Origin of the sequence: Parafrankia sp. FMc2, from assembly GCF_041008525.1 — a bacterium.
Taxonomy (GTDB): domain Bacteria; phylum Actinomycetota; class Actinomycetes; order Frankiales; family Frankiaceae; genus Parafrankia.
Genome location: NZ_JBFLUG010000020.1, coordinates 1 through 84,608, shown reverse-complemented (window position 1 = coordinate 84,608; position 84,608 = coordinate 1). Strand labels below are relative to the sequence as shown.

69 protein-coding genes, 2 tRNA genes, 1 other RNA gene, 3 pseudogenes and 1 riboswitch are annotated in these 84,608 nt (G+C 72.1%); of the genes and pseudogenes, 35 read left to right on the top strand and 40 right to left on the bottom strand.

The genetic code is table 11. The features are described from left to right. The first annotated feature begins 180 nt into the window (after window positions 1-180). From AB1460_RS10235 to AB1460_RS10205, 7 genes are all read left to right on the top strand, one after another. Window positions 181-621: a sensor histidine kinase gene (locus AB1460_RS10235; RefSeq protein WP_368960585.1), complete on the top strand. Its 441-nt coding sequence runs from the start codon at window positions 181-183 to the stop codon at window positions 619-621. Next, window positions 618-1,268 carry a response regulator gene (locus AB1460_RS10230; RefSeq protein WP_368960583.1) on the top strand — a complete coding sequence of 217 codons (651 nt, stop codon included), beginning with the start codon at window positions 618-620 and terminating at the stop codon, window positions 1,266-1,268. The genes AB1460_RS10235 and AB1460_RS10230 overlap by 4 nt, the downstream gene beginning before the upstream one ends. 129 nt (window positions 1,269-1,397) lie before the next feature. Next, window positions 1,398-2,513: an ABC transporter ATP-binding protein gene (locus tag AB1460_RS10225; protein ID WP_368960582.1), complete on the top strand. Its 1,116-nt coding sequence runs from the start codon at window positions 1,398-1,400 to the stop codon at window positions 2,511-2,513. Then, window positions 2,510-3,325 (top strand): ABC transporter, encoded by an 816-nt coding sequence (locus AB1460_RS10220; RefSeq protein WP_368960581.1) that lies wholly within the window; start codon window positions 2,510-2,512, stop codon window positions 3,323-3,325. The genes AB1460_RS10225 and AB1460_RS10220 overlap by 4 nt, the downstream gene beginning before the upstream one ends. A 140-nt stretch (window positions 3,326-3,465) precedes the next feature. Further along, the gene (locus AB1460_RS10215) at window positions 3,466-4,125 is read left to right on the top strand and encodes a molybdopterin-dependent oxidoreductase (protein WP_368960595.1); all 660 of its coding nucleotides are present in this window, start codon (window positions 3,466-3,468) and stop codon (window positions 4,123-4,125) included. Next, window positions 4,112-4,759 carry a cytochrome b/b6 domain-containing protein gene (locus tag AB1460_RS10210; protein ID WP_368960579.1) on the top strand — a complete coding sequence of 216 codons (648 nt, stop codon included), beginning with the start codon at window positions 4,112-4,114 and terminating at the stop codon, window positions 4,757-4,759. The genes AB1460_RS10215 and AB1460_RS10210 overlap by 14 nt, the downstream gene beginning before the upstream one ends. A 550-nt stretch (window positions 4,760-5,309) precedes the next feature. Next, the gene (locus AB1460_RS10205; RefSeq protein ID WP_368960578.1) at window positions 5,310-6,491 is read left to right on the top strand and encodes a glycoside hydrolase family 26 protein; all 1,182 of its coding nucleotides are present in this window, start codon (window positions 5,310-5,312) and stop codon (window positions 6,489-6,491) included. Between the two features lie 98 nt (window positions 6,492-6,589). On the opposite strand, the gene AB1460_RS10200 is transcribed toward AB1460_RS10205, so the two are convergent. The 7 genes from AB1460_RS10200 to AB1460_RS10170 form a co-directional block, all read right to left on the bottom strand. Then, window positions 6,590-7,072, bottom strand: a complete 483-nt coding sequence (locus tag AB1460_RS10200) for an NUDIX hydrolase (protein ID WP_368960577.1) — start codon at window positions 7,070-7,072, stop codon at window positions 6,590-6,592. 63 nt (window positions 7,073-7,135) lie between these two features. Further along, the gene (locus AB1460_RS10195; RefSeq protein WP_368960576.1) at window positions 7,136-7,822 is read right to left on the bottom strand and encodes a TIGR03085 family metal-binding protein; all 687 of its coding nucleotides are present in this window, start codon (window positions 7,820-7,822) and stop codon (window positions 7,136-7,138) included. 167 nt (window positions 7,823-7,989) lie between these two features. Then, complete coding sequence (locus tag AB1460_RS10190; RefSeq protein ID WP_368960574.1) at window positions 7,990-8,430, bottom strand: response regulator; 441 nt, start codon at window positions 8,428-8,430, stop codon at window positions 7,990-7,992. Beyond that, window positions 8,427-10,055 carry a sensor histidine kinase gene (locus AB1460_RS10185; RefSeq protein WP_368960593.1) on the bottom strand — a complete coding sequence of 543 codons (1,629 nt, stop codon included), beginning with the start codon at window positions 10,053-10,055 and terminating at the stop codon, window positions 8,427-8,429. The genes AB1460_RS10190 and AB1460_RS10185 overlap by 4 nt, the downstream gene beginning before the upstream one ends. 44 nt (window positions 10,056-10,099) lie before the next feature. Then, complete coding sequence (locus AB1460_RS10180) at window positions 10,100-11,290, bottom strand: PP2C family protein-serine/threonine phosphatase (protein WP_368960591.1); 1,191 nt, start codon at window positions 11,288-11,290, stop codon at window positions 10,100-10,102. 259 nt (window positions 11,291-11,549) lie between these two features. Then, window positions 11,550-12,386 carry a hemerythrin domain-containing protein gene (locus AB1460_RS10175; RefSeq protein WP_368960573.1) on the bottom strand — a complete coding sequence of 279 codons (837 nt, stop codon included), beginning with the start codon at window positions 12,384-12,386 and terminating at the stop codon, window positions 11,550-11,552. A gap of 107 nt (window positions 12,387-12,493) precedes the next feature. Then, window positions 12,494-14,446 carry a DUF4139 domain-containing protein gene (locus AB1460_RS10170; RefSeq protein WP_368960571.1) on the bottom strand — a complete coding sequence of 651 codons (1,953 nt, stop codon included), beginning with the start codon at window positions 14,444-14,446 and terminating at the stop codon, window positions 12,494-12,496. A 1,047-nt stretch (window positions 14,447-15,493) separates the two neighbouring features. On the opposite strand from AB1460_RS10170, the gene AB1460_RS10165 reads away from it, so the two are divergent. Together AB1460_RS10165 and AB1460_RS10160 are read left to right on the top strand one after the other, a co-directional pair. After that, window positions 15,494-15,886 carry a hypothetical protein gene (locus tag AB1460_RS10165; protein WP_018639078.1) on the top strand — a complete coding sequence of 131 codons (393 nt, stop codon included), beginning with the start codon at window positions 15,494-15,496 and terminating at the stop codon, window positions 15,884-15,886. Between the two features lie 768 nt (window positions 15,887-16,654). Then, window positions 16,655-16,822: riboswitch (cyclic di-AMP (ydaO/yuaA leader) on the top strand. A 236-nt stretch (window positions 16,823-17,058) separates the two neighbouring features. Further along, a complete protein-coding gene (locus AB1460_RS10160; RefSeq protein ID WP_368960569.1) occupies window positions 17,059-17,937 on the top strand; it encodes a C40 family peptidase in 879 nt (292 codons plus the stop codon). A 1,044-nt stretch (window positions 17,938-18,981) separates the two neighbouring features. On the opposite strand, the gene AB1460_RS10155 is transcribed toward AB1460_RS10160, so the two are convergent. From AB1460_RS10155 to AB1460_RS10145, 3 genes are all read right to left on the bottom strand, one after another. Further along, window positions 18,982-19,653, bottom strand: coding sequence for a plasmid partitioning protein (locus AB1460_RS10155; protein ID WP_368960567.1), 672 nt, complete (start codon window positions 19,651-19,653; stop codon window positions 18,982-18,984). A 94-nt stretch (window positions 19,654-19,747) separates the two neighbouring features. Further along, entirely contained in the window at window positions 19,748-20,500 is a 753-nt protein-coding gene (locus tag AB1460_RS10150; RefSeq protein WP_368960566.1) for a type 1 glutamine amidotransferase, read from the bottom strand. After that, window positions 20,497-21,747, bottom strand: a complete 1,251-nt coding sequence (locus tag AB1460_RS10145; protein WP_368960565.1) for a MurT ligase domain-containing protein — start codon at window positions 21,745-21,747, stop codon at window positions 20,497-20,499. Before AB1460_RS10145 ends, AB1460_RS10150 begins: the two co-directional genes overlap by 4 nt. Before the next feature lie 457 nt (window positions 21,748-22,204). Between AB1460_RS10145 and AB1460_RS10140 the strand changes: the two genes are divergently transcribed. The 4 genes from AB1460_RS10140 (at window position 22,205) to AB1460_RS10125 (ending at window position 24,326) form a co-directional block, all read left to right on the top strand. Continuing rightward, entirely contained in the window at window positions 22,205-22,690 is a 486-nt protein-coding gene (locus tag AB1460_RS10140; protein WP_368960564.1) for a tRNA adenosine deaminase-associated protein, read from the top strand. A gap of 43 nt (window positions 22,691-22,733) precedes the next feature. Further along, complete coding sequence (gene tadA / locus AB1460_RS10135) at window positions 22,734-23,228, top strand: tRNA adenosine(34) deaminase TadA (protein WP_368960589.1); 495 nt, start codon at window positions 22,734-22,736, stop codon at window positions 23,226-23,228. An 81-nt stretch (window positions 23,229-23,309) separates the two neighbouring features. Beyond that, window positions 23,310-23,396, top strand: a tRNA-Ser gene (locus tag AB1460_RS10130). A 285-nt stretch (window positions 23,397-23,681) separates the two neighbouring features. Beyond that, window positions 23,682-24,326, top strand: a complete 645-nt coding sequence (locus tag AB1460_RS10125) for an NAD(P)-dependent oxidoreductase (protein WP_368960563.1) — start codon at window positions 23,682-23,684, stop codon at window positions 24,324-24,326. A 294-nt stretch (window positions 24,327-24,620) separates the two neighbouring features. On the opposite strand, the gene AB1460_RS10120 is transcribed toward AB1460_RS10125, so the two are convergent. From AB1460_RS10120 to AB1460_RS10100, 5 genes are all read right to left on the bottom strand, one after another. After that, window positions 24,621-26,060 (bottom strand): pyridoxal phosphate-dependent decarboxylase family protein, encoded by a 1,440-nt coding sequence (locus AB1460_RS10120; protein WP_420497234.1) that lies wholly within the window; start codon window positions 26,058-26,060, stop codon window positions 24,621-24,623. 623 nt (window positions 26,061-26,683) lie between these two features. After that, window positions 26,684-27,871 (bottom strand): cytochrome P450, encoded by a 1,188-nt coding sequence (locus AB1460_RS10115; protein ID WP_368960560.1) that lies wholly within the window; start codon window positions 27,869-27,871, stop codon window positions 26,684-26,686. A 346-nt stretch (window positions 27,872-28,217) separates the two neighbouring features. Continuing rightward, window positions 28,218-28,904 carry an excalibur calcium-binding domain-containing protein gene (locus AB1460_RS10110; RefSeq protein WP_368960558.1) on the bottom strand — a complete coding sequence of 229 codons (687 nt, stop codon included), beginning with the start codon at window positions 28,902-28,904 and terminating at the stop codon, window positions 28,218-28,220. A 264-nt stretch (window positions 28,905-29,168) separates the two neighbouring features. Continuing rightward, window positions 29,169-29,357, bottom strand: coding sequence for a ferredoxin (locus AB1460_RS10105; protein WP_368960557.1), 189 nt, complete (start codon window positions 29,355-29,357; stop codon window positions 29,169-29,171). A 25-nt stretch (window positions 29,358-29,382) separates the two neighbouring features. Continuing rightward, a complete protein-coding gene (locus AB1460_RS10100) occupies window positions 29,383-30,042 on the bottom strand; it encodes an enoyl-CoA hydratase-related protein (protein WP_368960555.1) in 660 nt (219 codons plus the stop codon). Window positions 30,043-30,420: 378 nt separating this feature from the next. Between AB1460_RS10100 and AB1460_RS10095 the strand changes: the two genes are divergently transcribed. Continuing rightward, window positions 30,421-31,167: a CBS domain-containing protein gene (locus AB1460_RS10095; protein ID WP_368960553.1), complete on the top strand. Its 747-nt coding sequence runs from the start codon at window positions 30,421-30,423 to the stop codon at window positions 31,165-31,167. Between the two features lie 308 nt (window positions 31,168-31,475). Next, window positions 31,476-32,117 carry a response regulator gene (locus tag AB1460_RS10090; protein WP_420497233.1) on the top strand — a complete coding sequence of 214 codons (642 nt, stop codon included), beginning with the start codon at window positions 31,476-31,478 and terminating at the stop codon, window positions 32,115-32,117. Window positions 32,118-32,234: 117 nt separating this feature from the next. Here the strand turns inward: AB1460_RS10090 and AB1460_RS10085 are convergent, their stop codons facing one another. From AB1460_RS10085 to AB1460_RS10070, 4 genes are all read right to left on the bottom strand, one after another. Next, entirely contained in the window at window positions 32,235-32,882 is a 648-nt protein-coding gene (locus tag AB1460_RS10085; protein ID WP_368960552.1) for a phosphatase PAP2 family protein, read from the bottom strand. 156 nt (window positions 32,883-33,038) lie between these two features. Next, window positions 33,039-34,289 carry a Vms1/Ankzf1 family peptidyl-tRNA hydrolase gene (locus tag AB1460_RS10080; protein WP_368960550.1) on the bottom strand — a complete coding sequence of 417 codons (1,251 nt, stop codon included), beginning with the start codon at window positions 34,287-34,289 and terminating at the stop codon, window positions 33,039-33,041. 505 nt (window positions 34,290-34,794) lie between these two features. Then, window positions 34,795-35,910, bottom strand: coding sequence for a fatty acid desaturase family protein (locus tag AB1460_RS10075; protein WP_368960548.1), 1,116 nt, complete (start codon window positions 35,908-35,910; stop codon window positions 34,795-34,797). A gap of 11 nt (window positions 35,911-35,921) precedes the next feature. Next, complete coding sequence (locus tag AB1460_RS10070; protein ID WP_368960547.1) at window positions 35,922-37,046, bottom strand: ferredoxin reductase; 1,125 nt, start codon at window positions 37,044-37,046, stop codon at window positions 35,922-35,924. A gap of 831 nt (window positions 37,047-37,877) precedes the next feature. Here AB1460_RS10070 and AB1460_RS10065 point away from each other — a divergent pair. Beyond that, window positions 37,878-38,114 (top strand): hypothetical protein, encoded by a 237-nt coding sequence (locus tag AB1460_RS10065; protein ID WP_368960546.1) that lies wholly within the window; start codon window positions 37,878-37,880, stop codon window positions 38,112-38,114. Window positions 38,115-38,212: 98 nt separating this feature from the next. Here the strand turns inward: AB1460_RS10065 and AB1460_RS10060 are convergent, their stop codons facing one another. Both AB1460_RS10060 and AB1460_RS10055 read right to left on the bottom strand, forming a co-directional pair. Then, the gene (locus AB1460_RS10060) at window positions 38,213-39,640 is read right to left on the bottom strand and encodes a sensor histidine kinase (RefSeq protein WP_368960545.1); all 1,428 of its coding nucleotides are present in this window, start codon (window positions 39,638-39,640) and stop codon (window positions 38,213-38,215) included. Between the two features lie 4 nt (window positions 39,641-39,644). Beyond that, complete coding sequence (locus AB1460_RS10055) at window positions 39,645-40,331, bottom strand: response regulator transcription factor (RefSeq protein WP_368960544.1); 687 nt, start codon at window positions 40,329-40,331, stop codon at window positions 39,645-39,647. Window positions 40,332-40,456: 125 nt separating this feature from the next. Here AB1460_RS10055 and AB1460_RS10050 point away from each other — a divergent pair, with 125 nt between their 5' ends. Then, window positions 40,457-41,722, top strand: coding sequence for an SMP-30/gluconolactonase/LRE family protein (locus AB1460_RS10050; RefSeq protein ID WP_368960543.1), 1,266 nt, complete (start codon window positions 40,457-40,459; stop codon window positions 41,720-41,722). 22 nt (window positions 41,723-41,744) lie between these two features. Here the strand turns inward: AB1460_RS10050 and AB1460_RS10045 are convergent, their stop codons facing one another. From AB1460_RS10045 to AB1460_RS10035, 3 genes are all read right to left on the bottom strand, one after another. Beyond that, window positions 41,745-42,722 carry a M56 family metallopeptidase gene (locus AB1460_RS10045; RefSeq protein ID WP_368960542.1) on the bottom strand — a complete coding sequence of 326 codons (978 nt, stop codon included), beginning with the start codon at window positions 42,720-42,722 and terminating at the stop codon, window positions 41,745-41,747. Beyond that, the gene (locus AB1460_RS10040) at window positions 42,719-43,123 is read right to left on the bottom strand and encodes a BlaI/MecI/CopY family transcriptional regulator (protein WP_368960541.1); all 405 of its coding nucleotides are present in this window, start codon (window positions 43,121-43,123) and stop codon (window positions 42,719-42,721) included. The genes AB1460_RS10045 and AB1460_RS10040 overlap by 4 nt, the downstream gene beginning before the upstream one ends. 155 nt (window positions 43,124-43,278) lie before the next feature. After that, complete coding sequence (locus AB1460_RS10035; protein WP_368960540.1) at window positions 43,279-43,890, bottom strand: DUF305 domain-containing protein; 612 nt, start codon at window positions 43,888-43,890, stop codon at window positions 43,279-43,281. Between the two features lie 442 nt (window positions 43,891-44,332). Between AB1460_RS10035 and AB1460_RS10030 the strand changes: the two genes are divergently transcribed. From AB1460_RS10030 to AB1460_RS10000, 7 genes are all read left to right on the top strand, one after another. Then, complete coding sequence (locus AB1460_RS10030) at window positions 44,333-45,463, top strand: sulfite exporter TauE/SafE family protein (protein ID WP_368960538.1); 1,131 nt, start codon at window positions 44,333-44,335, stop codon at window positions 45,461-45,463. Between the two features lie 88 nt (window positions 45,464-45,551). Further along, window positions 45,552-45,773 (top strand): heavy-metal-associated domain-containing protein, encoded by a 222-nt coding sequence (locus tag AB1460_RS10025; protein ID WP_018639046.1) that lies wholly within the window; start codon window positions 45,552-45,554, stop codon window positions 45,771-45,773. Window positions 45,774-45,964: 191 nt separating this feature from the next. Further along, on the top strand, window positions 45,965-46,813 hold the full coding sequence (locus tag AB1460_RS10020; protein ID WP_368960537.1) for a hypothetical protein: 849 nt from the start codon (window positions 45,965-45,967) through the stop codon (window positions 46,811-46,813). Window positions 46,814-46,948: 135 nt separating this feature from the next. Continuing rightward, complete coding sequence (locus AB1460_RS10015; RefSeq protein WP_368960535.1) at window positions 46,949-47,155, top strand: heavy-metal-associated domain-containing protein; 207 nt, start codon at window positions 46,949-46,951, stop codon at window positions 47,153-47,155. Window positions 47,156-47,220: 65 nt separating this feature from the next. Continuing rightward, the gene (locus tag AB1460_RS10010; protein ID WP_368960533.1) at window positions 47,221-48,195 is read left to right on the top strand and encodes a hypothetical protein; all 975 of its coding nucleotides are present in this window, start codon (window positions 47,221-47,223) and stop codon (window positions 48,193-48,195) included. Between the two features lie 24 nt (window positions 48,196-48,219). After that, window positions 48,220-50,595: a heavy metal translocating P-type ATPase gene (locus AB1460_RS10005; RefSeq protein WP_368960531.1), complete on the top strand. Its 2,376-nt coding sequence runs from the start codon at window positions 48,220-48,222 to the stop codon at window positions 50,593-50,595. 253 nt (window positions 50,596-50,848) lie between these two features. After that, window positions 50,849-51,160, top strand: coding sequence for an SHOCT domain-containing protein (locus AB1460_RS10000; RefSeq protein WP_368960530.1), 312 nt, complete (start codon window positions 50,849-50,851; stop codon window positions 51,158-51,160). A 217-nt stretch (window positions 51,161-51,377) separates the two neighbouring features. Here the strand turns inward: AB1460_RS10000 and AB1460_RS09995 are convergent. The 4 genes and pseudogenes from AB1460_RS09995 to AB1460_RS09980 all read right to left on the bottom strand — a co-directional run. Further along, window positions 51,378-51,704, bottom strand: a pseudogene (locus AB1460_RS09995) (hypothetical protein); the annotation flags it as partial. Next, window positions 51,701-51,979: a CopG family transcriptional regulator gene (locus tag AB1460_RS09990; RefSeq protein WP_368960528.1), complete on the bottom strand. Its 279-nt coding sequence runs from the start codon at window positions 51,977-51,979 to the stop codon at window positions 51,701-51,703. The pseudogene AB1460_RS09995 and the gene AB1460_RS09990, both read right to left, overlap by 4 nt. Before the next feature lie 299 nt (window positions 51,980-52,278). Continuing rightward, a complete protein-coding gene (locus tag AB1460_RS09985; protein WP_368960526.1) occupies window positions 52,279-53,955 on the bottom strand; it encodes a diguanylate cyclase domain-containing protein in 1,677 nt (558 codons plus the stop codon). Window positions 53,956-54,316: 361 nt separating this feature from the next. Next, window positions 54,317-54,401 (bottom strand) — tRNA-Ser (locus AB1460_RS09980). A gap of 117 nt (window positions 54,402-54,518) precedes the next feature. On the opposite strand from AB1460_RS09980, the gene ffs reads away from it, so the two are divergent. From ffs to recR, 4 genes are all read left to right on the top strand, one after another. Then, window positions 54,519-54,615: signal recognition particle sRNA small type (gene ffs, locus AB1460_RS09975), an RNA gene on the top strand. 36 nt (window positions 54,616-54,651) lie between these two features. Then, entirely contained in the window at window positions 54,652-57,390 is a 2,739-nt protein-coding gene (locus AB1460_RS09970; protein WP_368960524.1) for a DNA polymerase III subunit gamma and tau, read from the top strand. Window positions 57,391-57,451: 61 nt separating this feature from the next. Beyond that, window positions 57,452-57,892 (top strand): YbaB/EbfC family nucleoid-associated protein, encoded by a 441-nt coding sequence (locus AB1460_RS09965; RefSeq protein ID WP_368960522.1) that lies wholly within the window; start codon window positions 57,452-57,454, stop codon window positions 57,890-57,892. 13 nt (window positions 57,893-57,905) lie between these two features. Next, complete coding sequence (gene recR, locus AB1460_RS09960; RefSeq protein ID WP_071082243.1) at window positions 57,906-58,505, top strand: recombination mediator RecR; 600 nt, start codon at window positions 57,906-57,908, stop codon at window positions 58,503-58,505. Window positions 58,506-58,580: 75 nt separating this feature from the next. On the opposite strand, the gene AB1460_RS09955 is transcribed toward recR, so the two are convergent. Continuing rightward, a complete protein-coding gene (locus AB1460_RS09955) occupies window positions 58,581-59,168 on the bottom strand; it encodes a hypothetical protein (RefSeq protein ID WP_368960519.1) in 588 nt (195 codons plus the stop codon). A gap of 540 nt (window positions 59,169-59,708) precedes the next feature. On the opposite strand from AB1460_RS09955, the gene AB1460_RS09950 reads away from it, so the two are divergent. Further along, window positions 59,709-60,161, top strand: coding sequence for a hypothetical protein (locus AB1460_RS09950; protein WP_368960517.1), 453 nt, complete (start codon window positions 59,709-59,711; stop codon window positions 60,159-60,161). On the opposite strand, the gene AB1460_RS09945 is transcribed toward AB1460_RS09950, so the two are convergent. Then, window positions 60,153-63,296: an AfsR/SARP family transcriptional regulator gene (locus tag AB1460_RS09945; protein ID WP_368960515.1), complete on the bottom strand. Its 3,144-nt coding sequence runs from the start codon at window positions 63,294-63,296 to the stop codon at window positions 60,153-60,155. The two genes, AB1460_RS09950 and AB1460_RS09945, sit on opposite strands and share 9 nt — an antisense overlap. 256 nt (window positions 63,297-63,552) lie before the next feature. On the opposite strand from AB1460_RS09945, the gene AB1460_RS09940 reads away from it, so the two are divergent. Further along, window positions 63,553-64,764, top strand: coding sequence for a methyltransferase domain-containing protein (locus tag AB1460_RS09940; protein ID WP_368960513.1), 1,212 nt, complete (start codon window positions 63,553-63,555; stop codon window positions 64,762-64,764). Window positions 64,765-64,786: 22 nt separating this feature from the next. Here the strand turns inward: AB1460_RS09940 and AB1460_RS09935 are convergent, their stop codons facing one another. Both AB1460_RS09935 and AB1460_RS09930 read right to left on the bottom strand, forming a co-directional pair. Continuing rightward, a complete protein-coding gene (locus AB1460_RS09935; RefSeq protein ID WP_368960512.1) occupies window positions 64,787-65,962 on the bottom strand; it encodes a zinc-dependent alcohol dehydrogenase family protein in 1,176 nt (391 codons plus the stop codon). A gap of 196 nt (window positions 65,963-66,158) precedes the next feature. Beyond that, on the bottom strand, window positions 66,159-66,743 hold the full coding sequence (locus AB1460_RS09930) for a TerD family protein (RefSeq protein WP_368960510.1): 585 nt from the start codon (window positions 66,741-66,743) through the stop codon (window positions 66,159-66,161). Between the two features lie 269 nt (window positions 66,744-67,012). Between AB1460_RS09930 and AB1460_RS09925 the strand changes: the two genes are divergently transcribed. Both AB1460_RS09925 and AB1460_RS09920 read left to right on the top strand, forming a co-directional pair. After that, entirely contained in the window at window positions 67,013-68,281 is a 1,269-nt protein-coding gene (locus tag AB1460_RS09925; protein ID WP_368960508.1) for an aspartate kinase, read from the top strand. Between the two features lie 142 nt (window positions 68,282-68,423). Further along, a complete protein-coding gene (locus tag AB1460_RS09920; RefSeq protein ID WP_368960506.1) occupies window positions 68,424-69,485 on the top strand; it encodes an aspartate-semialdehyde dehydrogenase in 1,062 nt (353 codons plus the stop codon). A gap of 735 nt (window positions 69,486-70,220) precedes the next feature. Here the strand turns inward: AB1460_RS09920 and AB1460_RS09915 are convergent. From AB1460_RS09915 to AB1460_RS09890, 6 genes are all read right to left on the bottom strand, one after another. Continuing rightward, window positions 70,221-70,424: a cold-shock protein gene (locus AB1460_RS09915; protein ID WP_018500469.1), complete on the bottom strand. Its 204-nt coding sequence runs from the start codon at window positions 70,422-70,424 to the stop codon at window positions 70,221-70,223. 313 nt (window positions 70,425-70,737) lie between these two features. Further along, on the bottom strand, window positions 70,738-71,787 hold the full coding sequence (locus tag AB1460_RS09910) for an aldo/keto reductase (RefSeq protein ID WP_368960504.1): 1,050 nt from the start codon (window positions 71,785-71,787) through the stop codon (window positions 70,738-70,740). Window positions 71,788-72,103: 316 nt separating this feature from the next. Further along, window positions 72,104-73,636, bottom strand: coding sequence for a CHAD domain-containing protein (locus tag AB1460_RS09905; RefSeq protein ID WP_368960503.1), 1,533 nt, complete (start codon window positions 73,634-73,636; stop codon window positions 72,104-72,106). A gap of 144 nt (window positions 73,637-73,780) precedes the next feature. Continuing rightward, window positions 73,781-74,704 carry a CPBP family intramembrane glutamic endopeptidase gene (locus tag AB1460_RS09900; protein WP_420497232.1) on the bottom strand — a complete coding sequence of 308 codons (924 nt, stop codon included), beginning with the start codon at window positions 74,702-74,704 and terminating at the stop codon, window positions 73,781-73,783. Window positions 74,705-74,857: 153 nt separating this feature from the next. After that, window positions 74,858-75,868, bottom strand: a complete 1,011-nt coding sequence (locus AB1460_RS09895; protein ID WP_368960501.1) for a cytochrome d ubiquinol oxidase subunit II — start codon at window positions 75,866-75,868, stop codon at window positions 74,858-74,860. Further along, a complete protein-coding gene (locus AB1460_RS09890; protein WP_368960500.1) occupies window positions 75,865-77,412 on the bottom strand; it encodes a cytochrome ubiquinol oxidase subunit I in 1,548 nt (515 codons plus the stop codon). Before AB1460_RS09890 ends, AB1460_RS09895 begins: the two co-directional genes overlap by 4 nt. 175 nt (window positions 77,413-77,587) lie before the next feature. On the opposite strand from AB1460_RS09890, the gene AB1460_RS09885 reads away from it, so the two are divergent. From AB1460_RS09885 to ppc, 3 genes are all read left to right on the top strand, one after another. Further along, on the top strand, window positions 77,588-78,112 hold the full coding sequence (locus tag AB1460_RS09885; RefSeq protein ID WP_368960499.1) for a BlaI/MecI/CopY family transcriptional regulator: 525 nt from the start codon (window positions 77,588-77,590) through the stop codon (window positions 78,110-78,112). A gap of 168 nt (window positions 78,113-78,280) precedes the next feature. Continuing rightward, window positions 78,281-79,492 carry a M56 family metallopeptidase gene (locus tag AB1460_RS09880; protein ID WP_368960498.1) on the top strand — a complete coding sequence of 404 codons (1,212 nt, stop codon included), beginning with the start codon at window positions 78,281-78,283 and terminating at the stop codon, window positions 79,490-79,492. Between the two features lie 10 nt (window positions 79,493-79,502). Further along, on the top strand, window positions 79,503-82,349 hold the full coding sequence (ppc, locus tag AB1460_RS09875) for a phosphoenolpyruvate carboxylase (RefSeq protein WP_368960496.1): 2,847 nt from the start codon (window positions 79,503-79,505) through the stop codon (window positions 82,347-82,349). Here the strand turns inward: ppc and AB1460_RS09870 are convergent. After that, window positions 82,239-83,846: pseudogene (locus tag AB1460_RS09870) on the bottom strand (MFS transporter); the annotation flags it as partial. The gene ppc and the pseudogene AB1460_RS09870 sit on opposite strands and share 111 nt — an antisense overlap. Window positions 83,847-84,168: 322 nt before the next feature. Continuing rightward, window positions 84,169-84,608: pseudogene (locus AB1460_RS09865) on the bottom strand (hypothetical protein); the annotation flags it as partial.

Genomic DNA, 84,608 nt, shown 5'->3' with positions numbered 1-84,608 from the left:
CCACGCACAGGACGCTGACAACGGCGGAGGCCAGGCCCCAGCCCCGGGAGCGGCGCACAGCCCTCCGGCGCGCCTGCTGGCGGCCCCGCGGGCACCGGTGCGGGAGAGGCACCGCGCACCCCGCTCACCGGCCTGCGCCGGCTGCCCGGGCTGATCGCCGAGGTGCGGCTGTGCGGCACCATGGTCGAGCTGGTCACCACAGGCGACCTGGGCGCCGTGCCGGCCGAGGTCGACCTCGCCGCGTACCGGGTTGTGCAGGAATCCCTCACCAACGTGCTGCGCCACGCGGGCCCGGCCGAGGTCCGGGTCGCGCTCCACTCGGCCGGCGGCCAGCTGCGGATCGAGGTCCGTGACCGGCCCGCACAGGCGCCGGCGGCCGGCTCGCACGGCGCCACGCTCGTCGCCGCCGTCGGCCATGGCCTGCGCGGCCTGCGCGAACGTGTCGAGGAACTGGGCGGGTCCCTCACCGCGGGCCCGTGGGCAGCGGGAGGATGGCGCGTGCACACCGAGCTGCCACTCGGACCGGGCCCCACCGCCCGCCGGACCACCGCTGGCGCTGCCACCGAGTCGGCAGGCGCGCCAGGCGCGCCACGAACCGCCGGGGTCGAGTCGACCCCATGATCCGGGTGGTCATCGCGGACGACCAGCCGCTCGTCCGGCTGGGCCTGAAGGTCCTGATCGAGACCGAGGACGACCTCGATCTCGCCGGTGAGGCCGACAACGGCCGGGCCGCCATCGACCTGGTGCGCCGCACCCGCCCGGACGTTCTCCTGCTCGACATCAGAATGCCCGGCCTGGACGGGCTCGCCGCCCTGCGCGAGATCACCGCCGACCCGGTCCTCGCGGCGACGCGGGTGGTCATGGTCACCACCTTCGAGCTCGACGAGTACGTCTTCGAGGCGTTGCGCAACGGGGCATCCGGATTCGTTCTCAAGGACGCCGAGCCTGCGGACCTGCTGCGGGCGATCCGGGTCGTCGCGGCCGGAGAGTCGCTCCTCTCACCCACCATCACGCGGCGGGTCATCGAGGAGTTCGCCCGCCGGCCGGCCCACCCTGCGCTGAACGTGGATCTGGGCAGCCTGACCGTCCGGGAGAGGGAGGTCATGGGCCTGGTGGGGCTGGGCCTGTCCAACGAGGAGATCGCCGCCCGGCTCGTCATCAGCCCGGCGACGGCCCGTACCCACGTCAGTCGCGTGATGGTGAAGCTCGCCGCCCGTGACCGGGCCCAGCTCGCCGTCCTCGCCAACCAGGCCGGGCTGGTCGGGTAGACCGCCCGCCCTACGCAGCACGGGCCGGGTGTGCGCTTGGCTGCGTAGGCCGGCCCACGCATCAGGACGCAGCCGAATGACGATCCACGGCCGACGACGCGACGGCCCGCGGCGATCATCGTGGAGGCCATGACCAGGACAGCGAAGGCGCCGGCCCACTCCGCGCCCCGCCCACCCGACGGCGATCCGCCAGCCCGCCCTGTACCCACCCACCGCCTTCCCGCAGCAGGCGCCCCGGCGGGAGACCTCGCCTTCGAGCAGGCCCCAGCGATCGACATCCGCGGGCTGACAAAGAGGTACGGCCGCCGCACGGTGGTCCAGAGCCTCGACCTCGCCGTCCCGGCCGGAGTCGTCGCGGGGTTCGTCGGCCCGAACGGCGCCGGCAAGACAACCACTCTGCGGATGCTGCTCGGCCTCGTCCGCCCGAGCGCCGGCACCGGCACCGTGCTCAACGAACCGCTGGGTGCACCGGCGCGTTATCTCCCACGGGTCGGCGCGCTGATCGAAGGCCCGGCGCTGTACCCGACACTGTCCGGGCGCCGCAACCTCGCCTCGCTGGCGGTGCTCGCCGGGCAGGACCCCGCCGGCACCGACGAGATTCTGGATCAGGTCGGGCTCACCGGGCGGGGCGACGACGACGTCCGCACCTACTCGCTCGGAATGCGGCAGCGGCTGGCCATCGGCGCGGCGCTGCTGTCCGACCCCGACCTGCTCATCCTGGACGAGCCCACGAACGGCCTCGACCCAGCGGGCATCCGGCAGATGCGCGACCTGATCCGCTCCCTGGCCCAGGCGCCCCCCGGCGGCCGGGAACGCTCACGCACGGTGCTGGTGTCCTCCCACCTGCTCGCCGAGGTCGAACAGATCTGCGACTGGATCATCGTGCTCGATCGGGGCCAGCTCGCCTACCAGGGCCCGACCCACGGGTTCATGGCCGCGGCGACCAGCCAGGTCGAGCTCCGCCCGGAGCATCCCGCCGCCCTGGGCATGCTGGCTGATCTGGTCGCCGGCCTGGGGCTGCCCGTCGACCGGCTGGACGACCGGCTCCTCGTCGAGGTCGGCCGGCCCGACCAGAGCGACCAGGCGGTCAGCAACCTCGCGGTCCTGAGCCGTGCGGCGCACGCCCGCGACATCACACTGATCGAGATCACCTGGCGGCGCGCCAGCCTGGAAGAGCGGTACCAGGGCCTGGTCGACAGCTTCCGTGCGGGCGCCGCGCCGAGCACAGTCGGAGGGGCCCGATGAACGCGCTGCACTGTGTCGTCCGCGCGTACCGCGCCGAGCTGATCAAGCTGCGGCGGCCGGCCACAGTACTGGCCATGGCCGCGCTCGGCCTGCTGACCGTCCTGTCGACGGTGCTGGCGATCACGCTGGCCGATCCGACCTCCTCGCCCCCCGGTCCGGGAACGGTCGGCTTCGACATCTCGCTCGACCAGCTCGCGACCTCGCAGGGGCTGATCCTGGGGTTCCGCGGCGGCACAACCTTCATCGGCCTGCTCGTCTTCGTGCTCTTCGCGGTCAGCATCACCGCCGAGTACGGCCAGGGCACGCTCCGCACCCTGTTTCTGAAGGAGCCCCGGCGGCTCGGCTGGCTGGCCGGCCGACTCGGGGTCCTGCTCAGCGCCGTCGCGGTGGCACTGCTCGCGGCTCTCGGCCTGAGCGTGGCCGCCGCCGCCGTACTGGCCGCGGTCAGAGGTGTGGAGACCGAAGCCTGGTGGACGTCCAGCGCGCTCGGCGACGCCGCCGGCGCCTATCTGAACGCGCTGCTTGCCGCCGTCTTCTTCGCTGTCATCGGCACCGCGCTGGGTATCGCGCTGCGCTCGACGACGGCCGCCCTCCTGGTCGGAATCGCGTGGATGTTCCCGGTCGAACACATCGTCCAGGAATCCTGGGGGACCGCGACCTCCGTCCTACCTGGCCTTGTCTTCGACGCCGTGGGCCGTGGCGGACTGCCCGACGCGTCCTACACGCCGGCGCTGCTCACCGCGCTGGGCTACACGCTGGTCGCCGGCGCGTTCGGGGCGGTGAGCCTGAGCCGCCGCGACGTCACCGCCTGACGCACGCACCTGGTTCGGTAGCGGCCCTGCACCGACCGGGCACAGAGGCGGGCAGACACGGATGGAGCAGCCACAGCTGGGAGGTGTTCACTAGCTGTGTGACCGAGGGGGCTCCGGTAGGGCGACGGGTGGTCTTCGCCATGCTCGGGCTCGGGGCGCTCGGCGTCGTCGTCGGCGCGGACCTGCAGCGCAGCACCGAACGGTTCGTCGCACCGCTGCGGGAGAACGACCCGACCGGGCTGACCGGACTGCTCCCCTCCGGCGGGTTCCGCTACTACTCGGTGGTCGGCCACGTCCCGACGCGGACAGCCGCGGACTACGTGCTCCGCGTTCACGGGCTGGTCGACCGCCCCCTCGACCTGACCATGGGCGATCTCGCCCGGATGCCGCAGACCGAACTCGTCCGCGACTTCCAGTGCGTGACCGGGTGGCGGGTGGCCGACGTCCGCTGGACGGGCGTGCGCCTTGCGGCGGTGCTGGACGCGGCCGGCCTCCGCGCGGGTGCGGCAGCGCTGACCTTCCGTTCCTTCGACGGCGTCTACGACGAGAGCCTGACGGTCGAGCAGGCCCGCCGGCCGGACGTTCTCGTCGCGCTCACCATGCTCGACGGCCCGATCACCCACGACCACGGCGGCCCTGTCCGGCTCTACGTGGCACCGATGTACGGCTACAAGTCGATCAAGTGGCTCGCCGAGATCGAGGCGGTTGCCGCGGTCGCCCCCGGTTTCTGGGAGCGGGAGGGCTACGACGTCGACGGCTGGATCGGCCGGTCGAACGGCCGGGACGATGAACCTGTCTGATCGTCCCGCCGCCGGCCCACTCCAGCCGGCGCCGCGGGTTGTCGAACGGTTCGGGCTGGCGGCCCGGTGGGCGCACTGGTGCACGGCCGCGTTGACGGCCGTCTGCCTGGCCACGGCCGCCGTGCTCTACCTCGGACCGCTGGCGACCCTGGTGGGCCGGCGGCCGCTGGTGGCGGCGGTGCACCTGTACGCGGGGCTCGCCCTGCCGGTACCGATGCTGGCCGCGGCGGTCTCCGCGGCCTACCGGCGTGACCTCGCCGAGCTCGACCGGTTCACCACCGCCGACTGGGCCTGGCTACGGACCCGGCCGCGCCGTCGGGACACCACGGCGGTCGGGAAGTTCAACCCCGGCCAGAAGCTGTACGCGGCGTTCGTCGCGGGCTCCGTCCTGGTCATGCTCGGGACCGGGGCACTCATGGAGTTCGGTGGTCCGTTTCCGGTCAGCTACCGCACCGGCGCGACGTTCGTCCACGACCTGCTGGCCCTTGGCCTTTTCCTCGGAGTCTGCGGCCATCTGTGGATGGCCTCACGCGACCCGGTAGCCCGGCTTGGCATGCGCACCGGCCTGGTTCCGCTGCCCTGGGCCCGGCGCGAACACCCCGCCTGGCACCCGGACCCGGACTCCACCGACTAGTCGCAACCCGCCGCATCACCCCTCTTCTTCGCTGGGAGTGACCAGGACCTCCCCGGGTGAGGACGCACGACCCCGAAGAGCGAATGACCCTGAGTGACCATGCGCATGGACTGCGTGACACCGGGTGACTGCTCCTTGTCAAGAGGGGCGGTATGACGTCAATGTCACCGCACCTTGTCGTCCAGACGACAAGGTGCGGTCCGAAACAACCATCGGACACGCAGCACCACAGTCCGTAAGGGATCCCTCCCCCCGCCGACCTGGCCATCCACCTCCGTGTAGGCTCCCGTCACAACTGTCTAGTCACGTCAGGGTGGCCAGAACGAGTTTCTCCAGCCAAGGCTGTGGAGGGTCGTCCGCTCAGGAGTCAGCGGGTGGGACCGGGGGGTCCACAACGACACCGTCCGGCACGTCAGATGCCGGGCACGGAGGGATGTCCGCGGTGAGACATCGTGCGGAGGGCCAGCCCAGCTCTCCGAATTCGCGCAACGGCGCGCGCAGGCGGCGCCGTTCCGCCCATAGCCCCGCCTGGATCGCGTCACTCAGCGTTATGGCTTTTGTCGCAGTCGCCGTCGGTTGGACGCTGGCGCCGGAAGGCGGCGACGGCGACTCGTCGGCCGTGGTCGAGGCCTCGGCCATCGATCCCAGTGACCTGCGCAGGATCCCGCCGGGAACCACGTCGACCGGCGGCCCGGATGCGTCGCCCTCGCCGGTCGTGAGCCTGAGCCCCTCCCCCGTTCCGGCGACGGCCACCGCGCAGGCGCCGCCACCGACCACCGCCGCGCCGCCACCACCACCCGCGCCGCGCGCGGCGCTCGGCGCGGCCGGCAGCGAACGGCCCGCCGGAGGCGGCGGTGGGCGCGTCCCGGGCGGCATGAGCGGCGTCTACGCGAACTCGATGGCGACGGTGCGCAGCTGGGAAGCGCTGCGCGGCTCGCCGGTGAACGTCGTCCTGACCTTCTCCGACCGTGGCAGCTGGGAGACCATCACCCACCCGTGGGTGGGCGGCAGCCCGGAGAAGTTCTCCACCTTCCCGGGCACCTGGGTCATCTCCCAGCCGTTCTACCCGACCGGCCAGGGAAGCCTGGCTGCGTGCGCGTCCGGTGCCTACAACAGCCACTGGGCCGAGTTCGGTCGCTGGCTGGTCAGCAAGGGCCGACCGGCGACGATCGTCCGCCTGGCCTGGGAGTTCAACGGGAACTGGTTCGAGTGGTCGGTGCGCGGCAATCCTGGCGCGTACGCGAGCTGCTTCCGCCAGGTGGTGTCCGCGGTTCGGTCCACGAACCCGCAGGCACGGTTCGACTGGGCGCTGAACGCGCACAGCACCAGCCCGTGGGAGGCCTACCCGGGCGACGAGTACGTGGACATCATCGGCGTTGACACCTACGACCAGTGGCCCGCCAGCACCAGCCCAGCCGAGTTCGACAAGCAGTGCGGCAAACCGGTCGGCCTGTGCTCGGCGATCAGGTTCGCGCGCGACCACGGCAAGCAGTTCTCCGTGCCCGAGTGGGGCCTGGTCGGGCGGTCGGACACCGAGGCGGGCCGGGCCGGGCAGGCCGGCGGGGACAACCCGGTCTACATCCAGAAGATGTACGAGACCTTCCGGGCGAACGCCGACGTCCTGGCCTACGAGACGTACTTCAACGACTCCCGGGCCGGCAACGTCCACTCGTCCCTGGTCAGCCCGAACGAGAACCCGAACTCCGCGGGGGTCTACGCCTCCCTCTGGTAGGACGGCGGGTCCGGCAGCACTGCAGGTCCAGCAGTCGAGCGGGTCCCGGCACCGGAACACGGCGCCGGGACCCGCTCGCCGTGTCGGGGGTCCATGCGTCAGGGCTCCAGGCGGTGGGGCTGGTCGGGTGTCCCGGCCGCCAGCCAGGAGCCGATCAGGGCCGGCAGGTTCCCGGGGTAGACGATCTCGTCCGTCAGCCGCAGCGCCGGCAGCGACCACCAGCGCCAGCCGAGGGTTGAGCGTCGCTCGACATCGCTCCAGTCCGCGTCGCTGACCTCGACCCGGCCCGGCAGGCGAACGACGTAGTACCACTCCTCCTGCTCGTAGTCCGTGCCGAGGAAGGTGAAGTGGGTCGTCCGGGTGGCGACGCAGGGACCCACATTGGCGATGCGCAGGCCGATCTCCTCCGCGACCTCGCGGGCCGCGGCGTCCGCGGGTGCCTCGCCGGGGTCGAGACCACCGCCCGGCACATGCCACCAGGCCGGGCCGGCGGCCAGGTCCGGGTCATGGGATCGGATGAGCAGGACGGCGTCCTGCGGATCAAGCAGGATGACGCGCGCGGCGCGGCGATGGACAGGCACCCGGCAAGCTTCGCAAGCCGCGGGCGCCGGCCGTGCCCAGGCCTCGAAACCGGACCCCCGTGCTCACACTCCGGATGGAGCCCCGACCAGCGTCTCGACGGCCTCGGGATCGCCGCGTAGCTCGACCCGGGCGGCAGCCCGCCGCCCGAAGGCGTACAGCAGGAGCTCTTCGGGCGGTCCCACGATCTCCACCACCGGCTCACGGCGACGCAGAGTGAGCCGGCCCGGGGCATCGGTGCGCTCGGCGACCACCCCGATCGCGCTCTGACGGAAGCCCGCGAGGCCAATCAGGCGCAGCGACGCCCACATGGCGTTCCGGTCGGGGGCGGCGTCGCTCTCCGCCGCATTCCAGACAGTCCCGGCGCTGCCACCGGCGAGGCCCCCGTCCGGTCCGTCGGGCGCGGCTCTGCGCAGGTCCTCGGTGTGGACGTAGAACTCGATCAGGTTGGCGGCGTCGTCGACGGCGGCGAACCGGGTCGGATGCCACCGCGGCGGCCCCGCCCGGAACATCTCCACCAGCTCGGGGTACGTGTGGGCACGCATCGTGGCGCGCTCGGCGCGTTCGGTGATTCCGTGCAGGGCGCCCATGACCAGACCAGGCCCGGCCCACAGCACCCGCTCGCGGGTGACGAGGTGGGCAGCGAGGTCGTGCGCCGTCCACCCCGTGCACAGGGTGGGGCTCGCCGGCCCGAGTTCACGGAGAAGATCCGCGAGTATCTCCCGCCTCACTCTTGCGCGCCCAGCAGCCATGGAGTGACTGTAGGCCATGCCTCCGGGAGGGGCGGCTTTTCGGATCTCCGCCGGGCGCGGTGCGCCGCCTGACCGGGTCACCCCGATACCACAGCGTTCCGGGCCTGCTACGGGACGTCCCAGCCGCCCGCGGGCACCGGGTCGTGGCCGCGTGGGGAGCCGGCGGGCTACTGGGCGGGGAGCCGGGCGACCGTGATGAAGAAGTCGTCGATCTGGCGGACGACCGCCACGAACCGCTCGAAGTCCACGGGCTTGGTGATGTAGGCGTTGGCGTGCAGGTCATAGCTGCGCAGCACGTCCTCCTCCGCCTCGGAGGTGGTGAGGACGACGATCGGGATCCGCCGCAGCTGCTCGTCCGCCTTGACCTCCGCGAGCACCTCCCGACCGTCACGGCGCGGGAGGTTGAGGTCGAGCAGAATGAGATCCGGCCGGGCCGCGCCGACGTAGGGCTTCTCCCCCCGCAGGTAGGCGAGCGCCTCCACGCCGTCGCTGACCACGTTCAGGTTGTTCTTGAGCTTGTGGTCCTCGAACGCCTCACGCGTCATCAGGACATCACCGGGATCGTCCTCGACCAGCAGGACCTCGACCGGGACTATGGGGTGGGTCACGCCGGACCTCCTGATGTCGACGGTGCGGTGGGCGAGCCGCTGCGCGCACCGGGCTGGGCCGGCGCCAGGATCACCGGCGGGCCGTGGTGCAGGCCCAGGTCGGACGGCAGCGCCACGGCACGCTGCTTGGGCAACGTCCAGCGGAAGGTGGTTCCGGTCCTCACCGTACCGTCGAGCCAGATGCGGCCCCCGTGGAACTCGACGATTTTGCGGCACAGTGCGAGGCCGATGCCGGTTCCCTCGTAGGCGTCCCGGCCGTGCAGGCGCTGGAAGATGACGAAGATCTTGTCGGCGTACTCCGGCTCGATGCCGATGCCGTTGTCCGCGCAGGACAGTTCCCACTCGGTGTCGCGCTCCACCGCCTCGATCCGCACCCGCGGGGGCTGCTCGCCGTGGAACTTCACCGCGTTCCCGATCAGGTTCTGGAACAGCTGGGTGAGTAGCACCGGGTCGCCGGGGACCGTCGGCAGCTCCGCGGCGACCACCTCACCACCGCTGTTCTCCAGCGCGATCGACAGCGTCGTCTCGGTCCGCTGGACGACCTCCGCGAGGTCGACGTCCACGAACGTCTCGGTGGTGCGGCCGACCCGGGAGAAGGTCAGCAGGTCGTTGATGAGCTTCTGCATGCGCTTCGCGCCGTCGACCGCGAAGTGGATGTACTGGGTGCCGCGCTCGTCCAGCTGGTTGCCGTAGCGCCGCTCCAGCAGCTGGCAGAAGCTCGCGACCTTGCGCAGCGGTTCCTGCAGGTCGTGCGACGCGACGTAGGCGAACTGCTCCAGGTCGCGGTTGGAGCGGCGCAGGATCTCCGCCTGCGACTCGATCGACGCCCGCGCGCTGCGGGCCACGCCGAGCTCACCGAGCAGCTGCAGCCGCATCAGCTCGACATCCGACACCAGTGCCTCGATGTCCGGCGGGCCGGTGTTGGCGATCACATGTTCCAGGTCACCGCCAGCCACCCGGCGCACGTCGCTCCCGACCGCGCCGAGCGGGCGGGTCACCCACACCCGCAGCGCCCGGAAGATCAGGACCAGCAGCACGATGAGCGCCACCGCCGCCACCACGAGCGAGATGACCAGGGTGCGCACCGCGCCGGTCACGTTGTCCCGGGCCCGCAGGGCGGCGACGCGGACGGCGGCGTCGAGGTCGGTGCCGGCGAGGCGCACCGCGTCGAAGCTTGCCTTGCCCAGGACGGGGTCGCGCAGGGTCGACGCGTCGGTACCGCCGGCACGGACCGCGGCGATGGCCGGGTCGGCGTAGTCGCGGTGCCACTGATCGATGCGCTGCTGCAGGACGTCAAGCCGGCGCTGCAGGACCGGCTGCCCGGCGACCCGGGTGGCGAGGCTGGCGCGCAGCTCCGTCTCCGCCGCGCGGCCCACCTCGTACGGCTGGAGGAACGAGTCGTCGGCCTGCAGGAGGTAGCCGCGCATCCCCGTCTCCTGGTCGACGAGGCTGGCGACAAGCCGGACCGTGCTGACCTGGATGGGCGCCAGGACGTCGCTGCGGACGTGGATGGCGTCGTCCAGCCGCACCATGGACCAGGCGATCACCCCCGAGGCCAACAGCAGGACCACCGACAGCACGGAGTAGACCGCCGCGAGGCGCCGGCGCAGCCGCCAGCCGCGCATCGCCGCGAGCACGGAGCGGTCGTCCCGGCGCTCGGCGGCGTCGCTCACATCTGCCGCCCGCGCAGCACCAGCAGCAGGGCCACGTCGTCGGTGAGCGGGCCGCCGTTGCGCTCCTCGACCCGGTCGATGAGCGCGTCGAGCAGCCCGTCCGGGCCGCAGTCAGGCCACAGATCAGCCACCTCGGGCAGCACCCCCTCCCAGCCCAGGGGCTCGCCGCCCGGACCGTCCCGACCCTCGAGCAGGCCGTCCGTCGCCAGCAGCAGGGCCCAGTTCTCGCCGAGCTCCACCGTCACCTCGTCGCTCACCACATCGTCGAGGATGCCCAGCGCGGGACCGACCACATCACCACGCAGGGCCATGGTGCTCGGCGAAAGCAGCGCGGGCGGCGGGTGGCCGGCCAGAACCATGCGCAGGCTACGGCGATCCGGCGCTATCGCCAGCTCGCAGACGGTGGCGAAGATCTCGTCGTGCTCCCGCTCGCTCACCAGCACCTGCTGCAGGAAGCCGAGCCGGGCGGGGTCCGGCACCCCGGCCAGGACGAGTGTCCGCCAGGCGATGCGCAGACTGACCCCGAGCGCGGCCTCGTCCGGCCCGTGCCCGCAGACGTCACCGAGCAGCACGCGGACCGTCCCGTCCGCGGTGGACACCATGTCGTAGAAGTCGCCGCCGAGCAGGGCCTGGCGGTGCCCGGGCCGGTAACGGGTCCGGTGGTCCATCGTCGGGTCGTCCATCAGCGGGCGGGGCAGCAGGCCCCGCTCCAGCCGGGCCTTCTCCTCCGCCCGCAGCTCGGACTCGCGCAGCGCCCGGGCCGCGGTGTCGGCCCGCTCGCGCTCGATCGCGTACCGCACCGCACGGACCAGATCGCGACCGTCGACCTGACCTTTGACCAGGTAGTCCTGGGCACCGGCGGCGACGGCCTCAGCGCCGCGGTACTCGTCCACCAGACCGGTCAGGACGACGACGGGAGCGCCGCCGTCGATGGACAACAGCCGGCGCAACGCCGACAGACCCGCGCTGTCGGGGAGGCCGAGGTCCAGCAGGATGCAGGAAGCGTGCCGCGCCTGCAGAACGGCCTCCGCGACCGTCCGCACGCGCGTCAGATCAACGGGGGCGGACACCTCGTCGAGCAGCTCCGACACCAGATAGGCGTCGGCGTCGTCATCCTCGACCAGGAGGAGGGGCCACCGAACACCCTCCGCACCACCCACACCTGCCACCGCACCCGCGCTGTCCATAGCGGCCATCGACAGCCGCATGGCGGGAATCTCGCTTCCGGTCACATCTCCTCGGCAGGGGGTTACAGCGACGGGGCACAGGGCACCGGATCACACGCGAGCCGGCGCCACCGCTCACGGGTGGGCCACCAGCCCGCCCAGAGACTTCGCAGCATGGCACGAAAGCGGCGGCGAACAAACGCCGGAGCATCGAAATGCCCCGGCAGAGACCATGCGGGCCGCAGGATCTCAGGTCCGCCTTGTCACAGTATGATGGCAGTCACCTCGCCGGATGGTCGTGACCAGGCGCGATCTCGTCACTCGTCGGCCGGCCCAGCAGATACCAGCCCCACAGACCGGCCGGGGCCGGCGCGCGGACCGGGCGGCCCGCCACCACACGGGCGTCCACGATGTCCAGCACATGATCCCATCGCCCGGCCAGTCGGGCGGCGAGCCGGCTGCGCCGGCCGGCGCCGTGGCCGAGGTGCGGGTGCGGCCGGGTCGGCGCCCGCCGCATCCCCCGCTCGACGTTCTCGCGGAGCCGGCGCAGCCGCGCCGCATCCAGCTGTGCCTCCAGGTCGCACAGCAGTCGATCCTCCACGAGGGAATGCGCCCGGGCCAGCTCGGCAAGATCGTCTCGCAGCCCGGACGGGCCGCGCCGCGGGTGGTACCGATCACCCTGCACGTACTGCTGGAGGCCGCGCATCACCGCCGCCGCCTCTCGGGCCGTGCCACGCAGTGCCGCGGCGCGGGCGCGCCCGTCCGGGACGACCACGGCCGCGGCCGGATAGACGACGTCCTCCATGACGCTGAGGTGCGCGCTGAACGCGGCGACCGCGGCATCACTCGCGTGCAGGGTCAGCCGCGGGTCCGCCGCCCGGGCCTCCCCGCCGCGACCACGCCCCTCGCGCCTGCCGGCGCCGTCGAGACCAGCGACGCCAGCGGGACCATCAAGGCCAGCAAAGTCATCAAGGCCAGCAAAGTCATCGACGCCAGCAAAGTCATCAATGCCGGCGAAGTCACCGCCGGCGAGATCGAACAGACGGCCGATGTCACGGTGCGCGGCGTGCACCAGACTGGCGAGAGAAGAGCTGGTCGTTGTCTCCACACCGGTCATGACCGCCTCCCGCAACCCACGTTACGCCGGCCCGTACCCGCCCGCATCCACACCGTGCGGACACCCCGCACACCGGGCAGACCTCGGAACCACGCCCCACGGGCGGGTCAGTCGCCCCAGCCGGTGAGTTCGGCGCCACGCGGGTGCTCGAGCCGGTAGGACAGCCCGATCTCACGGCTGGCGCCCGGCTCGAGCTCCACCTGCCAGGTCAACAGCCCCAGGTCGGTGTGCTCGTCCGCTGCCGGCTCGGTCACCACGTCCCGGACCGCGATGCTCTCGTGCCGGGACACCGGCACCTGGTCGCGCACCGTCACCCGGGCACGCAGCGGCGCCCGGTTCGTGACCGCGATGCGGTAGCCGACATCCGTCCGCCGGGTGTTGCCGACCATGCGCCGGCCGGTCACGCGGCGGACCAGCTCTCGCTCGACCTGGACCCGGTCGTCGACGCCGAGCCGCAGTTCCATCTCCCCGCCGGGCGGGACGAGGTCGAGCCGGGCGGTGCCGACGAACTCCTGGCCGTGGAACACCGACACCTTCCCCGCCGGCAGCGTGTGCGGGGACGTGTTGACGACCGCAGCCCGCAGATGCGCCTCGGCGGCGAGCTTCGGGGCGGTGACATGGTCGAGCACCGCGTCGAGCACCAGCACGGCGACGGTCGCGCGGTGCGGGTCGCCATCCGCGGGCACCGCCACCGGGCGGGGCGGGCGGTACGTCGACGCGGCCCCCGCGGACTCCATCGTCGCCTGCGCTGTGGAGATGGGTGCGGCCAGCGCCACCGGGCGGGCCGCCATCGGCGCGGCGGGCATGCCCGCCGCCGCCTCGGCAGCATCCCAGCCGGCGGGCTCGGGCGCGCCGCCCGGCGCCGCACCCCTCGCTCGCGGGTAGTGATCCGGCTTCGGGCGGCGGAGATCGACGAACTGCGGGACCAGCTCGGGCAGATCGGCCCCGCCGGCGGGGCGCGCGGTGGACAGCCGCAGGTCGGCGGCCGGCCAGTCCTCCCCCGTCCGCTGACTGATCATCGCGAACCAGGTGAGGGTCACCCGCTCGCCCTCCAGACGGGCGTCATAGCCCGACGTCCAGGAGGCCGACCTGACCAGGTAGGAGACCTCCAGCTCCCCGGCCTCCCCGGCCTCCCTCGCCTCCGCCGCCGTGACCGCCATCGCGTCCGCCGCGGCGGCGGGCTCCGCCCCGGACGGCGGATACGCCCGTCCCGGGGTTGTCGTGACCGCGGGCAGTTCCAGGTCGACGACGATCGTGCGGGTGTCGGGAGCCGGCTGCGCCCGGCGGGCCTCGATCATCCTGCCGATCGCCGAGAGCTCTCTCTCCGCGCGGTCACGCTGCTCGGAAAGAGCCCGGCGGCGCGTGTGCACCGCGGCGATCTGCGCGGCGAGGGCATCTCCGACCAGAAGGAGTTGTGCCGCCGCATCGGCGCCCCCCGCCCCGGCACCAGCCCGGGCGTCACCGGCCGCCGCCGCGCTACCAGCGGACCAGCCGCGGGCGAGTGCGCCGGCGCCCACCCGCGCCGCCACATCCAGGAAGGAGCGGCGGGCGCGCTCGGTCTCGTCGCCGTCGGCGATCTCCGCCAGGAGGGCGCGCAGCTCGTCCTGTCGAGCCCGCAGATCAGCAAGCGCGCCGGCATCAGGCACCGCCCGCGCCTGCGACACCACCCGGACCCCCAGCACCCGGGCCGGACCCGTACCGCCTACCCGCACCGAGTCCTCGTCGAGACCGAGCGGCAGCCCGTGGACGGCCACTTCCACCCGGGCCACCGCCGGGCCCGCGTCCGGCGAGCCAGCTGCCGAGACTGTTGCCGGACGCGCGGCGTGCGCAGCTGCGTCGAGCTGGCCGCGCCGCGTCACCCGAGCGGCGGTGGGGTACACGACCACGGCGGTGATCGGCGCGTCGAGCTCCACCACGGCCGGCGGGCCCGCGGTCTCCCGACCGCCGGTGCCGGTGCCGGACCCGGATCCTGCCGATCCGCTGTCCGTACGGCCACCATCTGGCGCACCCGCGCCCGGCGAGCCTGGGACGTCCGGTGCGTCGTCCGCGGTGGCCACCATGCGATCACCATACGACGCAGAACGATCGACGATCCCTTGTCCCGCGAGCCGCGGGACGCCTGGCCGCTCCGAGCTGCCGGGCGCCGGCGACCCATCGACCCGGACGGACAGCGGGAGCACCCATGGTCACCGAGCGAGACCGATGCCCTGGGCGAGGGGCTCGGCGCGGATGGCCCGGCAAGGCGAGATCATCGCTCACTCCGGCCAGTTCCGTGCCGGCGCGACTGCCCCGCGCAGGCACGGTCGACAGGTACCGCCGCGGTGCGGCCAAAGGCGGCGCGGGCCCGCCGGGCCATTGTGGCCAGCGATTAGGCCCGGCCCGGCCGGTCCTAACGGAACCGAAGCGGGCGTAGCACGGAGATTCATCTCGGCGGTCCGTCGATCGGCGCCGTACACGCGGGTGGAGCCGACCGCGGCCCGACTGCGGATATATCGGCGGATGCTCTGCGGCGGTCATCTGGATCGAACTACGGAATATGATTCACGCGATCTCCGCGATTCCACTTCCTTTTTTCGGCACCCCGGCCGAACCGCGCTCCGGCCGGGATGGCGCCATCACCGCTGGTGGCCGATCGAGCACATCGCAGCTCGCGGAAAACGTGACACCGCGCCCGTCCGGGACAAGATTCGGACCATCGGTGACCGTCACCCAACGTAGTTCTCAGGCCGAAGTGAATCCGCGCGCGTCAGCGATGACCATCGTCGACCCGGCACCCGCCACCGGGCGACCCCAAGATCGGTTGTTGTGGACCGGGAGTTCGACAGTCGTCCGTACCCATGCCGATCCGGGTCGATCCGGCGCGCCCGGGGGCATCCGTTGGTCGACACCCGCCCGGCGGTACCCGTTCCGGTCGCCTTCCGTTGGCGGTCGGCCGGATCCGGCCGAGAACATGCCGAAAGGCCTGTGCGTCGACTAACGTAACCAACCGTGTCGGAACTTCGGCGACGGTCGCGAGCGGCGCGGTGGTGCTCCTCCCAGCTCCCCTACGCCGGCAGCGCGGCGCCTGCAGGCCGGTCCGGCACGGTCACCAGCATCCGGAGCCGAGCATGACGCAGCAGCCGTACCCCAGGCACCACGAGATCTCCATCCTTCCCGGCCGCGGCGACCTGATGGCCGAGCTCGCCAGTCGCCTGGAGGCGCTGGACGCGCTGCTGAACCGCCTGGAGGACGCCGAGCGCCAGGCTGCTGACGCCGGAGAACACATTCTCCGCACGCGGCAGTGGCAGGAGGACACCGTCCGGACCCTGCAGGAGGAGCGCGCCCGCATGCGCCAGCGCCAGCAGGCGTTGGATGACCTGGCCGAACATGCCCGGGCGGCCGTAGAGGCCCTGCACGGCAGCCACCGGACGCTGCTCCCCGAGGTGCGCCAGCTCGAGGTTGAGCTGCAGGTCCTCGACAACTCCGGTTTTCTGAGCCGCCGTCAGAGTCGGCCCCGCTGACCAGCCCACACTGACAGGCTGCGCCGGCCAGTTGCACCAACAACGCTGTGCTGACCGGATTGCGCTGACGAGATTACGTTGGCCGACCCCGTCGACCGGGATGCGTCCGGCGTCGGCGTCCGGGACCGGCCTTAAGCCGTCTCGCTCTCCGTGGCCTTGTGGCAGATGGACATTCGCCGGCCCTTCGCGTGCAGCGACTTTCCGGGCCGTCCGTGACCTCCGAGCGGCCCGCGCGCAGCGGCCATCCGCGCCCCGCGCACCAGCGCGGCGCGGCTCGGCTCGGCTCGGCTCAGGAACAGGAACAGCCGGCATCAGGCGGAACTGGCATGACACAGGCACCGACGTGCCAGTGAGCGACGGCGGCACGGGCCGCGGACTCCCGAGCCGGCCAGGGCGGATCAGCGCTCCGGCGGATCCCCCGATGACCCCCGACAGCCCGGCGAGCCGGCCGGAGCAGCCTCGCGCAGCCCCTCGCTCAGCCCTGAAGGACGCTTGCCGAACGCCTCGCCGCGGCCCCGCAAACCGGGAAAACCTCGTCACCTAACGTGTTCGTCCGTGATCCTCGTGTGGCCGCCCGAAAACGTGACGGGAAGCTCAGCACCCCCTCTGACCTGGGCTTATGCGGCTCCACAAGGGGCCCTTCTCTGCGCACTCGACGTAGTTGGGGGGGACTAGTGTTTACCCACACCATCCGTGTGGACTAGTCTCGCTTGCGACGTCACGACAACACCGGGCCGAACGCCGAATCCTGCCCGCGGCCCCGGTGTCCCCTCCGAGTCGTCACCTCGGGCAGGAGCGGGGGACCCACCTCCACCGACCGGCACCAAGAAGTGGTGCGGGTCTAGGGGTGAAGTCCATCGTGTGAAGGTCGCGCGACGGACCGGGCAGCCCAGCCCGAACCCGACAGCTCACCTCGCAGGCGTACGGGAAGGAACGCAACGTTGTCTGCGCAAAGCGTGCAGCTTGATACTGAGAGACGCCGGCAGCAGGAAGGCCGCGGTCGCCACCGTGCGCCGTCCGCCCCCTCGGCGTCGAGTCGAGCCAGGGCCAGAGCCCGAACGGTTGCAGCCGTCACCACGGGAACCGTCGCGGTCTCCGGCGTAGCACTCGCCGGTTGCGCTACCGACATCAACGCGGATGCCGCTTTCGACGAGGGCACGAACACCGCCCCGATGACCCTCGCGACCCAGATCGGCTCGCGGCTGGCAGTCGACGGGGCCATCCAGGCAGCGACCACGACCGGCGGCAGCACGGGTACCGTCCTCGACGCGACCACGGACATCTCCGCTCCGACGCTCTCCTCGAAGATCGATGTCGGCCTGCGGGTGACCACCCCCGAGCTCACGGTCAACGCGAACGAGCCGGTCAACATCGGTTTCTCGCTGTACAACGAGCAGAACGACGCTCCGCTGGCCGACCAGCTCATCAAGGTTCAGGTCAAGCTCCCCACCGGGTGGGCGACCTTCCTGCACCTCACCACGGACGACCGCGGCTTCGCCTCGTACACCGCCCGGGTGCTGACCACCACGAACGTCACCGCGGTCTTCGACGGTTCGGACGCTCTGCAGTCCGCCCACTCCGAGAACGACGCGACGCTGACCGTCCGGCCGACACCGCCGCCGCCGCAGGCCTCCCGCCGCGCGGACCGCCCGGCCGTGAGCGTGGACACTCCCACGGTCAACGTCAACCTGCCGGCCAGCTCCATCGGCGAGAAGGCCGTCTACCTGGCCTCGCTACACGCCGGCAAACCCTACGTCTACGGCGCCGAGGGCCCGAGCTCCTTCGACTGCTCCGGGCTCGTGCAGTACGTCTACCGGCAGCTCGGCAAGAACCTGCCGCGCACGACAGACCAGCAGTACGCGGCCACCACGCGCATCTCCCAGTACAACAAGGCGCCCGGCGACCTGATTTTCTTCGGCAGCCCGGGCAACATCTACCACGTCGGCATCTACGCCGGCGATGGCAAGATGTGGGTCGCGCCCCGCAGCGGTGATGTCGTCAAGCTGCAGACGATCTACACGACCTCGTACCTGGTCGGTCGCATCCCCTGACGCGGACGTGAGCCGCGGTCCACGGCACAGCCCTGGGCCCGTCACTCTTCCTCTGAGAGCCCGTACGAACCGTTGACGGGGTGGCCAGTAGCACTGGCAACCCTGTTCCCGGAACGAGCCGCCGCGCGATCTCCCCCTCCGGTCGCGCACGGCTCCGCCGCCGGGTCGGGGTTGTCGGGATCGACTCCGACCCGGCGGGCACCAGACCATGCGCGGCTCCAGACCGCACACCGCTGGACGGCGCACCAACCAGACCCGTCGACAGGTCCCCTGTACCGGACCGGCGTAGCCCCGCGATCGCTCCGCCATGCCTGAGTTCGTCACAACGCCTGCGGCCTTGGGAAACGCCTGCCTCAGGCGAGCTGTGGATCCCAGGCCGGTAGGCCGTTGCGACATCATTCTACTTCGGCATAAGCGGTGTAGATGGGGCGGAAACCGTCCAGAATGCGACCATCGGGCATCAACGAACGCCCTACAGCTCGAAGCTGGAACCACCAGCACCACACCGGAGCACCACCGAGATCCTTCCGGCCGGACGGACGTCAGATCCCCCCCCATCTGACGTCCGTCCGGCCGGAAGGCCCCGGACTCCGCTGGCCGCTCGTCCCGATCCCCCCCCCATCGGACCGGGCGGCCAGCGGACTCTCCGGCCAGCCATCCGGCCACCTCTGGGTCTGTCGGGGCCGTTAACCCCCTCCCGGCGACGCCGACAGACCGCACCGGCCCCGGCCGCAGCCCCCTCGCGAGGGGGCTGCGGCCGGGGCACGGAACCCCCAGCATCCTGCTGACAGGAGCTCCGATCTCCCGCGAGCGGGGCGGCGGATCAGCCGCCGGCAGCGGGCGCAAGAGCCGAACTGACTACTAGGGGCCCCGCCGACACACGTTCGGCGGTCCGAGGACGGAAATGACTAGTTCTTTGCAACTAACGCAAATCGTCTAGTTCCTGCCGCCGCACCAGCTCCACCCGCCAGGGGCGGCACCGGGCCTGGTCACAACACCGGAAGCTGGCGCCGTCCACACCGCCGCGCCTGGGGCGCCGGGGCGTCACGCCGAACGCCGCCGCTTGTCATGGGAGAAGTCCCAGAGGGCGTCCGTCACGTCATCGTCCCACGCGGTCTCCGCGACCCGGCCATGCGGGGTCACTGCATCACAGGTCGGACCAGGCTCCGTCTCGAACTGCCCCACGACCCCGACCCCGGCATACACCGGATCACCCGGTCCGCAGGCAGCGAGCAGGGCCAACCGGGCACCCTCGCCGATACCCCAGACGTACACCCGGTCAAGGTCGACATCGGTGCGTTCCTCGTCCATGAAACGTACGACGTCACGCAGGTACTGCAGATCCGGGCCATTCGGGTCGTCCAGTCGCCAGGTTCCCGCGACCGCCTCCGGGAAGGCGAGCGCGAAATCCCGGCGACTGGCCAGCGAGGACGCGTCGCTCGCCTCTTCCAGCGACTTCGCGTCCGCATTGTCGTCGTGCAGGATGATGACCAGGGGCAGCGGCTCATCGGGGTCGGACGGTGCCTGAACACGTAGCTCCCGGCCGGCCGACGGATAGTCGTCCGGGATGTCGACCTGCTCGACCTCGGGTCGACCTCGGCCCGCCACCAGCCACCACACGGCAACCAGTGCGACTCCGACAATGATCACATTCTTCTTGTTCTTGCCCCACCAACCGGCAAGGGGATTCGACGCCACGATCCAACCGAACCACACCGCGCCTCCGGAAATCGCCGGATTCCGCTCAGCGCGTCCCGGCAGACCCGGTCAGGACGACGCCGAGCGGCGCGGTATCAGGTCCCGTCGCCGGTCACGTGGCCGCGAGCGCGCGGGCCCTGGCCGCCCGGAGAACTCCGACCTCACGCGGGCCGTCCAGCGGCGCCAGCGGGCCGTGCACCCAGCTCAGCAGCAGGTCGGCCAAGGCCGGATTCTGGGCCAGCACCGGCCCGTGCAGGTAGGTGCCGATGACCTTGCGGTCGACCACACCATCGGTGCGGGCCGGGGTGCCGTCCCCGACGCCGAGGCGCACCGTCCCGAGCGGGATCCCGCGGAAGCCGGGCAGCGGGCGGGTCCGCCCGCCGTGGTTCTCGTACCCGTACAGTGTCGGCAGCCCGAGCTCCGGACCCGGCTCCACCACGATGTCGCCGACCGCCCGGGGCGGCAGCGGGGCGTCCGGCGGCTCGAAGGAGCGGCGGGTCTCGACGTCGATCAGGTGAACGCCCTCGTGGATCCGCCCGTCACCGGCTGGGAAGGTGGCGCCGATCACCTGGTACCCGGCGCACACCGCCAGCACGGCCGCACCGCCCGAGACCGCCCGCGCCAGGGACCGGTTGCGGCGCATGCCGTCCGCGGCCAGCACCTGCGGCTCGTCCTCACCGCCGCCCAGCAGGTAGATGTCGCATTCGGCCGGCACCACCTCGCCGGCCGGCACCTCGACGATCTCGGCGTGCAGGCCGCGCCAGCGCAGCCGCTGGGCCAGGACGGTCGCGTTCCCGCCGTCACCGTAGGTGCCGAGCAGCTCCGGGTAGATCAGGGCGATCCGGGTCGCCGACTGGCGGATCACCGGGTGGTCCGGACGAGCAGGTCACGGAACGCGGTGTAGTTCGCCACGACATCCACACCCTTGTCGTTCGCCGCCGCGGCGGCGGCCTCGGCGTCGGCGTGGACGGTGTGGGGTACCTCGGCATAGGCCAGGCGCACGCTCATGTCCTCCTTGCGACCCCCGGTGACCAGCACCTGGCGGCCGGAGAGCCGCTCGAAGGGCACGTCCCAGATCCAGGACGGGTCACGGCCGTCCGCCGTCTGCGAGTTGAAGTCGATCACAACCGGCCGCGGCGGGCTGGAGTTCAGCAGCTCCATCATCTCCACCCAGCCAGCCGGGTTCTTCGCCAGCAGCAGGCGGGCCCGCTTCCCGTCCGGGCCGAGTGGCACCTCCTGGTAACGCCCCTGGACGTCGCCGATGCCCCGCATGGCGGCCAGCGCGTCCTCCACCTCGACCCCGAACTCACGGGCGGCCGCGGCCGCCATGGCCGCGTTGGCCAGGTTGACCCGCCCGGGAAGGTCGATGCGCGCCGGAATGCGACGGCCGAACCACATCAGCTCGTCGAGCCCGGCCACTGACACGATCGGCTCCGGCCGGGCCAGGCCGCACTCGCACCACCAGCCGGAGGTGTTGCGGTGCAGCAGGCGCGCGCACTGCGGGCAGACCATCGCGTCGGCGGTCCAGTTCTGGCCGGCGGCGACCCAGACCTGGCGCGACCAGGTCATGGCCGCCCAGGCCACGAGCGGATCATCCACGTTCGCCACGACGACCGTGTCGTGCAGGTCGGCGCCCAGCTCACGCCAGAGCGCGGCGATGCGGCGGGTCTCGTTCGACCGGTCGAGCTGGTCGCGCGAGATGTTGAGCAGGAGCACCACCCGCGGCACGATCGCCCTGGCCACCCGGGGCAGCCAGATCTCGTCGACCTCCAGGGCGGCGGGGCTGTCATACGGCGGCCTGGACATGGCCGCCAGAACGCCCGGCGCCATGTTCGCGCCGCCGCTGTTCGACTTCACCGGGCCCAGGGTGCCGAGCGCGCGGGCCAGCAGCCGGGTCGTCGTCGTCTTGCCGTTGGTGGCCGAGACGCAGGCGGTGGGGCGGTTCGTACCGACCTCGGCCAGTGCGTCCGGAGAGATCCGCAGGGCGATCTTTCCGCCGATCATCTCACCCGAGCCGCGGCCCAGGCGGCGGGATGTCTCCGAGGCCAGCCGCTCGGCGGCGAGCGCGAACCGCGTGCGGGCGGAGATCCGGCGTGGCAGGCGTGTCATCATCGCGTCTCAGAGTGCCATGAGCCCGCACGGGTGTGATGCGTGCCCCGCGCTGTGTGCCGGTTCGCGCCGGTCGCTCCCGCCGCCGCCGCCCACCGCAGCCCGCCGCCGCGCCCCGCGGCACCCTTCTCGTGCCCCACTGTGTCCTTCTCGTGCCCCACTGTGCCGCTCTCGTGTCCTGTCCGTTCGCGCCCTGCCCCACGGTGTCCCGGCCGCGCCGGCACGGGAGCGCCGCCGCAGGCGGGATGGCGCCGAGGGGTGCGCCGCTCCCCGGCCGCTCCCCGGGCGCCCGCCGGTGGGGTGGAGCACTCTCGAGTAGGCATGCCCGGCCCCTGATGGATGAGTAGGACGCTCGAAGGTGAGAATCACAGAAGGGACACGGCAGCACCCCGGGTCGGCAGGAGCGCAGATTGCCTGAGGACCGACGCAGGCCCGGCGGGAAGGGACGTGAGGACGAACTGTGAGCACCAAGGGGATAGCGATCGCCCAGAACGCCGGGCGATGGACGGCCCACGACCTCGACATCGCCGACATGGAGGATCTCGACTCGCTCGTCGACGCGATGCACGACCTCTCCTCGGGGACGGTCATCGCGTTCGTCGAGGAGGACGACGAGTATCTCGCCATCGTGCGGATCACCGCGCGTGATCCCGACCCGAAGGTCTTCCTTTCGGACCGGCGCGTGCTGCTCACCTCCGACCATGCCGAGCGGCTGTTCGCCGACGCCCTGCCCTCGATGGCCGGGCTCGATGACGACTCGGACGACGAGGCACCGGTCGGGCAGGCCTCACCGGTCGGTGACCTGGACCTCCTCGCGGATCTGGGGACACCCACGGAGGCGCTGCTCGAGCTGATCGCCGAGGAGGGCATGCTGCCCGCCGATGTGATCAGTGCGGTCAGTGAGCGGGCCGGCGCAGGGGAGATCTTCGACGACGTCCGTGGCTGACGACGGGCCGGTGCCACTGGCGGCGGACGGGTACCGCGAGGCCATGGGTCTCGCGCTGGCCGAGGCCGCGCGGGCCGAGGCCGCCGGTGACGTGCCGGTCGGCGCCGTCGTCGTGGCCGCTGACGGCCGGGTGCTGGGCCGCGGGCACAACGCCCGGGAGGCCGGTGGCGATCCGACCGCACACGCGGAGGTGATCGCGCTGCGGGCCGCGGCGGGCGCGCTGGGCTCCTGGCGCCTGGATGGGACGACGCTCGTCGTGACCCTGGAACCGTGCACGATGTGTGCGGGGGCGCTGGTGCTCGCCCGGATCGACCGGCTCGTGTACGGCGCCGTCGACGAGAAGGCCGGCGCCGTGGGCTCGTTGTGGGACGTCGTCCGCGACCGGCGGCTGAACCACCGTCCCGAGGTCATCTCCGGTGTCCGCGGGCAGGAGTGCTCGGAGCAGCTGGCCGACTTCTTCGGCGCCCGGCGCTCCCGTCCCGCCCGCGGCGACAGCGGGCGCGGCCGACCCGCCGTCGCGGGACTGACCGACGGCTGACGGACGGCTGATCTGCCCCGCGAACCGGACACCGACCCCCCGGCCGACCGGACCGGGACGGCGTCGCGTAAGCTAGCCCGCGGTGGAGTCGCCTAGTGGCCGAGGGCGCACGCCTCGAAAGCGTGTGAGGGGGCAACCCCTCCGTGGGTTCAAATCCCACCTCCACCGCCCAGAGACCAGGCACCACGCGGGGTCGACGCGATCAGCGTCCACCCCGCGTTCTGCGTTCCGGCCCCGTTCCGGCCCCGGTTCGCATCCCGCCTTCACCGTGCCGACCCCGGCAGAACGCCGGGAGGCGAGGCCTTCTTCGATCGCAAACAGACTCGGGTTGCAGTGACTCCGGAGCGTGTCATAGTCGATGCGCAAGGTAAACGACCGTGACCATGCCGCTGTTACTCCATCCAGCGGATCAATTTCCACGGTGGCTCAGTCAACGCAATCCGGAGGTCAGTAATGGCAAGGATCGTTGTTCTCGGTGCCGGTGGTCAGGTAGGTCGGTCCATCGTCGCCGAGGCCGTCAAGCGCGGTCACGAGGTCACGGCGGTCGACCAGGACCAGAACCAGATGAAGTCCCTTCCCCGGCAGGCCAACGCGATGACCGGAGATGTCACGTCCCGCGACGTCGTCGCCCAGCAGGCGCAGGGCGCCGACGTGGTCGTGGTCGCACTGGCCGGGTGTGCCCGCCCCGAGCACGCGAACGTCGCCCGCGTGATGGTCGAGGTCGCGAGCAAGCTCGGGAACAAGGCTCCCGCGGTCATCCACGTCGGAAACGGCGGGCTGCTGGAGAACACCGACGGCGAGCGGATCGTCGACACGCAGGAGTTCCCCGCGGGCGAGCGCAAGGAGGCTCTGGACCAGGCTGACGCGCTTGATGTGCTCCGCGCCGCCAAGGGCAGCGTGAAGTGGTCGTACATCACCCCGCCGCCGCGCAACTTCGGCCCGGGGCGCCGCCGGGAGGCCTACCGCACAGCCGGCGACCGCCCGGTGATGGACTCCCAGGGCAACATGGGAATCTCGCACGAGGATTTCGCCATCGCCGTCCTGGACGAGGCGGAGAAGCCGAAGTTCCGCAACAAGCGCTACACGGTGGGGTACTGACCTTCGCTGGTCGGCGCGACGCGGCCAGCGGCGGCCACAGCCGCCACAGCCGCATGTCAGTCGTTTCCTGATTCCCTGCGGTCCGACTGTTCACTGATCCTGTGATGTGACCGGTCTGATCCCGGTCGGCCTCGATCGTGTTCAGAAGCAGGGAAAGGCCGGGCCCGGACGCACGCAGTCCGGGCCCGGCCATCCACTTTTCCGGCCGGCGCGACCGGCCCGCGGCACGTCCGGCGGCGCCGCCGTGACGCCCCGCCGTGCCATGGCGCCGTCGGTGGGCGTGCCGTGGCGCTGTCAGTAGGTGGGGAGGGCGTCGTCCGCCATGGTGGCGAGGATGCGCCGGACGTCGTCGGAGGTCGTCCGCGGGTTCACGATGGCGAAGCGGGTCACCGTCTCGCCGTTGTGCACGGTCGGGGTGACGAAGGCCAGCCCGCTGCGCAGCAGGCACTCGGACCACCGGTGGTAGTCCGGCGGCGACCATCCGAGCCGGCGCAGGACGACGATCGACAGCTCCGGCTCGCGGACCAGTTCCGCGTAGGGCAGCTCCCGCACGAGGTCCGCCGCGGCGCGGGCCGTCGCGAGGCAGCGCTCCACCGCCCGTCCGTAGGCCTGCGTCCCGTAGGTGGCGAGGGAGAACCAGAACGGCAGGCCGCGCACCCGCCGGGACAGCCCGATCTGGTAGTCGGACGGGTTCCAGGCGCTGTCCCGATCGAGGACCTCCAGGTAGCCCGCCTGCTGGGCGTGCGCCAGCCGCGCCGTCGCGGGATCGCGGTAGACCAGCGCGCAGGCGTCGAACGGCGCGAACAGCCACTTGTGGGGATCGACGATGAAGGAGTCGGTCGCGCCGACCCCGGCGAAGAGGTGACGGACGGACGGCGAGGCGATACCGGCAAGACCGTAGGCGCCGTCGACGTGCACCCAGACGTCCCGGGCGTGCGCGGCGTCGACGATTCCGCGGATGTCGTCGACGATCCCGAACTGGGTGCTCCCCGCCGTCGCGACGACCGCGAACACTCCGGTACCCGGCGCGTTCCGGCCGGTGGCAGCGCCCTCGACCGGGTCCAGGCTGTGGGCATCCAGCGCGGCGGCCACGGCGGCCCCGGTCAGCCGGCCGCCGCCGTCGGCGGGGACGAACACGAGATCGACATCCATCACCTCGGCGGCCTGCCGCAGCGACGAATGGGCCTCGGCCCCACACAGGAAGCACCAGCGGGCCGGCAGCGGCAGCCCCAGGGCCACCCGGCGGGCACGCGCAGCGTGGCGCGCCGCGACCAGTGCCGAGAGGTTCCCGACCGTGCCGCCCTGCACGAACGTGCCACCGGCCCTGGGCGGGAAGCCGACCAGATCGGACAGCCAGCGCAGCGCCTCGTTCTCGGCGTGGACGGCACCGCTGCCCTCGAGCCAGCTCCCGCCGTAGATCGACGAGGCGCCCACGACGAGGTCGAACAGAATCGACGCCCGTGTCGGCGCAGCCGGGATGAAAGCCAGATTGCGCGGGTGGTCGGCCGATATGCACGCCCGCGACAGGACCTCGTCGAAGACGCGCAGGGCCGCGAGCCCGCCGACACCATCCGGGGTGATCGTGCGCCCTGCCTGCCGCGCGAGTTCGGCCGGCGCGGCTGTTCCGTCCAGCGGGGCGGGATCGAGATTCATCCTCGCCCGTGCGTAGTCGACAACCGCCTCTTCAAGGCCGGGGCCGAGTACATCGAAGATCGCAGCGTCGGGTCGGTGCACCCGCCGAAGTCTAGGTTGACCCCGACCGCGCCGCCGAGGCGATCAACGAGCGATTTCGCAGACGGCGGCTGCCGCCCGCGAGGTCCCTACTGGCCGCGCTGGCGCCGCACGAGGAAACCACCGCCGACGAGAGCGAGGAACATGACAACAAGCCCGGCGCGCTTCATGCGAAACCTCCACGATGAGGACTGGTGGTGACTGACTTCGCCGGCCACCACCACGTTCGTGGAACACGATACCGGCCAGGGAAGCCCCGATCGGCCTGCCGCGCGGAAGTGAAGAAGTGTTGTCCGGGAGCGGATTTCTGTTGGGTCCTGGCGCGCCGGACCACCACGGGAACTCTTCCCGGACGATCCAGGCCACTCACAGCCGTATCCGAAGCCGGGAACACCTCGACCAGCACCCCGCAGAACGCCCGAATTACCATGCGGCCCGGCAGGAAGAAGGCTGCCGGTTTTCTGCGCATTCACGCTTCCGTTGGCCGCCCGGGCCGGCCCCTGGTCCCGCCCGCGCAGGGCCCGCCCGCGCAGGGCCCCTGGTCAGGGGCGGCCGGGCTCGCGGCGCAAGCTGTGCCGCCGCGAGCCACCGGCCACGAGGCCCGAGCACGTGCCCGCGGGGTGCGGTCAGACGATGACCGGCAGCTTCTCGTAGCCGCGCACGGTGCTGGTGTGCAGGCGCACGGCCCGGTCCCGGTCGACCTCCCAGTTCGGGAAGCGGCGCAGGGCCTCCTCCAGGGCGATGCGGCCCTCCATCCGGGCCAGCGCCGCGCCCAGGCAGAAGTGCGGGCCGCGCCCGAACGAGACGTGGCTGTCGAACCTGCGCCTGATGTCGTACGTGTCGGCGTCGGGGTACGCCCGCTCGTCACGACCGGCCGAGGCGGTCAGCAGCAGCACCCGCGACCCCGCCGGGATCGTCGTGCCATGCAGCTCGACGTCCCGCGTGGTGGTGCGGCCCTGCACCGGCGACGGCGCCTCGTAGCGCAGCGTCTCCTCGATCGTGTTCGGCAGCAGCGACGAGTCGGCGGCCAGGTCGGCCCGCTGGTCGGGGTGCGAGTCGAGCAGGTCGCAGGCCCAGCCGAGCAGCCGGGCGACGGTCTCCGTCCCGGCGGCGACGAGGAGGTTGGTGAAGTCGGCCGCCTCGGAGGTGGTCAGGCTGCGCGGCCCCTCCTCGGTGGTGATCTCGGCCTGGGCGAGGCCGGTCATCATGTCGTCGCGCGGTTCGCGGCGCCGGATGTCGATCTGCTCGGAGAAGTAGGTGTGCATCTTGATCTGGGCGGCGAAGGAGACATCGTTGATCATCCCCTTGCCTTCCTCGATGTGGAAGGTCTGGTCGATCGTCTGGCGGATCTCCTCGCGGTCCTCCGGGTTGACCCCGATCAGCTGCGAGATCACCAGCGAGGGCAGCTGGGCCGCGAAGTCCTGGACGAAGTCGAAGCCGCCGGCGCCGATCTGCGGGTCGAGCAGGTCGGCGCAGATCTGCCGGATGTGCGTCTCGAGGGCGCTGACCCGGCGCGGGGTGAACGCGCGGGAGACGAGCACCCGCAGCAGGGTGTGCGTCGGCGGGTCCATGAAGATGATCTGCCCGGTGTGCATCGGCTCCGGACCCATGAGTTCCAGGACCGTGCCGTGTGCGGAGCTGAAGGTCGCCGGGTCGATGTGCGCGTCGTCGACGTCCTTGTGCCGGGAGAGCGCGTAGAAGTCGAGCTTGTCGTTCCGGTAGACCGGCACCTCGTCCCGCATCCGGCGCCACACGGGGTACGGGTTGACGTCGACGATCTTGTCGAAGGGGTCCCAGTACAGGTCGTCCGTCACAGTTCGAGCCCTTTCCCATGCCATTTGCCCGCGCCGATCGGCACCACGGACAGTCCGTCTCCGCGACGTCAGCCGCGTCCCACACCCCGGGCAGGTACACAGCACCGGGCGGGCGCCACTCGGTTCGTCAACGCCTATGAGCAGATTGACGTGCTTCGCACCCCACGAGCAAGGAACTCCCCGCGCCGGCGTGTGGTGTGACCGCCCCCTGCGGCACAGGGGACACGCCCCCGGGCCCGCCTCGAAGAGCCCAACCGGCCCAAACCGCCACCCGAGGAAACCGGACGAATACATTCCGCTTAAATCGTGACTCGACGACAGCCGCCAGGGCACGGAAAGTTACCCATCAGGATGATCCCAGCCCCGAGATCCAGCAACCAAAACGGGTCAGAAAGGGGAGCTCTCGCGAGCCCTCGGTCGAGCACCACGCCGCCGGCCCGCCGCGCCCACAGGCCACCCCGTCACCATCCGGGTCAAGGCCGGCCCGGTAGCCCGGCTGCCCGGCAGCCAGCGGGGCCGCACCCGCCGCACGCGCCTCACCGCACGACCGGTAGTAACCACGCCCAGGCGCCGCCGAGGGCATCGGCGAGCCCGGCTTCGTCCGGTGGCGCGACGTGGACGGCGACCCGGGCGCACCGGGGCGCGGGGCGGTGGACGCCAGCCCGGCCGCGGCCTCGCCGGCGCCCGGAGCGACCGGCTCAGCGGCGACGACCGGGACGGCCGGACCTGCCGCGGCGCGGACGGGCGGCACCGAGGGGCCCAGCGACGCGGAGGGATCCGTCCGTCCGGTCGAGGCAGGCGGCAACGGGACGGGTGTCGGCGCCCGATCCGCGGAGCCGGCGATCACCTCACCTGGATAGCCGGCGGACTCCGTCGCGGAGCCGCTCCGCTCCGCGGCCGACCGCGGAGCCGGGAGCAGGGCAATGCCGACGAGCAGCAGCAGGAAGATCCCACCAGCTCCGGCGCTCACCCGCGGATGCCGGCTGGTCCAGCCGCCGATCCGGTGCCTCAGTTTCGCTGGCCCGTGCCACATCTCATGTCTCCTTCTGTCGACGGATAGTTTCGACAGAAATTGGACATTTATGGCGCTACACGGACAGATTTACACTTTTCGGCGGCAATTGATCTCTCGTGGCGCCCGACGCGGGCCGGCGGGCGGCGGGGTTGCCGCGCCCCTCACGGGGACGGACGTCGCGGCCGCGGCGAGAACGACCGAGGCACTGATGACCTGGTGCACTGAATGGCCTGGCGCCCTGAATGGCCTGGTGCCCTGATGCCTCGCCGCGGCGGACGCGCCTCAGTCGATCGTGATTGCCCGTTCCGGGCAGTTCTCCGCCGCCTCACGCGCCCTGGCCTCGTGGATGGGCGGGACCTCCGGAAGGGCCACTAATCCGTAACCCTGTTCGTCGACCTCGAATACCTCGGGGCAGATGTCCCAGCACCGGGCGTGCCCCTGGCAGAGGTCGGACTCGATCGAGACCTTCATTGCTGCTCTCCTTCGTGGCTCTCCGTCAACCCTGACCGCGGAGCACGGTCAGCACGGCAGCGTACATGCGCTCCTTGATCGCACCGAGGGTTTCGCCTGCCCTCCCGGTGTGCGCGACAGCCGTCTCGACGGCGCTCGGGCGCACGGCGTCCTCGGCGACCGCTCGGTCGACGATGCCGGCGGCCGCGGCGTCCGTCCCGCCGTAGCGGCGGCCGGTGAGCATCGCCTCGTGCGCGGTCTGCGGGGCGAGCCGGGCCTGGATGAGCGCAGCCATCCCCGCGGTGAAAGGGATCCTGATGTCGATCTCGGGAAGACACCAGTAGCCACGGTCGGCCCGCATGACCCGGAAGTCGTGGGCCAGGGCGAACATCGCGCCGGCGGCGAACGCGTGTCCCTGCACCGCGGCGACTGTGACCACCGGCAGCGCGAGCATCCGGGCGAGGAGCTCGTGTACCGAGTCGACGTACTCCCGGTGCCGCTCGGGGTTGGCTGACAGCCAGGTCAGGTCGAGCCCGTTCGAGTAGATCCGGCCCGTCGCGGCGGTCACCAGTGCGCGGGCACCGTCGGCCTTCTCGACCTCGTCGAGGGCCGTGTTGACGGCGGCGATCCAGTCGGGATGGAACCGGTTCTCCCCGTCCCCGAGATTGAGGACGAAGACGTCGCTGTGGCGGTCAAGGGCGGGCATACACGGTCCTCGGGCTTCCATCCGGCGGACAGGTCGACGTCGGCATACGGGTCAGGCAGATCGCGTCAGGCAGATCGGCCGCCAGGCCACCCGTCCCCAGCCGCCTTGCCCGGACCCGTGCCGCCGTCACAGGATCCGCCGCACCGATCGCCTGCGGCAAGGGACACGACAAGGGACACGACAAGGGCGGAGCGGCGGGGGCCGGCGGGGCGCGCCCCCGGCCGCCACCGCCGTCGCGCCCGTCACCGCCGTCGCGGCCGTCCCGCGGTTCACAGATCCGGACCCGGGTAGCTACCTGTACACAGAGGAACACGAAATGCTGTTGTGGATATCCGCTCGGGCCCGGGAAGCAGGCGCGACCAGAGACGGGATGCAGGCATGACGGAGATTCGTAACATGATCACCAAAGAGCCGGCCACGGTCGACCGAGCCGCCAGCGTCCAGCATGCGGCTCAGGAGATGGAACGCCGCGGTGTGGGCGCGCTTCTCGTCATGGACGACGGCCGTCTCGTCGGAATCGTCACCGACCGGGACATCGTGCTGCGGGGCGTCGCCCGCGCTGTCCCCACCGACGGCCGGATCGACACTCTGATGACCACCGAGGTGATCACGGTCCCCGCCGGGGTGGACGTCGAACACGCCCACGAGCTGTTCCGCGACCATGCCTTCCGCCGCCTCCCCGTCGTCGAGGGACGCCAGGTCGTCGGGCTCCTCTCCGTCGACGACCTGTTGATCCACAGTGAACGCGCGATCGCGGACCTCGTCCACCCGCTTGCCGACGAGGCGTGCGCGCCGCACCACGAGGCCAGCCCGCCCGCGATCGTGGCCGACAGCGCGCCCGCGGGGGCGCGTCACGGCGCCGGGTCCGGCGGCGCCGGGCTCGAACCGCCCGTGCGGCGGTGGGCGGTGCGGGCTCGGCCCGGTGACACGCTCGTCGTCCATCACCACAACACCGGGCAGCCGGACCGGACCGGAGAGATCTTCGAGGTCCGTTCCACGGCCGGCTACCCACCCTTCGCCGTGCGCTGGTCCGACAACGGCCACGTGAGCTTCATCTACCCGGGTCCCGACGCGGAGATCCGCCGCGGGCAGCAGTCAGCTCGCCCTGGCGCCGCCGCCCGCTGAGGGCACACGGGTCTCCGGGTGCCCCCCGTCCGGTGGCCGCGTCGAGCGGGAAGGACGTGACCGGCAGCGGTGCCAGCGTGCCGTCCGCGAGGGCCGCCGCGACGTCCCGGAGGAGCCGGGCGAACCGCATCGGCTGGTGCCGGCGCAGCCCCGGCCCGTTCGAGCGGGGGCGGAAGCCGGGGGCGGCACTCCCATCGTGTCCCGTTCCCGGTCGCTCGCGCGTTAACTCGGTTACAAAGCTTTCCGACGGGCGCCAGGCAGTGCCGGTGGAATTGGCGATGCGTTCCGGAGGCCGTATCGTCACTGTCGTGGAGAAGATCCGGGTGTTCGTTCTCGATGACCATGAGATCGTGCGGAATGGTCTGCGTCAGACGCTCGCCCGGCATGACGATATCGAGGTCGTCGGAGAGGCCGGGCTGGCGGCGGAGGCGCTGCGGCGCATTCCCGCCCTGCAACCGCATGTGGCGGTGCTGGACGGGCGGCTGCCCGACGGCAGCGGCATCGACGTCTGCCGGGAGATCCGGTCGAACCTGCCGGGCGTGGTCTGCCTGATCCTGACGTCCTACGACGACGACGAGGCGTTGTTCTCGGCAATCATGGCTGGTGCTGCAGGGTATGTGCTGAAGGAGATCCGCGGCAACGACCTGGTGGGAGCGATCCGGACGGTGGCGTCCGGTCAGTCGCTGCTCGCCCCGTCGGTGACGCGCCGCGTGCTGGAGCGGCTGCGGGACGGGCCGAACGAGGACCCGGCCATGGCCACGCTGAACCAGCGGGAGCGCGAAATTCTCCAGCTGATTGCGGACGGGCTCACCAACCGGCAGATCGGCACCCGGTTGGGGTTGTCGGAGAAGACGGTGAAGAACTACGTGTCCAGCATTCTGGAGAAGCTTGGGCTGGCCAGCCGCACCCAGGCAGCCGTTTATCTCATGAAGCAGTCCAGCGACTCATGAAGCAGTCCAGCGACTGAATCGGCGCCCGTTCCGGAGGCACTGGTGCCGAAGCGACAGGCGCGCCGGGGAGGGCCTTCGGCAGCGGGCCCGGGCCAGTATCCAGGCCCGCTGCTGTCATCATGGTGGGTGGGGACTGCGCGGCAGGAGCCTCCCGAGGAGCGGCAGCGCCGCACAGATGATCACGATGCTCAGCAGCCAGCCAGCGACGACGTCGCTGGGCCAGTGCATCCCGAGGTAGACCCGGCTGGTGCCGACCGCGCAGGCCCAGAGCACCGGCGTCACCACGGCCAGGATCCGGGCCAGACGCCGCCGGGCGTGCCGTAGCAGCGCGGCGGCGAGGCCCGCCGCCACCAGCGCGGACGTCGTGGTGTGACCGGACGGGAGGGCCGGCCCGGCCGCCTGCCAGGCCCAGTCCGGCACAGGCGGGCGCGCCCGGTCCACCGCATGGGCCAGTCCCAGGCGCACCAGCTGCCCTGCGGCGAGTACGGCGACCGCGAGCGCGGCGGCCCACCACCGCGCCCGAGGTGCCGCCATCATCCCCGCCAGCACGCCCAGGAGGTAGGCGGGCGGCCCGCTGGCGGTCACCGTCAACGCAACCGCCGCGTCCGTGACGGTGGCGGCGCGCTGGGCGAGCGCCCACCGGTGCAGCGTGTCATCCACAGCGAACGGGACGCCCTGCCGACCGAGGACCGCGATCACCAGCACGGTGAGCAGGGCCGCGGCGACCGTGCCGGCGAGGACCCGCGCTCGCCGCCCGTGGCCCATGAATCCTCCGCGGTCGTGACACGCCCCGCGGCGGAGAATACCCACCCGAACGAGCTGTGAACGGCCACCGCCGCCAGCCCGGTGGTCACCAGCCCGGTGGTCACCCGGAGACAGACAGCCGGGCCGGGCGCCACCGTCAGTCCGCAGCCACCGTCGTCAGTCCCGGGTCGACGGATGCGCGGCCGAATACCGGAGGAGGGCGCCGATCCCGTCGGTCGGCGATCCGGGCGCGCCGCTCGGGACGGCGTGGACGGCGGCGCCCGTTCCCAGCGCCGCGCGGACCAGTGCATCCACCCGCGACGCACGCACCGGGTGTCGCAGACCGTCAGCCCCGGACGGGTCGACGGCGATCTCGGTGACGTCGTCGCCGACCCAGGCGGACCCGTCCCCTGCCCCGTTCTCGGCCAGCAGGAGGTGGCTCACCTGGCTCAGGCTGAGGGCGTAGGCCGTCGCCGCGGGACCGTCGGCGGCGGCCAGCATCGGCCGGCCCTCTGCGGGGGCACCCGCGGCAGAGCGTTCCACGCCCACGCCAGCGCCAGCACCATCGGCAGGACCACGGCCGGCGCCGGCGCCTCTTCCCGCGCCGACGAGGGACCTGGCCCGGGAGCGATACTGCTGGAACTCGTCCAGGAGCCCGGCCCGGCGCCGTTCCACCTCCGCCGCGAGAACGCCCATGACCCGGTCCGCCAGGTGGTCGACCGAGCCGTCCCGGGCACGGCTGCCCTGGACGACCACCACTCTCGCGGCCACATCACGGGGCAGCTCGTCGCGGACCAGGCTGAGTGCCTTCGTATCGCCCGCGAGAATCACCACCTCGGCGGCCGTCTCGTGGGCGGCTCCCGCGATCAGCTCCGCGTCGTCCTTCGCACCGCGCTTCCAGTGTTCCTCGACGTGGCTTTCGAAGCGGCGCTGCGCCCAGCCGCCCTGGCTCGCCTTGTGCCACGGCGGCCGGGTCGTGTTCTGGGAGACCGTTGCGACCGGGAGCGGGCCGTCCACATAGCCGAGCACGTCGACGCCGAGCCGGTCCACGACGGCGACCACATGGGGCAGCCGCGAGTCCATCCAGTGCAGAACGGGGAGCAGATGCGGCAGGGTGCCGACGTCGACGAGGTCGATGTCGGACCGTCCCGGCAGCCAGTGCGCGAACGGCACGTGCGCCTGCTTCCCCTCGCCGGACACGACCACCACCCGGGTGCCGCCCTCGCGCTGGTGCGGGTCTCCTCGTTCGGCGAGAAACAGCTCGCAGACCTCGCGCGCGGCGCCTCGCCGTTCCAGCTCCGTGGCGAGGTCGCGCCACCGCAGGTCGTACTGGTGCGCCGCGTTCTCCAGCACCGGGTCGATACTCGCGTAGGCGGTCACGAACCGGCCGGGCGAGGTGTAGAGAGAACGCAGTGCGCTGATGTCCATGTGAACCCCTCCGTGAGCTCCTCCGTCGGCTCCCTGCAGTCGGCTCCCGGCTTCGGGTTGCCCCCGTGCGCAGGTGCCAACCTCCCAGGTCACAGCAGGGGTATCGGGACGGCGCCGATGGGTGCCGAGACGAACCGGTGGTTACCCGGGCGAGGAGCCCGTTTCGGCGAGGACCAGCGCGACGTCGTCGTCCGACTCGTCGGCGGTCGCGGTGATGAGATCGTCGGCGAGCTCGCGCAGGGTCGGGACAGCGGCTCGGCCAGCACCGCCCGCAGCTCGGTGAACGACTCGGCAGCCAGATCCACGCCGGCTCTGCCAGCCCGCTGGCCAGGGCGTCGTAGAGCTCCTTGCACTCGCGCGTCCGCTCGGCCCCGGTCAGCCGACTACCCAGGGCCTCTCCTACTCGCTCGACCCAGCGTGGGAGATCAGGAACGTTCCCACCTGGAGGACCCCGCGACCGGGCGAGCCGCGGCCGTCGGCAAGGCCATCTCGGTAGGCCGGCGCCTCAGGCGGCGCGGGCGGTGAGCACCCGCTCGGGCGAGGTCTCGGCTGTCATCCGCCGACTGGGCCCGGGAAGAGCCAGCCGGCAGATGCGCTTCCAGACCCGGGCGGTCTGCCGAGGCAGCGAGCCTGTCGTGTACGGGAGCTCGAACCGCTCGCAGAGGGCGCGGACCCGCGGGGCGATCTGCGCGTAACGGTTGCTGGGCAGGTCGGGAAAGAGGTGGTGCTCGATCTGGTGGCTGAGGTTGCCGCTGAGGAGGTGGAGCACCGCCGGGCCGCTGATGTTCGCCGAGCCAAGCAGCTGCCGCAGGTACCATTCACCGCGGCTCTCGCCCTCGATCTCCTCCTCGGTGAACGTGGAGGTCCCCTCAGGGAAATGCCCACAGAAGATTATGGCATGTGCCCATATGTTTCTGGTGATGTTCGCGGCGAGGTTTCCCAGCAGAACGGGGAGAAACGCCGGGCCAGCCAGCAGCGGAAACACGACGTAGTCCTTCAGGCCCTGCCGGCCGGCCTTCCTGACCGCTTCGCCGAGCTGGCCCAGGGTGTCGCCCCACGCCTTCTCCCCGCGAAAGGCCTTGTCGAGCTCCACATCAAAGAGCGCGATTCCCCACTCGAAGGTGGCCGCGAGCCCCAGATTATAGAGCGGCTGTGCCAGGTAGACCGGATTCCACGGCTGCTCGGGAGTCACCCGAAGGATGCTGTACCCGAGATCACGGTCTCGGCCGAGCACGTTCGTGTAGGTGTGGTGCACGAAGTTGTGCGAGTACTTCCACTGACTCGCGGGAGCCGCGGAATCCCATTCCCAGGTGGTCGAGTGGATGTCGGGATCACGCATCCAGTCCCACTGCCCGTGCAGGACGTTGTGACCGATCTCCATGTTCTCGAGAATCTTGGCGAGCGAGAGCATCGCCGTGCCCGCCAGCCACGCCGGTGGCAGCGCGGCGGCGAACATCACCGCCCGCCCACCGACCTCGAGCCCCCGCTGGAGCGCGATCACCCGCCGGATGTACCGGGCGTCGTTCTCTCCTCGGCTCGCGAGGACCTCTGCCCGGATGCGGTCGAGCTCCCGGCCGAGCTCCTCGATGTCACCGGCGCTGAGATGGGTCGGTGCTGGCATCAGCCTGTTCCTCACAGATCGATATCGACGTCGCCGCCGGCAGCGGACACGCAGGTCTGGATGAGATCGCCCGGAACTCCGTGTTCCTCGCCGGTGCGCAGGTCACGGACCCGGCCGCTGGCGAGGGGCACCAGACAGCTGTAGCAGATACCCATCCGGCAGCCGCTCGGCAGGGCGACGCCCGCGTCCTCGCCCGCCGCGAGCAGCGTGGTGCCCCCTGTCACGGTGATCTCGCGACCGCTCCTGACGAAACGCACCCGCCCGCCGTCTCCGCTCCGCCCCTTCCGTCGGCCGACCCCGGTCTGCCCGCCCGGGCTGACCTGCCCTTCTCCGCTGCGCTGTCCGGCTGGGCCACCCGGCGCGGAGCCAGGGCGCACAGCCGGATGGAAGCGTTCTGTCAGCAGACGGTCGGCGATGCCACCCGCCCGCCAGTACGCCTCGGCGTCGTCGACCAGCCCGGGGGGCCCGCAGACCCAGGCCATCCGCTCAGGGAGGTCGGTACAGACCGCGGCCAGGGCGGCCATCGTCAGCCGAGGCTGGCGCCGGCCGCCGGGGCAGGTGTGGTGCTCGTGCAGGCGCAGGCTGGGGAAGCGGACAGCCAGCCGCCGGAGCTCCTCGCCGAAGATGACCTCCGAGGCGTCCCGCGCGGAATGCACGAGGAGGACATCGGGCATCCGCCGGCTTTCGGCAAGGTCGCGCAGCATCGCCATCACCGGAGTGATCCCACTACCGGCGGTCACGAAAAGAAGGCGAGCCGGAAGATCTTCCGGCAGCACGAACCTGCCCGCCGGATGACCGATACGGATGGTTCGGCCCGGCGCAAGCGCGTGCACGATGTTCCTGGACACCAGTCCGCCCGGCCTGGCTTTCACCGTGATGGAGATGAGGCCGTCGGGGCGGCGCGGAGGAGACGACAGCGAGAACGGCCGCCGATACCACACCCCGTCGATTCCCACACCCACCTCGATGTGCTGACCAGCCAGGCCCCCCCGCCACCCCAGACCGGGCCGGACAACGACCGTCGAGGTGTCGGACGTCTCCGGCGAAACCGCCTCGACGCGCCCGGACAGCCGGCGCCGCGACCACAGCGGATTCACCATCGCCCAGTAGTCATCCGGTCTCAGTGGGCTTGCCATCGAAGCCGCTACAGCGCCGAAGAGAGCTCTGGTACCCAGCACCAATCTCCTTCATCACAGGCAGGCCCGTGGAGGGGACTGACCAGACCTTTTCTCAGCTGTTCCGGGGTTTTGTCGGTAGCGCACCCCGCCCTGGCATCACGCAGGGTACACCACCGTGCCCCGCCCCCGACCCGTAACCGGCACATCAGCCCAGGAACCTCCGGGCCGCCTCCGCCGAATAAGAAACACAATACTTCTCGGCGCTCCCATCACGAACCCGAGATAAATCCAACCGGTGGATCACACCACACCAGAGGGCAACGACCGGCGGCGCGGGAAGCTTTCCGGGAAACGCCCCGGCCAGCCAGCGCTGGCGGTTTCGCGTCGCAGGCCTGCCACGAGGATTGCGGTGTCGCCCCGGGAAGGACCGGCCGCGAGGCGCGGCGCCGGCGGCCCGCGAGGGCCGTGCGGCCGGTGGCCGACTACCGGCGACCACGCCCAGGGCTGCGGCCAGGCGCGCGGAGACGGTGGTCGCCGTGCCGCTCCTCGCCACGTGGCGCCTCGGCGACACCCTCAGCGCAAAGCGGGATCGTCTCGCCACGACACAGCCGCACTCCGTGGTGACGAGCCGATGATTCTCGAGCACCTCGGGAAAGGGTCCGTTCACGCCGACGGGACGCACGATCCACCTCGAAGCTCAAATCTGCCGGAGGCGGATTTTTGACCCGTTCCTCGAAAGGGAACGGTGGATCAGATCACGCGGGTGTGGGACGCAGTTGAGCGGGTAGGTGAAACAGCAGCTGCGGATCCTGTTTTCGTGGCACGAAGACAGGACAACGAGGGCATCACATGACTCTGCTGGCCAGCCTGCTACGGGATTTCGGCGATGTCGACCGCGACCGCCTGCTCACCCTGATCAACAAGAGCATCGTGGACGAGCGAGCCGCCGTGGCCGCCGGCGCCACCCCTCGCCGCGCTGCCGACGTCGGCCCCCGCTCGCGTCGCACCCGCCTGCGCACGGCACCACTCCGCACGGCACCACGCCCAGGCACGGCACCACTCAGGGCGGAGCTTCGCCTCGTCTGAATCAGGGCGGAGATTCGCCTGAATCAGGGCGGAGATTCGCCTCGCCTGAAGACCCCTGACCGCCCGCCGCTCCCTGGCCGCTCACCCCCTGGGCCCGATCATGGTCGTCTGGGTGGGCCGCCGGACCCGGGAAGCATGATCCGGATGGTGAGCCCGCCATCGGGGGCATGGGCTGCTTCGGCAGCGCCGCCATGCGCCGAGACGACGGCGGCGACGATGGAGAGGCCGAGCCCGCTGCCACCCGAGGCGCGCGATCGGGACGGGTCGTGGCGCCAGAACCGGTCGAAGACCCGTTCGAGGTCTTCGGCGGGAAGCCCGGGCCCGTCGTCGGACACCTCGATGACGATGGAGCCGTTCCCCGGGCTCGCCCGCGCGGTGGTGACGGTGGCGGGTGGCGTGTGGACGCGCACGTTGACCAGCAGGTTGGTCACGACCTGGCGGAGCTGGTGGGCGTCACCGGCCACGACGAGCGGCTGCGCCGGCAGGTCCAGGGTCCAGGTCCGCGTCGGATCCAGCGTGCGCATGTCGTGCACGGCGTCGCGCAGCAGCGGGTTGATGTCCACCTCGGCGGCCGTGGGCAGGGGGTTCTCGTCGAGCTCGGTGAGCAGCTGGAGGTCGGTGACGATGCGCCGCATCCGGCTGGCCTCGCCCAGAGCGCGTCGCATCGAGCGCTGGTGGTGCTCACCGTCGGCGAAGGCACCATCGAGGTCGAGCTGCAGGTAGCCGCTCACGCTCGTGAGCGGAGTGCGCAGCTCGTGGGATGCGTTGGCGATGAACTCCCGAAGCCGGGCTTCCGACCGCGTCTGTGCCACCAGTGACTGGTCGATGCTGGTGACCATGGCGTCGAGGGCGTGGCTGAGCTGGCGGAGCTCGGTGGTCGTGGCGGCCACGGCGAGGCTGCGGTCAGGATCACCGTGGGCGATTGCCTCCGCCCGCCGGGTCAGGTGCTCGATCTGACGGGTGCCGTGCCGGATCCACAGCCACGCCAGGACCGCCAGCGCCGCCGCACCACCGGTGCCGATGACGATGAAGGTGCCGATGAGATCGTCGACGAGACCGGCGAGGTCGTCGACGGGGGCGGCCACGGCCAGCAGGCGTCCGTCGCCGAGGTCGGTGGTGGCACAGCGGTAGGTCGTGCCGTCGGGCGCCGTCACGTACCTGATCTCGCCGCCACGCGCGGGGGCGGTGATCCCACGCAGGTCCGGCGGTGCGGACGTCCCCGGTGTGGCCAGCACGGTCGCCGTCGCGCCCTCGATCACCACCAGCGCGTAGCCGCGCTCGTCCGGCCCGGCGCCGCCGCCCGGCGACCCGCCAACCGGTGACCCGCCTTCCAGGGCCCCGCCGGGCACGTCACCGCCCGCGGCGAGGACCGACGCCCGGATCTCCGGCAGGTCGGCACGCAACCGGTCATCGATGCGGTCGCGCAGCGCGTGCTTGGCAGCGGGGATGGCGACGAACCCGACCGCCAGGAAGACCACGAAGGTCACTGTCAGGATGCCCAGGGTCAGCTTCGTGCGCAGGTGCAAGGGCTCACTCCCCGGCGGGCCGGAGCGTGTAGCCCACGCCTCGGATCGTGTGGATCAGCGGCCCGTCGCCACCCACGTCCAGGCGGCGGCGCAGCGTGCTGATGTAGGTCTCCACGACGTGTCCGTCACCGTCGAGATCCTGGTTCCACACCCGGTCCAGAATCTGGTGCTTGGACAGCACCCGGCCCTGGTTGATCATCAGGTAGCGCAGCAGGTTGAACTCGGTGGGCGACAGCTCGATCCGCTGCCCGGCGCGGCGCACCTCGTGGCGCTCCTCGTGCAGCACCAGGTCGGCGCAGGTCAGCGATGTCCCGGACGTTGACGACCCGGCCCGGTGCAGCACCGCGCGGATGCGCGCCACCAGCTCGTCGAGGACGAACGGCTTGGTCACGTAGTCGTCCCCGCCCCGCCCGAACCCCTCGAGGATGTCGCGGCTCGAGGCCCGTGCCGTGAGGAAGATGATCGGCGTCGTCTCGCCCCTCCCGCGCAGACGCCGGCACACCTCGAGACCGTCCAGCCCCGGCATCAGCACGTCGAGGACGATCAGGTCGGGCGTCATCTCCGTGAGCCTGGCCAGCGCATCGCGGCCGTCCACCGCGACGGTCGTCTCGAAGCCCGCGTAGCGCAGCGCCGTCCCGACCATGTCGCGGATGGCGTCGTCGTCGTCGACCAGGAGCAGTCGGGGCGGCATACCGGACAGTCAAACACCCCGACCTCAGGGCGGGCTCAGGACGAAGGCGGCTCGTCCGCGCGTCCTGAGGGGGTCCTGAGGTTGCGCGGAGCGTCGGCTGAGGCCGGACTGTTCTGCTCTCACCCATGAGAAAGCTCCGCCGCTCCCTCGCGGCCTCCCTTCTTGTCTCGGCCCTGCTCGCCGCTGCCTCTGCCTGCTCCAGCGATGACTCCGACGCCGCGTCCGCCGCCTCCGCCGCCTCCGCCGCCTCCGCCGCGAGCGACGCAGCCACCGGCGCTTCCGGCGCTGTGGGGCCCGATGGGCGGCCTGAGCTTCCCCGCCGGGAACCGTCAGGCCCGGCGGTGGACCGTCACGTCGAGGCGCTGCCCCCCGACTTCGAGCCCGTGGTGTGGGCGGACCTCCCGCCCCGACCCGCGCTGGACGGACCACTGGCGGCGAACCAGCTGATCGAGAACGCGCAGATCGTCGGCGAGGAGGAACTCGAGGGCGCCGAGGACGTCGCCGTCGGCCTCGACGGCCACCTCTACACCGCCACCGCCGACGGCGGCCTCTGGCGCATCACCCAGGACGCCGGTGGCGGCATCGGGACCATCGAACGCGTCGCCACCCTGGACGGCAGGGCGCTCGGCCTCGCCGCCTACTCGCAGGACGTCCTGATCGCCGCCGTCGTCGAACAGGGCATCATGGCGGTGAACGTCGCCACCGGGGACGCCTGGGTCCTCACCGACCGGATCGACGGCAACCTGATCTTCTTCGCCGACGAGGTCACGGTCGCCGACGACGGCACGATCTATGTCACCGAGGCCAGCACCGTCTACCTCCCCGGGTTCCCGAACGACTTCCTCGACGGGCGGCCCAGCGGCCGGCTGCTGCGCTACGAGCCGGCGACCGGCGTCACCGACGTCGTGACCGACGGCCTGTACTTCGCGAACGGCGTGGACGTCGCCGCCGACGAGAGCCACGTTCTCGTCGCCGAGTCGTTCCGCTTCCGACTCACCCGGGTGTGGCTCGGCGACGGACGAGAAGGCAGGACGGAACAGTTCGGGCCGTCGCTCGTCAACGGCCCTGACAACATCGTCATCGACGACCGGGGCCGGGTGTGGGTCGGCGGCAGCGACCTGCGCTCGGACGCCGTCGACGCGCTCGCCACCAGCGCCGACCTGCGTCGGCAGATCGCCGCGCTGCCCCCGGGCGAGGGAGAGGGCCTGCGCGCCCCGTACGGCTTCGCCCAGGTGCTCAGCCCCGAAGGCGAACCGGTCTTCAGCTTCCACGACACCACCGGCCGCTTCTCCGCCGTCAGCTCCGCTCTGCCCCACGACGGCCACATCACCTTCGGCTCCCTCGCGGACCGCGGCCTCGCCCGTCTCCCCCTGCCCGCCGAACTCCGCTGACGCACGACGACCTCGACGTCGTCTACCGGCGGTCGACCTCGGCAGGAGGACGTGAAGTGGTCACCTCAGTGCAGTGGGAGGCAAGGTCGGTAACGGCCGGCAGGACGACGGCCGCCAGCGGTGTGGCCGCGAACGAGACCGCGACCAACAGTCTGGAGAGCATGGCGAGCCGTGCGCGACGAGGCCGTGGAGTGACGAGGCGGAGCACTCGTTCGGTGGTTGCGGTGCCGGCCGCGTGAAACGTGCCCGTAGCCGGGTGCTGGGCCGAGGCAGGTGCGGCAAGACGGAGAACGGCCTGCGCAAGGGTGACCGGAGTGGCGCGGCGCAGCGCCCTGTCGTCGGCTGCGAGCTCCACGAGCCGACGGACCTCGCTCAGCGCGAGGGTGAAGAGCGGCAGGCGCGGGAACGCGGTGGCGAGGATGGCGGGGAGAAGGACGATGACGTGGTGACGGCCGCTCAGATGGGCTCGTTCGTGGGCGAGGACGGCTGCCAGTTCCGCGGGTGAGAGGACATCCAGGGCGCCGCGCGTCAGCACGATGTGCCCGCCGTCACCGGGAACGCAGAACGCGCTCGGCTGCGGATGGTCGAGGACGACCACGCCGGTCCCGGCTGGCTCGCCCAGCAGGTGGAGGTCGCAGCGATGTCGACGGCGTTCGCGCCGCGCTGCCCGGCAGACCACGAAGCCCGAGAAGGCAGTCCTGCCCACCATCCAGCTGATGATGGCCAGGCCGGCGTACTCGGCCGGTCCGGACGGCGCACGCGGTTGCGGTGGCCACCCGCAGCCCTGCAGGAGGAGGACGAAGGCGTCCCCGAGGGTGTGCAGCGGGGTCACGAGGACTGCCGCGGCCAGCAACGCGACGCTCAGGACGGAAACAGCCGTGACGAGCCAGGTGCCTGCGGCCAGTCGGGGTGCGTGCGAGGTCCATGCGGCCCGGGCGAGCCGGCGAGGGAACAGGACTCCGACGGCGGTGACATAGGCGGCCAGCAGGGCGAGGCTCACGAGGTCTCGTCCTCGACGCACGGTGGTTCGGCCGCTCGAGGGGGACGGCTTCGGTGCCAGCGCAGGGCTTCCTGGAGTGCCTCGTACTCGGCGGGGGCCATGGTATCGACGAAGTGCAGCAGAGCGAGCCCTCTGTCGTCGGTCGTGGACAGCACGTCGCGCATCATTCTGGCGGTGTACTCACCCCTGCTGAGCGCAGGGCGGTACTGGTAGGAGCGGCCGACACGATCTCGGACGAGCCACCCCTTGTGGAACAGCCGGTCCATGACGGTCATGACGGTGGTGTAGGCGAGCGGCCTCGTGGACTGCAGGGCGTCTCGTACGCCGCGCACGGAGACCGGGCCGCGGGCCGCCCACAACTGGTCCATGACCTCGGCTTCGAGGTCTCCCAGCCGTTCCACCGTTCCGCCCTTCCGGTCGTCAGCTATCCCGTCGTCAGGGCCCTCCCCGCGACCGACATCCGTGTTCGTCGTGCCGAGTGTCGCACCTGGGATCCGAGGTGCCCTGGGGCCCTAAGGCCCTGGCCGTGCGTCGGCGCCCCGGGGCCCTGCATCGGCTATCCGGTACCGAGCAGACCCTTCATGGTTTCGACTTCTGCGGCCTGCGTGGACTCGATCGTCCTTGCCAGGGCGACGGCGTCGGGGAACCGCCCGTTTCGCTGTTCGATGAGTACCATCGCAATCGCACCCCCGTGGTGCCGGATCATCATCTCCAGGAACATGCGGTCGAAGTTCGGACCGGACGCCGTCTGGAGAGCGGCCATGTCGTCCTCCGACATCATTCCCCTGTCGTCGGTGCCGTGGCCGCCGCCGTGACCCCCGGCACCGGGCATGGCGGTGGGTCGACCCCACGCCGCAAGCCAGCCGGTCATCGTCTCGATCTCCGGTGTCTGCGCGGTCCCGATCTGCTGGGCCAGCGTGAGCACCGCCGGGTCGGCAGCACGTCCGGGTGCCAGCTCCGCCATCTTCACGGCCTGCTGGTGGTGCGGGATCATCATCTGGGCGAACATCACGTCCGCGTCGTTGTGGTCGCCAGCGCTGACGTCGCTGCTGCCCCCTGCCGTCGCGGACGAAGGCGCCGTCGGGGTGCCGTCGCCCCCGCACGCCGCGAGCGTGGCCGCCAGGGCCAGTGTCACGGCGACATGTCCAAGGTGGTGTCTTCTTCGCACGAGTCATCCTCGGTGTCGGGTTGCCAACGGAGCTGAGGCCGGCGCCGAGATCGACAACCGGCGGGGGACGCCTCGCGACGCGGGACCGGATACGGACCGGAAGCGACGAACCGGCAACCCTCGCCATCTACTAATCACCGTAGTAGACAGCGCGAGTCGCATCACCCTCCTCGGGTCGTTGGACCGTACCTGTCCGCGCGACGAAGGTCCGCCGGTTCGGTGGCTGCGAGCTGCACACAACGAGTGTTCCGGTCGCTGCCACCACCCTCCCCGTCGACAGCGGCGCGGGGCACCGTCACCGGTCACCGTCGACCCGTTCTTCTACTACGTGCAGTAGTGGTTTAGCGTGGCCTTCGGCCACCAACGCCGGGACCGCGTGCCGATCCTGCCCCCGGTCCCGACGCTCCCTTCGACATGCCACGTCCGCCGTCGCGGAGGTTCGGTGAATCTCGCAACTGTTCTCGTGACCGGCCTGTTTGCGGGCGGAGTGTCCTGTGCCGCGGTACAGGGCGGACTGCTGACCGGCCTGATCACCCGACAACGTGCCGCGGCGGCGGGATCAGCGCGGCCACCCGGTCGCGTGCCCGTCCGGGGGCGCCATTCGGCCCGTGTCCAACGCGCGCGGTCCCGCCCGGGGACGCGCTCGCCACAGGCGGGGAGGGAACCGGACTGGCGCACGCGGCTCGGCGACGACCTCGCGCCGGTCGGCGGGTTCCTGGCCGGCAAGCTGGTCTCGCACGTGCTGCTCGGGGCGCTGCTGGGAGCGGCTGGCAGCGCGGTGGAGCTCTCGGTCGACGCGCGTACCTGGCTGCAGATCGGCGCCGGCCTGCTGATCGTGCTGTTCGGTCTCGCCCAGCTGGGCGTACCCGGATTCCGCCGCGTCGTCATCGAACCGCCCGCGTCGTGGACGAGGATCGTCCGCAGGCGCGCCCGTTCGCAGACCGCTCTGGCACCGGCGTTGCTCGGACTGGCCACCGTGCTCATCCCGTGCGGCGTGACGCTGTCGGTGGAGGCGCTGGCACTCGCGTCCGGGTCCGCGCTGGCGGGCGCGGCCACGATGGGCGTGTTCGTCCTCGGCACCGGCCCGCTGTTCGCCGTCCTCGGCTACGCCGCCCGCAGGGCCGCGACCGCGTGGCGCAGCCGACTGGCCGTGGTCACCGGACTGGTCGTGCTGGCGATGGGGCTCTACACCCTCAATGGCGGCTTGCAACTCGCCGGCTCGCCCCTGGCCGCCAACCGGCTCGCCGAAACCCTCGGTCTCTCCCAGCCGCCGGCGGCCGACATGGCAGCCGCCTCGACCGCCGAGGGCCGCCAGACCGTGGAGATCACCGCCCACGCCGACTCCTACAGCCCGGGCAACGTCCAGGTGCAGGCCGGTGTGCCCACCACGCTGATCGTGCACTCGGACGATGTGCAGGGCTGCATCCAGTCCTTCGTCATCCCCGACCGCGACGTCGAGGAGATCCTGCCAACCCAGGGCGACACGGCGATCGACCTGGGCGTCCTGGAGCCCGGCCAGCTGCGCTACGCGTGCGGCATGGGCATGTACACCGGCCTCATCACCGTCGTCTGACCATGCCATCACCGTCGTCTGACCACGTCCGTGTCCTGCCGTCTGACCGCGTCCGCTTCGATCGAACAAGGAGAACGGAGTACCTACAGTGCCCGTCACCACACACACGTTCCGCGTCGAGGGAATGCACTGCGGCAGCTGCTCGCTGCTCATCGACGACGCGCTGGAGGACCTGCCAGGCGTGCGCAGCACCCGGACCACGCTCAGGCAGGGGCGCACCACGGTCGAGCTCGACCTCAGCCAGAACAGGCCGCAGGACGTGGTCAGGGTGATCGAAGATCTCGGCTACCGGGCCGCGCCGCTGCCGTGACGGATGTGACGGACGGAACGGACCTGACGGACCCGAGCAGCGGACACACGAGCCGGCGGCGCGCCACCGCGGACGAAGCTCCGGGTGGACGACACCGCGGGCGTTCGGCCGGGGAGTGGCCCATCGACACGGCACCGCCCACCGGCCCGTACGACTACCGCGCCGTCCCGCCTGACCACATGAGGCGGACCGTGGACGGTGCACCCACCGCACCACTTGTGATCCGCCGGCCGGGGCGCCACGCCGCCCGCAACGCGACCTCGACCAGGAGGCCACCCCGCCGGCCGGGGACGGCCTCCGAGCGGCCTGGTTCGGATACCCCGCACGGGTACAAGCGAGCCGCGCCTCGGATCATGGCCGACCTCGGGGCAGGCAGGATCACGGCGGCGTTCGCCTCGCTCGGCGCCGCCGCCATCCATCTCGCTGTCGCGCCGGGCCACTTCGGTGACTGGCCGCTGTCAGGGGTGTTCTTCTTCGCGACCGCGATCTTCCAGGCGGGCTGGGCCCTCGCCGTGATGCGGACGGCCGGCCTGCCGACGATGGCGGCGGGCCTGCTGGTCAACACCGGGTCGATCCTGCTGTGGGCGATCAGCCGGACCTCCGGGCTGCCCGTCGGCCCCCACTCCGGAACGCCCGAACAGGTCGACAGAGTCGACCTCACCACGGTCGCGTTCGAGGCAGCGGCCTGCGTCCTCGTGCTGTGGGGCCTGTGGTCCCGGCACACGCGCGGGTTCCGCTCCTCGTTCAGCGCGGCCGTCGTGATCGGTGCCGCCGGCGCCGGGGCCGCCGGCCTCGCGCTGCCCGCCGTGGAACTCGCCGGTTCACACAGCCACGGCCACGGCCACGAGGTGGCGGAGGAGTCCGTTCCGCACCCCCACGGTCAGGGCGAGGAGCATCCGCCAACGCCCCACGGCGGCGAGGGCGGGACGACCCCCACGCCGCCGGTGACGGGCGAGAGCGGCGAGCCGGAGCAGTCGCAGTCGCCCCAGCCCACGTCGGGCCACGCCCATTCCCCCGGCACCGCACCTCACGACGACTGAGTCCGGGTTTCCCACGCTTCGTCGGCCTCTCACACCCTTCCCATGGATACCCCCCGGGGGTATGGTTCGAGTGCATCGGGTTCCGGCGCGTCACCCCGACCCCCGAGACACCCAGCCCCTGGGAGAGGACCTCTGATGAGCGAGACCACTTACACCGTCACGGGCATGACCTGCGCCCACTGCGTCGCCTCGGTCACCGAGGAACTCGGCGAGATCGCCGGCGTCACCGACGTGGCGGTGGACCTGAACTCCGGCGCGGTCACCGTGACCAGCGGCCAGGAGCTCGATCCGGCCAAGGTACGCACCGCGGTCGAGGAGGCCGGCTACCAGCTCGTCGGCTGAGGCCGGCGCCCCTGCGGGACGCGGTCACGGCCAGGCCCCGCGAGAAGGGAGAGAAGGGAGTGCGAATGAACACGATCGCGAGACTGGCCGCCTTCGGCACAGCGCTCACCCTGGTCATCGGTGGTGCCTACGGCGTCGGCGCGGCGGTCGGTCCGCTGGACGCGGTCACCGCCGGCCCGGAACACAGCTCCGACACCGGCGACACCGGCCACGGGGACGGCCACCGCGGCACCGCCCCGGATGACGCATCGGACCTGCCGGGCGGGTTGGCGTCGAGCCTGAGCGGCTACACCTTCACACCCACCGCGTCGGCCCTGGCACTGGATGACACGGACGACTTCACGTTCCGGATCACCGGGCCCGGCGGGGAAGCCGTCACCGCCTTCGACGTCGAGCACGACAGACGGATGCACCTGATCGTGGTGCGCCGCGACGGCAGCGCGTTCCAGCACCTCCATCCGACGATGACACCCGACGGGACCTGGTCCGTTCCCCTGCCGGTGCGCGCAGCCGGTTCCTACCGGGCGTTCGCGGACTTCACCCCCACCGGCGCCACGGCCATCACCCTGGGCGTCGACCTCACCGCCCCGGGCCTGTTCGAGCCGATCGCCCACCTGCCGACACGCAGCGCTTCGGTGGACGGCTACGAGGTGACTCTCGCCGGCGACCTGGTCGGCGGGCAGGCGTCGCCGCTCACCCTGACGGTTCACAGGGACGGGCGGCCGGTGACGGACCTGGAGCCCTACCTCGGCGCCCACGGGCACCTGGTGGCGCTGCGCGAGGGCGACCTGGCCTACCTGCACGTACATCCCGACAGGGAGGAGACGTCGGCCGGCCCGGACATCCCGTTCGTGGCCGATGTGCCGACCGAGGGCCGCTATCGGCTGTTCCTCGACTTCCGGCACGACGGAGTCGTCCGCACGGCGGAGTTCACGGTGCCCACCGGACCGGCCGTGCCGGACGCCGCCACCGCATCACCCACGACATCACCCACGACATCGCCCGCGGCGGGGCACGCCGACGACAGCCATGGGCACTGATCGCGAGAGGAGACATCGACCGGCATGAGCACCACCACCACAACAACCACGACCGCCACCACCACGGCGCACGCCACCGACGCCCCGGTCACCGAGATCGAGCTCGCGATCGGCGGGATGACCTGCGCGTCCTGCGCCAACCGGATCGAACGCAGGCTGAACAAGCTCGACGGCGTCACCGCCACCGTCAACTACGCCACCGAGAAAGCCCGGGTGAACGCCCCCGAGGGCGTCGACCCGGCCGTGCTGGTCGCCCAGGTGGAGGCGGCCGGCTACACCGCCGAACTGCCCCGGCCTCCGGCCGCGGGCCTCGAACCGGCCGCAGGTGTGGCGGGCGCCGAACCCGATCCGGCTCGACCACTGCGCCACCGCCTGGTCACCAGCATCGTGCTCGCGGTTCCGGTCATCGTGCTGGCGATGGTCCCGGCGCTGCAGTTCACGAACTGGCAGTGGTTCTCGCTCGTCCTGGCGAGCCCCGTCGTGACCTGGGCCGCCTGGCCCTTCCACCGCGCCGCCTGGACGAACCTGCGACACGGCGCCGCGACGATGGACACGCTGATCTCGATCGGCGTCGGTGCGGCGTTCGGCTGGTCGTTGTACGCGCTGCAGTTCGGCACAGCCGGGACACCGGGGATGACGCACCCGTTCGAGCTGACGGTCGCCCGCGGCGACGGCACCGGCAACATCTACCTGGAAGTCGCGGCCGGAGTCACCACCTTCATCCTCGCCGGCCGCTACTTCGAGGCGCGTGCCAGGCGGCAGGCCGGCGCGGCGCTGCGCGCCCTGCTCGAACTCGGTGCCAAGGACGTGGCTGTTCTGCGGAACGGCACGGAGGTCCGGGTCCCGATCGGGCAGCTGGCCGTCGGCGAGCGGTTCGTCGTCCGGCCCGGTGAGCGGATCGCCACCGACGGCGTGGTCGACGAAGGCTCCTCGGCCGTCGACGCCTCGATGCTGACCGGCGAGTCCGTCCCCGTGGAGGTCGCCCCGGGCGACTCCGTCACCGGAGCGACGGTGAACGCCGGCGGGCGACTGGTCGTGCGCGCCACCCGGGTCGGCGCCGACACCCAGCTGGCCCAGATGGCCAGGCTCGTCGAGGACGCCCAGAACGGCAAGGCCGCCGCGCAGCGGCTCGCCGACCGGATCTCCGGCGTGTTCGTGCCGGTCGTCATCACCCTGGCCGCGGCCACCCTGGCCTTCTGGCTCGGCGCGGGCGCCGGGCCGGCCGCCGCGTTCACCGCCGCGGTCGCCGTGCTGATCATCGCCTGCCCGTGTGCACTCGGGCTGGCCACCCCGACGGCACTGCTGGTCGGAACGGGCCGGGGAGCGCAGCTCGGCATCCTCATCAAGGGCCCCGAAGTACTTGAATCCACCCGGCGCGTCGACACGATCGTGCTCGACAAGACCGGCACCGTCACCGCGGGACGCATGAACCTGGTCGAGATCCACGTCGCCGCCGGTGTGGATGAGACCGAGATGCTCCGGCTCGCCGGAGCGTTGGAGAACGCGTCCGAACACCCGATCGCCGCCGCGGTCGCCCGCGGCGCCCGCGAGCGGGTCGGCGACCTGCCCGACGTCGAGCAGTTCAGCAACCTCGAAGGACTCGGCGTCCAGGGGGTTGTCGACGGGCACGCCGTCCTCATCGGGCGGGCGGCCCTGCTGGAGAGGTGGAGCCAGCCGCTGCCGCCCGACCTCGCCACGGCCAGGAGCACCGCCGAGGCGGCCGGCCGCACCGCCATCGGCGTCGCCTGGGACGGGAAGGCCCGCGCCGTCCTCGTCGTCGCGGACGTCGTGAAACCCACCTCGGCCCAGGCCGTGGCCCAGCTCCGCCAGCTGGGGCTCACCCCCGTGCTGCTCACCGGCGACAACGCGGCCGTCGCGCGCACGGTCGCGACAGAGGTCGGCATCGAGACCAGCCCGGGCACCCTCATCGCGGAGGTGCTGCCGGCCGACAAGGTCGACGTGATCAGGCGCCTGCAGGCCGAGGGCAAGGTCGTCGCGATGGTCGGCGACGGCGTCAACGACGCCCCCGCCCTCGCCCAGGCCGACCTCGGCCTCGCCATGGGCACCGGCACCGACGTCGCGATCGAGGCCAGCGATCTCACCCTCGTCCGCGGCGACCTGCGGGCCGCCGCCGACGCGATCCGGCTCTCCCGCCGCACCCTGGCGACCATCAGGGGCAACCTGTTCTGGGCGTTCGCCTACAACCTCGCGGCACTGCCTCTCGCAGCGGCAGGTCTGCTCAACCCGATGATCGCCGGCGCCTCCATGGCGTTCAGCTCGGTGTTCGTCGTCGCCAACAGCCTGCGGCTGCGCCGCTTCACCGCACAGGTCGACGCCCCGGCCGCCACGGCAGCACCCATCTCCCCATCACGCCGAGACACCCCGAAGATATCCAGCTGAGACTGTCGGCCGAACTCGTGCAGACAGGTTCCGCGCGCGACCGTCCACCGGAACACGAACCGGCCCATCGCCGTCAACCCGCCCGGAACCCCCACGGTCGGGTCCGGACCACTCAGTGGCCTCGGGTCGTCCAGCACCTGCGCTCCTGCGCGAGTCGCCGCACCCTGGAGGCGGGAGGGGGTACGGGGCGGGAGGGGTACGGGGCGGGATCCGATTCGGGCCGTCCGTCCACTCACTCCGGGAGGTGGCAGTGATGATGTACTGGAACGACGGCCACGGTATGAACGGCTGGGGCTGGTTCGCCATGTCCCTGGGCATGTTGTTGTTCTGGGCTGTGCTCATCATCGGGGCGGTGCTGGTGGTACGGGCGCTGACCCACGCCGGCGATCGCGCTCGCCTCCCGATGCGGCCACCCGCCGGGCCCGCGGAAACCGGGGGGCCCACCGGGCCGTCCCCCGAGCAGGTCCTGGCCGACCGCTTCGCCCGCGGTGAGATCGACGAACAGGAGTACCGCGCCCGCCTCGCCACCCTCCGTGAGACGACCGACCACCTCGTCAAACACTGACGACTACCCGAGGCGCCGACCGGCTGCGGCACGCCCACCCACTTCCAGCGCGGCCACGGCCGCTCCTCTGTTCCCGAGCGTCGCCGCCATCCTGCGGGCGTCGTACTGGCATCGATCTGGCCTGCGGCGGAGCGGGTGATGGTGGGGTTCCGGACAGTGCTGGACGTGGGTGCATGAGAGCAGCGCTGAGACCACCGCGGGCCGGTCACACCTTCCTGACGACGAGCACGGCCTCGATCGCGTACTTGTGGCCGTTCAACCTGGCGTTGGCCAGGAGTCGGCGCGCCTGGCGGGCCTCGTCCTTCCCGATGTCGACGACCTGAAGCCGGGACAGTACCCAGTCCCAGCGCTGTTCGGTCGTTCTGCCGTCGTACGCTTCGACCAGTGTCACCGGAGAGGTCACCACCTCGGCCTCCCCTCGCGCCGCGAGGTCGAGCCAGGCGATCATCTTCCGATCGCCGCGTACCGCGAGGGACAGGGCTTCACAGTCCAGTACGAAGACACGGAGCGACCGCTGCCCGTACTCACCGGTCCGCTTCTTCACGCCACCTCTCCGACGTTGTTCTGCCCGGCGGTACGGCGCCGCTCATGTTCGGCGTCGAGTTCCTCCAACTCGTCGAGCGCTGCCGCACGCTCGTCCTCGGTGACGGGGCCGTGTTCTTCCTGCAGCCAGCCGACCAGTTCGAGGAGCCGGTCCCGGTCGCGCTTGAAGCGCAGCGCGTCGGCGACGTACGCCGACAAACCCCGTTCTGCCGCCTCCGCGCGGATCTCGTCCAGGAGATCCTCGGGAATCGTCACCGTGATCTTCTTCGTTGCCATACAAGAGACCGAGCGTCAGCGAAATGCCGCCTGGACGTTCACGGACATCGCCCGGGCGCCGCTCGCCGACCCCGACGACCCCGCCGACCCCGACGACTTCGGCGGCCTGAGCGACGAGACCTGCAGCTGGTCGACCGGCTCGGCCGGTGGCGCTGGCCGTCGTGGAGACACTGGCCCACCGGGACCTGTGCGCCATGCACGCCGCGGACGGCAAGGGCAGCGAGCCGCGCCACCAGTACATGGAGATCGGCGTGGTCGCCCGTCGAGCATGGAGCCCTCATCAAACCCGGTACGGGAAACTATGGCTGTCCAGGGCGGCCGGGGTGGTGGGTGGGAGTGGGCATCTCGGGTTGGTAGATGACGAGTCCGCCGGCTTGTTCCCGTTTGGCGGCGTACATGGCCAGGTCGGCCTGGTGGATCAGGATGTCGGGAGTGGCGGGCCGGTGAGCGGCGCTGTCGAGGGTGACCAGGCCGAGGCTGGCGTGGGGGGTGTAGGGCCGCCCCGCCAGCAGGCAGGGGGCCTGGATGGCGGTGGCGAGCCGTTCGCCGATGCGGCGGGGGTCGTAGGGGCCGCCGCCGTCGAGGATGACGCCGAACTCGTCGCCGCCGAGGCGGGCGACGGTGTCGATGGCGCGGGTTTCCGCGCGTAGCCGGTCGGCGCTGATCTGGAGGAGTTCGTCGCCGACGGAGTGGCCGAAGGCGTCGTTGACCCGCTTGAAGCCGTCGAGGTCCAGGAACAGGACAGACACCGTGCCGTCGGCGGGGGCGCGGGTGGCGTCACTGTCGGTGCCCTGGGTGAGGGCTCGTTGCAGCCGGTGGGTGAACAGTGCCCGGTTCGCCAGGCCGGTCAGCGGGTCGTGGAACGCCTGGTGGTGCAGTTGCCGTTCGCGTTCCCGGATCTCGGCGAGTAGCCGGGTGTTCTCGGCGAGGGTGACCATCTGCCGCAGCAGGGCGAGCACCAGCAGCGTGATCATCCCGTAGGTCTCGAACCGGTCGAGGCGGGCACCGGTGGCCAGCTTGCAAAGGATCAGCAGGCCCGCGGCAGTGAGCGCTACGTAGGGCAGCGCGGAGTGTGCCCACATCACCCGCGGGCCGGGCGGGGCGGGGCCCTCGGGGGGCGTGGGGGTCGGGACCGGGACGAACGCGGCAAGGAAGATCAGCAGGAAGGCGAAAGCGAACCCGATCAGGCCCCAGGGCGGCAGGTGGAACCCGTGCTCCGCGGCAACGTAGGAGATGATGTTGGTGGTGAGTCCATAGGCCAGCAGGCCGGTGCCCAGTAGTGCCAGCGTCGCGGGGGCGCGGGGGCGACGGAAGCTGGCGATCAGCACGACCGCGGTGGCGAGGATCAGGCCGGCGCCCTGATGGGTCAGAGCGAGCCGGAACGGTCTGATGTCGGGGCCCGTCTGGACGACCGCGGAGAGCACCGTCCCCCATTGCAGCAGGACGAGCGAGCCGGCGATCAGCAGGCAGTCCAGCAGGGTGATCGCATACCACCGGTAGGCGCCGCGCCGCCGCCTGCCAGCACTCCCGCCCCGGTCATCCACCGGGTCGGTGGGCACGGACAGCAACCCGGCCAGGGCCACCCCGTAGAGGGAGAGGAAGACGGCATACCCCGGGGACATGCCTTGCCTGTGGGGCAGGTCTCCGGCCAGCAACGTCGGTACGATCGCGAGGCTGGCTACCACCGCTCCGGTGGCAGTGAGACCGACGAGCACCCTCCAGCGGCGCTCCGCCCCGCGTACCCACCGGGCGGTCCAGAAACAGGCGACCGCGGCGGCGAACTGGGCGGCGACGGAGACGAGGTTCGTGGCGACACGGGCGGAGCGCAGGTCCAGCAGCACCGAGAAAGCAACATCCAGCCCCAGCAGCGTCAGGGCGGCGACGACGGCACACCCCAAAGCCCGTGGCTGGTGACCCGCACCGCCCGGACGCCACAGGCCGTGTACAGCGACGACACCTCTACGGAGTCCGGACATCGCTCACACCCTCCCGACGTAAGCGTATCGAAATCATTTGAATTCGGATAGCGACGACCCGGTGGGGGTATCCGAGCAGAGGGGCTCCGTCGGAAGGTCGACCTGGATGCCGAGGGCGCAGACATCACCTTGGTGTCCAAGCAGCTCGATCACTCTTCGACAGCGATCACGGGGACGCTCTACACGCATCTGTTGCGCTCGGCGGGCCAGCAGGCGGCCGAGACGGCTGCGGTACCGCGTGCGACGCGACGTCCACGCCATGTCCTCACCAGAACGGGAGAGACATCGAGCGAGAACGGGGCCGGTCGCGTTGCGCCTGGCCAGAAGCCTGAGCCGGCCGGCGAACCCGAGAAGATCACGGCGGAGGATGAGAGATTCGAACTCTCGAGGGGTTGCCCCCAACACGCTTTCCAAGCGTGCGCCCTAGGCCACTAGGCGAATCCTCCGTGGGGGAGCCTATCCGACGGTGGCGCGGAGCGGGGCATCGGGGGGGCGCGAACGAGGTCACAGGCGGCCACCGGACCCCCGCCGCCATGATCGCGGGCGGACCGCTAGACTGCCCAGCAGACCCCTCGTGCGGCGCTACCCTCGTGAACTCCCCCAGGGCCGGAAGGCAGCAAGGGTAAGCGGGCTCTGGCGGGTGTGCGGGGGGTCCTCCTCGTTCGGGCGAGCCTTGCGAGCATCCGGAGCAGACGAGTGAGCACTGCGCTGTACAACAGGTACCGGCCCGCCACCTTCGCCCAGGTGGTCGGCCAGGAGCACGTCACCGACGCACTCGGGCACGCGCTGCGGAGCGGGCGGCTGCACCACGCCTACCTGTTCAGCGGCCCCCGCGGCTGCGGGAAGACCTCCTCGGCCCGGATTCTGGCGGCGTCGCTGAACTGCGAGAAGGGCCCGACGCCAGAGCCCTGCGGGGTGTGTGACCAGTGCGTCTCGATCCGCACCGGTTCGTCGATGGACGTCACCGAGATCGACGCCGCCTCGCACGGTCTCGTCGATGATGCGCGTGACCTGCGGGAGCGCGCCTTCTTCGCGCCGGCGTCGGCACGGTTCAAGGTCTTCGTGGTCGACGAGGCGCACATGGTCACGGCGGCGGCGTTCAACGCGCTGCTGAAGGTGGTCGAGGAGCCGCCGCCGTACCTGAAGTTCGTCTTCGCCACCACCGAGCCGGACAAGGTGATCGCCACCATCCGGTCCCGGACACATCACTACGCCTTCCGGCTGGTGCCTCCCGGTGTCCTCCGCAAGCACCTGGAGTCGATCTGCGAGCAGGAGGGCGTCGTCGTCGACCCGGCGGTGCTACCGCTGGTGGTGCGGGCGGGAGCGGGCTCCGTCCGGGATTCGCTGTCCGTCCTCGACCAGCTGCTGGCCGGCGCCGGAGAGGGTGGGCTCAGTTACGAGCGCGCGGTGGCGCTGCTGGGCATGACCGACGGGATCCTGCTCGACGAGACCGTGGACGCCCTGGCCGAACGCGACGGCGCCGCACTGTTCACCGTGGTCGACCGTGTGGTCTCGTCCGGTCATGATCCGCGGCGGTTCGCGACGGACCTGCTCGACCGCCTCCGTGATCTCATCGTGGTCGCCGCGGTGCCCGACGCCGCCGAGCGCGGCCTGCTGGAGTCGTTCTCCAGCGACCAGGTCGACCGGATGCGCGCCCAGGCGGGCCGCATCGGGCCGGTGGAACTCTCCCGCACGGCAGACGTCCTGCACACCGGCCTCGTCGAGATGCGCGGAACAGCGAGCCCCCGGCTGCTGCTCGAACTGATCCTGGCCCGTGCGCTGCTCCCTGGCGCCGCGGCGGATCCGGCTGCGCTTGCCGTCCGGCTCGAACGGCTCGAGCGTCGCCCCGCGCCCGCCCTCGCCCCCGCGCCCGCCCTCGCCGGTGCGGTGCCGCCGGCAGGCCCGGCGGACGTCGACGGCGCCCGGGAGTACGCAGGCGGCCCCCACTCCCCTGATACTTCCGGCGGCGGCCGGTTCGCGGCAGGCGGCAACGCCGCAGCGGGCCACGGAGCCGCCACACAGACCGCCACACAGGCGCCACCGGTGCCCGCACGGGCCGCCTACGTGCCACAGGGCCCGCCCTCCGCGCCCGCGCACCTGCCAGCCGGGTCGCCCTCCCAGCCGGCGGCGGCCATGCCTCCGCGGGGCCGCGGGCCGACGCCCGCGGCGGGTGTCGGCGGTCTCGACGCAGCGGGGCTCGCCGCCGTGTGGGACGAGGTGCTCACGTTCGCCGGCCGGCGCAGCCGCCGCACCCACGCGATCCTCAAGGACTACGCGTCGGTCACCGAAGTCCGCGGCGACGAGGTCATCATCGCGTTCTCCGCGCCGGCGATGGCCAAGATGTTCGGCCAGGGAAACAACATCGAGATCCTGGCCGCCGCGATCGCGGACAGGTTCGGTGGGTCGTGGCGGATCACGATCGGCGGCGGCGGTCCCGGGCCGTCGGGAGGGCGTCCGCAGCCGCCTCCCGGTGGGGCCGGTGGCGCCGGGAGGCCGGCCGCCGGCGGGCCCGGCCGCAGCGCCGGGCCGGACTTTCACGGCGGCCCCGGCGGGCAGGGCGCACCTGTGCCGGCCGAGTACGGCGCACCGGCCGGTCACAGCGCACCGGCTGGTTACGGCGCACCGCCGGCGCACAGTGCACCGCCCGAGTACGGGAACGGGTCGGACCCGGGCTACACGTCGCAGATGGCCGCGGTCGGGCAGCCCGGCGGCCCCTACAACGGCGCGGCGTCCAACCCCGCTGTCCCCGTTCCGGGGAACGCAGCCGGCCCGGGCGGGCCGGCGAACGGCGTCGGCTCCGCGGGCGGATGGTCCGGGCCCGTCACCGACCAGGCCGGTGGCGGGAGCGGGCCGCGGGCGCACACGACGATGTCCCCCGCCCCCGCAGCACCCACCGCTGACGCCTCCGTCGCGACAGGAGCAGCCGGCACCGGTGGTGTGTCTGGTGGTCCGTTCCCCGGGGGTGCCCAGGCAGCCGGGCCACGCACCGTCGTGAGAGCCGGCGCCGTGGTGACCGCGGGTGGCCCGGCGGCACCGCCGGCACCAGGCCCCGGCATGGGCCAGGTGCCAGGGCAGGGCGCGACGCCGGGAGCCGGGCCAGGGCCGATGCAGGCGGCCGGGATCCGTCCGGGTGGCGGTGGCGGTGGTGCCGCGGCGGCCCGGGCGGCGGTGATGACGGCCAGGGCCGGGCAGGGCACACCTGGCCGCGGGCCTGGCTCCGCGACGGCGAGCGCGGCGACCGGCGTGGGTCACCGGGTGGCGGGCGGAGCAGCGGCAGTGGCCGGAGCCGTCGGCGACACCCCGGTGGTGGATGAGGTCTCCCTCGACGACGAGGACGCGCCCACCCACCTGGGCGGTGCCCGAGGCGGCGAGGAGGCCGCGATGGCCCTGCTCCGCACGAGCCTCGGCGCCACGGTGATCGAGCAGTCGGGCTGACCGGCCGATCCGGCATCGGTTGCCCTCGGATCTCCATCCGGGGGCACGTAGGCTCACGGTCATGTCGAACCCACAGATCCCCGCCGGGGGCGGGGCCAACCTGGGGCACATTCTCGAGCAGGCGCAGCGGATGCAGGCCGCGCTGTTCAACGCCCAGCAGGAACTGGCCGAGACCCGCGTCACCGGCTCGGCCGGCGGTGAGCTCGTCATCGCGACCGTGAACGGCGGCGGCGAGCTGGTCGACCTCGTGATCGAGCCGGCGGCGGTGGATCCGGACGACGCCGAGACCCTCGCCGACCTCGTCCTCGCCGCGGTGCGGGACGCCACCACCAACGCGCACCGGCTCGCGGCCGAGAAGATGAGCGCCGCCACCGGCGGCCTCGGCGGCGCGCTCGGCGGGCTGGGTGGGCTCGGCGGCGGTCTCGGTGCCGGAGCGCCGGCGCCCGGCGCCCTGCCCGGTGGGGGCGCACTGGGCGGCCTGGGTATTCCCGGGCTCGGCTGAGTCAGCCGCCGCCGTGTACGAAGGCGTCGTCCAGGACGTTATCGACGAGCTGGGCCAGCTTCCCGGCATCGGGCCGAAGAGCGCGCAGCGCATTGCGTTCCATCTGCTCGCGGCGGACCCGGCCGACGTCCGCCGGCTGGTCCACGCGCTGACCGAGCTCAAGGAGAAGGTCCGGTTCTGCCGGACCTGCTTCAACGTGGCCCAGTCGGAGCTGTGCAGGATCTGTACGGATCCGCGTCGTGATCCGGCGGCGATCTGTGTCGTCGAGGAGTCGAAGGACGTCGTCGCGATCGAGCGGACCCGCGAGTTCCGTGGCAGGTACCACGTGCTCGGCGGAGCGATCAACCCGATCGGTGGCGTGGGGCCGGATGACCTTCACATCCGCGAGCTGGTGGCCCGGCTCGCGGACGGGGTCGTCACCGAGATCATCCTCGCTACGGACCCGAACACGGAGGGTGAGGTCACGGCGTCCTACCTGGCACGCCAGATCGCGCCGATGGGTCTCACGGTCACCCGGCTCGCGAGCGGGCTGCCCATGGGCGGCGACCTCGAGTGGGCCGACGAGGTGACACTCGGTCGCGCCTTCGAGGGCCGCCGGGTCGTCAGCGCCTGATCACCGGGCTCTCCTGCCGCCCCACCGCCTGGCTGTCCGACTGGCTCGCCGCGGGGGCCCGCGGACCCCTGCCGGTCAGAAGCCCAGGATGGGCGCGTAGGCGGAGCTCGGGATGGACGCCAGCGTCAGCAGCACGATGCTCACGTCCAGCGGGTCGGCGGCCGAGCCGAACTCGGCGTGCAGACCTCGTGTCGTGTAGACCACGGTGTCGGCGTCCCGCATCACCCGCACGCCGAACATGTGTGTCGCCCGCACCCACCAGACCCGGCCGCCGGCACGGATCCGGATCTGCCGCGCGTCACGACGCAGCCCGGTCGTGATCCGGGCCAGCCGCCCGGACGGAAGCCTCGGCTGGTCCAGGTAGCCGACGATGTCGCCGCCCGGCCCATGAACGACTATCCGCGCCGGGCTGCCGGGGGGGCCGGGCTCGACCAGGCTGGCCTCGGCGGAGATCTCCTGGTCCCAGGGATGCAGATCAGCGGCCCATACCCGCTCGCCGCGCAGGATCCGCTTGCCCAGTGTGCCGCCGTCGGGATGCCCGCGCGGCAGCAGGCCGCCGATCACCGGACCGGCGCCCTCCAGACGCCAGGCCACCGACACGATCGCACCCGCTGGCGTGCCCGGGAAATCCGCTGGTGTGACAACCGAGGCGTTCACCCTCATGTTCGACACCCGCCTAGCCATCCCGACCAGGCGCGGCCGGGCGGCCGGGCAGTGCCGCGCAGGCCTGACCATAGAATGGAGTGCAGACGCCGGTGCACGTACCTCTGCCGCTGCACGTGCCGGTGCCAGTGAACACGCGTCCGCGAGGGACGGCTGTCACGCTTCACCTTCCAACCCCCCGGGCCCGGTATCTGCCCAGGTAGTCAGCTTATTCAGGTCGATGTGTCACACCCCGTCGACGGAGGCGACCCGGCGCCGTCCGCAGATTCAGCCTCCGGCACCGTGCCACTGCGCTATGCATGCAGATGCTACGTGGTGCGCGGACTGTCCGGAGTCCTATGGGCACACATTCCCCGGTCGAGGTCCCGCTGGAGAACAACGGATCGACATCCAGACACGAACGGACATCGGCGATGTCCCACCCCCCCGAACGGGGATGACCCCCGGTGCGGCTGACAGCCGGGCGGAGGACAGGGTGGAACCATGCCTGGTAGTCCAGGTCAGGACCGATCTCGATCACCTGAGCAGGAGCCGTCCGCCATGATCATCAGTTCCCATGTCGGTGCCGGGGCGTTTGTCGGCATGGCCACACGGAAACCGGGAGCGGCACTGGCCCTCGGCTTCCTGTCCCACCTCGTCATGGACGCGATGCCGCACTGGGGCACCGGGCCGGGCACCGAACCCGAATGGCTGCCGATCGCCCGCAAGGACGGCGTCGCCGGCCTCGCGGAGATGGCGCTGCTCACCGCGATGGCCCCGGCTGACCGCCGGGTAGGCGTGTTCGCCGGGATGGTCGGCGCCTGCCTGCCGGACACCGACAAGGTCGGCCGCTATTTCGTCGGGTCGAGTCCCTGGCCGGCCCGCTTCGACCGGTTCCACGAGGCGATCCAGAACGAGGCCCGGCACCGCCTGCCGCGGGAGGTCGCGACCGCGGCGGCACTCACGGTCGCGGGCACGCTCACCCTGCGCCTGCTTGCCGCGCGCTCACGCTGAGCGGCTCTCCGGGCGGCCCGGGCCAGTCGGCTCACCACCCGGCTGGGCGGTGTCTGCCACGCGGTCAGGGCGGTCGGGGCAGCCCGAACCGGCCGGTCGCGAGGCGCCGGCGATCTCCGCGAGGTCGTCCAGGGCCATCGCGGCGGCCGCGTCCGGACTCAGGCCCGTCCCATGCGCCCGCTCCCGCGCGGCGGCCTCGAATCCGAGAACCTCGTCGACCCAGCTGCTCACGGCCGACAGCATCGCCGCCTCCGCACCGAAGCTGGGCTTGCTTGCCCGTGCCGTCACGGCGCCGAGCAGCCGGGCCGCCGACCGCGGCCGGTCCAGGCGTTGGAAGAGCACCACAAGGTTGCGCAACGTGGTCAACAGGTGGGTGAGGGCGTGCTGTTCGCGCCAGTCCCGCAGTACCTGCGCGAACGCCTCGACCGCCTCGACCGGATCCGCGCAGCGCGCCCGGACCGACACCGCCGAGACCCGGGCGACCCCGCCCAGGAAGGCGTTGCCGGCGCCGTCGGCCAAGGCGATCGCACGGTCCAGCAGCCCCAGGCAGCGGGCCGGGTCACGGTCAAGGATGAGCTCGGCCTCGCCGTAGGCCAGCCAGCCGAGATCGGAGGGGGCCAGCGGTCCCTCCGGAGTCTGGGTGCTCACGGCGCGGCCGGCCTCGGCGTTCCCGGCGTTCCCGGCGTACGCGTGGGCGATCATGATGTTGAGCAGGCCGGCGACCTCGGTGTGGCGGTCGCCGCAGGACCGGGAGGCCGCTACCAGCTCCCAGCCGTGGTCCACCGCCTCACCGATCCGGCCGCGGTACGAGGCGATGTCGCTGAGCAGTTCGAGGGCGAACCGGCGTTCCGGGGCGTCGCCGGCGATCAGCCGGCCACGCTGGGCGCAGGCCTCTGCTGTCTCCAGATCGCCGGCGCTGACGTACCAGGCCGCGGCGGTCGCCAGCACGGTCGACAGCGCACCCGCGGCGACCCCCGGGGCCAGGCCCGCCGTCAGATCGGCGACCAGGCCCGCCAGGCTGTGCACCTCCGCGCCGGTCGGCGGGTGCAGCCCCAACGCCCGGACCAGCTCGACCGCGGCGGCCAGCGGCTCGAGCCGCAGCCGCGACATCGCGAACACGTGCAGGGCTGCCGCGATCTCGACCGCCAGCGGCGGGTCGTTCGCCAGCGCCCAGCTCTGGGCCGCCCGTGCCTCGGCGAGCAGGGCGGTCATCCGCTGGTGGCCCTCGGCCTCGTGCGGTGTCCGCAGGAGCAGGTCGGCGGCGCGCAGTTCGGCGAGGATGTGCCGCGCGTGCGCCGTGAACAGCTCGTCGCCCGCCCCCCCGAGCTGGCGCCGCGCATAGTCGCGGATGATGTCCAGTAACGAGTAGCGGGTCGGGCTGGTCGATGGATCCGCGGCCACCAGCGAGCGCGCGACCAGCGCGTCGAGCAGGTCCAGGGCCGCTGTCTCGCTCAGTCCGGCGAGCCCGGCGACGTCCGTGGCGACGACCGGGCCGGCGAACACGCCCATGATCCGCAGCATTTCCCGGTGCGGGCGGTCCAGCATCGAGGCCGACCAGCCCACGACGTCGGCGAGGGTGCGGTGCCGAGCCGCGCCGCCACGGCGGCTGTCCCGGAGCAGGCCGAGATGGCTGTCGAGACGATCAGCGAGGTCGGGCAGCGACATCGCGGCGCTGCGCGCCGCCGCCATCTCGATGCCGAGCGGCAGGCCGTCCAGCCGACGGACGATGCGCTCGGCCGCCGCCCGGTCCGCCTCCCGCGCCGCTGCCGCCGACCCCGCTGCCACCGACCCCGCTGCCGGCCGCACCGCTGCGGGCCGGGCCGCGTTGACGCGGTCCCAGAACAGGGCGAGCGCGGGTGCCTCGGGCCCGTCAACCCGCAGCGGACGCACCGGCCAGCAGTGCTCGCCGTCGACGCCGAGCAGCTCACGGCTCGTGGCCAGGACCCGCACACCGCTACCGCCCTCGACCAGCGCGGCCGCGACGGCCGCCGCCTCGGCGACGACATGCTCACAGTTGTCCAGGATCACCAGCGCGTCGAGGTCCGCGACGGCCTCGAGCGCGGCGGTGACGTCGCCGTCCGTCCCGCGTACCCCGAACCCGTCGGCGACCACGGCGGCGACGGCGCCCGGATCACCGACGGTCGCCAGCTCGATCAGGCGGACGCCGTGCGCGAACCGCTCGGCGAGGCTGTCAGCGAGATGCAGCGCCAGCCGGGTCTTACCGACCCCGCCCGGCCCGAACAGCGTGACGAGGCGCGCCGAACCCAGCAGGTCACTCACCGCGGCCAGATCGGCCGCCCTCCCCCACAGGGACGTGACGGGCCGGCGGAACCGCCGCGCCCGCGGCGGCGACGCCGGGGACTCGGACGGGGCCAGGGCCGCCTCCGGCGGCGCCGGCGGCGCCGCCGGGGTGCTGCCACTTCCCACGGCGAGCGCCGTGGCCTGCGCGGCGCGCAGCGCGGGGCCCGGTTCCAGACCCGCGCCGGCCAGGGCCTCGTGCGCCCGGCGATAGGCGGCGGCCGCGTCGGCCGCGCGCCCCGTCCGGCACAGCGCCTCGACCAGCGTCACCCAGGCCGACTCCCGCCACGGGAGTTCGGCGAGCACTTCCTCCGCGGCACCCACCGCCTCGGCGGGATGCCCGGCGTGCAGCAGCAGCGCGGCCCGGGACTCGCGCGCCGCGTCCCGGGCCTCGGCGAGGCGCACCGCGACGGGCCGCAGCACCGGGTCGTCGGCCAGTTCCCCGAAGGCGGGGCCCCGCCAGAGGGCGAGGGCATCGTCCAGGGCGGCGAGCCGCTCCACGGCGTCAGGCAGCTCGCGGGAGAGCCTGACCAGTCGGTCGAACACCGCGATGTCGATCTGCTCCGGGGCAAGATGCAACGACCAGCCGCCAGGACGGGTCGGCAGCGCGTCCCCGAGAATGCGCCGCAGCCGCGAGATGTACGAACGCAGCGTCGCATCAGCGGATGGCGGCGGGTGCTCCCCCCACACCGCGTCGACCAGCCGTGACGGGGGGACCACGTCCCCCGGGCGGGAGCCCAGCACGGCAAGCAGCAGCCGCTGCGTCGGGCTGCCGATGGCGATCGTTCTCCCGGCTCCGTCCACGACGTCCACCGGGCCCAGCAGGCGCACGCGCACGCAACCGATCATAGGAGCCACACGCGGCAACAACTCGTCACACGCCGGACACACACTCCCAGGCGCCATGCGCGCGATGCCGCCGCGCCCGGCACCGCCGGCGCGCGATCCCCGCGCAACCGGGAAGGCATCGAGCATGCAAGCCGACCGCAGCGCTGCTGCAACCTCCGTCCGCACCCTGGTTGACAGGACGAGAGCACGCAGGTGGCGCTCAGCGACATCGGCGGATCTCGCGGATCAAGGGGGACGAGTGACCATGACAGTCAGCACCGACCCGGCGGCGGGCAGCACCGCCACCGACACCGACACCGGCACCGCCACCGGCACCGGCACCGGCATGACCGTCGCGGACTTCGCGCAGCGGGTCCTCGACGCCGTGCTCGGAGCGCAGGAGGTCCAGGCGCTCTACCTCGGCGACCGACTCGGCTACTACACCGCCCTCGCCGTCGGCGGACCGCTCACCTCCACCGAGCTGGCGACGGCGACCGGCAGCGCGGAGCGGTACGCCCGCGAGTGGCTCGAGCACCAGGCCGTCTGCGGCTATCTCACGGTGCAGGAGCCGGCAACCGACCAGAGCTCCGACTCCGACTCGGATTCCGGCACCGACACCGACACCGGCGACGCGGACGCACTGTCCCGCCGTTACCTGCTACCCAGCAGCCACGCGGAGGTGCTCACCGACGTCGACAGCCTGAACTACCTGGCACCGCTCGCTCGGTTCGTCGCCGGCGCGGGCCGGCAGCTGGGCGAGATCGTCACGGCCTACCGGACCGGCGGCGGAGTCAGCTGGGAGCACTTCGGCGCGGATGCCCGGGAGGCCCAGGCCGCGATGAACCGCCCGATGTTCCTCTCCGCGCTGTGCCAGGAGCTGCTGCCAAGCGCTCCTGAGGTGCACGCCGTGCTGACCGCCGGCGCCCGGGTCGCGGACATCGGCTGCGGCGCGGGCTGGTCCGCTGTCGCCATCGCCCGTGGCTACCCGGGCGTGACGGTGGACGGGTTCGACCCGGACACCGCCGCGATCCGTCTCGCCGAGCGCAACGCCGCCAGCTTCGGAGTGGCTGACCGGGTGACCTTCGCCGACATCGACGCCGCCGACATCGCGGACGGCGACGGCGCGGGCAGCTACGACCTCGTCTTCGCCTTCGAGTGCGTCCACGACATGCCGGACCCGGTCGCGGTGCTCGACGCGGCCCGCCGCCTGCTCACCGACGGCGGCAGCGTGATCGTCATGGACGAGCGGTGCGCCGAGACCTTCCAGGCGCCTGGCAGCGAGCTGGAGCGACTGCTCTACGGCTACTCGCTGACCGGATGCCTGCCGGACGGCATGTCCCGACAGCCGTCGGTCGGAACCGGCACGGTGATGCGCCCGTCGACCCTGGCCGGGTACGCCGAGCTGGCCGGGTTCAGCGCCACCTCGACGCTGCCGGTCGAGCACGACTTCTTCCGCTTCTATCGCCTCGTCCCCTGACCGACCCGCTCGCCAGGGGAGCTCAGCCGCCCTCGGGGAACAGGACGGCGGCGCCGTTGACGCGGTCCCGGGCCAGGTCGCCGAGTGCCTGGTCCGCCTGCGCCAGCGAGTACGGGGTCACGGTGACCGCCAGCCGGTGCCGGGCGGCGACGGTCAGGAACTCCTGTCCGTCGGCCCGGGTGTTGGCTGTCGTGCTGCGTACCGTCCGCTCCTGGAACAGGTGACGCTGGTAGTTCAGGGGCGGGATGTCGGTCAGGTGGATCCCGGCGATCGACAGCGTCCCGCCGCGGTCCAGTGCCGCCAGCGCGGCCGGGACGAGATCACCGACGGGAGCGAACAGGACGGCGGCGTCGAGCGGCTCGGGCGGGCTGTCATAGGCGCCGGCCACCGAGGCGGCCCCGAGCTCGAGGGCGAGCTGCCGCGCCCGCTCGGAGCGGGTCATGACGTGGACGGTCGCGCCCTGGGCGAGCGCCACCTGGGCCGCGAGATGGGCGGACGCGCCGAACCCGTAGATACCGAGCCGGCCGCCGGGCGGCAGATCCGCCCGTAGCAGCGCCCGGTAGCCGACGATGCCCGCACACAGCAGCGGTGCGAGCTCACCGTCGCTGTACCCGGCCGGCAGCGGGTAGGCGTAGGCGGCGTCCACGACGGCGTACTGCGCGTAGCCTCCGTCGACGTCCCAGCCGGTGTAGACCGATGCGGGGCAGAGGTTCTCGGCCCCGCGGCGGCAGGAGGCACATGTGCCGTCGGTACCGGCGAGCCAGGCGATGCCGAGCCGGTCACCCAGCCGCACCGCGGGCTGCACCCGACCGGCCCCACCAGCCCCACCGGCCGTGCCGGCCCTGCCAGCCCCACCGGCCGTGCCGGCCCTGCCAGCCCCACCGGCCGTGCCGGCCCTGCCAGCCCCACCGGCCGTGCCGGCCCTGCCAGCCCCGCTGGGCGGGCCAGGCGTACCGGCGCCGTCGGCGGAGGCCGGGCCGATCGCGTCGACGTAGCCGACGACCTCATGGCCAGGCACCGTGTGAGGGCGGCGCGGAGCGAGATCACCCTCGGCGAGGTGCAGATCCGTCCGGCAGACGCCACACGCGGCCACCTTCAGCCGGACCTGGCCGGGCCCGGGTTCGGGCACCGGGCGGTCCACCGCTCGAAGCGGGCCCGAGGCCATCGGCCCCGGGGTCGCCACCTGCCAGGCCAACATCGATCACTCACCCCCGCGCGCCGGGCCCCGGGCAGGGACCGCGGCAGCGCCAGGCCGGCCCGGTCGTCCCCGACCACGCCCGAGCGCCCAGCGACCTGTGCGGGCGCCCAGGGCATCCGGGCGCCCCGAGGCCGAACGATCCGCAGAGCCCGCGGGCCCGTGGGATCCGGGGATCAGGAAGGTGCGGAACCGGCTGTCAGACGTTCACGCCGTGGTCGCGGGCGAGGCCGCCGAGGTCGTTGTGCCCCTGGCCGACGGCGCGGAACTTCCAGTCCGCCCCGTTGCGGTACACCTCGCCGAAGATCACGACCGTCTCGACGGAGTAGTCCTCGGAGAGGTCGTAGCGGACGAGCTCGGTACCGGCCTGGTCCACCACGCGGATGTAGGCGTTGCGCACCTGGCCGAAGTTCTGGGCCCGGTTCGCCGCGTCGTAGATCGACACCGGGACGACGATCTTGTCGATCTCGGCCGGGACCAGCCCCAGGTCGATGTTGATGGACTCGTCGTCGCCCTCGCCGGCGCCGGTGGTGTTGTCACCGGTGAGCGAGATGGCGCCCTCCGGGCTCTTCATGTTGTTGAAGAAGATGAAATGCCCGTCGGACAGCACCTTCCCGTCACTCTTGACGCCGATGGCGGAGGCGTCGAGGTCGAAGTCGGTGCCGGTCGTGGTCCGGGCGTCCCACCCGAGCCCGACGGTGAGCGCTGTCAGCGCTCCGGTTCCCGCCTCGGCGGCCTGCTTCGTGAGGCTGACGTTGCCGCCCTTGGCAAGGCTGATCGCCATGACGAATGTCCTTCCTGAAGGATCCCTTTACACCGACGGCCTCCACAGTGAGGACCATCGGGCCAACACGGTCACTTCTCGTGCCACCCTTGCACACGAACGTGAACCCGACGGGCAGGCGGTCGGTCGGATGACACACGTGCCACCCCGGGGTACGGCGCGAGGATGGCCCGCGGGGCGGGCGGCAGGTGGCCCGGGGGGCGACCAGGGACCGCTGTCACGGTTCGCAACCGCGCGGAAGTGTCGCCGGTCTCGGTAATCTGGCACCCATGGCTCTCCTGGTCGCGAAGTTCGGCGGGTCCTCGGTCGCGGACGCTGATCGCATCAAGCGGGTGGCCGAACGGATGGTGGAGACGCGCCGGGCCGGCAACGACGTGGTGGTCGTCGTCAGCGCGATGGGTGACACCACCGACGACCTGCTCGACCTCGCCGAGCAGGTGAGCCCGCTCCCGCCGGCCCGCGAGCTGGACATGCTGCTCACCGCCGGCGAGCGGATCTCGATGGCCCTGCTCGCGATGGCGATCACCAAGCTGGGCGCCGAGGCGCGCTCCTTCACCGGTTCCCAGGCCGGCGTGATCACCGACTCGGTGCACGGCCGGGCCCGCATCATCGACGTCACTCCGGGCCGCATCCGCACCGCGCTGGACGAGGGCGCCATCGCCATCGTCGCCGGTTTCCAGGGTGTCAGCCAGGACACGAAGGACATCACCACGCTGGGGCGGGGCGGTTCCGACACCACGGCCGTGGCGCTCGCCGCCGCGCTGGAGGCCGACGTCTGCGAGATCTACACCGACGTGGACGGCGTGTACAGCGCCGATCCGCGCATCGTCCCGGATGCCCGCCGCATCGACCGGATCTCCTACGAGGAGATGCTGGAGATGGCGGCCTGCGGGGCGAAGGTCCTCATGCTGCGGTGCGTCGAGTACGCCCGCCGGTACAGCGTCCCCGTGCACGTCCGGTCCTCGTTCTCGTCGAAGCCGGGCACGTGGGTCATCGAGACTCCGGAGGCACAGCTCGTGGAACAGGCCATCATCCGCGGTGTCGCGCATGATCTGAGCGAGGCGAAGGTGACCGTCGTGGGCTGCCCGGACAAGCCGGGCGTGGCCGCCGCGGTGTTCCGTGCCGTCGCCGACGCCGACGTCAACCTCGACATGATCGTCCAGGTCGGCTCGGTGGCCGGTTCCGGGCGGACGGACATCTCCTTCACCCTGCCGAAGACCCAGGGGAAGACCGCGCTCGCCGCGCTGGAGAAGGTCCACAGCCAGATCGGCTTCGACCGCACCCTCTACGACGACCACATCGGCAAGCTGTCGCTGATCGGCGCCGGGATGAAGTCGCATCCAGGCGTGTCCGCCCGGTTCTTCGGGTCCCTCGCCGACGCCGGCGTCAACGTCGAGATCATCTCGACCTCCGAGATCCGGATCTCGGTGGTCGTGCGTGACACGGACCTGCCGCTGGCGGTCCGCGCCGTCCATGCCGCCTTCGAACTGGGCGACCCGGACGAGAGCGCCGTCGTGTACGCCGGCACCGGCCGCTGAGCGGGTCCGCACCGCAGGGCCGCGGCACCGGCCGGGTTCTCGGCCCCCGGCGGGGGCGAACCCGGATGCACGGACGAGCACAGCAGCACGAGCAGGCACGCAGAACGAGCAGGGCACGCAGGACGAGTACCGGAGGCAGGACATGAGCGACATCTCCCAACGCCCCACGCTGGCCGTGGTGGGAGCGACCGGGGCGGTGGGCACGGTGATGCTCGCGCTGCTGACCGAACGCCCGGACGTGTGGGGCGAGATCCGACTGGTGGCCTCCGCCCGGTCGGCCGGTCGCACGCTGCGCGTGCGCGGCGAGGACGTGCCGGTCCAGGCGCTGGCCCCGGAGGTGTTCGACGGTGTCGACATCGCCGTCTTCGACGTCCCGGACGAGGTGTCCGCGCAGTGGGCTCCGGTCGCCGCCGCGCGAGGCGCGGTCGCGGTGGACAACTCCGGCGCCTTCCGCATGGACCCGGACGTGCCCCTCGTCGTCCCGGAGGTGAACGCCGACGCGGTCGCGGACCGGCCGCGCGGCATCATCGCGAACCCGAACTGCACAACCCTGTCGATGATCGTCGCGGTCGGCGCGCTGCACCGGGCCTTCGGCCTGGAGTCGCTCGTCGCCACGTCGTACCAGGCGGCGAGCGGCGCCGGCCAGTCCGGCATCGACACGCTCTACGCCCAGCTGGAGCTGGTCGGCGGCACCCGGGAGCTGGGGCAGACCGCCGGTGACATGCGCAAGGCCGTCGGGGAGGAGGGCCTCGGCCCGTTCCCGGCCCCGCTGGCGCTGAACGTGGTGCCGTGGGCCGGCTCGCTGAAGGACGGCGGCTGGTCCTCCGAGGAGCTCAAGATCCGCAACGAGTCCCGGAAGATCCTCGGGCTGCCCGGGCTGCGGGTCTCCGCGACCTGCGTGCGGGTTCCGGTGGTCACCACGCACGCGGTGGCGGTGCACGCGCGGTTCAGCCAGCCGGTCACCGCCGGGCAGGCGCGGGAGGTGTTGGCGTCGGCGCCGGGCGTGGCGGTGCTGGATGATCCGTCCGCGGGCGAGTTCCCGACCCCGGCGGATGTGGTGGGCACGGACCCGACCTGGGTCGGGCGTATCCGGCAGTCTCCGGACGATCCGCACGAGGTCGCTCTGTTCGTCTGCGGGGACAACCTGCGCAAGGGCGCGGCGCTCAACACCCTGCAGATCGCCGAGTTTCTCGCCGGCGGCTGAGTCCCGAGGTGATGCAGGCGCAGGGGCAGGGCAGATGGCGCCCTGCCCCGCACGACGCGGTCCGGCGGTCACGGCGCCGGGCCCCGGTACGGGGCAAACCAGAGCGCACGACTGCCGCTGGCCAACCAGGTGATAGCCAGCCACTAACCGGACGATGAACAGCCGCTAACCACGTGCGACACAGGCGCAGCCGGGCCACGGTGTTGGCCGGGCCGACCATGCAGAGTCCTCTCCAGGCGCACGCGCCGACGCCACCGACCGCGCGGACCCGGCCACGCTTCTGTCGCGGAACACCGACCTGACACAACACGGAACACAGCCGGCGCGACATGAGTGGCGCGATATTTCCACCTGGACGCATTCCAGGCATCAGCTTTTACGGATCCGAGTAATCAGAGAGATGCTTGGAGCGGATCAACAAAAGCAGGCGCCTAGTCGGGAACGACGCCCGCCCACCATTCGTTGGCGGGCAGGTCGTATCCAAATCCTGTGACCGAATCAGCCCGGATCATGTTAGTGGAACATGCTCGTCCCACCGACGCGATCACCGAGACAGATCACGAGCCAGCGCGTTCCGGTGAACGCCCGACCCACTACGCAGAAGGCACAGGCAGGGCAGCACCGGACAGATCCAGACAGACCACGGGCGCACAGCCCGCGAAAAGCGGACAGCCCGCCCCCCGGAGTGATCCGACGAACGGGCTACCCAACTCTGGTTCTACTGCTACTCGTGGCTCAGACGACGCGGACGGCGTCGGCCTGCGGGCCCTTCTGGCCCTGGGTCACCTGGAACTCGACCCGCTGGCCCTCCTCGAGTGCCTTGTAGCCGTCCATGTCGATTGCGCTGTAGTGGACGAAGACGTCAGACCCGCCGCCGTCTACGGAGATGAAGCCGAAGCCCTTCTCCGAGTTGAACCATTTCACCGTGCCCTGAGCCACGTGCCGTTCTCCCTGCTGGTGCAGTCAGGACCCGCACCGCGCGAGCCCCGGGCCTAACCGCGCCGGCGATGCGATTCGCCGCCGCGTTGTTCCGCTGTGTCTCGGTTGAGCCACGAACCGACGAACACCGGCCACGCCTGACGCTACACGGATGCGGCCCCGGACGGGAGTCCTCCAGCAGAAGAAGTCCACTTCACGGCTCGGCATTGCGAACGTCCACTGCGTCGCCCCGGTGTCTCACAGTCCACCGCGCCGAAGCCGAGCGGCCAGTTGAACGCTACTTCGCCGCTGCCGAAGTAACACCCCTCGCGTCTCACACAAGGGCACTACCGGGCAGGGCTGGACTCTGCCGCGCGGGCCCCGCCCCGGCACCGAAACGCTCGATCACAGCGGCAATCTCGTCAAGATCGACAGCGGTGAGGGTCACCCCACCAGCCGCCGGCAGCCAGGCGTCGATCTGGTCGGGGCGACGAGCCCCGACGATGGCGGCGGTCACTCCGTCGAAGGACAACGTCCAGGCCACGGCGACCGCGGCGACGGTCGTGTCGTGCCGGTCCGCGACCGGGCGGAGCGCCTCGACCACGGCCAGGTTCCGGTCCAGCGCGGGCGGGTTGAACTCGGCGGCTTCCCGGCGCCAGTCGCCCGCCGGCAGCGAGGCGGTCCGCTCGGGCGTCCACCGACCACTCAGCAGCCCCGACTGCATCGGGCTGTAGACGATCACCCCGATGTCGCGCAGCGCGCAGTACGGCAGCAGGTCGGCCGCGGCCTGTCGGTTGACGAGCGAGAACGGCGGCTGCAGGACGTCGGTGCCGCCCACCGTGGCCGCCTCCTCCAGCTGGCTCACCGACAGGTTCGACACACCCACCCCCCGGATCTTGCCGGCGGCCCGGAGCTCGTGGAGGGTCCCCACCGCGTCCGCGACCGACGCGCCGTCCTCCGGCGGCCAGTGGAGCTGGTAGAGGTCGATGCGCTCGACCCGCAGCCGCCGCAGCGAGGCGTCCACCTCGGCGCGGATCGAGTCCGGTGCACCGACCCGGGCCGGCCGGCGGGAGGGATCGTTCACATCCCAGGCGAGGCCGCACTTCGTGAAGACGTACGGGCGCTCGGCCTCAGGGAGGTCCGCCAGCGCACGGGCGACCAGCTCCTCGGAGTGGCCGAGGCCGTAGACCGCGGCGGTGTCGATCCAGTTGACCCCGGCCCGCACCGCCGCCCGGATCGCCTCGACGGCCTCGGCGTCGTCCTGGGGCCCCCAGCCGAACGCCCAGTCAGCCCCGCCGATGGCCCAGGCGCCAAATCCGACCCGGGTGACGTCCATGTCAGTCCGGCCGAGCCGGGTGGTGGGGAGAGCTTCGGGAGCGGTCATCGGGCATCTCCTCGTCGACGAGGGCACCGCGCACTGATGACACGGCACTCATGACACTGACACGGCACTCATGACACGGGCACGCACGGGCACGCACGGCCGAGGACGCTCGCGCGCCGAGGGCCTTCCCGGCGCGGTGCGCACACGACCCCGCTGACACCACATCGTTCGTTCCCATGACACCGCATGCCCGGCGCCCCGTGCACGACACCGTGTGCACGGGGTGATGCGGTCGGCAGTTTCAGCGGCTCAGCCGTTCGGACCGGTCGCTCGGCCAGCCGAACCGGTCGCTCGGCCAGCCGAACCGGTCGCTCGGTCAGCCGAACCAGCGGCGGTGGCGGCGCGCGGAGGCGGCCGGCCACTGGTCGAAGAAGTCCCGTTCCGCGGTGCGCGCCCGGTGTTCCTCCAGCCCGTACAGCACGCCGAGGGTGAAGGCCGACGACTCACCCGCCACCTGCGCCCGCACACCCCAGTCCTGCAGCAGGTCGCGAGCGATCGTCGCGTCCTGATGGGTGCCGAGCAGCTCCTGCATCTCCTCCGCCAGCCGGGCGAACGCGGCCGCCGACGCGCCGTAGACCGGGCCGACCGCCTCGGCCGCGTAGCGCAGCCGCTTCGCCTGCTTGCGGGCGGAGTGCAGCAGTTCGTCCCGCTCGGTGCCGACGGGCAGCGCGGCCGCCCGGGACACCTTGCGGCTCAGCCGGCGGTCGGCCTCGCGCAGCAGGCCGGGCAGGACCTTCTCCGCGGGCTTGCGCGCCGTCCCCACCAACGGGCTGTTGACGAGCGCGAGCAGGTCCCGCACCAGCGTCAGGTACCGCTCACTGCGCAGCATCGCGAGGGCCTGCTCCCGCGCGGCGGTCTGGTCGGCGGCGAGATGCCCGCTGATCGATGCCGTGACGTCCCCGCGGACCAGGTCGGCGGGGACCGCGTCGAGCCGCTCGGCGAAGTAGGCGATCTGGACCTCGGCGTCGCGCGCGGCGGACAGTGCTCCGGCCAGGTCCCGCAGCTCCCCGTCGAGGTGGCTGACGAGATCGGCCGGGAAGAAGGGGGCGAAGGTCCGCAGCGTGCTGCGGGTGCGGCGGCAGGCGACCCGCATGCGGTGAACGGCATCCGGGGCGTCCAGCCGAACCCGCGGGTCGGTCGCCAGCAGCGCCTCGACCTGCGCGATGAGATAGGCACGGATGACGGTGCCGGCCGGAGTGCGCCGGCGCAGCTTCCGGGGAGGCGCCGGGACATCCGGACCGGCCGCCGCGTCGAGGGCGGGGCCGAGCACCTGCGCCAGTTTGGACGACGAGGCCGACCGGTCCGCGCCGGCGGACAGCAGCACCTGCTCGACGTCGTCGAGCAGGCCGGGGGCGCCGCTGCCGAGCTCGACCTCGATCTCGCGCCATTTCTGGGCGACCATCGTGGAGCCCATCGTGGTGGCGGAGACCTGGTCGTCGACGACCTCCGCCAGGTCGGCGCCGGCGGCGTCGCGCAGGCGACGGGCCGTGCGCAGCGTGACCAGGCGGGCGACGGGGCGCAGCTCGGCACCGCGCAGGTGCACGGTGACGAGGTCGGTGAGCTCCTCCGGCACCGGGCCGGCGCCGCCCAGCGGCCGCTGGATCTCGTCGCGGGTGCCGGGGGCGACCGGCAGTTTGAGGTGCCAGCCGGCGTCGGCCCCGCCGGTGCGCCGGCGCAGCGTGATGCGGTTGCGGGCCAGCCGCAGGTCGTCGGTGTCGTAGTAGACGGCTTCGAGCGTGACGGCCCGGCGGGTGCGCGCCGTGGCTACTCCGGGCACGTCCGCCAGCCGGGGGAGAACGAACCCCGGGTCCACTGAGTACTTGCGCTCGATCTCGCGAACTGAACCCATGCCAGCCCCTTCCCCATACGGGACACGCCCTTGTTCGCCGGTCGCCAGGCAGGCCCGGGGGCTGGGGGCACGACGGAGAAACACCACCAGCACACGACAGAACGATCGTTGTTTGCCTATTGTTAACCTAGTGCCGGCAGCACATTACCGCGGAACCGGAATCCACGAGACCTTTCCGGCCAGTGTCACATATCCGACGAACGCTACCGTGTCGATGAGTGTGTGGGCGATCACCAGTGGTAGCACCCGGCCGGTGCGCTGAAAGATCCGCCCGAACAGCAGGCCCATCGCGACGTTGCCGGCGAACCCGCCGAGCCCCTGGTACAGGTGGTAGGAGCCGCGCAACAGCGCGCTGGCGAGGAGGGCCCGGTTGGCGCCCCATCCCAGCTCGCGCAGGCGCACCAGCAGGTAGCCGGCGACCACCACCTCCTCCGCCAGGCCGTTCTCGGCCGCCGAGGCGATCAGCACCGGGATCCGCCACCAGACGTCCGGCAGGTTCGACGGGGCGACCGTGAGGTTCGCGCCGCTGTGCCAGGCGACCAGATAGAAGGCCAGCCCGGTTCCGCCGACGGCCGCGGCCAGCGCCGCACCCCAGGCGGTGTCCGCACGCGGGCGTCGCCGGTCCAGCCCGATGGCACCCGCGCCGCCGCCATGCCTGCCCAGCAGGTGGACGACGAGGAACACCGGCACGAGCGCGGTGACGATCGAGGCGACCTGCAGGGCGAGATCCAGCCAGGGGCGACCGGGCGCGGCGGACGAGTTCAGCCGCGCGACCTGTGACCGCACCGACTGGTCGGCGGTGAGCACGCCGACATAGCGGATCAACGCGAAGAGGCCGGACGCCCCGAACGAGACGCCCAGGACCAGCAGCACCTCGTTGCGCAGCAACCGGCGACCGGGCGCACCGGCAGGCAGCCCGCCCGGCGATCCGCCCGGCAGTCCGCCCGACGGTTCGCCCGACGGTTCGACCGGCGGGCGGCCGCGGGCGTCGGACGGCGGCTCACGCCCGTCCGCCGCCGGTACGGCGGCGCTGTCCGCCTGGCTGCTCCCGGAACCGGCCCTCGTCACCCGTCGAAGGTAGTCGTGCCAGGACGGGTCGCACCGGACACAGGCGAAGGCCCGGGAGACCGCCCTGGCGGTGCGGGCGGCTCCCGGGCCGGTATGGCTCGGCCCTCGGCAGGTCCGCCGCGGGACGGCGGGCAGGCCGGCGGGCCGGCGGGGTCAGGACCTGGCTTCGGCTTCCGCCTCGGGCTCCGGGTTCGCGAACAGCCGGAACAACATCCACAGCGACGGCACCAGCACGACCAGCCCGCAGCAGACCGCGATCAGCATCGCGACGATGTTGGCTTCCGGCGCGGCGGCCGAGTCGACCGTGGCCCGGCCCACGACGAGGTCGGGGTACTGTGCGGCAGCCCATCCCCACAGCACTCCGGCGACGGCGATCCCCGCCGTCACCCGCGCGGCCGTGAAGCGGTGCTGCCACAGCGCCACCAGCGAAGTCACCCCGCCGATGGCCGAGAGGACGACGAACGGCACCGAGCGGTCGGCGAACCGGTCGGCGACCACCGGCGCCTCGGACCACAGCAGCGGCAGCAGCACCGCGGCCAGCAGCCCGCAGGCCACGGCGCTGCCGAGCGCACGCCGGCGCAGGCCCGGTACCAGGTGCTCCGTCTCCGGGCTGGCGGCCGCGTCGCGGCACAGGTAGACGGCGGCGAGGAACGCCGTTGCGGCGAGCGCGAAGACACCGCAGACGATCCCGAAAGCGCTGGTCACCGGGGTCAGCGGCGCGCCCTCGGCGACGTCGCCGGTGACCAGCGCGGCACCGGCGACCCCCAGCGCGACCGGCGTGATCGCGGACGAGACGGCGAAGACGTGGCCCCACCAGTGGTCCGGCCCGGCGGCGCCGGAACCGTAGGCCCGGTAGACGTACGCGGCCCCGCGAAGCACGATCCCGGCCAGCGCGCAGATCAGCGGGATCTCCAGCGTGGAGCCGACGATCCCGAAGGCCTCCGGGAAGCCGCTGAACATCATCACCACGACGAAGATCAGCCAGACGTGGTTGGCCTCCCAGATCGGCCCGAGCGCGGCGGAGACCAGCCGGCGCTGGTCGGCGGCGTCCCGGCCGCGGGCCAGCAGGTCCCAGACGCCGCCGCCGAAGTCCGCGCCCCCGGTGAGGGCGTAGGCGGTCAGTCCGAGCACCATCACGACGGCGAGCAGGTCGGCGGCGGTCATCGGGTGTCCTCCTCGCGTCCGGACGGGTCGGTCCCGGTGCCGTTCCCGCTCCCGTCACCCGCGGAGGCGGAGGCGGGCAGGTTCGGCGCCTGCTGGTCGGGCGCGGGGCGGGCGTCCGGGATGTCCGGCGCCCGCGTGGCCTCGCCGACGGACCCGCCGAGCTCCGGCCCGCCGGTCGCCATCCGGCGCAGGATGAGGATCAGGGCGGTCGCGAGCCCCAGGTAGAGCAGCACCGTGCCGGTGAAGATCGCTGGCATGCCCGAGCTGGTCGTCACCGCCTCGTCCACCCGCATCCGGCCGTAGACGATCCAGGGCTGGCGGCCGCCCTCGGTGACCTCCCAGCCGGCCATCATCGCCAGCACGGACGCCGGTCCCGACGCGGCGGCGGCCCACAACCACGGTCTCCCGGTGGGCACCAGCGGTCGTTGCCCTCGCCGTCGGCGGAGCAGAACGACGAACCCGACGGCGGCCGACAGCGCGATCAGGGCCATGCCGAGCCCGACCATCACGTTGAAGGCCAGGTGCACCAGCAGCGCGTTCGGCCGTTCCTCCGGTGGGACGGCGGCCAGGCCGATGATCTCCTTGTCGGCGCTGAAGCCCTGCATCAGCGACAGCAGGTTGGGGATCTCGATGCCGTGCCGGACCTCGCCGGTCTGCTCGTCATAGATACCGCCGAGGGTCAGCGGGGCGTGGGTCGTGGTGTGACCGAGGCCCTCCATCGCCGCGAGCTTGATCGGCTGCTCGTTGCCGACCACGCGGGCGGCCCAGTCGCCGACGATCAGCTGCAGGGGGGCACAGACGAGCAGGACGGTCAGACCGATGCGCAGTCCGCGCTGGTGATACGCGTCGCGCCGCCCGCGCAGCATGCCGACCGCGTACACACCCGCCACGATTCCGCCGGTGCACATCATCGCAGCCAGCAGCATGTGGATGAGCTGATGCGGCGCGGTCGCGGCCAGGAACGGGGCGAACGGCTCTGCCGAAACGACCTTGCCATCGACCTCTGTGACGTGACCGGGGGTGTTCATCCAGGCGTTGGCCGTGATGATGAAGAGGGTCGAGAACGTACCGGCGATGGCGATCGGCCACAGCGTGAGCCAGTGCGCGCGCGGCGAGAGGCGCTTCCAGCCGTAGAGGTACATGCCGATGAAGATCGCCTCGGTGAAGAACGCGAAGCCCTCCAGCGTGAACGACAGTCCCAGCACACCGCCGTACCGGGCCATGAAGGCCGGCCACAGCAGCCCGAACTCGAAGGACAGGGCCGTCCCGGAGACGGCACCGACGGCGAACAGGACCGCGAAGGCCCTGGACCACTTGCGGGTCAGCGCCAGCCAGACCGGGTCCCGGGTGCGCACCCACCGCCCCTCGACGTACAGGAGCAGCCACGGCATCCCGACACCGAACACCGCGAAGCAGATGTGGAACGCCAGGGAGATGGCGGTCTGCCCACGGGCCAGGCCGGTGGACGTCGCGCTGGCCGGGTTCAGGTCTCCGGTCTGCGCGAGCGCCGCGACGTGGGAGAGCACTTCGGCGGCTTGGACCATCTGGACCTCCTCCACCGTGGGCGGCAGCACGCCCGTCGCGTTCTTCTACATTACGTAGAACATTCTACGTTGCGTAGAAGATTTTTCCTTGTGAGATCGATCGACGGCACCATGAGATCGACCGACCTCACCGAACTTGCGGGCAAGAACTTCTACGCGGCGTAGGATCGTTGTCATGGCACGCCTGGGTGACCTGGAACGGTCTGTCATGGACGTCCTGTGGTCCGCGGACGACTGGCTGACCGCGCGCGACGTGGCGGCCCGGCTCGACCATGAGCGCGACCTCGCCTACACCACCGTTCTGACAGTGCTGGAGCGCCTGGAGCGCAAGGGCTTCGTCCGGCGCCAGCGGGCCGCACGCGCCCACCGCTACGCCGCCGTGGACAGCCGCGAGACCGTCGTCGCCGAGGCGATGCTGGAAGCGCTCGGCACCGCCGACGACCGGGGCTCCGCACTGGTCCGTTTCGTCGGCTCGGTGTCCGCGGAGGAGGCCGAGATCCTGCGCCGCGCGCTCGAGCCGGCCGGGGCGGACTCCGCCGACCCGCAGTCCGCCGACCCGCAGTCCGCCGACGGCGACACCAACGAGGCCGGCGTGCCGGGCACCGCAGCCCCCGGCATCGCAGCCCACGATGGTTCGGCCGCGGCAGCCGCTGACGACAGCACCGGCGCCCCGGGCGACGACCCCGCCACCGCACCGTGACCTTCGGCCCCGGCCACACGACCACCGTCAGGGGGCTACCGGACGTCACCGACGTCACCCTGCGCGGGGTCCGAAAGACCCGGGCCAGCAGGTTCGGTCTACCGGCCTTCGCGCGCCGTCCGCCAGCACCGCCGCGGCGGGCGCCCGAGCGGTAGCGTCTGGCGGGACATGACGACCGCGGTCCTTCTCGCCCTGTTCGCGTGTGCGCTGGCCTGGCCAGTCCCACGCCTGCTGGCCTCCGCCCGATGGCCGTACCGGTGCCCGCGGGCCGCCATCGTGCTGTGGCAGGCGGTCGGGCTGGCCGGCGGGGTGTCCGCTCTTCTCGCCGCGATCGCGTTCACCGTGGCACCGCTGTCCCAGGGCATCCCGTCCGCGGTCGCCGACCATGCGGCCAACCTCGCGGCCGGTGAGCCCCTCGTCGGGCTGGGCCGGACGAACCTCCTCGGCCTCGCCATCGCCGCCGCGCTGGCAGCCCGCCTGTTCGGCGTGCTGTGCGTCTCGACAGCCGCCACCCTGCGCGACCGGCACCGGCACCGGCACCTCGTCGACCTCGCCGGCCACCGCCACCGCCGCCACGGCACCAGGTCCGCTCCCCGCGACCGCGGCGCCCCGGCCGGTGAGGGCAGCCGCGCCGGTGAGGGCGACCGCGCCAGTGAGGGCGACCAGCCGGTCGAGGGATGCCGCCTGTGCGAGCACCGGGAGCGGACCGGCGCCCGGCTGCGGATTCTCGACCACCCGCTCGCCGTCGCCTACTGCGTGCCCGGCGTGCGCCACGCGCGGGTCGTCGTCTCCGAGGGGCTGCTGCGGACACTGACCCCGGAGGAGCTGGACGCCGTCCTCGCCCATGAGGAGGCGCATGTGAACGGGCGTCATGACCTGGTCATCCAGCCGTTCGTCGCCTGGGAGCGCACTTTCCCCTTCCTGCGGCCGGCCCGGGAGGCGACGGCCGCGGTGTCGCTGCTCGTCGAGATGCTCGCGGACGACGCCGCCGCCCGGCGCACCAGCGGGCGGACACTGGCCCGCGCACTCGCCCGGCTCGGGGTCACCCGCGCTCCTGTCCCGTCCGGTGCCCTCGGGGTGACCGGGCCGCGCTCCGTCCCCGACTCGCCGGCGACGCTGGGGGTGATCGGAGGCGCCAGTCGCCTCGTCGCCACGATGATCGCCCTCGCGGGCGACCGGCCCGGCGCGGCGCGCTCCGGCGGTGCGAAACCCGGCGGATCACGACCCGACGCAGCCCGGCCCGAGCCGGTGCGGACGCCGGTCGTCGCGCGGATCTCCCGTCTCCTCGACCCACCCGAGGTGCCGATCTGGCTGCCCGGCGCCGCCTACCTCGGCGCCGCGGCGGTGTTCCTCACTCCTGCCGTGCTCCTCCTCGTCTGAGAGGACCACCTTGACGCCCCCACCAGGCACGTCCCAGGATCCTGGCGGTTTCTCCGGCGGCGTCGCCTCGGGCGCCCGGCACGCGGCGGTCCGCGCCGGCGTGCGGCGGCTGGGCACTCTGCTCGGCGAGTCACTCACCCGCTACGAGGGCGAGGACCTGTTCACCCTGGTCGAACGGGTGCGGATGCTGGCCCGCAGCGAGGACGGCGGCGCCGAGCTCGCCGCCGTCCTCGACGAGGTCGACGCGCCGCAGGCGATCCTGCTCGCCCGGGCGTTCGCCGCCTACTTCCAGCTCGCCAACATCACCGAGCAGCTGCACCGCGCCCGGGAGATCTCCGACCGGCCGCGCGGGCGGCTGCACACCCTCGCCGACCGGATCGCCGCCGCGGTCGCCGACGGCACGCTGGACCCGGGCCTGCCCGGCGAGGTGATGGGGCGCCTCCAGCTGCGCCCGGTGTTCACCGCGCATCCCACCGAGGCCAGCCGCCGGTCCGTCCTGGACACGCTGCGCGGCATCGCCGACCTGCTGGACGCGTCCGACGACCCGCGCCGCCCCGCCGCCGATGACGAGCGCCTCGCCCGCCGGCTCGCCGAACTGGTGGACGTCCTCTGGCAGACCGACGAGCTTCGGGTCGAGCGGCCCGAGCCGACGGACGAGGCACGGGCAGCCACCTACTACCTGGAGTCGATCGCCACCGAGGTCGTGGGGGACCTGCTGGAGGACCTCGACACCGCGCTCGCCCGCATCGGCGTCGACCTGCCCGCCACCGCCCGGCCGCTGGCCTTCGGGACCTGGGCCGGCGGTGACCGTGACGGCAACCCGAACGTCACGCCCGCGGTGACCCTGGAGGTGCTCAACCTCCAGCACGAGTTCGGCATCCGTGTCCTCACCGCCACCGTCGACCGGCTGATCCGGGAGCTGACCGCCTCCACCCGGGTGGTCGGAGAGATCAGCGCGGACCTGCGCGCCGCGCTCACCGCCGACCGGGCAGCGCTGCCCGAGGTGTACGACCGGTACATCCGGCTCAACGCGGAGGAGCCCTACCGGCTGCGGTGCAGCTACATCCTGACCCGGCTCGCCGGCACCCGGGCACGGCTCGCCGCCGGCACCCCGCACGTCCCCGGGCGGGACTACCTGCGGATCACCGAGCTGGTGGACGAGCTGGAGCTCATGCGGGTCTCCCTGGCGGCCAGCAACGGCGGGCTGGTCGCCGACGGGCCGCTGCTGCGCGCGATCCGGACCGCGAACACCGTCGGGCTGTCGTTGGCGACGCTGGACATCCGCGAGCACGCCGACGCCCACCACGCGGCCCTCAGTGCGATCTACGACCAGCTCGGCGAGCTTGACGTCCGCTACCGGGACCTGGACCGCGCGGCCCGGCTCACCCTGCTCTCCACCGAGCTCGCCGGGCGCCGGCCGCTGCTCGGCGCCGTACCGCCGCCGCTGCCGGAGCGGGCCGCGCGGACGTTCGAGCTGCTCACCACCGTCCGCCAGGCACTCGACCGCTACGGCGACGGAGTCATCGAGAGCTACATCGTGTCGATGACGCGCGGAGTCGACGACATCCTGGCCGTCGTGGTGCTCGCCCGCGAGGCGGGCCTCGTCGGCCTGGGCGCCCCCGGCGGGACCGGCGGAACCGGCGGGACGGAGCCGGCGAGCGGAACCGGCGGGGCCTGGGCACGGATCGGGTTCGTGCCGCTGTTCGAGACCGTCACCGAGCTGCGGGCGGCAGGCGCCCTGCTCGACCGGCTGCTCGCCGACCCGTCCTACCGTGCGCTCGTCGCGGCGCGCGGCGACGTGCAGGAGGTCATGCTCGGCTACTCGGACTCGTCCAAGGACGCCGGCATCACCGCCTCCCAGTGGGAGATCCACAAGGCGCAGCGCGAGCTGCGGGACACCGCCCGCGCCCACGGGGTCGTGCTGCGGCTGTTCCACGGCCGCGGCGGGTCGGTCGGCCGCGGCGGCGGGCCGTCCGGCGAGGCGATCCTCGCCCAGCCGTACGGCACCCTGGACGGGCCGATCAAGGTCACCGAGCAGGGCGAGGTGATCTCGGACAAGTACATCCTGCCGCGCCTCGCCCGGCAGAACCTGGAGATCGCGCTGTCGGCGGTGATCGAGGCCTCCATCCTGCACCGGACGTCTCGGCAGTCCGAACGGATCCTCCTCGGCTGGGACGGGACGATGACCGCCGTGGCGGACGCCGCCCGCGACACCTACCGGTCGCTGGTGGCAGACCCGGAGCTCGTCCCGTTCTTCCTGGCCGCAACCCCGGTCGAGGAGCTGGGCAACCTCAACATCGGCTCCCGACCGGCCCGCCGGCCCGGCGGCACCGGCGGGCTCGCCGACCTGCGGGCCATCCCCTGGGTGTTCGGCTGGACGCAGTCGCGGATCCTGCTCCCCGGCTGGTTCGGGGTCGGCTCCGGCCTGGCGGCGGCCCGCGCCGCCGGGGCCGGGGACGAACTGGCCGAGATGTACCGGTCGTGGCACTTCTTCCGGACGTTCCTCGGCAACGTCCAGATGACCCTGGCGAAGTCGGATCTGGCGATCGCGCGGCGTTACGTGTCAACGCTCGTCGACCCGGCACGCGCCGGCCTGTTCGACGTCATCCGGGCCGAGCACGAGCGCACCGTGCGCGAGGTGCTCACCGTCACCGGTCAGGACGAGCTACTGCAGACCGCGCCGGTGCTGCGCCACACCCTGCAGGTCCGGGATGCCTACCTCACCCCGCTGCACGCCCTGCAGGTCTCCCTGCTGGCCCGCACCCGCGCCGCCGGCGACGGCGCCGACCCCCGGCTGCGCCGTGGCCTGCTCCTCACCATCAACGGCATCGCGGCCGGCCTGCGCAACACCGGCTGACGCGACACCGGCTGACGCGACACCGGCACCGGGGGCAGCACCGGCGGCGGGAGCAGCACCGCCCCGCCTGGAGCGAGGCGCCGTCGTGAGCCCCAGGACGAGAGCGGCCGCACAGGCGGCGACGACCACCCACCGGCCCGCCGCACCGGTGGAATCGATCATGATCGTCGGCCCTCCCCCGACTGGATCCTCCCCCGCACCCGCGGTGGCGACCACGGCCACGCCCGCCGTCGTCGCAGCCGTCACGGCGGCGACGGAACCGATCAGCGCGACGCCCAGCGACTGACCCACCTGACGGCTGGTCGAGGCCACCGCCGCGGCGACTCCCGCCTGCTCCACCGGCATTCCGGACACCGCCGTGTTCGTGATCGGCGCGTTCACCAGCCCGAAGCCCGCTCCGAACAGGACGTAGGCGACGAGGAGCACACCGGTCGAGGTTCCGGCGTCGAACACGGTCATCACCAGGCTGCCGGCGGTGAGCCCGACGCCGGCGGCGAGCAGGGACGGCCGCGGGCCGAACCGCGCCACCGCCCGTCCGGACAGGGGCGCACCGATGATGATGGCCACGGCCATCGGCAGGGTCACGAGGCCGGCGTGCAACGGCGAGTAGCCGCGGACATCCTGCAGGTAGATCGTGTTGAGGAGCAGCGCCCCACCGAGGGCGCCGAACACGCAGACCGCCGTGGCCGTCGCGCCCGAGAACGACGGGACGCGGAAGAGGCGGACGTCCAGCAACGGCTCGGCCCGGCGGGACTCGTAGCGCACCAGCAGCACCGTGGCGATACCGGCGGCCGAGAACAGAACCAGGGTGCGGGCCGACGTCCAGCCCGCCTCGGGGGCCGCGATGAGCGAGTAGGTCAGCGTGGCGAGCGCCGTGATCACCAGCAGCTGGCCGACAGGGTCGAGCCGACGCGGCCGCGCGGCCCGCGACTCGGGGACGAACAGCCGCGCCAGCACCAGCGCGAGCAGGCCGAACGGGATGTTGATCCAGAAGATCGCGCGCCAGTTCACCCACTCGACCAGGACCCCGCCCAGCACCGGGCCCAACGCCATGCTGATGCCGACCACCGCGCCCCACACACCGATGGCCCGTGCGCGCTCGCGAGGATCGGTGAACGTGTTGGTGATGATCGACATCGCCACCGGGTTGAGCATCGAGCCGCCGACGGCCTGGACCATGCGGAACGCCACCAGCCAGCCGAGCCCGGGCGCGAGGCTGCACAGCAGGGAGCCCAGCGTGAACAGCACCAGCCCGGTCTGGAACACCTTCCGGCGGCCGAGCCTGTCCCCCGCGGAACCGGCGAGCATGAGCAGGCTGGCCAGGACGATGGTGTAGCTGTCGATGCTCCACTGCAGACCGGCCGGCGACGCGTCGAAGTCACGCTGCAGCGAGGGCAGCGCGATGTTCACGATCGTGATGTCGAGCCCGACAATGAGCAGGCTCATCGAGCAGATCGCCAGCACGGCGAACTTGCGGCGCATGGTCAGTTCGGCCATCCGGACCACCTCCCGGGCTGACTGCAGCTGTGCGCCCCCGCGCCGCCGACCTGACGGCCGGCCCGCGGACGACCAAGGTCGGGGCCCGATCCGAGGTCGTCCAACTATTTAGCGTAGAGCAACTAACAGATTTATGAGTAGATCGCTGGGCTCGTCCACTCGATCACTCGGCAACGCTGCCACCCGTCCACCCGTCCACCCGTCCACGCGGCCGCCTGGCAGCGCGGCACCCCGGCACCCCGGCACCCGGCCCGAGGTCAGTCGCCGCCGATACGCGCACCAGATGCTCGGCGGGGTGCGGAACAGCCGTCAGCCGGCCCGGCTATGACCCGGGGGCGATGCTCCGGGCGGGCCCGCCGATGCGAATCCAGTCCGTGCCCGATCCGGAGTACAGGTACACGCCCTGCTGGTCGGGCGTGAGGGAGTACAACCGGTCCGCCGTCACCACGAACTGCGCACCAGGACCACCCACCAGCTCCCAGTTCGTCGACGCCCCCGTATACCGGTAAAGATCACCCGAACCCGGACTCGTCGAGAACAAACCATAACCCCCGCCATACAACGTCCCCCCGGGCCCACCGATCTGAACCCAGTTCGTACCCGACCCGGAATACATGTACACACCCTGCCGATCCGGCGTGAGGGAGTACAACCGGTCCGCCGTCACCACGAACTGCGCACCAGGACCACCCACCAGCTCCCAGTTCGTCGACGCCCCCGTATACCGGTAAAGATCACCCGAACCCGGACTCGTCGAGAACA

Bases quoted from the DNA above. Each gene is read 5' to 3' on its own strand.
- AB1460_RS09925 (WP_368960508.1), top strand. From the start codon at position 67,013: ATGGCTCTCCTGGTCGCGAAGTTCGGCGGGTCCTCGGTCGCGGACGCT.
- AB1460_RS09940 (WP_368960513.1), top strand. From the start codon at position 63,553: ATGACAGTCAGCACCGACCCGGCGGCGGGCAGCACCGCCACCGACACC.
- AB1460_RS09910 (WP_368960504.1), bottom strand. From the start codon at position 71,787: ATGACCGCTCCCGAAGCTCTCCCCACCACCCGGCTCGGCCGGACTGAC.
- AB1460_RS10110 (WP_368960558.1), bottom strand. From the start codon at position 28,904: ATGTGGCACGGGCCAGCGAAACTGAGGCACCGGATCGGCGGCTGGACC.
- AB1460_RS09930 (WP_368960510.1), bottom strand. From the start codon at position 66,743: ATGGCGATCAGCCTTGCCAAGGGCGGCAACGTCAGCCTCACGAAGCAG.
- AB1460_RS10185 (WP_368960593.1), bottom strand. From the start codon at position 10,055: ATGCGCGGCTGGCGGCTGCGCCGGCGCCTCGCGGCGGTCTACTCCGTG.
- AB1460_RS10010 (WP_368960533.1), top strand. From the start codon at position 47,221: ATGAACACGATCGCGAGACTGGCCGCCTTCGGCACAGCGCTCACCCTG.
- AB1460_RS10015 (WP_368960535.1), top strand. From the start codon at position 46,949: ATGAGCGAGACCACTTACACCGTCACGGGCATGACCTGCGCCCACTGC.
- AB1460_RS10070 (WP_368960547.1), bottom strand. From the start codon at position 37,046: ATGGCAAGCCCACTGAGACCGGATGACTACTGGGCGATGGTGAATCCG.
- AB1460_RS09890 (WP_368960500.1), bottom strand. From the start codon at position 77,412: ATGGTCCAAGCCGCCGAAGTGCTCTCCCACGTCGCGGCGCTCGCGCAG.
- AB1460_RS10050 (WP_368960543.1), top strand. From the start codon at position 40,457: ATGAGAAAGCTCCGCCGCTCCCTCGCGGCCTCCCTTCTTGTCTCGGCC.
- AB1460_RS09920 (WP_368960506.1), top strand. From the start codon at position 68,424: ATGAGCGACATCTCCCAACGCCCCACGCTGGCCGTGGTGGGAGCGACC.
- AB1460_RS10055 (WP_368960544.1), bottom strand. From the start codon at position 40,331: ATGCCGCCCCGACTGCTCCTGGTCGACGACGACGACGCCATCCGCGAC.
- AB1460_RS09985 (WP_368960526.1), bottom strand. From the start codon at position 53,955: ATGTCCGGACTCCGTAGAGGTGTCGTCGCTGTACACGGCCTGTGGCGT.
- AB1460_RS10125 (WP_368960563.1), top strand. From the start codon at position 23,682: ATGGCAAGGATCGTTGTTCTCGGTGCCGGTGGTCAGGTAGGTCGGTCC.
- tadA (WP_368960589.1), top strand. From the start codon at position 22,734: ATGGGTCTCGCGCTGGCCGAGGCCGCGCGGGCCGAGGCCGCCGGTGAC.
- AB1460_RS09935 (WP_368960512.1), bottom strand. From the start codon at position 65,962: ATGTTGGCCTGGCAGGTGGCGACCCCGGGGCCGATGGCCTCGGGCCCG.
- AB1460_RS09965 (WP_368960522.1), top strand. From the start codon at position 57,452: ATGTCGAACCCACAGATCCCCGCCGGGGGCGGGGCCAACCTGGGGCAC.
- AB1460_RS09895 (WP_368960501.1), bottom strand. From the start codon at position 75,868: ATGACCGCCGCCGACCTGCTCGCCGTCGTGATGGTGCTCGGACTGACC.
- AB1460_RS10095 (WP_368960553.1), top strand. From the start codon at position 30,421: ATGACGGAGATTCGTAACATGATCACCAAAGAGCCGGCCACGGTCGAC.
- AB1460_RS10235 (WP_368960585.1), top strand. From the start codon at position 181: ATGGTCGAGCTGGTCACCACAGGCGACCTGGGCGCCGTGCCGGCCGAG.
- AB1460_RS10215 (WP_368960595.1), top strand. From the start codon at position 3,466: ATGCTCGGGCTCGGGGCGCTCGGCGTCGTCGTCGGCGCGGACCTGCAG.
- AB1460_RS10175 (WP_368960573.1), bottom strand. From the start codon at position 12,386: ATGACCGGTGTGGAGACAACGACCAGCTCTTCTCTCGCCAGTCTGGTG.
- AB1460_RS10195 (WP_368960576.1), bottom strand. From the start codon at position 7,822: ATGGCTGCTGGGCGCGCAAGAGTGAGGCGGGAGATACTCGCGGATCTT.
- AB1460_RS10225 (WP_368960582.1), top strand. From the start codon at position 1,398: ATGACCAGGACAGCGAAGGCGCCGGCCCACTCCGCGCCCCGCCCACCC.
- AB1460_RS10210 (WP_368960579.1), top strand. From the start codon at position 4,112: ATGAACCTGTCTGATCGTCCCGCCGCCGGCCCACTCCAGCCGGCGCCG.
- AB1460_RS09990 (WP_368960528.1), bottom strand. From the start codon at position 51,979: ATGGCAACGAAGAAGATCACGGTGACGATTCCCGAGGATCTCCTGGAC.
- AB1460_RS10005 (WP_368960531.1), top strand. From the start codon at position 48,220: ATGAGCACCACCACCACAACAACCACGACCGCCACCACCACGGCGCAC.
- AB1460_RS10000 (WP_368960530.1), top strand. From the start codon at position 50,849: ATGATGTACTGGAACGACGGCCACGGTATGAACGGCTGGGGCTGGTTC.
- AB1460_RS10220 (WP_368960581.1), top strand. From the start codon at position 2,510: ATGAACGCGCTGCACTGTGTCGTCCGCGCGTACCGCGCCGAGCTGATC.
- AB1460_RS09905 (WP_368960503.1), bottom strand. From the start codon at position 73,636: ATGGGTTCAGTTCGCGAGATCGAGCGCAAGTACTCAGTGGACCCGGGG.
- AB1460_RS10205 (WP_368960578.1), top strand. From the start codon at position 5,310: ATGGCTTTTGTCGCAGTCGCCGTCGGTTGGACGCTGGCGCCGGAAGGC.
- AB1460_RS09880 (WP_368960498.1), top strand. From the start codon at position 78,281: ATGACGACCGCGGTCCTTCTCGCCCTGTTCGCGTGTGCGCTGGCCTGG.
- AB1460_RS09885 (WP_368960499.1), top strand. From the start codon at position 77,588: ATGGCACGCCTGGGTGACCTGGAACGGTCTGTCATGGACGTCCTGTGG.
- AB1460_RS09955 (WP_368960519.1), bottom strand. From the start codon at position 59,168: ATGAGGGTGAACGCCTCGGTTGTCACACCAGCGGATTTCCCGGGCACG.
- AB1460_RS10145 (WP_368960565.1), bottom strand. From the start codon at position 21,747: ATGATGACACGCCTGCCACGCCGGATCTCCGCCCGCACGCGGTTCGCG.
- AB1460_RS10160 (WP_368960569.1), top strand. From the start codon at position 17,059: ATGACCCTCGCGACCCAGATCGGCTCGCGGCTGGCAGTCGACGGGGCC.
- AB1460_RS10230 (WP_368960583.1), top strand. From the start codon at position 618: ATGATCCGGGTGGTCATCGCGGACGACCAGCCGCTCGTCCGGCTGGGC.
- AB1460_RS09950 (WP_368960517.1), top strand. From the start codon at position 59,709: ATGATCATCAGTTCCCATGTCGGTGCCGGGGCGTTTGTCGGCATGGCC.
- AB1460_RS10085 (WP_368960552.1), bottom strand. From the start codon at position 32,882: ATGGGCCACGGGCGGCGAGCGCGGGTCCTCGCCGGCACGGTCGCCGCG.
- AB1460_RS10080 (WP_368960550.1), bottom strand. From the start codon at position 34,289: ATGGACATCAGCGCACTGCGTTCTCTCTACACCTCGCCCGGCCGGTTC.
- AB1460_RS10065 (WP_368960546.1), top strand. From the start codon at position 37,878: ATGACTCTGCTGGCCAGCCTGCTACGGGATTTCGGCGATGTCGACCGC.
- AB1460_RS10165 (WP_018639078.1), top strand. From the start codon at position 15,494: ATGACGCAGCAGCCGTACCCCAGGCACCACGAGATCTCCATCCTTCCC.
- AB1460_RS10105 (WP_368960557.1), bottom strand. From the start codon at position 29,357: ATGAAGGTCTCGATCGAGTCCGACCTCTGCCAGGGGCACGCCCGGTGC.
- AB1460_RS10180 (WP_368960591.1), bottom strand. From the start codon at position 11,290: ATGGACAGCGCGGGTGCGGTGGCAGGTGTGGGTGGTGCGGAGGGTGTT.
- AB1460_RS10075 (WP_368960548.1), bottom strand. From the start codon at position 35,910: ATGCCAGCACCGACCCATCTCAGCGCCGGTGACATCGAGGAGCTCGGC.
- AB1460_RS10170 (WP_368960571.1), bottom strand. From the start codon at position 14,446: ATGGTGGCCACCGCGGACGACGCACCGGACGTCCCAGGCTCGCCGGGC.
- AB1460_RS10100 (WP_368960555.1), bottom strand. From the start codon at position 30,042: ATGCCCGCCCTTGACCGCCACAGCGACGTCTTCGTCCTCAATCTCGGG.